The sequence below is a fragment of the Pontibacter diazotrophicus genome, assembly GCF_003367245.1.
GTDB lineage: Bacteria > Bacteroidota > Bacteroidia > Cytophagales > Hymenobacteraceae > Pontibacter > Pontibacter diazotrophicus.
Window position 1 is genome coordinate 1 of sequence record NZ_QRGR01000008.1, and the last position, 115,343, is coordinate 115,343.

Annotated in this window: 104 protein-coding genes and 2 tRNA genes (1 of these 106 running past the window's edge); 58 read left to right on the forward strand and 48 right to left on the reverse strand. The window is 48.1% G+C overall.

Annotation, left to right across the window (positions count from 1 at the left end; all coding sequences use genetic code 11):
• On the reverse strand, nucleotides 1–331 hold a 331-nt coding region (locus DXT99_RS08115), incomplete at its 3' end, for a hypothetical protein (RefSeq protein WP_220273365.1).
• A gap of 222 nt (nucleotides 332–553) precedes the next feature.
• Between DXT99_RS08115 and DXT99_RS08120 the strand changes: the two genes are divergently transcribed.
• The 17 genes from DXT99_RS08120 to DXT99_RS08195 all read left to right on the forward strand — a co-directional run bounded on the left by DXT99_RS08120 (nucleotide 554) and on the right by DXT99_RS08195 (nucleotide 22,136).
• A complete protein-coding gene (locus DXT99_RS08120; protein WP_115565048.1) occupies nucleotides 554–781 on the forward strand; it encodes a hypothetical protein in 228 nt (75 codons plus the stop codon).
• Between the two features lie 6 nt (nucleotides 782–787).
• Nucleotides 788–1,747: a bestrophin family protein gene (locus DXT99_RS08125; RefSeq protein ID WP_115565049.1), complete on the forward strand. Its 960-nt coding sequence runs from the start codon at nucleotides 788–790 to the stop codon at nucleotides 1,745–1,747.
• A 364-nt stretch (nucleotides 1,748–2,111) separates the two neighbouring features.
• Nucleotides 2,112–2,507 carry a hypothetical protein gene (locus DXT99_RS08130; RefSeq protein WP_147294187.1) on the forward strand — a complete coding sequence of 132 codons (396 nt, stop codon included), beginning with the start codon at nucleotides 2,112–2,114 and terminating at the stop codon, nucleotides 2,505–2,507.
• 200 nt (nucleotides 2,508–2,707) lie between these two features.
• The gene (locus DXT99_RS08135; RefSeq protein ID WP_115565051.1) at nucleotides 2,708–2,950 is read left to right on the forward strand and encodes a hypothetical protein; all 243 of its coding nucleotides are present in this window, start codon (nucleotides 2,708–2,710) and stop codon (nucleotides 2,948–2,950) included.
• A 299-nt stretch (nucleotides 2,951–3,249) separates the two neighbouring features.
• Nucleotides 3,250–3,387, forward strand: a complete 138-nt coding sequence (locus tag DXT99_RS26985; RefSeq protein ID WP_181885068.1) for a hypothetical protein — start codon at nucleotides 3,250–3,252, stop codon at nucleotides 3,385–3,387.
• A 191-nt stretch (nucleotides 3,388–3,578) separates the two neighbouring features.
• Nucleotides 3,579–3,926: a hypothetical protein gene (locus tag DXT99_RS08140; protein ID WP_246000578.1), complete on the forward strand. Its 348-nt coding sequence runs from the start codon at nucleotides 3,579–3,581 to the stop codon at nucleotides 3,924–3,926.
• A gap of 224 nt (nucleotides 3,927–4,150) precedes the next feature.
• Nucleotides 4,151–4,843, forward strand: coding sequence for a hypothetical protein (locus DXT99_RS08145; RefSeq protein ID WP_115565053.1), 693 nt, complete (start codon nucleotides 4,151–4,153; stop codon nucleotides 4,841–4,843).
• A 593-nt stretch (nucleotides 4,844–5,436) separates the two neighbouring features.
• Nucleotides 5,437–6,645 carry a site-specific integrase gene (locus tag DXT99_RS08150; RefSeq protein WP_115565054.1) on the forward strand — a complete coding sequence of 403 codons (1,209 nt, stop codon included), beginning with the start codon at nucleotides 5,437–5,439 and terminating at the stop codon, nucleotides 6,643–6,645.
• 569 nt (nucleotides 6,646–7,214) lie between these two features.
• A complete protein-coding gene (locus tag DXT99_RS08155; protein WP_115565055.1) occupies nucleotides 7,215–7,898 on the forward strand; it encodes an RNA polymerase sigma-70 factor in 684 nt (227 codons plus the stop codon).
• 259 nt (nucleotides 7,899–8,157) lie between these two features.
• The gene (locus DXT99_RS08160) at nucleotides 8,158–9,180 is read left to right on the forward strand and encodes a FecR family protein (protein WP_115565056.1); all 1,023 of its coding nucleotides are present in this window, start codon (nucleotides 8,158–8,160) and stop codon (nucleotides 9,178–9,180) included.
• Between the two features lie 363 nt (nucleotides 9,181–9,543).
• Nucleotides 9,544–12,894, forward strand: a complete 3,351-nt coding sequence (locus DXT99_RS08165) for a SusC/RagA family TonB-linked outer membrane protein (RefSeq protein ID WP_246000579.1) — start codon at nucleotides 9,544–9,546, stop codon at nucleotides 12,892–12,894.
• 24 nt (nucleotides 12,895–12,918) lie between these two features.
• Nucleotides 12,919–14,379, forward strand: coding sequence for a RagB/SusD family nutrient uptake outer membrane protein (locus tag DXT99_RS08170; protein ID WP_115565058.1), 1,461 nt, complete (start codon nucleotides 12,919–12,921; stop codon nucleotides 14,377–14,379).
• Nucleotides 14,380–14,499: 120 nt separating this feature from the next.
• Nucleotides 14,500–15,900 carry a sulfatase family protein gene (locus DXT99_RS08175; protein WP_115565059.1) on the forward strand — a complete coding sequence of 467 codons (1,401 nt, stop codon included), beginning with the start codon at nucleotides 14,500–14,502 and terminating at the stop codon, nucleotides 15,898–15,900.
• Between the two features lie 114 nt (nucleotides 15,901–16,014).
• A complete protein-coding gene (locus DXT99_RS08180; protein WP_115565060.1) occupies nucleotides 16,015–17,709 on the forward strand; it encodes a sulfatase family protein in 1,695 nt (564 codons plus the stop codon).
• A 12-nt stretch (nucleotides 17,710–17,721) separates the two neighbouring features.
• Complete coding sequence (locus DXT99_RS08185; protein WP_115565061.1) at nucleotides 17,722–18,864, forward strand: formylglycine-generating enzyme family protein; 1,143 nt, start codon at nucleotides 17,722–17,724, stop codon at nucleotides 18,862–18,864.
• Nucleotides 18,865–18,901: 37 nt separating this feature from the next.
• Nucleotides 18,902–20,392, forward strand: a complete 1,491-nt coding sequence (locus tag DXT99_RS08190; protein WP_115565062.1) for a sulfatase — start codon at nucleotides 18,902–18,904, stop codon at nucleotides 20,390–20,392.
• 643 nt (nucleotides 20,393–21,035) lie between these two features.
• The gene (locus tag DXT99_RS08195) at nucleotides 21,036–22,136 is read left to right on the forward strand and encodes a TlpA disulfide reductase family protein (RefSeq protein ID WP_115565063.1); all 1,101 of its coding nucleotides are present in this window, start codon (nucleotides 21,036–21,038) and stop codon (nucleotides 22,134–22,136) included.
• Between the two features lie 117 nt (nucleotides 22,137–22,253).
• On the opposite strand, the gene DXT99_RS08200 is transcribed toward DXT99_RS08195, so the two are convergent.
• From DXT99_RS08200 to DXT99_RS08210, 3 genes are all read right to left on the reverse strand, one after another.
• A complete protein-coding gene (locus DXT99_RS08200; protein ID WP_115565064.1) occupies nucleotides 22,254–22,610 on the reverse strand; it encodes a hypothetical protein in 357 nt (118 codons plus the stop codon).
• Nucleotides 22,611–22,714: 104 nt separating this feature from the next.
• Nucleotides 22,715–23,077: a hypothetical protein gene (locus tag DXT99_RS08205; RefSeq protein WP_115565065.1), complete on the reverse strand. Its 363-nt coding sequence runs from the start codon at nucleotides 23,075–23,077 to the stop codon at nucleotides 22,715–22,717.
• Nucleotides 23,078–23,178: 101 nt separating this feature from the next.
• Nucleotides 23,179–23,553 (reverse strand): hypothetical protein, encoded by a 375-nt coding sequence (locus DXT99_RS08210; RefSeq protein WP_115565066.1) that lies wholly within the window; start codon nucleotides 23,551–23,553, stop codon nucleotides 23,179–23,181.
• Nucleotides 23,554–24,320: 767 nt separating this feature from the next.
• Here DXT99_RS08210 and DXT99_RS08215 point away from each other — a divergent pair.
• The 3 genes from DXT99_RS08215 to DXT99_RS08225 all read left to right on the forward strand — a co-directional run bounded on the left by DXT99_RS08215 (nucleotide 24,321) and on the right by DXT99_RS08225 (nucleotide 27,175).
• Complete coding sequence (locus DXT99_RS08215) at nucleotides 24,321–24,893, forward strand: recombinase family protein (protein WP_115565067.1); 573 nt, start codon at nucleotides 24,321–24,323, stop codon at nucleotides 24,891–24,893.
• A gap of 1,391 nt (nucleotides 24,894–26,284) precedes the next feature.
• The gene (locus DXT99_RS08220; RefSeq protein WP_115565068.1) at nucleotides 26,285–26,662 is read left to right on the forward strand and encodes a hypothetical protein; all 378 of its coding nucleotides are present in this window, start codon (nucleotides 26,285–26,287) and stop codon (nucleotides 26,660–26,662) included.
• A gap of 228 nt (nucleotides 26,663–26,890) precedes the next feature.
• Entirely contained in the window at nucleotides 26,891–27,175 is a 285-nt protein-coding gene (locus tag DXT99_RS08225; RefSeq protein WP_115565069.1) for a hypothetical protein, read from the forward strand.
• Nucleotides 27,176–27,372: 197 nt separating this feature from the next.
• Here DXT99_RS08225 and DXT99_RS08230 read toward each other — a convergent pair whose 3' ends face one another.
• A complete protein-coding gene (locus tag DXT99_RS08230) occupies nucleotides 27,373–28,467 on the reverse strand; it encodes a PAS domain-containing sensor histidine kinase (protein ID WP_115565070.1) in 1,095 nt (364 codons plus the stop codon).
• Between the two features lie 798 nt (nucleotides 28,468–29,265).
• Here DXT99_RS08230 and DXT99_RS08235 point away from each other — a divergent pair.
• From DXT99_RS08235 to DXT99_RS08255, 5 genes are all read left to right on the forward strand, one after another.
• On the forward strand, nucleotides 29,266–30,144 hold the full coding sequence (locus DXT99_RS08235; RefSeq protein WP_115565071.1) for a hypothetical protein: 879 nt from the start codon (nucleotides 29,266–29,268) through the stop codon (nucleotides 30,142–30,144).
• Nucleotides 30,145–30,236: 92 nt separating this feature from the next.
• The gene (locus DXT99_RS08240) at nucleotides 30,237–30,572 is read left to right on the forward strand and encodes a helix-turn-helix domain-containing protein (RefSeq protein WP_115565072.1); all 336 of its coding nucleotides are present in this window, start codon (nucleotides 30,237–30,239) and stop codon (nucleotides 30,570–30,572) included.
• Nucleotides 30,572–30,898: a hypothetical protein gene (locus DXT99_RS08245; RefSeq protein WP_115565073.1), complete on the forward strand. Its 327-nt coding sequence runs from the start codon at nucleotides 30,572–30,574 to the stop codon at nucleotides 30,896–30,898. The genes DXT99_RS08240 and DXT99_RS08245 overlap by 1 nt, the downstream gene beginning before the upstream one ends.
• Before the next feature lie 4 nt (nucleotides 30,899–30,902).
• On the forward strand, nucleotides 30,903–32,135 hold the full coding sequence (locus tag DXT99_RS08250; RefSeq protein WP_115565074.1) for a hypothetical protein: 1,233 nt from the start codon (nucleotides 30,903–30,905) through the stop codon (nucleotides 32,133–32,135).
• 233 nt (nucleotides 32,136–32,368) lie between these two features.
• On the forward strand, nucleotides 32,369–32,794 hold the full coding sequence (locus DXT99_RS08255; protein WP_147294188.1) for a hypothetical protein: 426 nt from the start codon (nucleotides 32,369–32,371) through the stop codon (nucleotides 32,792–32,794).
• Between the two features lie 188 nt (nucleotides 32,795–32,982).
• Here the strand turns inward: DXT99_RS08255 and DXT99_RS08260 are convergent, their stop codons facing one another.
• The 10 genes from DXT99_RS08260 to pheS all read right to left on the reverse strand — a co-directional run bounded on the left by DXT99_RS08260 (nucleotide 32,983) and on the right by pheS (nucleotide 41,277).
• Nucleotides 32,983–33,279, reverse strand: a complete 297-nt coding sequence (locus DXT99_RS08260; protein ID WP_115565076.1) for a hypothetical protein — start codon at nucleotides 33,277–33,279, stop codon at nucleotides 32,983–32,985.
• Nucleotides 33,280–33,793: 514 nt separating this feature from the next.
• The gene (locus tag DXT99_RS08265; protein WP_115565077.1) at nucleotides 33,794–34,207 is read right to left on the reverse strand and encodes a hypothetical protein; all 414 of its coding nucleotides are present in this window, start codon (nucleotides 34,205–34,207) and stop codon (nucleotides 33,794–33,796) included.
• Nucleotides 34,197–35,342 carry a nucleotidyltransferase domain-containing protein gene (locus tag DXT99_RS08270; protein WP_115565078.1) on the reverse strand — a complete coding sequence of 382 codons (1,146 nt, stop codon included), beginning with the start codon at nucleotides 35,340–35,342 and terminating at the stop codon, nucleotides 34,197–34,199. The genes DXT99_RS08265 and DXT99_RS08270 overlap by 11 nt, the downstream gene beginning before the upstream one ends.
• A 2-nt stretch (nucleotides 35,343–35,344) precedes the next feature.
• The gene (locus DXT99_RS08275; RefSeq protein WP_115565079.1) at nucleotides 35,345–36,169 is read right to left on the reverse strand and encodes an SMODS-associated NUDIX domain-containing protein; all 825 of its coding nucleotides are present in this window, start codon (nucleotides 36,167–36,169) and stop codon (nucleotides 35,345–35,347) included.
• Nucleotides 36,170–37,653: 1,484 nt separating this feature from the next.
• The gene (locus DXT99_RS08280; protein ID WP_115565080.1) at nucleotides 37,654–38,130 is read right to left on the reverse strand and encodes an ISAon1 family transposase; all 477 of its coding nucleotides are present in this window, start codon (nucleotides 38,128–38,130) and stop codon (nucleotides 37,654–37,656) included.
• Nucleotides 38,123–38,476 (reverse strand): ISAon1 family transposase N-terminal region protein, encoded by a 354-nt coding sequence (locus tag DXT99_RS08285; RefSeq protein WP_246000582.1) that lies wholly within the window; start codon nucleotides 38,474–38,476, stop codon nucleotides 38,123–38,125. The genes DXT99_RS08280 and DXT99_RS08285 overlap by 8 nt, the downstream gene beginning before the upstream one ends.
• A gap of 188 nt (nucleotides 38,477–38,664) precedes the next feature.
• Nucleotides 38,665–38,738 (reverse strand) — tRNA-Asn (locus DXT99_RS08290).
• A gap of 133 nt (nucleotides 38,739–38,871) precedes the next feature.
• On the reverse strand, nucleotides 38,872–39,294 hold the full coding sequence (locus tag DXT99_RS08295) for a hypothetical protein (RefSeq protein WP_115565081.1): 423 nt from the start codon (nucleotides 39,292–39,294) through the stop codon (nucleotides 38,872–38,874).
• The gene (locus tag DXT99_RS08300; protein WP_115565082.1) at nucleotides 39,287–40,144 is read right to left on the reverse strand and encodes a 3-hydroxyacyl-CoA dehydrogenase NAD-binding domain-containing protein; all 858 of its coding nucleotides are present in this window, start codon (nucleotides 40,142–40,144) and stop codon (nucleotides 39,287–39,289) included. Before DXT99_RS08300 ends, DXT99_RS08295 begins: the two co-directional genes overlap by 8 nt.
• A 107-nt stretch (nucleotides 40,145–40,251) precedes the next feature.
• Complete coding sequence (pheS, locus tag DXT99_RS08305) at nucleotides 40,252–41,277, reverse strand: phenylalanine--tRNA ligase subunit alpha (RefSeq protein ID WP_115565083.1); 1,026 nt, start codon at nucleotides 41,275–41,277, stop codon at nucleotides 40,252–40,254.
• A gap of 298 nt (nucleotides 41,278–41,575) precedes the next feature.
• Between pheS and DXT99_RS08310 the strand changes: the two genes are divergently transcribed.
• From DXT99_RS08310 to DXT99_RS08345, 8 genes are all read left to right on the forward strand, one after another.
• Nucleotides 41,576–42,397, forward strand: a complete 822-nt coding sequence (locus tag DXT99_RS08310) for a LiaF transmembrane domain-containing protein (protein ID WP_115565084.1) — start codon at nucleotides 41,576–41,578, stop codon at nucleotides 42,395–42,397.
• Nucleotides 42,398–42,409: 12 nt separating this feature from the next.
• Nucleotides 42,410–43,435: a sensor histidine kinase gene (locus DXT99_RS08315; protein ID WP_115565085.1), complete on the forward strand. Its 1,026-nt coding sequence runs from the start codon at nucleotides 42,410–42,412 to the stop codon at nucleotides 43,433–43,435.
• Nucleotides 43,432–44,175, forward strand: a complete 744-nt coding sequence (locus tag DXT99_RS08320) for a LytR/AlgR family response regulator transcription factor (protein WP_115565086.1) — start codon at nucleotides 43,432–43,434, stop codon at nucleotides 44,173–44,175. The genes DXT99_RS08315 and DXT99_RS08320 overlap by 4 nt, the downstream gene beginning before the upstream one ends.
• 276 nt (nucleotides 44,176–44,451) lie before the next feature.
• The gene (locus DXT99_RS08325) at nucleotides 44,452–45,084 is read left to right on the forward strand and encodes a TetR/AcrR family transcriptional regulator (RefSeq protein WP_115565087.1); all 633 of its coding nucleotides are present in this window, start codon (nucleotides 44,452–44,454) and stop codon (nucleotides 45,082–45,084) included.
• A gap of 31 nt (nucleotides 45,085–45,115) precedes the next feature.
• Complete coding sequence (locus tag DXT99_RS08330) at nucleotides 45,116–46,483, forward strand: TolC family protein (RefSeq protein ID WP_115565088.1); 1,368 nt, start codon at nucleotides 45,116–45,118, stop codon at nucleotides 46,481–46,483.
• Between the two features lie 32 nt (nucleotides 46,484–46,515).
• Nucleotides 46,516–47,661, forward strand: a complete 1,146-nt coding sequence (locus DXT99_RS08335) for an efflux RND transporter periplasmic adaptor subunit (RefSeq protein WP_115565089.1) — start codon at nucleotides 46,516–46,518, stop codon at nucleotides 47,659–47,661.
• A gap of 18 nt (nucleotides 47,662–47,679) precedes the next feature.
• Complete coding sequence (locus DXT99_RS08340) at nucleotides 47,680–51,102, forward strand: efflux RND transporter permease subunit (protein WP_115565090.1); 3,423 nt, start codon at nucleotides 47,680–47,682, stop codon at nucleotides 51,100–51,102.
• Between the two features lie 6 nt (nucleotides 51,103–51,108).
• Nucleotides 51,109–51,363, forward strand: coding sequence for an acyl carrier protein (locus DXT99_RS08345; RefSeq protein ID WP_115565091.1), 255 nt, complete (start codon nucleotides 51,109–51,111; stop codon nucleotides 51,361–51,363).
• Nucleotides 51,364–51,760: 397 nt separating this feature from the next.
• Here the strand turns inward: DXT99_RS08345 and DXT99_RS08350 are convergent, their stop codons facing one another.
• From DXT99_RS08350 to DXT99_RS08365, 4 genes are all read right to left on the reverse strand, one after another.
• A complete protein-coding gene (locus DXT99_RS08350; protein WP_246000583.1) occupies nucleotides 51,761–52,465 on the reverse strand; it encodes a M48 family metallopeptidase in 705 nt (234 codons plus the stop codon).
• Between the two features lie 295 nt (nucleotides 52,466–52,760).
• Nucleotides 52,761–52,958: a hypothetical protein gene (locus tag DXT99_RS08355; RefSeq protein WP_115565093.1), complete on the reverse strand. Its 198-nt coding sequence runs from the start codon at nucleotides 52,956–52,958 to the stop codon at nucleotides 52,761–52,763.
• A gap of 17 nt (nucleotides 52,959–52,975) precedes the next feature.
• A complete protein-coding gene (locus DXT99_RS28085; RefSeq protein WP_115565094.1) occupies nucleotides 52,976–53,527 on the reverse strand; it encodes a YkvA family protein in 552 nt (183 codons plus the stop codon).
• A 219-nt stretch (nucleotides 53,528–53,746) separates the two neighbouring features.
• Complete coding sequence (locus tag DXT99_RS08365) at nucleotides 53,747–54,370, reverse strand: C40 family peptidase (protein ID WP_115565095.1); 624 nt, start codon at nucleotides 54,368–54,370, stop codon at nucleotides 53,747–53,749.
• Nucleotides 54,371–54,662: 292 nt separating this feature from the next.
• Between DXT99_RS08365 and DXT99_RS08370 the strand changes: the two genes are divergently transcribed.
• A complete protein-coding gene (locus tag DXT99_RS08370; protein WP_115565096.1) occupies nucleotides 54,663–55,040 on the forward strand; it encodes a hypothetical protein in 378 nt (125 codons plus the stop codon).
• A 146-nt stretch (nucleotides 55,041–55,186) separates the two neighbouring features.
• On the opposite strand, the gene DXT99_RS08375 is transcribed toward DXT99_RS08370, so the two are convergent.
• A complete protein-coding gene (locus tag DXT99_RS08375) occupies nucleotides 55,187–55,819 on the reverse strand; it encodes a thioredoxin family protein (protein ID WP_115565097.1) in 633 nt (210 codons plus the stop codon).
• An 11-nt stretch (nucleotides 55,820–55,830) separates the two neighbouring features.
• The gene (locus DXT99_RS08380) at nucleotides 55,831–56,331 is read right to left on the reverse strand and encodes a TlpA disulfide reductase family protein (RefSeq protein WP_246000584.1); all 501 of its coding nucleotides are present in this window, start codon (nucleotides 56,329–56,331) and stop codon (nucleotides 55,831–55,833) included.
• 146 nt (nucleotides 56,332–56,477) lie between these two features.
• Between DXT99_RS08380 and DXT99_RS08385 the strand changes: the two genes are divergently transcribed.
• Entirely contained in the window at nucleotides 56,478–57,038 is a 561-nt protein-coding gene (locus DXT99_RS08385; RefSeq protein ID WP_115565098.1) for a type 1 glutamine amidotransferase domain-containing protein, read from the forward strand.
• A gap of 71 nt (nucleotides 57,039–57,109) precedes the next feature.
• Here the strand turns inward: DXT99_RS08385 and DXT99_RS08390 are convergent, their stop codons facing one another.
• The 3 genes from DXT99_RS08390 to DXT99_RS08400 all read right to left on the reverse strand — a co-directional run bounded on the left by DXT99_RS08390 (nucleotide 57,110) and on the right by DXT99_RS08400 (nucleotide 59,303).
• Nucleotides 57,110–57,658, reverse strand: a complete 549-nt coding sequence (locus DXT99_RS08390; protein WP_115565099.1) for a DUF6992 family protein — start codon at nucleotides 57,656–57,658, stop codon at nucleotides 57,110–57,112.
• 121 nt (nucleotides 57,659–57,779) lie between these two features.
• On the reverse strand, nucleotides 57,780–58,508 hold the full coding sequence (locus DXT99_RS08395) for a YceI family protein (protein WP_115565100.1): 729 nt from the start codon (nucleotides 58,506–58,508) through the stop codon (nucleotides 57,780–57,782).
• Between the two features lie 165 nt (nucleotides 58,509–58,673).
• Nucleotides 58,674–59,303: a porin family protein gene (locus tag DXT99_RS08400; RefSeq protein WP_115565101.1), complete on the reverse strand. Its 630-nt coding sequence runs from the start codon at nucleotides 59,301–59,303 to the stop codon at nucleotides 58,674–58,676.
• A gap of 630 nt (nucleotides 59,304–59,933) precedes the next feature.
• On the opposite strand from DXT99_RS08400, the gene DXT99_RS08405 reads away from it, so the two are divergent.
• Nucleotides 59,934–60,836: a histone deacetylase family protein gene (locus tag DXT99_RS08405; protein ID WP_115565102.1), complete on the forward strand. Its 903-nt coding sequence runs from the start codon at nucleotides 59,934–59,936 to the stop codon at nucleotides 60,834–60,836.
• 68 nt (nucleotides 60,837–60,904) lie between these two features.
• Here DXT99_RS08405 and DXT99_RS08410 read toward each other — a convergent pair whose 3' ends face one another.
• From DXT99_RS08410 to DXT99_RS08425, 4 genes are all read right to left on the reverse strand, one after another.
• Nucleotides 60,905–61,114, reverse strand: coding sequence for a hypothetical protein (locus DXT99_RS08410; protein WP_115565103.1), 210 nt, complete (start codon nucleotides 61,112–61,114; stop codon nucleotides 60,905–60,907).
• Between the two features lie 47 nt (nucleotides 61,115–61,161).
• Nucleotides 61,162–61,863 carry a methyltransferase domain-containing protein gene (locus DXT99_RS08415; protein WP_115565104.1) on the reverse strand — a complete coding sequence of 234 codons (702 nt, stop codon included), beginning with the start codon at nucleotides 61,861–61,863 and terminating at the stop codon, nucleotides 61,162–61,164.
• The gene (locus DXT99_RS08420) at nucleotides 61,844–62,971 is read right to left on the reverse strand and encodes a type III polyketide synthase (RefSeq protein ID WP_115565105.1); all 1,128 of its coding nucleotides are present in this window, start codon (nucleotides 62,969–62,971) and stop codon (nucleotides 61,844–61,846) included. Before DXT99_RS08420 ends, DXT99_RS08415 begins: the two co-directional genes overlap by 20 nt.
• A 183-nt stretch (nucleotides 62,972–63,154) precedes the next feature.
• Complete coding sequence (locus tag DXT99_RS08425) at nucleotides 63,155–64,270, reverse strand: NAD(P)/FAD-dependent oxidoreductase (protein ID WP_115565106.1); 1,116 nt, start codon at nucleotides 64,268–64,270, stop codon at nucleotides 63,155–63,157.
• A gap of 166 nt (nucleotides 64,271–64,436) precedes the next feature.
• Here DXT99_RS08425 and DXT99_RS08430 point away from each other — a divergent pair, with 166 nt between their 5' ends.
• Nucleotides 64,437–64,820 (forward strand): T9SS type A sorting domain-containing protein, encoded by a 384-nt coding sequence (locus tag DXT99_RS08430; RefSeq protein WP_246000585.1) that lies wholly within the window; start codon nucleotides 64,437–64,439, stop codon nucleotides 64,818–64,820.
• Between the two features lie 91 nt (nucleotides 64,821–64,911).
• Here the strand turns inward: DXT99_RS08430 and DXT99_RS08435 are convergent, their stop codons facing one another.
• The gene (locus tag DXT99_RS08435; protein WP_246000586.1) at nucleotides 64,912–65,256 is read right to left on the reverse strand and encodes an SH3 domain-containing protein; all 345 of its coding nucleotides are present in this window, start codon (nucleotides 65,254–65,256) and stop codon (nucleotides 64,912–64,914) included.
• Nucleotides 65,257–65,409: 153 nt separating this feature from the next.
• Nucleotides 65,410–67,227 (reverse strand): glycoside hydrolase family 15 protein, encoded by a 1,818-nt coding sequence (locus DXT99_RS08440; RefSeq protein WP_115565108.1) that lies wholly within the window; start codon nucleotides 67,225–67,227, stop codon nucleotides 65,410–65,412.
• Nucleotides 67,228–67,477: 250 nt separating this feature from the next.
• Between DXT99_RS08440 and DXT99_RS08445 the strand changes: the two genes are divergently transcribed.
• Nucleotides 67,478–68,293 carry a phosphatase PAP2 family protein gene (locus DXT99_RS08445; protein WP_115565109.1) on the forward strand — a complete coding sequence of 272 codons (816 nt, stop codon included), beginning with the start codon at nucleotides 67,478–67,480 and terminating at the stop codon, nucleotides 68,291–68,293.
• A gap of 148 nt (nucleotides 68,294–68,441) precedes the next feature.
• Here the strand turns inward: DXT99_RS08445 and DXT99_RS08450 are convergent, their stop codons facing one another.
• The gene (locus tag DXT99_RS08450) at nucleotides 68,442–69,263 is read right to left on the reverse strand and encodes a phosphatase PAP2 family protein (RefSeq protein ID WP_115565110.1); all 822 of its coding nucleotides are present in this window, start codon (nucleotides 69,261–69,263) and stop codon (nucleotides 68,442–68,444) included.
• Between the two features lie 365 nt (nucleotides 69,264–69,628).
• Here DXT99_RS08450 and DXT99_RS08455 point away from each other — a divergent pair, with 365 nt between their 5' ends.
• The 5 genes from DXT99_RS08455 to DXT99_RS08475 all read left to right on the forward strand — a co-directional run bounded on the left by DXT99_RS08455 (nucleotide 69,629) and on the right by DXT99_RS08475 (nucleotide 74,783).
• The gene (locus DXT99_RS08455; protein ID WP_246000587.1) at nucleotides 69,629–70,081 is read left to right on the forward strand and encodes a PepSY-like domain-containing protein; all 453 of its coding nucleotides are present in this window, start codon (nucleotides 69,629–69,631) and stop codon (nucleotides 70,079–70,081) included.
• A 103-nt stretch (nucleotides 70,082–70,184) separates the two neighbouring features.
• The gene (locus DXT99_RS08460) at nucleotides 70,185–70,859 is read left to right on the forward strand and encodes a response regulator transcription factor (protein WP_115565111.1); all 675 of its coding nucleotides are present in this window, start codon (nucleotides 70,185–70,187) and stop codon (nucleotides 70,857–70,859) included.
• Nucleotides 70,859–72,124, forward strand: a complete 1,266-nt coding sequence (locus tag DXT99_RS08465; protein WP_115565112.1) for a sensor histidine kinase — start codon at nucleotides 70,859–70,861, stop codon at nucleotides 72,122–72,124. Before DXT99_RS08460 ends, DXT99_RS08465 begins: the two co-directional genes overlap by 1 nt.
• 68 nt (nucleotides 72,125–72,192) lie before the next feature.
• A complete protein-coding gene (locus tag DXT99_RS08470; protein WP_115565113.1) occupies nucleotides 72,193–73,464 on the forward strand; it encodes an SdiA-regulated domain-containing protein in 1,272 nt (423 codons plus the stop codon).
• A 443-nt stretch (nucleotides 73,465–73,907) separates the two neighbouring features.
• Nucleotides 73,908–74,783 (forward strand): phosphatase PAP2 family protein, encoded by an 876-nt coding sequence (locus DXT99_RS08475; protein ID WP_115565114.1) that lies wholly within the window; start codon nucleotides 73,908–73,910, stop codon nucleotides 74,781–74,783.
• A 227-nt stretch (nucleotides 74,784–75,010) separates the two neighbouring features.
• Here DXT99_RS08475 and DXT99_RS08480 read toward each other — a convergent pair.
• Nucleotides 75,011–75,082, reverse strand: a tRNA-Arg gene (locus tag DXT99_RS08480).
• Between the two features lie 78 nt (nucleotides 75,083–75,160).
• Nucleotides 75,161–76,357, reverse strand: a complete 1,197-nt coding sequence (locus DXT99_RS08485; RefSeq protein ID WP_115565281.1) for a Pycsar system effector family protein — start codon at nucleotides 76,355–76,357, stop codon at nucleotides 75,161–75,163.
• A gap of 624 nt (nucleotides 76,358–76,981) precedes the next feature.
• On the opposite strand from DXT99_RS08485, the gene DXT99_RS08490 reads away from it, so the two are divergent.
• Nucleotides 76,982–80,806 carry a BamA/TamA family outer membrane protein gene (locus DXT99_RS08490; RefSeq protein ID WP_115565115.1) on the forward strand — a complete coding sequence of 1,275 codons (3,825 nt, stop codon included), beginning with the start codon at nucleotides 76,982–76,984 and terminating at the stop codon, nucleotides 80,804–80,806.
• Nucleotides 80,807–80,897: 91 nt separating this feature from the next.
• Entirely contained in the window at nucleotides 80,898–81,941 is a 1,044-nt protein-coding gene (locus DXT99_RS08495; RefSeq protein ID WP_115565116.1) for a DUF6268 family outer membrane beta-barrel protein, read from the forward strand.
• 83 nt (nucleotides 81,942–82,024) lie between these two features.
• Here DXT99_RS08495 and ppk1 read toward each other — a convergent pair whose 3' ends face one another.
• Both ppk1 and DXT99_RS08505 read right to left on the reverse strand, forming a co-directional pair.
• A complete protein-coding gene (gene ppk1, locus DXT99_RS08500; protein ID WP_115565117.1) occupies nucleotides 82,025–84,127 on the reverse strand; it encodes a polyphosphate kinase 1 in 2,103 nt (700 codons plus the stop codon).
• Between the two features lie 169 nt (nucleotides 84,128–84,296).
• Nucleotides 84,297–84,791 (reverse strand): SixA phosphatase family protein, encoded by a 495-nt coding sequence (locus tag DXT99_RS08505; RefSeq protein ID WP_115565118.1) that lies wholly within the window; start codon nucleotides 84,789–84,791, stop codon nucleotides 84,297–84,299.
• Between the two features lie 490 nt (nucleotides 84,792–85,281).
• Between DXT99_RS08505 and DXT99_RS08510 the strand changes: the two genes are divergently transcribed.
• Entirely contained in the window at nucleotides 85,282–86,049 is a 768-nt protein-coding gene (locus DXT99_RS08510; RefSeq protein WP_115565119.1) for a hypothetical protein, read from the forward strand.
• A 152-nt stretch (nucleotides 86,050–86,201) separates the two neighbouring features.
• Here the strand turns inward: DXT99_RS08510 and hflX are convergent, their stop codons facing one another.
• Nucleotides 86,202–87,389 (reverse strand): GTPase HflX, encoded by a 1,188-nt coding sequence (hflX, locus tag DXT99_RS08515; protein ID WP_115565120.1) that lies wholly within the window; start codon nucleotides 87,387–87,389, stop codon nucleotides 86,202–86,204.
• A gap of 3 nt (nucleotides 87,390–87,392) precedes the next feature.
• Entirely contained in the window at nucleotides 87,393–88,124 is a 732-nt protein-coding gene (locus DXT99_RS08520; protein WP_181885069.1) for a SirB2 family protein, read from the reverse strand.
• Between the two features lie 138 nt (nucleotides 88,125–88,262).
• Here DXT99_RS08520 and DXT99_RS08525 point away from each other — a divergent pair, with 138 nt between their 5' ends.
• Together DXT99_RS08525 and rfbC are read left to right on the forward strand one after the other, a co-directional pair.
• Nucleotides 88,263–89,369 (forward strand): glycosyltransferase family 4 protein, encoded by a 1,107-nt coding sequence (locus tag DXT99_RS08525; RefSeq protein WP_115565122.1) that lies wholly within the window; start codon nucleotides 88,263–88,265, stop codon nucleotides 89,367–89,369.
• Nucleotides 89,370–89,540: 171 nt separating this feature from the next.
• Nucleotides 89,541–90,083, forward strand: coding sequence for a dTDP-4-dehydrorhamnose 3,5-epimerase (rfbC, locus tag DXT99_RS08530; protein ID WP_115565123.1), 543 nt, complete (start codon nucleotides 89,541–89,543; stop codon nucleotides 90,081–90,083).
• A gap of 180 nt (nucleotides 90,084–90,263) precedes the next feature.
• Here the strand turns inward: rfbC and DXT99_RS08535 are convergent, their stop codons facing one another.
• Nucleotides 90,264–91,550 (reverse strand): UDP-N-acetylmuramoyl-tripeptide--D-alanyl-D-alanine ligase, encoded by a 1,287-nt coding sequence (locus DXT99_RS08535; RefSeq protein ID WP_115565124.1) that lies wholly within the window; start codon nucleotides 91,548–91,550, stop codon nucleotides 90,264–90,266.
• Between the two features lie 172 nt (nucleotides 91,551–91,722).
• On the opposite strand from DXT99_RS08535, the gene DXT99_RS08540 reads away from it, so the two are divergent.
• Together DXT99_RS08540 and DXT99_RS08545 are read left to right on the forward strand one after the other, a co-directional pair.
• Nucleotides 91,723–93,954: a T9SS type A sorting domain-containing protein gene (locus DXT99_RS08540; RefSeq protein WP_115565125.1), complete on the forward strand. Its 2,232-nt coding sequence runs from the start codon at nucleotides 91,723–91,725 to the stop codon at nucleotides 93,952–93,954.
• The gene (locus DXT99_RS08545; RefSeq protein WP_115565126.1) at nucleotides 93,954–94,343 is read left to right on the forward strand and encodes a hypothetical protein; all 390 of its coding nucleotides are present in this window, start codon (nucleotides 93,954–93,956) and stop codon (nucleotides 94,341–94,343) included. The genes DXT99_RS08540 and DXT99_RS08545 overlap by 1 nt, the downstream gene beginning before the upstream one ends.
• Before the next feature lie 135 nt (nucleotides 94,344–94,478).
• Here the strand turns inward: DXT99_RS08545 and DXT99_RS08550 are convergent, their stop codons facing one another.
• From DXT99_RS08550 to DXT99_RS08560, 3 genes are all read right to left on the reverse strand, one after another.
• Nucleotides 94,479–95,252 carry an amidohydrolase gene (locus DXT99_RS08550; protein ID WP_115565127.1) on the reverse strand — a complete coding sequence of 258 codons (774 nt, stop codon included), beginning with the start codon at nucleotides 95,250–95,252 and terminating at the stop codon, nucleotides 94,479–94,481.
• A gap of 93 nt (nucleotides 95,253–95,345) precedes the next feature.
• A complete protein-coding gene (locus tag DXT99_RS08555; RefSeq protein WP_115565128.1) occupies nucleotides 95,346–96,494 on the reverse strand; it encodes a methionine aminotransferase in 1,149 nt (382 codons plus the stop codon).
• 55 nt (nucleotides 96,495–96,549) lie between these two features.
• On the reverse strand, nucleotides 96,550–97,137 hold the full coding sequence (locus DXT99_RS08560; protein WP_115565129.1) for a uracil-DNA glycosylase family protein: 588 nt from the start codon (nucleotides 97,135–97,137) through the stop codon (nucleotides 96,550–96,552).
• 107 nt (nucleotides 97,138–97,244) lie between these two features.
• Between DXT99_RS08560 and DXT99_RS08565 the strand changes: the two genes are divergently transcribed.
• Entirely contained in the window at nucleotides 97,245–97,832 is a 588-nt protein-coding gene (locus DXT99_RS08565) for a hypothetical protein (RefSeq protein WP_115565130.1), read from the forward strand.
• An 84-nt stretch (nucleotides 97,833–97,916) separates the two neighbouring features.
• Here DXT99_RS08565 and DXT99_RS08570 read toward each other — a convergent pair whose 3' ends face one another.
• The 4 genes from DXT99_RS08570 to mfd all read right to left on the reverse strand — a co-directional run bounded on the left by DXT99_RS08570 (nucleotide 97,917) and on the right by mfd (nucleotide 103,708).
• Nucleotides 97,917–98,357 (reverse strand): hypothetical protein, encoded by a 441-nt coding sequence (locus tag DXT99_RS08570; protein ID WP_115565131.1) that lies wholly within the window; start codon nucleotides 98,355–98,357, stop codon nucleotides 97,917–97,919.
• Nucleotides 98,358–98,714: 357 nt separating this feature from the next.
• Nucleotides 98,715–99,587, reverse strand: a complete 873-nt coding sequence (locus DXT99_RS08575) for a hypothetical protein (protein WP_115565132.1) — start codon at nucleotides 99,585–99,587, stop codon at nucleotides 98,715–98,717.
• Nucleotides 99,588–99,760: 173 nt separating this feature from the next.
• Entirely contained in the window at nucleotides 99,761–100,171 is a 411-nt protein-coding gene (locus DXT99_RS08580; RefSeq protein WP_246000588.1) for a response regulator, read from the reverse strand.
• A gap of 156 nt (nucleotides 100,172–100,327) precedes the next feature.
• Nucleotides 100,328–103,708, reverse strand: coding sequence for a transcription-repair coupling factor (mfd, locus tag DXT99_RS08585; RefSeq protein WP_115565133.1), 3,381 nt, complete (start codon nucleotides 103,706–103,708; stop codon nucleotides 100,328–100,330).
• A 244-nt stretch (nucleotides 103,709–103,952) separates the two neighbouring features.
• Here mfd and DXT99_RS08590 point away from each other — a divergent pair, with 244 nt between their 5' ends.
• Both DXT99_RS08590 and DXT99_RS08595 read left to right on the forward strand, forming a co-directional pair.
• Nucleotides 103,953–105,446, forward strand: coding sequence for a DUF6056 family protein (locus DXT99_RS08590; RefSeq protein ID WP_115565134.1), 1,494 nt, complete (start codon nucleotides 103,953–103,955; stop codon nucleotides 105,444–105,446).
• 195 nt (nucleotides 105,447–105,641) lie between these two features.
• Nucleotides 105,642–105,821, forward strand: a complete 180-nt coding sequence (locus DXT99_RS08595) for a DUF6883 domain-containing protein (RefSeq protein WP_147294189.1) — start codon at nucleotides 105,642–105,644, stop codon at nucleotides 105,819–105,821.
• A gap of 13 nt (nucleotides 105,822–105,834) precedes the next feature.
• Here the strand turns inward: DXT99_RS08595 and DXT99_RS08600 are convergent, their stop codons facing one another.
• Nucleotides 105,835–107,559 carry a PQQ-dependent sugar dehydrogenase gene (locus tag DXT99_RS08600; RefSeq protein WP_115565136.1) on the reverse strand — a complete coding sequence of 575 codons (1,725 nt, stop codon included), beginning with the start codon at nucleotides 107,557–107,559 and terminating at the stop codon, nucleotides 105,835–105,837.
• 331 nt (nucleotides 107,560–107,890) lie between these two features.
• On the reverse strand, nucleotides 107,891–108,517 hold the full coding sequence (locus DXT99_RS08605) for a hypothetical protein (RefSeq protein ID WP_115565137.1): 627 nt from the start codon (nucleotides 108,515–108,517) through the stop codon (nucleotides 107,891–107,893).
• Between the two features lie 378 nt (nucleotides 108,518–108,895).
• Between DXT99_RS08605 and DXT99_RS08615 the strand changes: the two genes are divergently transcribed.
• The 3 genes from DXT99_RS08615 to DXT99_RS08625 all read left to right on the forward strand — a co-directional run bounded on the left by DXT99_RS08615 (nucleotide 108,896) and on the right by DXT99_RS08625 (nucleotide 112,314).
• Nucleotides 108,896–109,699: an SDR family NAD(P)-dependent oxidoreductase gene (locus DXT99_RS08615; protein WP_115565139.1), complete on the forward strand. Its 804-nt coding sequence runs from the start codon at nucleotides 108,896–108,898 to the stop codon at nucleotides 109,697–109,699.
• A 296-nt stretch (nucleotides 109,700–109,995) separates the two neighbouring features.
• Complete coding sequence (locus DXT99_RS08620; RefSeq protein WP_115565140.1) at nucleotides 109,996–110,964, forward strand: sterol desaturase family protein; 969 nt, start codon at nucleotides 109,996–109,998, stop codon at nucleotides 110,962–110,964.
• Between the two features lie 357 nt (nucleotides 110,965–111,321).
• Nucleotides 111,322–112,314, forward strand: coding sequence for an alpha/beta hydrolase (locus DXT99_RS08625; protein ID WP_115565141.1), 993 nt, complete (start codon nucleotides 111,322–111,324; stop codon nucleotides 112,312–112,314).
• On the opposite strand, the gene DXT99_RS08630 is transcribed toward DXT99_RS08625, so the two are convergent.
• The gene (locus tag DXT99_RS08630) at nucleotides 112,300–113,046 is read right to left on the reverse strand and encodes a phospholipase A (protein ID WP_181885070.1); all 747 of its coding nucleotides are present in this window, start codon (nucleotides 113,044–113,046) and stop codon (nucleotides 112,300–112,302) included. The two genes, DXT99_RS08625 and DXT99_RS08630, sit on opposite strands and share 15 nt — an antisense overlap.
• A gap of 392 nt (nucleotides 113,047–113,438) precedes the next feature.
• Between DXT99_RS08630 and DXT99_RS08640 the strand changes: the two genes are divergently transcribed.
• Nucleotides 113,439–114,218 carry a sterol desaturase family protein gene (locus tag DXT99_RS08640; RefSeq protein ID WP_115565144.1) on the forward strand — a complete coding sequence of 260 codons (780 nt, stop codon included), beginning with the start codon at nucleotides 113,439–113,441 and terminating at the stop codon, nucleotides 114,216–114,218.
• Nucleotides 114,219–115,066: 848 nt separating this feature from the next.
• Nucleotides 115,067–115,343 carry the 5' portion of a DUF2911 domain-containing protein gene (locus DXT99_RS08645; RefSeq protein ID WP_115565145.1) on the forward strand. 248 nt of this gene lie beyond the right edge of the window, so only the first 277 of its 525 coding nucleotides appear in the window; it begins with the start codon at nucleotides 115,067–115,069; its stop codon lies beyond the right edge, outside the window.

A 115,343-nucleotide genomic window follows, 5' to 3' on the forward strand; every position in this document is an offset into this window, starting at 1 on the left:
GAAGCGTGGGGTCCAGAATGGGCGTATGCCGGATAACCGGAAGATGGGCGAAGTCCTCGTGTCTTGCGCCAGAGAGCGCGTAGAGGGTGTACTCTTCTCCTTCTTCATTGTACTTTTTATAAAACAGAGCCCCGAACTTCGCCTTGCTGATTTGGGTGGCAATGTCTGTCACATTCTGTACCACCTTATCTAGTTCCAACTCAGATGTCAGCATGTTGCCTACCTGGTTGATCAATTCCAACTGTGTGTTCCTTTCCTCCAGCTTTCGCTGTGTCTCCCTTAACTGCAGGAGCAGTTCCTGCTGCTCTGCTTCTGATTGTTTAAGTTCCATTCTTATTTTATGAAAGAGATACAAGAAGCATGTTCTATAACTGCATCTTCTTTTTAGGATGTAAATTTACTAATGTAATAACTGTGCCTGTAGCGTATTAATCCTTAATCTGTTATGTACAAATACCTGTATTAGCTAGCTTATCTATGTATTCCATTAGTGCGGGAGGCACAGAGCATGCTCTCAGGTTAACGATGATGGTTTTGTAGAGCGGGCAGGGTTTTGTGGAGAATTCGCCACAATGAGCTGGTAAGTTGGGTTGAAGCATACTTTTCGAACCAGGTGCCTCAAACGGAACTCAACAGCCTGCAGTTAGTTTCCGGCCAAAGCAAAAAGCTTCTGCCGGAATTCAGGCTCGTGAAGTTACAGCGGGAGTTGGACGCCAAGGTAACAGATGGAATGTCAAAACTATTCTCCCCGCCCGAAGTAAACAGCTTAGTGTATTTATGATGTTAAATGATAGTCCGGAGAAATTTGAGCTGGAGGGGCATCCTCCACTATACATGGAAAAGCCTGCTTTACTACCTGCTGCTGGCAGTCGCTGTTTACCTTGCCCATGACCACTATCAGGTGGCTTACCTGAGTATGCCTTTCAACACCGTTACTATCTTCAGTACGGCGCTGGCTATCTTTCTTGGTTTCAAGAGCAACAATGCCTATGAAAGGTGGTGGGAAGGCCGCAAGATTTGGGGGCTGCTGGTTAACTACAGCCGCGCCTGGACGCGTCAGGTGATCACGATGATGATTCCTGAGATAGAAGCGGATGCCCCAGCCGTAAAAGAGCTGCAGCGGCGGATGGTGTACAGGCACATTGCCTTTGTGCATGCGCTGCGCGTATTCCTGCGAATAAAGCACGCTTACAATGAAACGGACCAGGAAGAAATTTACGAGGAAGCTAACAGATACTCTGACATACAGGCTTTTCTATTGGAAGATGAATTTCAGGCTTTCTACCACAAAAACAATCCGCCTAATTTCCTGCTTGAGCTGCAGGGCGAGGACTTGCAGCAGGCCTTCAAAAGAGGCTGGCTCTCAGACTACCGGTTTGTAAAACTGGAGGACACGCTGGTGGAGTTCAACAACATTCAGGGCATGAGTGAGCGAATCAAGAACACGCCTTTCCCACGCCAGTACAGCTTTTTCTCCCGGGTTTTCGTGTTTATACATGCCACGCTGCTGCCCTTCGCTTTTGTGAGTGAGTTGGGTTTTGCCACTATCCCTGTCTCCGTCGTCATTTCCTTTGTGTTTCTGGCGCTGGATTTGGTGGGCGAGCGAACCGAGGACCCTTTCGAGAACAGGCTGGAGGATGTGCCACTCACCGCCCTCAGCCTCACTATAGAAACCAATATCAAGGAGCAGTGGGGCGATGAGGACTTTCCTGTCAAGCAGACGACGCAGGAGGGCATTGTTTTGTAACACCCAAGTTTATGCCGCATCGCCGGGTCATAATGCAGGATGCCGGAGCTTAGCCTGGGAGAGTAAGGTAGTGTTTCCTCTGCGGGAAAAGAAAGGTGCTGTTCCTCACTGCCTCCACGTCCGCACACACGTTGTAGTGAAGGTGACGGAGGCTATACACCCGTTGAAGGCAAACGGCCTGTCTCGTATCAGGGCTTAGAAGGCTATGGTGAGGCTGAGGGTATGGAGTGCTGCGTTAAGGCCCGTAACACAACAAGGAGGCGATTCCTAAGGGCTATATAATGGGTACAAATAAAAATTTAATATATACTAATTATCCGATAAAAAGTACCACCTTTGAGGCTCATAGTCAAAGCCCAACTACTTGCTCGTTTCCACTGGAACATTTGCCCTTGACTATAACCCTGCAACAGATATTCTCGCCGCCTGCATGCCAGACATACGGCAGCACGAGTTGACGCAGGTAAGCTATTGCCTGGGAATCATCATTGAGGCAGTCAACAACTACCATATCCGCAGCTTGCTGATAGATTGCAGCAATTCTGTTGTCGAAGTCGAGGACAGGACCTACAACGCCATCGCTACGAAGTTTGCCACAGCTCTGAGAGCAACCCGTTTGAAGAAACTGGCTTGGGTTATAGCCCCAAAAGCCAGGCTTTACAGCGCACTCAGGCAGGAGTTGAGCCCGCCCATAAAGCTTGTGGGCTTCTCCGGCAAAGCCGAAGCAATGGAGTGGCTGCTGCAGTTGGAGCCAGCTTAACCTGGAACTGCGCTGCATGAGATAAAAGGCGCATCTGTATAAGCTAAGCCCCTGTTTACAAACTGCCTCTCCTGCGATGCGGCCCTATCTCAGCAAAAGGGATAACCGGATTTTCAATATATAAATAAATACATATACTAAGTAACCTATCTTCATGAAAAACAGTTACCTTCATATCCCCATATAGGGATTCTGGAGATATGAGCGAACGGACTGGCTTTCTAAACAATCTTGATAAATGCAACCTGGTGGTGCTTACCCCGGTCAGTAAAGACCGGACTTACTGCCGCTTTTTCCTGGACGGCCTGTACATGGACAGGATGTATGTTTCTGATCCTGCCCTCGTGGCCAAGCTTAGTCAGCTAAGCGGAAAAGGAGAAGAAATAAGCACTGGAGGGGTAGCCAGATTAAAGCAACTGTTTATGGGTGTGGCCATACTGTAAATGCCTCTTGCATGAGACCATCCCTGGCTCCAGCAGTTCGCCAGGCAACGCAACTACCCCGCCAAAGATTGAGCCTTTCTATCCTGATAGCAGTATAAGCTTCTGTTTTGCACCTCAAAATCCCGCGTTTCCGGGACAGAATGTAAGGTGCATTTTCCCGGAGAGACTCCCTTCAGAGAGAAGTCGGCTAGCAGGCATTCGCATGAAATGGTTATTTCTTTGAGGAAATAATAAAGCGATGTCTCTGATAATACTGCATGATGTGCCACGAAAGGCCCTGCTGCGTTTTCCTCTATCATATGGGCGGGTTCTTTGCCGAGGCCTTGCACTCAGTAGCAGACAAAAGGGTGATGCTGGTCTATGAGTTTAATAACACATGGATACAGGCTCCTTACCTGGAGGAGGTTGTTATATCAGAACTGATAAAGAGGGAGTGAAAAAGCCACCACCTCTCAACAGGGCCATGATAAGGAGAACACCGAGTAGGTTGTACCCGATATGCAGCAAAAACTGTTATCACTTTTGGTGAATAAAGGTTAGCAATTCCGTTTGTTTCTGTGAGTTACACGTTAAGAGTGATATACTTATTGAAGACTAAATGTCAGGAAAAAACAAAAAACAATTCGGCGTGTGGTTAGATTCTAACCATGCCACTGTAGTAGGCAGAGAATTAGTGGACAACGGGAGTTTTGTTGTTTTGGCCGAGGCTAAGAATGATGGCCCGGGAAGCAACTCGAACGAAAATACCGGCAACAATGCCGAACAATCGTTGCAGCAGAAATTTTTTAAGGAAATAACCACGCACCTACAGAATGCTGAAGAAGTACACGTAACCGGTACGGGTATTACGCAGGAACAATTTATACATTTTATGGCGCAAACTGCCCAGTTTAAGAATACGGTAGCCAACGAAAGTACTTCGCTTAAAATGGGCGACGAAAAACTAGTGGAGTATATTGCCCAAAAATTTAATTAAGCACTTAAAATTTTAATAAAGAAAGCTGCTTCAACAATTTTGAAGCAGCTTTCTTTATTATTATCCGCTTTAGGTAAAACGCTTGGATATTTTTCTAAGTTTCTCTTCACTAATAGAAGTGACCAGCCTACTATTCGAACTATTCACTTTTGTTATCAATATCATCGGCTCAGTCCATTTTGCAGCATTGTGCGTGGAACATGCCTTTTAAATAATTTACAACCATGAACTATACTATAACAATTAACAGCGCGAACACCGTAGAAGCCATTTCGGAATATTGGTCAGAAGAGGATTATGTAAATTTACTTTTGAAATTTAATTATCCGGATGCCGAAAATGCGCCCAAAGATACCTTGGAAGAGTTGCTTTTAATGGCTATTACTGATTATGAACCCAATGAAGCAGCCGCAATTATTCTGGAATATAAACTTGCCGACAAAATCAACGAGGGGCAAATAAGCCAAATCTCCAATGATATGTTACTGGATAAAATATCGGAAGAATACCCTGATATAAGTTTGCATGCCCCGTTGTTCCATATCAATCAGCTTTTATATAAAGCCTTTAACGGTAAATTTCCTAACGCCAAAGCCACGCAAATAAACCTTTCTATTACCCCCTTAGACCAGGCGGAAGAACCTGATTTTACAAAAGAGAACATACTGCGTTTACTGGATAAAGGATTAGCTGACAGCAACCTGATTAAGCGTCTTTTTAGCGAACAAATGGCCGGTAGCAAACCTTTTCCGGAAGCAGAAAACATTATATGGGAGCTAGAGGCTATTAACAATAGAGATTACAGTATTCTAACTTCCGACTATTGGTTAAGTAAGACTGATATTGTAGCAGGGGAATTTGAAGGAGTACTTGAACAAGCTACCGATTCAGTAGAAATGAATTCAAGGGAACTATAACCTGTCCCGGGGATGACCACAGGAGAATATCTAATAAGTGGCATCCCCGGAATTGGTTTCTAATTGACCAGCCTACAAGCCAAGGTATACCTATTTATTTGGCTGATTCAAAACATGCTACCAGCATGCGCTGGAACAGGGGCTACAAACCTTTATACGTTCCTAAAGCGCCGCTATTCTCGATCTCCCGTGCCTTATAAAGTAATATGCTTTATCGTGCTGTGGCGGATGTATTTCCCGTGGCTCTTCAGCGCCTGCATTAGCTGCTGATTCTTCTTTGCCTCTACCAAGTAAGAGGAACAGTTTTTACTTTGGCAGGAAAAGTTTAAGCTAAAAAGAAAAAGGACTTACGAATTAACGTAAGTCCTTTTTCTTTTTAGCTCCCCCTCCTGGGCTCGAACCAGGGACCCCATGATTAACAGCAATTAGCCTCTTGACCTTGTGTTGTTTTTGTAGTTTGTTAATTGCTGTTATTCAGCTTGTTATGGAAATATTTATTTATCATAATTTTTGAATATTAGTGGTTGTTTTCTACTTTTGTTTAAACCATATTTAAACCGGTGGTAAGATTAAACAACTAAAAATTAGAGAACATGGCCTCAGTGAAAGTACTCCTTTACACCTCCAAGGTGCTCAAGAACGGCGAGCATCCCATTATGCTGCGTCTAATCAAAGATAGGAAGATCAAGTATGTATCACTGGACCAGTCTTGTAACGCAGAGCTGTGGGATTCTAATGAGCAGCGACCTACTAAAAAACATCCCCACAAGGTAGAGCTTAACATTAAAATCTCTAAAATTATAAGTGATGCCAACAAAATCATCCTAGACTTTGAGAACAACGACCAGCACTACTCTGTGGAGGATATTGCCAAAGCGCTCAGCAAAAAGAGCGTCGGCAAGCTCACCTTTTTCAAATTTACGGATGAGCTTGTACAGCGTCACAAAAACGTAGACAAGATCGGTACTGCTGATGCTTTTCAGAATACTAAGCGCACCGTATCCCGCTTTACAAATGGGAAAGACATCACCTTTAAAGAGGTAGATTACATCTTCCTGACACGCTTGGAGGATGATCTGCTAAAGCGAAAGGTGGCAGAGAATTCCATAGCGGTTTACATGCGCACCATTCGCTCTATATACAATAAGGCCATAGCCGAAGGGCACGCGCGTGAGGCTGAGTATCCCTTTAAAACATACAAGCTGACCAAGCTCAACACAAAAACCAAGAAGCGGGCGCTGACGAAGGACCAGGTAAAGAAAATCTCGGACCATAAACTCGAACTTGGTAGCAAGCTTTGGATGGCCAGAAGCATCTTCCTGTTCTCCTACTACTGCCGAGGCATCAATTTTATTGACATGGCCCAACTCAAGTGGGGCAATATCCGAGACGGCAGGCTGCACTACACCAGGGCAAAGACCGGCCATCAGTTCAACATCGCCCTGCTGTCACCAGCCCTGGAGATACTTGACTACTACAGGAAAAATCAAGACGGATCAGGGTTCATCTTCCCGATCCTGGGTGCCTATCATGATACGGAGCAGAAGGTGAAGAATCGTGTAAAGAAGATAATGAAGGAGGTGAACAGCAACCTACGCACGGTGGCAAGCAAGGTGGAGATCGACTTCAATGTCACCACCTATGTGGCCAGACACAGCTACGCTACCGTGCTCAAGCGGCAGAACGTGTCCACTTCCCAAATAAGTGAGGCCCTTGGCCACAGCAGTGAGAAGATCACGCAGGTCTACCTAGACAGCTTTGAGAACACAGTGTTGGACGAGGCCGATAAGTTCTTACTTTAATAACCTTTTAACTCAACTAATGACTAAATGAAAGAAGCCTAAATCAGCTACAGAGTGGCAGAGGAGGTGTTGAACAGCAAAGAGATGATTTTGAAGCAAGACTTCGAGTTAAGCTAAATGATGTGTCAATCATGTAAGATAAGGGCACAAAATAATTTGTATTGACTATAACAACTGTTATAGTCAATAGAGCGTTTACAGAGCTTTTCAGTTTTCGATATAGCTGCATTTAACCTAACGCAAAACCAATTATCACCATGGGAACCTTTCTGACTAACTATCAAGAAATTGGGAGAAGGTAAATTATATCGATTTGTTTTTTTTGTTATAGATAATTAAATATTATATTAACATTGTTAACAATAGTGATTAGTCACTAACTGCGATTCATTAAACGTTGCAGAGCTAAAATAAAAGCTCAAAGTATGTGCTAAGGATTTGTCTTCATCTGAATAAAGGTAAGAGAGTCGGAATAATGCTATGAGTAGCACTAAGTCTCTATAAAAGCTTTTACAACGGCATTCAAGAACAGCAGCCTACAATAATAAGAAGCTTTAACAAGGGTAAATATGAATAAGATTGTCAACTTGTTTTCTACTGTTGGGGGTGACGTTAACTTACCAGCCTCTAATTCAGAGGCTAAAGATGTGTTTTTGGATGGGAAAGAAGCTTCTGGTACAGATAACGAGTTATTTATCAGACAGGCTTTCAAAGACGACCCTAAATTAGGTTGTGAATTACTGTATCGACACTATTATCAAGGCTTATGCAGCCATGCTTCGCGGTTTGTCTATTCTAAGTCTATAGCTGAGGATATCGTATCAGACATATTCTGCCAATTTTATCTAAACGGCACTTTCATGGAAATATCGACCTCTTATAGGGCTTTTCTTTATAAGAGTGTCAGGAACAGGGCTTATAACTATCTTCGGCTAGAGGCTAAACGAACTGTAGAGTTAGATCCTGTTTATGAAAATAACACAGAGGCTGCCTGTCAGCAGCCTGACTCCGTTATTGAATATGAGGAACTGAGTCAGCAGGTGGAGGCTGCTATTAATTCCCTTCCGCCCAAGTGTAGAAAAATTTACCTGATGCATCGGTTTGAGGATAAAAAATACTCTGAGATTGCTGAGGCCCTTCAACTCTCACCCAGAACAGTGGAGGTGCAAATCAGAAAAGCAAGCCAGCTTGTGAGGGAGGCATTATCCAAAACTTGGATTCTTTACGTATTGCTGCTTCACAGCCTCTGCTAAGTCAACGCAGTACATCTTTTGCTTCAGAAGATGTATTTGAGCTGTGAATAATTGCCGCCGCCACCACTCTTTTATCATTTCCCTCCCTCTTTTTTTATTATTTCCTCTCCTTTTAGAGAAGTGCCTATGGTACGTTTCCCATAGAGGCTTGTTCAATAAAATAGGTGAAAGCCTTATTTAAAAAATAAAATGAAAATTTTTGCTTTTCGAGTAAGGGTTTTCCAGAGTTTAGTTGTCTATGTAGTATAAACCATATCAGATGTCTGTAAAACCATTGATAACAAGCGAACTCTTATTTGCCTATTTTGCAGGGAGGGCCACTGCTTTGCAGAAGCAGATGATAGAGGAATGGGTAGAAGAGGACGGTGATAACGAAGAATTCTTCTACGCATGCATGCACGAGTGGGAAGTAAAGCATCTACAATACAGTGCTGATACCAATGCGGCTGTTGCCAGATTTTACGACAGCATACAGAACCAAAACCATTTTGACTTACAGCCTGAACTTGAGCAGAGGAATTCTCTGGAAACGAAGAAGTCGAGAGGCTGGCAAAAATGGCTCATTGCTGCCTCTGTTTTGTTTGTTCTCCAGTTTGGAGCTTGGCTTATGCGTGATGCCATTCTATATAAAAGCTATACTACAAGCAATGGTGAAGTGAATTCTGTCATACTTATGGATGGAAGTCAGGTAGCGTTGAATGAAAACTCCAGCCTCCGGGTACCGCGCTTCGGATTCGGGGAATTAAGCCGCAATGTGCGTTTGAGGGGGGAGGCCAGGTTCTCAGTGGTGCACACGCCGGATGACAAAAAGTTTATTGTTTTTACAGACTCCGCTTTTCAGGTAGAAGTTCTTGGAACTGAATTCAACCTGTCTGCACGTGAAAGTGGCGCTAAGGTGGTGCTACAAGAGGGCAAGGTGAAGGTGCTATACCAAGGGACACCAGAGCAGGACTCCACTCCTCTGATTATGGCGCCGGGCGATATAGTTGCTCTTAATAAGAATCACAAGGAGCTACAGGTAAAGAAAGTACTGCATCCTCAAAATTACTCTGCCTGGCAGCACGGTCGGCTGGTTTTTGATAATACGTCTCTCCATGAGATCAAGGATCTGCTTCAGGATAACTATGGGTTAACCGTAGAAGTAAAGGGAGAAGATCTACTTAAAAAGACGGTTTCCGGATCCTTCAGGGCCAATAACGTAAATGAGTTACTATACGCTTTTTCTGAAATAATGAATATCAATGTAGTACGGCAGGATAGTCTCGTGATTTTTGTAAACTAGTACATGATAGACCATCCCTGTTGGAACACGTGAGATATGATTAAAACGCTGTTATTCTCCGGTAGTAACCAATCCAGTACTTGTACTTACAATTGAGTTTATATAATTATAATACACGATTAACAATTCATGTTTACGAAAGTGGTATCTGCTGTCGTAACATAGAGCGCACGTGGTAAAAAAGTGAAAAATCACGGCTATATAATCTTAATAAAACCCTAACAAGCTTATTTTTCATCGGCTAAGGAATATCTGCTATACAGCTGACAGGAATTCTATTGCCTTTATTTTAAGTCAAAGACAGTTATAAATTAAAAAAGAAACATAAAATGTAATCATTTTACCACTTTATCCCCTCTGAATATGAAAAAGAAAGTATACAAATTAAGTTCATGCGGCATGCTGATAGCGCTCCTTTCTACCTGGCAAATGCAGAGCCAGGCGCAAGTACTGGCATTTGAACCACGCACACAGGAGGCTCCCAAAGCATCAACTATCAAAGTACGGGATGCATTGAACAATTTCAGGGGGCACTATAAAGTAGACATATTGTTTTCTGATCAGGTGGTGAAAGAATATGCTGTTCCTGCAAACACCATAAACCTCAACCAACCACTGGAGCATAACCTGGAAAACATTCTAAAACCGACCGGTTTAGAATTTAAAAAATCTAAAGATGGAACATATCTGATAAAGCCAGCCGTAAAAAATGAAAAACATACACAGGCGCCTCCTCAGATTCGTACCAGCACACTAGACGCTGAAATAGTGGAGCGGCAGACAGGCAGAAGCATAAAGGGTGAGGTAACGGATGAAAGTGGGGTGGGGCTTCCAGGTGTAACCGTCATCGTAAAGGGCACTACTATCGGTACAGCCACCGGTGTAGATGGCACATTCTCTCTGAATTTACCTACCGGGAATGAGACCCTGGTTGTCTCTTATATAGGTTTCAAAACACAGGAAATAGCAGTAGGTGACAAGACTGTTGTCAATGTTAGTTTACAAACAGATGCAAAAGCCCTGGAAGAAGTGGTGGTAGTAGGGTATGGCGTTCAGAAAAAGAGTGACATTACCGGGTCTGTTGGAAGTGTAAAATCAGAAGAGTTAACCTCTTATCCTGTTCCGGACGCGGTAATGGGACTACAGGGAAAAACAGCAGGTGTTCAGGTGGTACAAAACTCTGGTGCGCCGGGTGCAACAGTTAGTGTTCGTGTACGAGGGGGTAACTCTTTGCAAGGTGGTAACGAACCCCTTTATGTTGTAGATGGTTTTGCGCTTACTGGTGCGCCTAATTCACTGAGCCCTAATGATATTGAATCCTTAGAAGTTTTAAAAGATGCCTCGGCCACAGCCATTTACGGTTCCCGTGGAGCAAATGGTGTTGTGTTGATTACAACCAAGAGAGGTAAAGCAGGAAAAGCACAGATAGATTTTAGCAGCTATTATGCCATACAGGAAGTTGGCAAAACGCTTGATTTGATGAATGCCAGGGAGTTCGCAGAACTTGCAAATGAGCGTGCTGTGAACGACGGTGTTCCTTTATTTTTTACACAGGATCAGATCAACGCGCTGGGTGAGGGAACAGATTGGCAGGATGAGTTATTCCGAAAAGCTCCCATGCAAAATCATTCTTTAACGGTGTCAGGGGGAAGTGAGAACTCACAATACTCTGTTTCTGGTAGTTATTTGAGCCAGGATGGTATCATTGTCGGCTCCAGTTTAGAAAGGCAAACACTTAGAGCTAATTTAAACCAAACGATTAGCCCTAAGATAAAACTGAACGTCAATACTATTCTGAGCAACACGGATAACTCGCAATTAAACAGTGATAACGGGCAAAAAGGAAATTCCGTGCTGAGTGCAGTTTTAGGAGCACCTCCCACTGTTACCCCCAAAGATGCAGATGGCTTTTACAGCAACATAAGACCTTACTCCTTCAGCCCGAACAGTTTGGAGAATCCTTTGGCATTAGCTTTAGAAAGAAAGCAGGATGTTAACCAGAAATCTATATTAGCCGGAACCGCTCTTACCTATGAACCAATTGAAAGGCTGATATTCAAAACCTCGGTAGGTGTAGAATCAAATTCCTACAGAACAGATATATTCTCTCCCTCTATTATTTTTGCCACTCCGAAAAGCCAGGCAAGCATCGGATCTACGGATATCATGAATATCCTGAATGAAAACACAGTCGCATATTCAAAGCAGTTGAAGGAAGATCATGATGTGTCGCTTTTGGGCGGAGTTACCTATCAACAAAATACCTTTAAGACTTTTAACACCGGTAATACAACTGGTTTCTCTACCGATGAGTTAGGTGCCAATAACCTGGGAGCTGGCAGTGTTCCTGGATTCGCAACAAGTGCCACAGAAAAGTGGGTTTTATTCTCTTATCTGGGCCGTGTAAACTATTCCTACAAAAGCACATATTTGCTTACCGCCAGTATGAGGGCCGACGGTTCATCTCGTTTTGGGAACGGCAATAAATGGGGGTATTTTCCATCTGCTGCGTTTGCATGGAGAGCAATCAACGAGGATTTCGCCAAGGATCTGACTTACCTCAGTGATTTAAAATTCAGGCTGTCCTACGGTATCACCGGAAACAGCGCCCTTTCCCCTTATCAGACGCTGAACACACTGTATGCTTACCGCACGGTATACAATGATCAAAACTACATCGGATATGCCCCCAGCCTGACCATGCTGGCAAATTCCAACCTGAAATGGGAAACGACTGCCCAGTATAACGCGGGTATGGATGTGGCATTTTGGAACAACCGACTCTCTTTCACAATGGACTACTACAGAAAGGATACCAGGGACTTGCTGGTAAATGTCCCGCTTCCAACCTCTTCGGGCTATACAACCTCCATCATGAATATCGGAAAGGTTAGAAACACAGGTACTGAGCTGGGCTTAAATGCCATCATTGTTGATAATGAGTCTTTTAAATGGGACATGAACCTGAATGTCTCCAAGAACAAAAGCTTGGTGGTCCAATTAGACAAAGACAGTGATGTATACGGAGTAGTATTGCCCCAGCCAGTATCAGCCTCTGTGAATTTAGTGCGGGTAGGCCTGCCAGTAGGAGTCTTCTATGGTTATATGGAAGATGGGTTAAATGAAAATGGAGACATCAGATATAAAGACCTGAATGGGGATGGTACCATTAATAACAACGATAAAGCCGTGATAGGTGATCCCAACCCTGACTTTTTATACAACTTCGGCTCCAGCATGTCTTATAAAAGCTTTGAGCTGACATATCTATTCCAGGGAAAGCAGGGCGGAGATCTTTTCAATATGAACTTAGCTTCTCAAGGTAGTAGCTTTTACTTTGGGGAAAACCAGCTGAAGGATGTGTATGAAAACTATTGGTCTGCTTCTAATCCCGATCCAAATGCGAAATATCCGAAGATAAGTGCCAATGCTAAGTTTCGTGAGTCTGACCGTTTTGTGGAAGACGGTTCCTTCTTGAGGTTGAGAAACATACAGCTGGCTTATAACCTTCCAGTCAGCAAAACATCCATTAAGTGGATGCAGGGGTTCCAGATTTATGCAAGTGCACAGAACTTGTTGACATTTACGAATTACTCCTGGTATGACCCTGAGGTGAACACAAGAGGCGGTTCCAACTCAGTCTCTATGGGCATCGATAACTCAGGATATCCCAATGCTAAAACTTATACTTTAGGCGTACGCGTTAAGCTTTAATCTTTCAATTTCAAGGATAATAATATGAAAAGGATCATAATTGCTTCTTTAGTTTGTCTGTCTTTTCTTGGAACATCTTGTGAGGACTTACTGGAAGAGGAACCACTGGATAGGCTATCCTCTAAAACATTTTATAAAACGCTAGCAGACGGGAATGCAGCGGTGAATGCGATATACAACCCACTACGGACAAATTATGGGTTCCGATACGGAGCACAGTATACAGCGGTGTCAGATTACGCTTCAGGTCAGGGTTTCTATATCCCAGTAGCCTCCTATCAGGGGTATCCCAGTTCGATCATATCCGTCACGGACGGTGAATGGGCTTACTTTTACCAGGCAATCAATCTAGCGAATATCGTACTGAAGTATGTCCCTGGAATAAATGCCTCTGATGCTGATAAGAATGCCTTACTGGGGGAAGCACGTTTCCTGAGAGCACTGAATTACTATTCCTTGGTAAGAGGGTGGGGCGGTGTTCCTATCAGAACGAGCCCTACAGAGGACTTTTCCAGTTTAGGTGGCAAAAGAGCTTCAGTGGCTGAAGTGTATTCCCTCATTATCGATGACCTGAAGTATGCTGAAACCGCGCTCCCTTCCTCCCAAAGCCTTGCAGGAAAGCCTACGATGTGGTCTGCTAAAACGATGCTGGCAGATGTGTATCTGACGATAGAAGATTTTGCGAATGCGCGTGACAAGGCAGACGAAGTGATAAGCTCCGGGGTATACTCGCTGGTTCCTGTTAGCCAGGCCGCCGACTTTGAAAAAATCTTTGGGCCGGATGCAGTTACTTCTTCTGAAGACATATTCTCATTGAAGTTTCAGAGAACGGATGACTTAAGCTTTATTCCTCAGTTTTACGCCCCTTCCAACAGTGTCTACGCATCCACTGGCTGGGGTACTTTCTTCGGTTTTCCGACATATCCTCTTTTAAGGGACTGGGACAGGAATGACTTAAGATATGACTTTAACTTATATACCTCCTATCCCAACAGAGCGGGCTCTACTAGCCAGACTTCAGCCGCCCAGCCTATCCGGTTCGGAAAGTTCAAAGATGCGGGTTATGCCCCGGGCGAGGGAAATGATTATCCGATTTACCGGTATCCTGATGCACTTTTGATATATGCGGAGGCGGCAAGTATGGCAAACGGCGAGCCTACTTCTTTGGCACTGGAGCGGTTGAATATGGTTCACAGGCGTGCTTACGGCTATACTCCTGATGCTGCTTCACCTGTTGACTTCTCTTTGACCGGGCACACAGCAGCATCATTCAGGGATTTAGTTTTAACTGAAAGAGCCTATGAGTTCCTGTGCGAAGACGGAAAGCGCTGGTTCGACCTAAAAAGGACGGGTACTCTAAAGGAAGTGATAAGAAACGCTAAAAACATAGAAGTTGCCGATTCGCACCTGCTTTTCCCTATTCCTCAACAGGAAATCAACAGCAACCCAGATTTAAGTTCTGCAGACCAGAATCCAGGTTATTAGCCGGCCTAATTTAATTGGACCTCTTGCCATAGGCTTCAAATCTACTTGGACAAATTAGATGATAGGTTTGATCTATCAAGCCTATCATCTATTTACCTAAAAACAAATATAACAGGCAGAATGAAAATCTTAAAACACACTTTATTCTCATTGTTAGCCACAATGCATGTTCTTTCTGCATTTGCACAAACTAAACAACCAAACATAATTGTCATTTTAGCTGATGACTTGGGGTATGGCGATTTAAGCAGTTATGGTCATCCTACTATTCGTACACCAAACTTGGACAAAATGGCGGCGGAGGGAATGCGGTTCACGCAGTTTTATGCTGCCGCTGCCGTTTGTACCCCCAGCCGGGCCGCTCTTCTTACCGGAAGGTTGGCTTTTCGCTCGGGTGTGTACGGGAAAGGTGATGTTTTCCGGCAAAATTCAGCCAGTGGATTGCCTCTTAATGAAGTGACGATGGCCGAGTTGCTCAAAAGCAAAGGTTATGTTACGGGTATGGTTGGCAAATGGCACTTAGGGCATCTGCCGGAATTTTTACCCACCCGGCAGGGCTTTGGTTATTGGTTTGGCGTCCCCTATTCCAACGATATGGGCAAAGTATTTACTACTCATAAAGATGGGGCATACGGTATACCTCCGGGGCCACGTCCAAATGCGCCTGCTTTGCCGCTGTATAGAAATGAGACAGTTATTGAAGAGGAGCCAGATCAGCGTTATCTGACCAAACGCTATACCGAAGAGGTTATTGAGTTTATCAAAAAAAGGCAGGACAAACCTTTTTTCATGTACTACGCTAGCAATTTTCCCCATACACCTCTATATGCTTCGCCTCAGTTTGAAGGGAAGAGTAAACGGGGCTTGTATGGTGATGTAGTAGCAGAACTGGACTGGAGTGTGGGACAGATCCTGAAAACATTAAAAGAGTTAAAGTTAGATCAGAATACACTGGTCGTATTCACCAGTGACAATGGCCCTTGGTTACCGATGCAGGATCATGCGGGTTCGGCAGGCTTGTTATATGAAGGAAAAAATTCCACCTATGAAGGAGGAATGCGGGTGCCGGCTATTGCCTGGTGGCCAGGAAAAATAAAGCCGAATGTAGTGTCAGAAGAAATCATCAGTATGATGGATTTGCTACCCACATTTGCCAGTATTGCAGGTGTTCCTTTACCTAAAGACAAAGAACTGGATGGTATGAATATCTCTGACGTGCTGTACGGTAAAAAGACACAAGTGAGAAATATGATCCATTATTATATAAATGAAAATTTATATGCAGTAAGAAAAGGTCCATGGAAAGCGCATTTTACTACTCATGCCTCCTACTCCCAGGAAGCGCCACTTGGTCATGAAACTCCTCTGTTATTCAACATTACAGAGGATCCTTCTGAAAAGTATGACATTGCCAACTCTTACCCGGATGTTGTTGAAGAACTAACGAAAGAGTACAACAAAATGAAATCAATTGCTCATGTGCCTTCTGAGATAGAGAAAGTTATACCCTCTAGTCAGTAGGCAGCTGAAATATTCACAGGAGAAAACATTACTCCAAATACTTGAATCATTTGTTGATTTAAAGAGGGTGAAGTAATAAAGTTCTTTGTTAGCCTTATGTATTAAACTTTGATCATGAGAAAGTTAATTTATCTGATTTTAGTGTTGGTTGTTTTACAGGTCAATGCTCAGAATAGTAATGGCAAAAAGCCCAATATTGTATGGATTACCTGCGAGGATATTTCTCCTTACATAGGTGTTTATGGGGAGAAAGCCGTGCGTACCCCTAACATAGACCAATTGGCAAAAGAGGGGGTGAAGTATGAGCACGCCTATACCACGGCTGGGGTATGTGCCCCCAGCCGCTCTGCCATCATCACAGGCATGTACCAAACCTCCATTGGTACACAGCACATGCGTACCCAGGCCATTGACCCGAAATACATGGGGGAGGGGGTTCCTAACTATTCTGCAGTAATTCCGGAGTATGTGAAGGCTTTCCCTGAATACCTCCGTGCCAGTGGGTACTACACTACTAACAACGAAAAGCAGGACTACCAGTTTGATGCTCCGGTAACTGTCTGGGACGAGAACGGACCAGCCGCCTCCTACCGCAACCGACCGACTGGAAAACCTTTCTTCTCTATATTCAACATCTTTATCACGCATGAGTCTAACTTATTCAAAAAAGACAGCCTCATGGTGGAGCCAGCGAAGGTAACAGTGCCACCTTATTATGAAGACACAGAGCAGACACGTATCGACATTGCCCGGCAGTTGACGCACATCCAGATAATGGACCGTCAGGTAGGCGAGATAGTCAGAATGCTGAAGGAAGACGGATTGTACGATAATACTATCATTTTCTTCTACAGTGACCACGGTGGGGCGCTTCCCTGGATGAAACGCGAAATACTGGACCGTGGCCTCCATATTCCGCTGATTGTACGCATGCCAGGCGGGCAGGAAACTGGCACAATAAGTACAGACATGATCAGCGGCGTTGACTTTGCGCCTACCGTACTGTCACTGGCAGGCGTTAAAGTGCCCAGCTATATGCAAGGGCAAGCTTTTCTGGGTGAGCAGAAAGCAGGGAAACCGCGCCAATACATCTATGCCGCAAGAGACCGGATGGATGAGAAGTATGACCGTGTGAGGGCCGTAAGGGATAAGCGCTTTGAGTACATCTACAACTACATGCCGGAGAAATCTTACTACCAGGACCTCGACTTCAGGTACGGTATTCCCATGATGAAGGAGATGCTAGCCTTACGTGATGCCGGTAAGTTAAACCCCAACGCGCTGGCTTGGTTTAAGAGCACCAAAGAGGTAGAGGAACTATATGACACAGAAAAGGATCCGCACCAGCTATATAATTTGGCTACGGAGCCGCAGTACAAAACCAAATTGGAAGAGCTGAGAACAGCCTTCAGAAAGTGGGAGAAAGAGGTAGGCGATATGTCTGCCGTCCCGGAGAGAGAAATGGTTTACGGCTGGTGGGGCGGCAAAGAAAAGGCTCCTGCTACGGCTACCCCACAAATAAGGGCTTCCAGCAAAGGCGCAAGAATTTCCTGTGACACGAAAGGAGCCTCCATTGGCTACCGCATTATAAAAGCCGGAGAAAAAGGCGAGGCTTTAAAGCATACAGTGCAAACCTGGGATTCAGGGTTTATTCGAGCACCTGACAACAATGGCAGACGGGTAGAGGCAGCACCTGTATGGCAAGTGTACACCGGGGAACGCCTCAAGCTGAACAGGGGAGACAAATTGATGGTGAACGCCATGCGCATTGGTTATGAACCAGCTATGGCCGAATACGTGCATCCATAAATTATCTATAATATGTTTTTAAGTAGAGTACAAGTTTTAGCCATACTTCTGAGTGCCGGGTTTTTATCCTGTTCCCAAGAGCAAAGCACAAGCCTCTCCAGCGACGCCATCACCCAAGAAGAGGAGATGGCATCCTGCCACAGCAGTATGCCATCCAGGTTTGCCTCAGCGGTTACTGCTGACACTTCTACTATTACTATCCGCTCGGGAAGAACCTCACAGGAGGGCATGGTGAAGATAGAAGGCGGAGAGTTTGTGATGGGCTCTTCTGACAATGAGGGAAGGACCGACGAGTTCCCCCGCCACACCGTAAAGGTGAAGTCCTTCTGGATGGATGCAACGGAGGTGACAAACGCACAGTTTACAGCATTCGTGCAGGCCACTGGCTACGTTACCACCGCTGAGAAAGCCCCTGACTGGGAGGAGCTGAAGAAGCAACTTCCCCCGGGTACGCCCAAGCCCGATGAGAGCCTGCTGGTGGCTGCCTCCCTGGTGTTCACTCCAACCGCTTACCCTGTCGCCCTGAGCGACGCCTCCCAATGGTGGAGCTGGGAGAAGGGAGCCAATTGGCGCCAGCCAGAAGGTGCTGGCAGTAGTATCGAGGGAAGGGAGAGCTACCCGGTGGTGCACATCTCCTGGGACGACGCCAATGCCTACGCCAAGTGGGCGGGCAAGCGACTGCCAACAGAGGCAGAGTGGGAGTACGCCGCCCGGGCGGGTATGAAGGACCAGCCTTATACTTGGGGAAAAGAGCCCGTGGCGCAAGGAAAGCCAAAGGCCAACACCTGGCAGGGAAGCTTCCCCTACAAAAACACCAGCTGGGACACGTTTGAAGGGCTGGCCCCAGTACAAAGCTTCGCCCCTAACGCCTATGGCTTGTATGACATGGCCGGCAACGTTTGGGAGTGGTGCTCAGACTGGTACCGGCCAGACTACTACAGGCAGTTGGAAGGCAAAGCCACTGCAAACCCACAGGGGCCGAATGACAGTTATGATCCTGATGAGCCCACCATTCCAAAGCGCGTTACCCGTGGAGGCTCTTTCCTTTGCAACGACTCCTACTGCTCCGGCTACCGCGTCTCGGCCCGAATGAAATCCGCCCCGGATACTGGGCTGCAGAACACGGGTTTCCGGTGCGTGGCTGACGCTGACTAAAGCTTTTAATTGTTTTTTAATCTTAATAGATAAAAATATGTACAGAAGAACCGCATGGCTGAGGCACAACTGCCTCAAAACGCTCCTGGTGCTGTTGGCGCTGCTTACCATGGCAGAACCGTCCACTGCCCAGAAGCGCTCCTCTAAGAAAAATGATAAGAAGCAGCCAAACGTACTGTTCATCGCCTCCGATGATTTGAACGTGGACATGAACGCCTTCGACAACCCCTTCATCAAGACGCCGAACCTGGACCGCCTGCGAAAAATGGGGGTGCGCTTTGACAAGGCTTACAACCAGTTCCCGCTGTGTGGGCCCAGCAGAGCCTCCATTATGACTGGTTTGCGTCCTGACAAGACACAGACAAAAGACCTGTTCACCTTCTTCCGGGACAAGATTCCGAACGTGGTGACCATGCCCCAAATGTTCATGAAGAATGGGTACTTTACTGCTCGTGTTGGTAAGATTTTCCACTACGGGGTGCCGAGCCAGATAGGCACCAACGGGCAGGACGACTCCCTGTCCTGGAACTATCGCGTGAACCCTAAGGGAATTGACAAGGAGCAGGAAGATAAAATCACCAACTACCAACCAGGAGTAGGGCTTGGTGGTGCACTGTCTTTCTGGGCTGCACCGGGCACGGATGATGACCAGACGGACGGGAAAGTGGCGAATGAGGCCATGAAAATTATGGAGAACCACAGAAACAAGCCTTTCTTCATGGCTGTAGGCTTCTTCCGCCCCCATACTCCTTTCGTGGCCCCGAAGAAGTACTTTGACATGTACCCGCTGGACAAGATCCAGCTGCCGGAGCAGCGTGCTGATGATTGGGCAAACAAGCCTGCAATTGCAAGATACACGCTCAAAGACCACTATGGCTTGAATGAGAAGCAGCAAAAGGAAGTGACGCAGGCCTACTATGCCTCCATCTCCTTCATGGATGCCCAGGTCGGCAAGCTACTTAATAAGCTAGACGAGCTTGACCTGACCGACAACACCATCATTGTCTTTTGGAGTGACCACGGTTTCTCTCTGGGCCAGCACGCGCAGTGGCAGAAGCAGACCCTTTTTGAGCACGTGGCCCGTGTTCCGTTGATTATCGCTGCCCCAGGCTACTCAAAGGACAGGATTACAGAGAGTCCTGTTGAAATGATTGACCTTTACCCAACGCTAGCGGAACTGGCCGGACAGACTCCTCCTAAGGAGATACAGGGAAAAAGCCTGGTGAAGCTTCTTAAGAATCCGGAGATAACAGAAGATGTCCCAGCTTATACAGACCTGCGAAAATCGATGGTAGAGCAGAAGTATTGGTACAAGAACATAGACAAAGAATACGACGGCCGCAGTGTGCGCTTCAGGCAGTGGCGCTATACGGAGTGGAACGATGGCAATGACGGGGCAGAGTTGTATGACTATGACAGAGACCCAAACGAGTTTACCAACCTGGCGGACAATCCGGACTATGCCGATATCAGGGCGATGCTGAGGAAAAAGCTCCATGAAGTAAGAGAGACACCTGGGCAGATCTAAAACAAAAGGAACCGCTGTACCCTGAACAGGTTGGGGTACAGCGGTTCTTATCGTACAAGGTACTGTATCATCAATTCGTTGCTAATATAGGGTCTGTAAGAATAGTACAGCCAAACTTTCTATGGGACGTTACGTGCAGACCAGCTGGTCTACGGCATTCTCATTGACAGGTTCGGGCGGATAAAACCCTTGGTTGCCGGACTGCTGCTCTGTTTCACAGCAGGTATAGGATGTGCCACGTTCCCTGATGTATATTTCGCAAATAGTAATGAAGCGTATCTACTCTCAAACAAGGAAGTCTCTTCATCGCGAGGAGCCTTCCTTGTTTTATAACGAAAGTTATGTTCACCAGGACCGCCTGCAGAGCAAGCTAACGGTATTCGTACATGAGGTGAGCAAGGCGCAGCCGTAGATTTGCTCATGTGCTGGGTTAGCACTTGTTATTCTTATTCCTTCCTCCAACCTAAGGGCACTGAAACATTTCTAAATATAGATATTTTATATTATAAAGTTTTATCTATTTATTATAAATATGCGTATGGTAAATTATTCTCTTTTAAGCTTTTAGTCATAATCCATCTTAGAACTTTAGGAAGGCACTATCCTCCATTAGGGTTTGCTACCTACTTAAAACTACAAACCTATGGGAATAAACTATAACACAGTATTACACTTCCTATTAGGTGTAATATTGCTTGCTCCTCTTTCATGCCTGGGGCAGAGCTTATCTGTAAAGGGTAAGATAGCTGGTATTGGCAACAAGAAGGTTTATCTTTTTGTGAGAGACGCGCATAACCAGAACAAGCTGCTGGATTCTACTGTGTCAGCAAAGAACAGGTTTGCCTTCACTGATGAGCCTGAAGAGCTGAATTTTTATACTATAACTGTTGACAGTGTGCCTGGAGGAGTACAATTTTTCCTGGACAACAACGTGCAGATAGAGGGAGACAGTAAGGCGATATGGGAGTCATCTGTGACGGGTTCACCTTTAACAGAAGAGTTTGCCCTACATAACAGACAGTATTTTACACCTGCAAGGCAAAAAATAGTTGCCCTTTCCAACAGTATGCGGGATCCAGGCAAACAAGAGGAGCTTGGAAGGCTGCAGCAGGGTATTATGGATACGATGCATCTTTGGACAGAGAAGTACATCAGAGAGCACCCCGATTCTTTTTTAAGCCTGTTTTACTTGCAATCTTTAGGAACAGAAAAGAAAAGACAGATGCTAGGGATGATTAGCCCGGAACTGCAGGAGCATTCCATTGCTAAAGCCACACGCAAAAAAGCAGAACTTGAGGCGTCTGTGAGTGCAGGCAAACCTGCGCCAGTCTTCACTGTTCAGGATATGAAAGGCAATCGAGTTTCGCTCTCGGATTACAAAGGGCAATATGTGCTGCTCGATTTCTGGGGCTCGTGGTGCGGCCCGTGCATCAAACTGATACCCGAGACCAAAGCCGCATATGAAAAGTACAAGGGCAAAAAGGTGCAGTTCATGGGTATTGCTTATGACGAGGAAAAGGACAGGGCCAAGCTCAGCGGGATGATAGAAAAGCACGGAATGGCGTGGCCGCAAATCTTCCAGGATATGTCAGAAGGAGTCCAGAGCGGTGTAGTCGGCAAGTACTTAGTAACTTCCTTCCCTTCCGTCATATTGATAAACCCAAAGGGCAGCATTGTTTACAGGGGAATAGGGCAAGACGGGCTGGTAGAGGCACTAAAGGTGCTAGACAAAGAAATTAATTGACTGCAGGCATTTAGCAGGTATTTAGATATAAGCATGTAGTCTGGCTGCTAAGGACATTACCATACTCATGGCTTTTATTATGTGCTAACGTCTCTGCTATAAGATGGCGTAGCTAACTTATAGGTTTTGTTGTGCATTTGTGCTTCTTTCTGTTTTTCTTTTTTTAGCATTATATCGCTTCTTCTCTTTTTCAAGAAGGATTCGATATGTGATAAACCAAAATATTGCAAAGACTATTATTTGAACCAACAATGCATAACCCATTCCATCTTTACCTTCACCATACAGGATTCCAAATCCAATAAATGAAACAGGCATTGTTAACAGGAGAATCAGCCAAAAAAGAATAGAAACGAATTCTATTTCCATTAATGTCGGTGAGGCTATAGCAAGTAGTGACATAGTACCCAATCCAACATAGACAAGTGAAATGTAGAGTGAGTCTTTCTTTGCTTTATTTCTGATTTCTTCCATTAAAGAAGGTTTTATTCATGATTGGCATTATGCACAACGTCTTGTGTATACCCTGTGCGAGGCTGTCAGCCGAAGCATTAGGTATAAACCTTGTTGGGCTATCGTTATTCTTCTGATTCTTTTGAGTTATCGGAAGCATAGGTATCAATTAGTTCTCTACACTTCCTAAGAATATCAGCTTTGAATATCCTGTTGGTTTCGTCAAACTCTTTCTCAAATTCAATGAGCTTTTCAATATTCCATTGGAGCCTTTCTGTTCCAACAGGTAAATCATCAACATTTAAATCATAGTCTCGGAAGATGCTCACATCTACATCATCAGTCTTTTTGTAGGGTTCTAACCAGCTTATGATTTGATTCATTTTATAAACTCCTAAAGGTAGAGCCACTTGATTAGAGATAATGGCTCTCGCATTAGATACCATTTTGTTAATGAACCTTTGCCCTTCCTTTTCTTCTGGAGTCATACGGGATTTCTATGATTGTAATGCAGCCCAACGTTACTCGTGCATAATGTGGGTGAGGCGTAGCCGAAGCCTAAATTATGAACTTTGTTGGGCGTACGGTTTTATTTTACTCTCACTAAGTCTCCATCGTCAAAGCCTGTTGTGATAGCTTCTGCATTCTTGAAGATAGAGTTGTTGAAGTTCTCTGAGTTCACGTATTCTGATATAAGACCTTCAGAAACTTCTAAGACACTCTCCCAATCTTTCCCATTCACAGTTGAAGGCTCCAGTTCAAAGTACTTCTCCTCTGGCTCAAAGTCCACGTTTGTAGCCCAGTCATCATCATCTTCATCAAAGGTTTCTGAGCCTATCAGATATATCGTATAGCTCCTTTCAGTTTCAAACAACCCGAAATTGAAGGCAACGATGCTGTCACTGACTGATTCTGTTTTATTTATTCTGTCCAGCCAGTTGGTGAAGTTAATTTTAGTTGACATGGGTGATTCTATTGAGAATTTTTGAGTGAATCTGTATAAGTAAGGGTATCTTTTTCTATGCTTTTAACTGCCGCCCAACTATCAGCTAAACGGAGTTATTCGGCTTATCTGCACTATGTATGGAAGTCGGCTGGCCCACTCTTGAAGCAGTATTTGTTGTTTTAGCGGCTGTTTCACAGGCTTTAATCATTATATCTTCCTTATTCAATATAAGAAATTTTGTGAAGATACCCGCTTCCTTAACCCTGTTTTAAGCATAGATAGCCCAAAAGTTTTAAAAGGGGAGGTGAGGTCCGCTGATAAGTGCTCCCTCTGCACATAGATTCCAGCTTTTTGTCTCCTTTCAAGGAGTAAAACCAGCCGAAATAGGTGGTTATAAGAATGAAAGCACAGCAAATCAATACAACTCCTGCAGAGGGGTGTTAACCGTGTATATCCGGATAATACGCTTATATCCGGATATACACGGTTACAGCCACGAAAACTGCTCATTGCCGTAGCTAAAAGCAGAGAGAGCATGAGCAGGTGTGCCTTCCACAAGGTCAAATGCCTGTGCGTTCAGTGCAATCGCTCCAGCTTCAGGCTGTGGTTGCGGAAGCAGGCTAAAGCTGCAGTTTTCTGCTCAACCTTATTATCAGAAAACGTGGGAATAATGAGATCGTGGAACCTTCATCGGCACCTGCCCCTGCAGCCTGTATGGCGTCTCATTTTGCCGTCTCAAAAATCAAAATCTTTTTTTATTTTTGAGATGAGTTAATGAGACTGATATGAAGATAGGATACGCCCGGGTCTCTACCCAGGACCAGAAGCTGGAGCTGCAGCTTGACGCCCTCACCCAACACGGGTGCGGGCAGATATTCAGAGAGAAGAAATCTGGAAAAAGCAAGGAGCGCCCGGAGCTGGAGAAGATGATTTCGCAGCTTCGCTCCGGAGATACGGTAGTGGTGTGGAAGCTCGACCGCCTGGGAAGGTCGCTCAGGGACCTGATAGACCTGGTGGCGGAGTTCAAGGAAAGGGGGGTGGAGTTTATCAGCCTGCAGGACGGCATCAACACGGCCACGCCCACCGGTAGGTTCACCTTCAACATCTTCGCCTCATTGGCTGAGTTCGAGCGGGAAATCATCCGCGAAAGAACAAAGGCAGGCTTGGAATCAGCCAATGCCAGGGGAAAGAAGGGGGGCAGACCTACAGGCCTGTCAAAGGCAGCCATGGAGAAGGCCAAGTCAGCCAGGATACTCTTCGACTCCGGAACAAAGACCGTGGAGGAAATAGCCAAGATACTGGGCATCGGCAGGGCCACCTGCTACCGTTACATCCAAAGCACAGGTGAAGCAGTGTGAAAGGGAGAGGTTTGGCAGCTCCAGTGTAGCTCGGGCAGTGTTGGGTTATTTTTACCTCTGCCTGAAGATGCTCAGCCTGGTGGCACAAAACCTGTTCAGGCAGTATATAGCGATATAGAAACATTTACTACCTTGCGCACCTCAAGAGCAGGATGCTCTTTTCATCATAAATGGTCCCTGCGGACTTTAGCTTTGTAACAAGAAAGGCTGCCCGATAAAGGCAGCCTTTCTTGTTCCGCTGAAAGCCAGGCGATGAGGCAGGAGGCAAAAAAGTACCGCTGTTTTAAACGCACCTCCTGCTGTGCAGCACTATGTCAACAAAAGGGACATAACACCACACATCAAAAGCGGCACTCCGCAGCAGTAAAAGAAGCTATTGAGCGGTAGAGTACATCAATTTCCGCCATAACCGGCTGTGAACGGTCATGCTACAGCTTTTTATTACACCTGCTGCTGAGCCGCCAAGGCTTAGCAATGATTCAGCATGCCTCCAGCAATGATTCAGCATGCCTCCAGCATGACTCAGCATGCCTCCAGCATGACTCAGCATGCCTCCAGCATGACTCAGCATGCCTCCAGCATGACTCAGCATGCCTCCAGCATGACTCAGCATGCCTCCAGCATGACTTAGCACGCCTCCAGCATGACTTAGCAATGCCCAGCAATGATTCAGCAAGGCTTAGCAATGATTCAGCAATGCCCAGCAACAGCCAGCAACAGTCCAGCAACAGCCAGCAACATAGCAGCAACAGTCCAGCAACAGTCCAGCAACAGCCAGCAACATGCAGCAACAGCCCAGCAACAGCCCAGCAACAGCCCAGCAACATAGCAGCAACATGCAGCACTAAGCGTTGCTCGGCATAGACGGTCGATTATAGAAGATATCCCTTAAAGTCGTCTCAAAATCTTCACGTTTTTTGGGAAAAGACAGGACCGTAGCCGAGTAACTGACTCATGAGGAATGAGCTCTACTCACTTGACTCTTGAAGTAAAGCTGAATCAGTCCTTGAAGCTAAACAGTAAGCCCATAAAGAGGAAGAAAAATGCTTGCGCAGACTGTAGCCATTTTTTCACTTTATTTAGCCTGTTGAGTTTTTATAAAAATAGAATAAGAAATAAAAGTCTTTGAATTTTCTTATTTGAATTTTCTTATTTAAAACAATGCACCACCATGGCAGAAGCCTAAAGAACAGGCCACGGCAGTTTAGCAACCACAGGGAGTACAGCTCACTTTCAACAGCACATGCATATAAATGCATGTGCTGTTGAAAGTGAGCTATAAGGAAAACTACAGGCGCAACATTTGAGCAGAAATTATTTATCCCGAAATACTATAATTCAACTGCTATATTGATATTATTGCATATATTTAATACCTAAAGCATTTACTCATGGGAAAGAAATCCATTTTCAGTGCCTTCCTCTTCGCTCTTGTTCTGTTTGTAGGCTTGACGAGCTGTACAAAAGAAGGCCTGGGCGGGAAAGGTGAAATCAAAGGCCACGCTTATTATGAAAGCAAATCCTTCAAGCCAGCTATGTTTTACATCAAGTACGGGGCTGACTCATCCCCTGGTTCCGACATTTCAAGGTATGATGCAAGCAGTGCCTCGGATTCAGACGGGAAGTTTCATTTTAAGGAACTCAACAAGGGGGACTACTACATCTATGCTGTCGGACCTGACGAAGGCCAAACGGTAGCCGGTGGTGTCCATGTAGAGCTAGATAAGGATGAACACAAAGACAATGTGCAAATCAATGTGGCTCCCTAACCCTTAAGCATTTTTAGAATTAGAGAAGCTGGCGGTAACTCCCACCAGCTTCTCCTTTTTGTATCCATATATTCACGTTTTCCCGGACAGCACTTTGTCCAGCATTCTCAAGAGCCAGCCCCACTTAGATTCATATTTACAAATACATCTCAAGAAATCCCCTGTCTGCTGGGTCACTACTAACGCACTTCCACTCATGAGTAATATGATTTACTATATAGATAACCTATGCTAAATGAAACCGTTAATTTCACGTCCCCAATAAAGGCACATGGAGGTATGAGTGAGTTGGCTGACTTTACAGATAAACTTAATTACTGCGATCTGATTGTACTCACCTGGGTGAGCAGGGACCGCATTTACTGCCGCTTCTTCCTTAGCGGCATTTACATGGACAGGATGTATGTCTCTGACGAAGGGATACTAAGTCACCTTCACAGGCTATGTGGTGTAGGTGACGAGATTAGCACTAGTGGGGTAGCTGAGCTAAAGCAATTGTTCGTGAGAGTATAAGATTTATAGCAGCAAAAAAGCCCACTCCGAATAATAGGCTTTGAATTGCACTTCCCTCAGGAACCGGCTCTATTTATCACAGCATCAGTTACCGGCTCATAAGCTAAACTATGCTCAACAGAAGGCAGAACGAAAGCTTCCTTTAGAAAAGAGCTGAAGGCAGCAATGCTACCAGAGCGTAGAAGATGAAACTGGCTTTATTGATTTTTAGGAACCTCTATGAAGAAAATAGTGCCTTTGTTTTCCTGGCTCTCGAACCATATCCTCCCCTGATGCCACTCCACGATAGTTTTGATGATGGACATGCCCAACCCCACGGAAGGCTCACCTTTGATACCGGGCCGTCGGGCACGGGTGAACTTGTCAAACAAAGTGTCATGATACTTCTCCGGAATACCGATGCCTGTATCGGTTATTTTAATCAGCACCGTCTCTTCCTTTTCCTCCAACGCAAGGGTAATCTCCCCGCCATCCGGTGTGAACTTAATAGCGTTTGACAGCAGGTTATTGATCGCCTGCATGAACTTGGTGTCATCCAGGTACAGAAAAACGGTATCAGCGGATGTGACGAAGTGGAAAGTCTTCTGGGGCAGCAAGGGGTTTAACAAGTACTCATCCATGCTTTCTCTTAGCATGCCAACCAGGTTCACCCGTCTTTTGATCAACTCCACGTTAGCAGACTCCAGGAACTCCTGCTTTATGAAGTCCTGAATCAGTTGCATGCCCTGCTGGCTGCTTCTTTCAATGATGCTGATTACCCGCTGCATTTGCTGGTGGTCGGTATCTGCCTTCACATCATCCCTCAGCATCGTAGACAGGGACTGGATCATGGCCAGTGGACCGGACAGGTCATGCGATAGAATGTTGAGAATGGCGTTCTTTTTGTCAGAGAATTTTTTCAAAACATCATAGTACTCCTTTTGGGCTGTGATGTCCTGGGCATACCCGATGATGAGCTGCTCTTCTGTTACCCGGGGCATTAGGCAAACCCATCGCTCACTCTTGTTACGGAGTATGATGCGGAACTCTAACTCACTTACAAGTACCCCTTCCAGCAGCTCGTGGTAAACCTGCTGCACGTGCAATTTATCTTCAGGATGAATGTCTTGCCACAGAGAAGCCGAGTTATCCATTATGCTTATCCGGCTCCTGTTCCATACCTTTTCGAAGGCAGGATTTAGAAAAGTGAATCGTGTAGCCGCAATGTCGAAAGCAAAAACCACTTGGTCGGTCCCCTCGGTAAGAGTCAATAAGAAATCAAGTGAAGAATTAGAAGAGTTATCAGATGTCATTGTAACAGCAGAACGCTGTTATCCCGTAGGCCGCCCCGTATCTCTCTATAACTGGTCTAATTAGTAAATGATTCAGTACAAGTTTAATGCTTCGTGTCTGATACACGGAGAGTGGGGCATGGCTGTGTAATTTGAAAAACACTCCTCCCGCCAAAGCACCAAAAGCGGCACCCCCTTCTCTAGAAGGTTGTGGGGTTGTTTGCTTCATAACTACTTTTAATAATAAGCAACAGCATGCTTCAAGCTTCGCTCATTCAGGTGTTATATTTAACATATAAGGCGTTATAAGGCTTGGTCACAACTTGTCCTAAACGACCACCGCCAATTTATCTCTCATCTTTTACCTCTTCTATGGGAAGGGGACACGTTTGTGAAGGGTGCTGCCAAGCTTCAGCAGTGGCCTACAACACTTTAGAAGGGCTTAGAAGTAAGCCAGAAGTGATTAGAAGGGCCTGGAAGTAACTCAAAAGTAGTTTGAAGGGCTTGAAAGTAAGCCTCAAAGCATTGCTACACAAGAGGGAAAATTCGCCGTTAATTCAACATCGCCTAAAGAGATGAGCGGCCACCAACGCACGCTGGCAGGCAATATGCAGCTCGACTTCAACGTCACCGACGCTACCAGGCACAGTTACGTCAGATGCATAAGCGGCAGTATGTGTCAACCTCATGGATAAGTAGTTCCCTCGGCAACAGTAGCGAAAAAATTGCATAAGTTTGTCTAGATAATTTCGAAAACACTGTGTTGGATGAGGCAGATAAGTTCTTATTTTAGGCCAAGGTTAACCATACAATCCACACATGAACAGCAGTATCATAGACATCAACCTAGCCGCTTTTGAAATAATATTGAAGAGAAAAGAGACTTTGATGGCAATGGCTCTAGAAAATTATGAGCTAAAGCGCTCGGAGTTAAATATGAAATTGAAAAGTGCAGAAAATCTAAATGAAGAGCTAATAGTCATAAACAAAGAACTAGAGCAGGCCAAGAAGATAATTGAGCAGCCGTTTGTGCAAGAGTACATCAATATAGGCTTGATTAGAGATGTTAACGCGGCAATTGAACATCTTAAGTCTAGCAAGGCCACTAGAACCGAAGAGGATGAAAGGCTCCAGACACTTGGAGCGTATAGAACTATCGCTGGTAAATCTAAGGAAGAGGCTAAAGAGCACCTTGCTAAAGTGCTTACTATGGATGTTGCTGAATATACTGAGGACCTGCAGTTAGTAATTATGGATACTTGGACATGGAAGTTTCACTACTCCTTTCTGCTGCAGGCAAGGCGTGAGCTAGCAAGCCAAATGCTGGCAGAGGACAGCACTTCCCCGACCTCTAGTGAAGAGGGTGAAGGTAGTAGTAAGGCTAAGAGTAAGCAGCTCGACAACTCGCAACTGGTGCTGATGATAATGCTTTTGGATGAGGAGTACAACATAAACAGGAGCGACGCCGCAGCGAGCTTAATAGACTTTATTTGCGCCCTTACAGGAAGAGACAGATCGAACATCAAGAAGCTCGTAGAGAAGGCTGGGAAGGATGATTTTGAATTACTTACTTCAGAAAAAAAGAATTATGAAGATTTAAAGGTGATTAGGCCATACTTTGAAAAACTGAAACAGGAGGAAGTTCTAAAATTCATAGATAAAAAAATAAATAAAATAAAGTCGCTCATTAATAAGTAGTTATCAATATTTTCGTTACTAGGGGTCACCCCTCAGGGTGACCCCTAGTAACACGTACCCTCCATATTTGTGAAAAGAAACAACCACAAATAATGGAAAAATTAACCCTCACCACACTAAGCCATGATGAACTAACGGAGTTAGTTCTGTCATGCGTGCAGAAGGCTTTGAGCCTAGCATTACTAAATCCAAAGCCGGAAGAAGGCTTTTTAAACCTCAAGCAGGCAGCTTCCTTTCTGCAGATTCCGGAGTCAACGCTTTACGGCTACACCAGCAAACGCCTTATCCCTCATTACAAGCGCGGCAAAAGGCTCGTGTTCAAACAAGCCGACCTGGAGCAATGGCTGTCGGAAGGCAAGAAGAAAACCGTGGCCGAGATCGAAGAGGAACTCAACAGCCCAAGAGGCAGGAAAGGAGGCAGTAAGTAATGACACCACATTTTACTCCCTTCTCTAGCTTAGAGCAACTTGCAGGCATTATTACTAAAGAGCGTGGCGTACTGCAGGAGTATGCCGCTAAGCCAAATGCTAATCAAAGGCATATAGACATCAGGGACAGCTTTCTGCAGTCACTGGCTGGTGCCTACAACCAAGTTTACGCCGAGATGGCTGCATCATCAAGCTTGCTCCACACTGAAAAGTGGCAGTTGGCAGAAAAACAGATTATGCTGCTGCAGGAGAACGGCCCATTAGACGGCTTTCACATCCGGCTGACGCTAGGAAATGGAAATATGTACGGATTCATAAGCCTATAGCGCCATGATAGATTATAAACCCGTTTCCGCAACCGGCATGGGCAACAAGCTTGACTCCCATGGCTCTGCCAACACACAAGAAGGGTTTTCCACAGATATGCCTGGAGAACTTCACCGTAAAGCCTCAGATGATTCCGGCAGTTGGCCGGAGGCGATACAGGCAAACATCAGGCTGATAGAGGATAACGCCTCCAAAGCCATTGTTCGCTCCCAGCCTATCATTAAGCTCAATGGCCAGGGAGTCATTTGGAAAAGAACGATCAACATCATTCAGGGCAAGTTTGGCTCCCATAAGAGCCGCCTGGCGGAGTTGCTGCTAAGCCTGCTGCTGTCAGAGGGATACTGCGAGACTGACTTCTGCGGTTTTGAGAAGAACCAACTGATACTGTTTCTGCTAGCTTACGTGGACACGGAGCGCAACCAATCAGAGCAGTTTCCGATGGCTATTCAGCATATTAGGAGGTTAGCTGGGCTTCCTCCCTTTGAAAGCCATGACCGGTTGGTCCCCTACAGCCTGATTGGATTTGAAAGACAGCATAGGCTAAAGGCACTGAAATCATTTGTAGAGGCGGCGATGCAAATATCCTCGCACCACCTGTTTATCCTGCTGGATGTGGTAACAGACTGTATAGGCGACTTCAATAATGCCTCTGAATCGCTGGAGCTTTTTGACTTTTTGAACAGGCTCATTAACGACCATAACATTACCTTTTTGCTGATCATCCACGAGAACCCTGGTACAGACAAGGCGAGGGGCCATACGGGCACGGAGGCATCTAATAAAGCCTCTACTATCATGCAAATCGGCTTCGAGAAGGGCGCTAACAACAAAGACAGTGATTTAATCGCAGTGAAGTTCCTCAAGCTACGAAACGGCAAAAAACCTGACCCACTGTACCTCTACTTCGAGGAGAGTACACATAGCCTTGCTCGCGCCAGCCAAGAAATGATCAATGGTACCATGCAGGAAAGGCGAAAGAAAGCCGACACAGGTATGATTGTCGATTGCCTGGGAGAACTGTTAGTTGAGCCTAAGAAGCAAAAAGATTTAGTGCATGAGCTCTCGATGCAGTTTGAAGTTCACATAAACACTGTTAAGGATCGCTTGAAGGAGATAGCTGAGCAGCGGCTAGTGGTATATGACGGTAATGGCATTGCCTGCGAACTGACTATTGAGGAAAGTGCCGGCAAGTCTACTATGTATAGCCTTGTTCCTTCCCAGGCATGGGCAGCGTAGCTCTGGCCCACCCAAACACAAATAGTGGCCTATATAGGGGGGTGTTTGTGTTTGGGTACTCTCGCGGTCCTCCAACAGCGGCTCTAACCTATATCTAAACAAAGTCAGCGGCGTAGCCTGCTGCCATTCCAGCAAATAAAAAACATATCATTTCACAATATTCAAAACAAGAACGGGCTCAATAAAACCGACTTAGCCCATCGGGTTAAATTAACTATAAAATGAAAAATACAATGACAAAAGAAACAGTATTTAATCGCGAGGTAGCGGATCTAATTCGCCGTTATCCATCCTGGAAAGCCTCTGTTGTTATCAGCGAATACATGAAGCAGCACAGCGAGAAGAACTGTTATGAGGCCCTGCAGCGCCTTGGTGCGGGCATCGGAATAGAGCACCATGTAATGGAGGTCATAAGCCCCAGGACCGGCAAAGTGAAGGGGTACTGGCCCTCTATCAAGTACAGCGAGGGAAACCCAAGGAATGGCAGGAAGCATATCATGAAGTTCATGCACGCTCCTTACCAGTGCCCTATCAAGTGCCACGACTACCTGGCACGCCAGTACGTGTATGAGCTGAACGATACGCCAAACCTGGCAAAACACGTGTTTAGAGAAAATGTAGGACAAGCAACACAAGTGCCTGTTATACAACTTGATTAAAGAAACCAGTAGTTGGGGCTCCGGCTGAACCTTTACAATAAGCTGGAGGCCCACTGCTACTTTTTTATCAGCTTATTATAAGCTAAGCTAAAGCATATGAATTATACAATTGATTGTTTTTTTTAATAAGGCAAGGTATAACTCTAAGGCTATATTTTGTATTAAATTTTATGTTTCAAGAAGTAGATTTACCCCTTCTTTTCGCTACCATACGAAAGGTAATATCCAAAATCTTTAAGCCCTTCCCTCTCAGGATAAAAGCCTTCTCTATCTATTTCCCTTTTTAATAAATCTGCCATTCCAACACTAATTAGAAAACTGAATATTGCAGCAAGATACAAGGGGAGAGTGACTATTACGATAGCTACCATAATCAATGGAAATTTGCTATACCTTATCAAGCCTATGATTATCCTCATAATAAAGTCTGAGATTAAGGCAACAATTTTGAACAGTAAGAAAATGGCTTTGTATAACTGAATCATATCTTTGTTTTTAAAGCATCAATTTTTCCCAACTTTTATAACTGCCCTATCAGCTCTTTCGCTTTATTCAGATTATAAGCCCCTTCAATAGCATTGCTCTCAAACACCATAAAATAGTTGTAGCCTGATCCTGCCTGTTGTGCCCACTGGTTTCCTAGACGGCATTTGGCCTCGCTGTCGGAGTTGTCACGGTCATCACCCTTCGTTTCTATTAGAACTGCCTAAGATAGTAAGGATTTGGGTAAATATGGATTTTGGTTAATATCCTGCTACAACAGTTGGCTAGTAAACAAACAACCAAGCTAAGCATACAAGGCTTAGCTTGGTTACAACATTAAAACTGCCTAAAACTACTTGGATTTCTTCACAGTCTCCTTAACGGTAGTTTTAGGATGCTTATCGGCATACTTCTTTGTCACAAACTGACCAGTGTCAGCACTTCTGTGCACAGTAGTTTTCTTCGCCATTTTAATCACCTCCTTTCAGTATATTTAGTTAGTAAATTCCCTAGTGATCAGTGTTCTATTCCACCTCCCATCCATTCGCCTATGGCATGCCAAGTTTCATAATGGTATAACCATAAGGCAGCCCATTCAACCAGCGTGTTAGAAACCAGTTGTGCCGGGGTCCACTCTCTTGCCTTTGGGTAGTACAGGCAAAGTGAACCATCCGCATAGGTGTGCTTAATTTTACCATTTTCCTCTCTGGGTTTTAGCTGAGGACTGATGACAATTACTTTAGGTGCCTTGTCTTGATAATAAGATATGCAGACACAGTATGTTTCACTTAACGGAGAAGGCTTCAGGAAGCCTTTTGCTTCAAAACCGTGCGGCTTCCATACTACCTCCCACTCCGGAAACTTATGCCTAAAGGCAGCATATTGCTGAATAGGAGTATACTGCTTAGGCCTGTAGTAATTAGCTGCCATAAAAGTTGTTTCGCTTTATCTGGCTAATGCCGTGTCCTGCAGCTCCTGTCAGAAGACCAGAGTTTCTGACGACACCAAGCCTGCCACTACTGCGGGCCTTCTCAATAAAATCTACCTGCTCCCTTAGCGCCGTAGTGCTCACGGCGTCCCCGAATGCGGGTTTGATGATGTCTATTACTTTGTGTATTCCGGATGTGTAGTGGAGCTGGTCCCATACTTTTTTGAAGTCTCTGATGAAGACCACAAACGCATCGTATAGCTCAGGCTCATTATCCCACTTATCGCTGAACTTTTCATCAGTGTTGGCAGGGTTAACGATCTCTATTACTTTTCCCTTCAGCAAGGGCACAGCACCATTGATCCCGTTCACAATTGCTTTGATGGCTTGATATTCCGAAGTCTGGCCACCGTAAAACATGCCCGCCAGAGTTGTCAGGATAATGCTGGAGGTAGCTAGCTCAGGTTTATCCTGAAAGTAAACATCTCTGTATCTCTTAATAAGCTGTACCGCCCGCTGCAGTGGCTGCTTCAGCTGGTAAGGCATGTTTTCAGGAAGCTCTTCTACGCTTCTTGCTTTCTCAAGCAGTATAAGATCTTGCCTTATAAACTTCGATTCTAACCAATGTGCATAGCCTTTGGGATTACTTGCCGTCCAGTCTTTCAAGGCTCTGTCCGGTACCATGAGCCTATTATGGTCGTAAATGCTTTCATGGAAGCCCGGCAGTATGTCCATGTGGAATTCATTGGCGTAATTCAACCTTATGCACCTATTCTTACGCTCCACCATAGAGTTGTAGGTGCCATTTTCCCGTAAACGCCTTTCCAGCTCATTCAGCGTCTTCATCGGGTCGAACCCCGCATATCGTGCCGCCATATGAATGACAATATCCAAGTCGAACTCGCTACCTGAGTAGGGTCTGACGGTAGTACCTACTCTAAAGGAGCCTTGAGGATAAATATCAAAAGGAACCTCCTTAAAAAAGCCAACATCGCTGCTTATCCAGTCCGATACGGCACGGTAGCTTCGCTCTGCAGCCGCTCTTCTGGTTTCATCAAGCTGTAACGACTCCGCAATGCGGTTCAGCAAATCGTCTATCTGTTGATCAAGGGACTGTGGTATGTAGTAGTTCTTCATAATTAATTCACTTTAAAACCTTTGCTAAAAAGGGTGTTGGCGTGCTCTGCCACTGCGAAAGGTTTTGTTCCGTTGCTCCTGCCGAGCCTCTCTATAGTATCCTCGTCTACCCACTGATAATCCGTACTAGAGCTTGCTGTAAGGTTCTTAAGCTCTTGAAGTTGTTTTTCATTAGGTATCAGCTCATATACTTCATGAATCAGAACCTCTGGGCACTTGTAGTATGGGGACCAGTGAAGGTAGAATGGGTTCTGATGTAAATACCTGTAGTTAATATGAGGGAAGTTGTCTATAGAGAGATGACCGGGTTGTACCAGCTCTTCACAGAACTCACGCCAGTGAGAGATTTCACGGTCCTGCTTCGACTCAAACCAGCTAATGAACTTGTGCAGGTTTTTGCCCTTCACCCTGATTCTCAGGTCATGCCTGCTTGTGTCGCAGATAGGGATCTCCTTATCATCTAGAATGACTAATTCGTTGAAAAGCTTAGAAGACTCCGGCAACCGTTTATAGACGCCGCCTACGGGCTGGAGCTGTTCGATATTCCTGCCCTTTACCAGAAGGTACTTGCCGTCTACATATATCTTGAAAAGGTAGGCGACTGATACTCTTATGTAGGTATCGTGGTAACGGAGTTTGGCTACAGCACAAACCCACAGCTTATCCTTCAGATCCAGAACTGTTTTGATGCCGATGCCTAGGATGGCACCAATTCCAACAATGGAGAGATCTTTTAAAAGGTCAAATGTGGCCTCGTGGGGAACTAATGGTTTGCCCCAGATTACAAATGTTATTAAGATAGTAAGAGTAAAAATATAAATTATCATATATATTGTATTATTTGTTGGTTTATTTATTTGCTGTTGTGTATGGAATGAAACAGTTTGGCAGTTGCAGTTCTGTTACACAGCCACCCCCTTGGCGCATAAGTCAGCCTTAACTGACATTTGCCGCTACAAAATGGTTAATAAGCCGCCTGCCAGGCAAAGTCTACTTTGCCTGATTAGAGGCCGAAGGCTTCCTTGTGATGAGTATAAGGCACACCTGTTCCCAAAACGGAAAGGACTAATAGTCTTACCACATAAGGATGCCGTTCTCCGCTATAAGCGTTGATATCGGTTGTTAGAAATGTGTTCTTTTTCTATTTTTTCATTCACACAAAATCAAATTAAGTCTGGCTTTACAGAGGTGCAGACGTATCACCTATAGCGTTACATTCTCGCTATACTTGTTATTGAAGATAAGCCGGGAGAGCAGGCTGGCTAAGCCAAGTGAAGATTCTTATAGGATTTTGCAAAACGTAACCTTTTAATTACGTTTGCGTTTCAAATTTCTATAGAAGTAGCAACTTCACAGCAGAATCCTGCAAGATTCTGACTCGATAAAACCAACGTGTCTATGTCACCATAGACACGTTGGTTTTATTTTTTTTCAGACGTAGCAAACGCAGTGCCAAAGAAAGCTATATTCTTGTCTAAACTAACTGCACTAAATATTTATAGCTGATCTTTTATAATTGAAGTAAAGTAAGAACAAGGCTTGTGTTGCTGTTTAATGATTTAGTTAGATAAATAAGAATAATATTATTTCTCTTAATACCTGTTCTATTAAAATGTAACCCAAAAAAAATAGCGAAAGACTACTTGTTTTAGCAAAATCTTGAGGGTTGTGCGAAATTCATAACGCTTTAGTCGTTGTATTGGTTGATTGTGAAGGTAAGTGGGGATTGATGAGCTTAGTTATAATTCTCATAAACCAGCAAACGGGGGGTGTAGTGCTGATCTGTGCTTTGGTATAAGAAATAAATTAAAATATAGTGTACCTAATATTATTTTTAGAAAATAACATTTTGCAAAGTGCTGTTATGGCTAACAATACTCATTAATTTGCATTCTACAAAGTGTAGAAAAAACACACAAACTGTGGTTGATGTCTACATTTCCTATAAAGGCAAAAAGTTTATCTGGTGGTAGATATAGGAGCCACAATAGAAACCATGTGTCTCATGCATTTACTAACTATGCCCATATTGCCCTCTCTAAATTTTGAGCCTTGCCTGATTCCTGCTAAGGATGATAAGTACTACTTTGACTCATAGTTTAAATATGCTGTGCTATATCTGTGGTCTAACGCTAACGCACCGAGCGATTTTTTGGGAAGCACTCCATTTTAGTGGATGCCTAAAGAGCAAGTACCGGCTGCGGGCCAAAAGCTGCTTTAAGGTGCCTCCATTACTGAATAGCTCCGGCTCATGGCGCTGCTTGTTCTTCTTTGACTGCTCCAGGAGCTCACTCTCCTCCTCCAGGGCTTGCTAGCGGTACTTGATGCGCAGCTCCTGCACAGCATCATAGGCCAGCTTCTGCACATGAAAGCGGTCAATGACCCGGTAAGCTTTCGTAAAGCAGCTTCTTACGGCCTTAGCCATACTCGAAGCCATGTCCATGGTCTCCTTCCGCACCTTGGCTCTTGCTGCTTCCGGTATCTTTTCCAGTACAGAAATGATATCTTCTGCCTGCGTACCCCTTACCATGGCCACCAGAGCGCCCTTTCTGCCTTTAGCGGCTTTATTGGTAAGGATGGTGTAGAGCTCTCCGTTAGAGAGGGCTGTCTCGTCTATGCTCAACTCAGCACCTATGTTTTCTGCAAAGAGCATCCATTCAGTGGCATGTGCTTTCTGCTCCCATTGATGAAAGTGGCTGATGTGGTCCTTGTACTGCTGCTGAAGCTGTTTGCCGTCCAGTTGGAAGTAATTAGCCAACTGCTGGCAGCTGATGGGGTGATTATCCAAGTACTGCTTTTAAAAAAGCGGCGAATTCACTTATCATTCGCGCTCCCTGCTGTACCAGGTTCCAGTCTCTTGCAATCACCTCTTGGGTGTCTAGCAGCTGCCAACGGCGCCTTTTGATGCAGAGGGTGACCTTCTGCCCCCGGATAGGGAAATCCTGCAGCTTGATCTCAGGAAGGAAGCCATTGGACTCACAACGCTGATCTTGGTAAGCTAAAGGGAGGGTGTTCTTTTCTTCCAGCTGTAGCTGTAAGCCTGCGGGGTCTTGCAGGACATCCGTTGAATCGAAGTGCTCCAGCATGCCTTCAGGCAAAAGGTAGCTGACAAGGGTCTGGTAAGCGTCTTGCAAGGGATAAGCGGCTACAGTGGTTTATACGACCGTAAAGCTGCTCTTTTTTCCTCACCCTACAACTTTTCCGCTTGATCCGGATTAAGTTCAAGGCAATAACAGAAGTGTTTTGTGTGGAAAAGTTTAAACCATGTTTAAACCAAAAAGAAAAAGGACTTACGAATTAACGTAAGTCCTTGATTTTCAAGCTCCCCCTCCTGGGCTCGAACCAGGGACCCCATGATTAACAGTCATGTGCTCTAACCAACTGAGCTAAGGAGGAATCTTATTTGTTTTCAGCAGCTTTCCCGCTGATTGATGGTGCAATATTACGGCGGTTTTCCTTATGACGCAAGCACACCCCCAAAAAAACTTTTGCAAACCTAGGTAATTCCCTGTAAATCAACAGAAAAAAATTAGTTCGAAATATAGAGTAGGGAGCCGGAAAGGGCTGTTCGGTACTGTTGGAGGCCATATACGGATGGCCCGCCCGTTACATTGCCCTGCATGTTAAACTGCGAACCGCAGCAGTCATCTACAATAAACAGGTTGGAGGGATCTACCTCTACCTGGGAGCAGGAGGCTGTTGGGTCGTAGGGGCAGGCACGTTCGAAGGCTAAGTACTGGCTGGCGTTCTGGCGCACGATCAGTATGCCTTTGTAGCCGCCGTTAATGTAGGCGTAGCCGCCGTCCTGGCGCAAGCCCGGGTACAGCTGGCTGTTTACGCTTATCTGCTCGTCCACGAACACTTCCGGTATCCTTGGCCCTATACCGTTGCTGTTGTTGCAGGCGGTGGTGAACAGGAGCAGGAGCGCACATAGCGCCCAGAGTTTACACATAGGTATAAAAGCCTTTGCCCGACTTGCGGCCGTGGTGCCCGGCATCCACTTTCTGCTGCTGGATGCGGCTTGGTCTGAACTTCGAATCATAATGAAAAGCCTCGAACATGGAGGTAGTTACTGAATAATTAGTATCAACACCTATCAAATCCATTAGTTCAAAGGGGCCCATCTTAAAGCCACTGGCCTGCATAAGCTTGTCAATGGTTTCTACGTCGGCTACGCCTTCTTCCAGCAGCTTCAGCGCTTCCACATAAAAATGGCGCGCCACGCGGTTCACGATAAAGCCCGGGGAGTCTTTGGCCATCACGGGGGTTTTGCCCAGCTTCAGCGCCAGTGCTTTTATAGTTTCGGCTGTTTCCGGGGCGGTAGTGGCGCCGGATATCACCTCTACCAGCTTCATAATGTGGGCCGGGTTAAAGAAGTGCATGCCTACCACCCGCTCCGGGTGCGGTATAGCGGCTGCTATTTGTGTGATGGGAATAGAGGAGGTGTTGGAGGCAAGGATAGTCTCTGCGGGGTTCATGCTCGCCAGTTCCTTGAATATACTTTGCTTCACTTCCAGGCGCTCTACTACCGCCTCAATAATGAGGTGGCAGCTAAGTTGCAATGTGTCGCCTGTAAAAGAGAGGTTGTCCAGGGCTGTTTTCTTGTCCTCTTCTGTCAGCTTCCCGCGTTCAATGCCTTTGTCAATGTTTTGGGTGGTCGTGGCCTTTGCTTTTTCCAGTACCTGCGCATTGATGTCGAACAGAATGGTCTTAAAACCAGCCTGTGCACAAATCTGCGCAATGCCTTGGCCCATCGTGCCTGCACCCACCACACCTATCGTTTTTATTTCCTCTAATTTCATAGCTTTACTCATTTTTATAAAAACGATGAGTGAATGCATTGCAGTACTTGTGATTTACATAAAGTACCGCAAAACATTCACTCATTCTGGTGTTCAGTCACTTAGAATTAAATAACCCCCTCAAACTGGCGCAGGAAGCGCACGTCGTTCTCAGTGAAGAGGCGCAGGTCTTTTATCTGGTAGCGGAGCATCGTAATACGCTCAATGCCCATGCCGAAGGCAAAGCCGGAGTATACTTCCGGGTCGATGCCGGAGCTGTGGAGCACGGCAGGGTCTACCATACCAGAACCGCCAATCTCTACCCAGCCACTGCCTTTGCAGATATTGCAACCTTCGCCCTTGCAGATAAAGCAGGTAATATCAATCTCAGCGCTTGGCTCGGTGAACGGGAAGAACGACGGGCGGAAACGGATCTGCGTGTCTTGGCCGAACATCTCCTTCGCGAAGTAATACAAAGTCTCCTTCAGGTCTTTAAAGCTCACGCCTTTGTTCACGTACAGGCCCTCTACCTGGTGGAACACCATGTGCGCACGCGCCGAAATGGCTTCGTTGCGATACACGCGGCCCGGCATGATGCTGCGAAGCGGCGGCTGGTTGTTTTCCATCAGGCGCACCTGCACAGTAGAGGTATGGGTACGGAGTAACTTCTCTTTGTTCTCACTTAAAAAGAAAGTGTCCTGCATCTCGCGTGCCGGGTGGTTCTCCGGGAAGTTCAGGGCAGAGAAGTTATGCCAGTCATCCTCCATCTCCGGACCCTCGGCTACATTAAAGCCGATGCGCTCAAAGATGCGCACAATCTCCTGGCGCACCAGCGAGAGCGGGTGGCGTGTGCCCAGTGTGTTCGGTACGGTTGGCAGACTAAAGTCAAACCCGGTATCCGCGTTTTGGTCTGCGGCACTGGCCAGTTGTTCCTGAGCCTGGTCGAAACGCTCCTGGGCACGGTTCTTCAGGCTGTTCAGGTGCTGGCCCACCTCGCGGCGCAGCTCCGGTGCCACCTGCTTCAGGTTATCAAAAAGAGCGGCAATGCGGCCCTTGCGGCCAATGTAGGCAATGCGGAATTGCTCCAACTCGGCAGGGTTCGTAAGCGGCGCTGCCTCTATCTCTTGTGCTATTTGTTGTATGTTCTCCACCATAGTATGCAAAGGTAATAATTTGGCGCTTCTGATTCTAGCTTAGGTCCTGCTCAGTTGGTAAGTATGCCGGCACCCGGAGTAGGGCAAAAGCAGGTAATTCCGGGCGCGCGGCAGCAGAAGCGGAACTGCTTAGGCAAGAGGTAACTAGGGAGCCGGTTAATTGCAGAAGCACGCTATACTTCGTAGTTTACCGACGCAAACCTACAGCTTACCGACTTCTCCCCCCGGCCCGCCTATCTGTTGTAGGCCTGCGGGTTGGTTTACAGTACATTTGAGCATAAACTTAATCAAAAAGACTATGGAAAGTAAAGAACAAAAACCGGATAACAACTACGGCGGTAACTGGGAGAAGCCGCAGCAGGCTGGTGGCGGGAAGGTGCTGGCAGGCTTGCTTTTAGTGACAGTGGGCGTTGTGGTGCTGGTGGCCAAGTTGGACCTGTTCTTTTTGCCTTACTGGCTGTTTAAATGGGAAATGATTCTGATTGTGGTGGGCCTGTTCCTTGGCTTTCGTCACAATTTCCAGAAGCCGGGCTGGCTCATTCTGGTGCTCATTGGTACTGTTTTCCTGATTGAGGATGTGGTAGATGGATTCGACCTGCACATCTATTTCTGGCCCATCATGCTGATAGGCCTCGGGGTGTGGATGATGCTAAAGCCCCGTCAGGACTACCCCAGGCAATTCGACCGGAAAAGAGATGTAAGAGAGGGAGAGGCGGGACCAAACCAAGGGCAGAATCACCGCTTCAGCGCAGAATACGCCACAAACAGTGCCTACTCTACAGAGGACATCGTAGATGCCACCGCCATATTCGGCGGTATTAAGAAGAACATTATCTCCAAAAATTTTCTGGGGGGCGAGGTCGTGAGCGTTTTCGGAGGCACTGAGCTAAACCTGAGCCAGGCCGATATACAGCACCCGGTCATGCTGGAGGCCACGCAGATTTTTGGCGGCACCACACTTATTATCCCGCCGCACTGGCAGATAAAGTCGGAGATGGTGGCCATACTGGGTGGCATTGACGACAAACGGCCGGTAATGCCCGGTGGCTATGATCCAAATAAGGTTCTTATTCTGAAAGGCACCACGCTCTTTGGCGGGCTCCAGATTAAGAGCTTCTAACCCATCAGGTACATGTACCCACTACGCGTTATATTGGTTTACCTGGGCTGGGCTTTGCTCTGGATTGTGGTGCAGACAGCGCTGCTGTGGTCGGTGGGGTTGCCCATAAGCACAGCTATTACAGATGCCCTGCTCACAAACACGCTACTGGTAAGCGGTGGTTATGCCATGGGTACAGGTCTGCGGTTTTACCAGCCAAATGTAAAACAAGGCGCTTACCTGCTGGGTTGGAGTCTGGGTTTAGCGGGTATAAGCATGCTGCTGTTTAACTTTATAGCAGGCAAGGCTTTCAGTGGAGATGCCGCCTACCTTGCCTTTGTGGAAGCCACGCTGCCGGTGCGCATCGTATTCGGTTGGCTGATAATATTGCTCATGCTGCTGTTAAACTGGATGTGGTTCTATACCCGTGAGCGGCAGCAGGGCGAGGAAAGGAAAACCACTGCCGAAAAGCTGGCTCGTGAGGCAGAACTGCACACCTTGCGGCAGCAACTACAGCCACACTTCCTGTTCAACAGCCTCAACTCCATTAGTGCCCTGATTGGGGCAAGGCCGGAGCAGGCGCGTAAAATGATACAGCAGCTCTCCGACTTCCTGCGTGGCACCCTGCGCAAAGACGACCAGCAACAGGTAAGCCTGGCCGACGAACTGCAGCACCTGGAGCTGTACCTGGAAATAGAGAAAGTGCGCTTCGGGCACCGTCTGCAAACTGCCATTGAAGTACAAAATGAAACCATGAACATGCGCCTGCCGGCCCTTTTACTGCAGCCGGTGGTGGAGAACGCTATCAAGTTCGGCCTGTACGATACCATCGGCGACACGGTGATATGTGTCAAAGCCACCGCCCAGGACCACCACCTGCAACTGCAGATACAAAACCCTTACGACCCTGCCACCGCGCGGCCACAACAGGGCACCGGCTTCGGCCTGAGCTCTGTGCAGCGCCGCCTGTACCTGCTTTATGCCCGCCACGACCTGCTCCAGACACAGCAGCAGGAGAACCAGTTTATCACCAGCATTAAAATTCCGCAAAAACTATGATTAAGTGTTTAGTAATAGATGATGAGCCGCTCGCACGCAGCATTGTAGTAGAGTACCTGCAGCACCACACCGGTATAGAGGTGGTGCAGGAGTGTGGCGACGGGTTTGCCGGCGTGAAAGCCATCATGCAGCACCAGCCCGACCTGATTTTTCTAGACATCCAGATGCCTAAGATCAATGGGTTTGAGATGCTGGAACTGGTAGAGCAGGCACCGGGGGTAATCTTTACCACGGCGTTTGATGAGTATGCCCTCAAAGCCTTTGAGGCCAATGCCGTCGATTACCTGCTCAAGCCCTTTAGCCAGGAGCGCTTTGATGCTGCCCTGAAGAAGTGGCAGGAACAGAAAGGCATCAACGCTGCCGAAGGCAAAGCGCCGGATCTGAACGAAGTGCCTGCCAAGCAGCCGGAGGAGCAGCTGCGCATTGTGGTAAAAGCCGCCAACGACATCCGCATTATACCAGTAAAGGATGTGCTGTATCTGGAAGCCTACGACGACTATGTGAAGGTACACACCCCGGACGGCCTCTTCCTGAAGAAGAAAACCATGAACTATTATGAGCGTGTGCTGGACCCAAAGCAGTTCGTGCGCGTGCACCGCTCCTATATTATCCCCCTCACCCAACTCACCCGCATAGAACCCCTGGAAAAAGACAGCCATGTGGCGCTGCTGAAGAATGGCGTGCGTGTACCCCTGAGCCGGAGCGGCTACAGTAAACTGCGTTCAGTGCTGGGCATTTAAGAGATTTAATTTAACATAAATCTTCTGCTTTTTCTGAGCCAGTTTGCCTGCCAAAGCGGCTTTGATTCCTCCTGATAATCGGGGAATTCGCCTGATGTTATTGGTTGTTCATCTTTATTGTCTCTTTTCCTAAGCAGTGGATACAGCAATTAGTTTTTTATAAGTGGCTGTGCTTTAGATTGTAAAACATTTCGGATGCTGAAGAGTTAATCTAAAATTAACCATGGAAACTTTGGGTATTCAAAACGTTTCCATAGTTTTGCGCTGATTTAGATTATGGAAACAGCAGAGAAAACAGACACTAGAAGCAAAATCTTAGAGGCCGCCTTTGGTATGTTCTGCCAGCGGGGCATCAAGAGTGTGTCCATGGATGACATAGCTCAGCACCTGGCCATGTCGAAGAAGACGCTATACAAATGGTTTAAGAACAAGGACGAGGTGGTGTATGAGGCATTGGCCAACTTTCTCTCCTTTGTGCAGCAGGACTGCCAATCGGATGTTGAAAACGCCGGCAACGCAATTGAAGAACTGTTCCATGCCATGGAGATGACGAAAAAGATCTTCACCAGCATTCACCCTTCTATTTTTCATGACCTGCAGAAGTATCACCGCGACAGCTGGAATCTGTGGCAACAGCATAAGGTCAAGTTTATACTGGAGATGATAAAGCAGAACATACACCGCGGTATGCAGGAGGGGCTGTTCCGGCAGGACCTGGATGTGGAAACAATCGCACGCCTGCGGCTGGTGATGATTGAAATGCCGTTTGATGCGCAGCTTTTCCCTCCTTATGAATTCAATATAGCAAAAGTGCAGAAGGATAGCCTGGAGCATTATATGCTGGGAATAGCCACCCTGAAGGGGCATAAACTGATCAACGAGTACAAGCAAATCATTGAAGAAGAATAATACCACTACCTATCTACAGAACAAATAAACCATGAAAAACAAAATCAGCCTGCTGGCAACCTTTCTGCTGTTATGGGGCACGTTCTATGCCAGTGGCCAGGGCGCGCAGTCTTTTAGCCTGCAGCAAAGCATTGACTATGCACTGCAGAACCGCCCCAGCTTGCAGGCCACCCGCAATGAGCAGCGGATTGCGAAAGCACAGGTCGGGGAAGTCCGGGCGATGGGTCTGCCACAGATAAACGGCTCCCTGGATGTAGGGGATAACTTTATTCAGCAGCAGAGCTTCCTGCCTGCAGAGTTCTTTCAGGACCCCGGTAACCCCAATGCACCTGAGCCGGGTACGTTCGTGCCCGTGACTTTTACGCCTGCCTACACCGGAAATGCTACTGTAACAGGTAGCCAGTTGTTATTTGACGGTACCTACCTTATTGGCCTGAAAGCGGCGAAAACATATACAGAACTTTCGCGCAAAACCACTATTCAAAGTGAGATTGATGTGGCCGAGCAGGTATCGAAAGCCTATTACGGTGTGCTGGTAAACCGCGAGCGTTTTGAATTGCTGAACCAGAACCTGGTGCGGCTCGACACGCTGCTGTACCAGACCAGGATCATGTTTGAGAACGGTGTGGCCGAAAAGCTGGATGTGGACCGCCTGCGGGTACAGCTGAACAACCTGAAGGTAGAGCAGCAGAAGACGGAGCGCCTGATGGCCATCAGCGAAAACTTGCTGAAGTTCCAGATGGGCATTGATCAGAAGCAAGCTATCCTGCTGACAGACGAACTGGCGGAAGTAGAAGTGGATGTGAGCAAGGTCAGGCCGCAGAACTTTGAGTATAGCAGCCGCATCGAATATTCTATACTGGAGACACAACGCGACCTGGCAGAGCTGGAACTGCGCAACCGCAAATCAGGCTACCTGCCAAAGCTATACCTGAATGCCCGCTACGGCTACCTTACAGCCAGCAACGACTTCAGCAGCATTACGAAAACCAGCAACTGGCTGGACTTCGGCTATGTGGGGGGGCAGCTGCAACTTCCTATCTTTGATGGCCTGCGCAAGCACTATCAGATTCAGCAGGGCAAAATAGCAGTAGAGAATACCAAGCTGGGTTTCCAGACACTCACACAGAGCATCGACCTGGAGTTGGAGCAGGCTTCTGTAGAGCTGACGAATTCGCTGGATGTGCTGGAGTCGCAGCGGGAGAATATGGCCCTGGCGGAGGAGATTGCCCGTGTGGCTAAGATCAAGTTCCAGGAAGGCGTAGGCACAAACCTGGAGGTGGTAAATGCTGAAACGGACCTGCGGGAGGCCCAGACCAATTACTACGCCGCCATGTACGATGCCCTGATTGCAAAAGTAAACCTGGACAGAGCGACAGGCACTTTGCTGACAAAATAAAACGACTGAAAAATCACTTTCTTAACAAGAACATGAAACGATTTATAGGAATATATGCTATGGCCCTTGTGCTTGGCCTGGCAGCATGCACAAAAGACAAAGAGGCACAGTTGGCTGAACTGAAGGAGAGCCGTGAGAGCCTGGAGCAGGAAATTGCCGAACTGGAGGCAGAGCTGAAAACAGGGGGCACCACCGTGGCTGCACAGAAGAAGACAGTGCCGGTGTCGGTTTCTGCGCTGGAGCAGGATACTTTCCGGCACTACCTGGAGGTGCAGGGCAGAGTTGACTTTGACCAGAATGTGCTGGTGAGCGCAAAAGTGCCGGGCGTGCTGACAAGTGTTCGTGTACAGCCCGGCGACCGTGTATCGAAAGGGCAGACCATGGCTACAATTGATGCGCAGGTGCTGGAGCAGAACATAGCAGAAGTAAGAACACGCAAGGAACTGGCCGATGTGGCTTATGAGAAGCAGAAAAACCTGTGGGACCAGCAAATCGGCACCGAAATGCAGTACCTCACGGCCAAAAACAACATGGAGGCTCTGGAGCGCAACCTGGCAACACTGCAGCAGCAGCGCGACCAATACAACATCAAAGCCCCGGTAAGTGGGGTAGTGGATGAGGTGATTCCGAATGCGGGTGAGGCTGTATCGCCAGGTATAGGCATTATCCGGGTGGTGAACCTGCAGGGTGGTAAAATAGTGGCAGAAGTATCGGAGGCTTACCAGGCCAAAGTCAATAAGGGCGACCAGGCGGTCGTTTACTTCCCGGACCTGCAGAAGGAGGTAGAGACGACGGTAGAGGTGGTGAGCAATTTCATTAACCCGACCAGCCGGACCTTTACTGTGGAGCTACGTCCGAAAAGCACGCAGGACATCACGCTGCGCCCGAACATGGTGGCCGTGGTGCGCATCCAGGATTATAAAAATGAAGGCACGATTGTGCTGCCTGTAAACCTGGTGCAGAAAGACGAAAGGGCCGAATATGTGTATGTGGCCCAGCAGGAAGGTGACCAATATGTAGCTACGCGCAAAGAAATTACAACGGGTATGAACTATGGCGGAAACGTGGAGGTGCTGAGTGGCCTTTCCGCTAACGACAGAGTGATTACGGCAGGTTACCAGAACGTGAACGAAGGGCAGCCGGTTGTATTCACAGAAAACAGCCTGACCCGGAAATAAGACTTTAAATCAAAAACTATGAAACAGTTCAAGCCAACCAGTTGGTCCATCGATAATAGAACAAGTGTCTATATTGTTACCATCATCATTACGCTGGTAGGTATATTCTCTTATATCAACCTGCAGAAAGAGAATTTCCCTGATGTTGTGATACCAACTGTGATGGTGGCGACAGTATACCCGGGTACCTCCCCATCCGATATGGAGAACCTGGTAACACGCCCCATTGAAAAAGAGATTAAAGCTATCAACGGGGTAAAGGAAGTGACATCCAATTCCCTGCAGGACTTTTCTATTATTACGGTGGAGTTTGAGACGGATGTGGAAGTGCCAGAGGCAAAGCAGCAGGTGAAAGATGCCGTGGACAAAGCCCGTACCGACCTGCCGACCGACCTGGACCAGGAGCCAAATGTGCAGGAGGTGAACTTCTCCGAAATTCCGATTATGTATGTGAACGTGGCAGGTAACTATAGTCTGGACCAGTTGAAGCAGTATGCTGAGGACCTGCAAGACCGTATTGAGGGCTATCCTGAGATTACGCGTGTAGACATGGTAGGTGCGCTGGATAAGGAGGTGCAGGTAAACGTGGACCTGTATAAAATGCAGGCTGCGCAGGTAACGTTTACAGATATCTCTAACGCCATCGCAAGGGAGAACATGACCATCTCAGGCGGTAACGTAACGGTTGGCGAAGCCAAGCGATCGGTGCGCGTAGTAGGGCAGTATACAGATCCGAACAAGATAGGCGAAATTGTGCTCAGGTCTGTGGCCGGAGCCAACATCAAACTCAGGGATATTGCAGAGGTGAGAGAAGGTTTTGAGGAGCAGGTAAGTTATGCGCGCCTGGGCAATCAGCCGGTTATCACCCTGAACGTGATCAAGCGCAGCGGCGAGAACCTGATTGAGGCCTCAGACAAGATCCGCGAAACGATTGATGAGATGCAGGGGGCTTCCCTGCCAGCCGACCTGGTCATCACCATCACCGGTGATCAGTCAAAAATGACGCGCCACACGCTGAATGACCTGATAAATACCATTATCATTGGGTTTGTGCTGGTAACGCTGGTGCTGATGTTCTTTATGGGTACTACCAACGCACTCTTTGTCGGTCTGTCGGTGCCAATCTCTATGTTCGTGGCATTCCTCATCTTCTACTTCTTCGGTATCTCGCTGAACATGATTGTGCTGTTTGCCTTCTTATTGGCCCTTGGTATAGTAGTGGACGATGCGATTGTGGTTATTGAGAACACGCACCGTATTTACCACACCACTAACTTAAGCGTCGTAAAAGCGGCGAAGGTAGCTGCAGGAGAAGTGTTTGTGCCGGTGCTGGCGGGTACCCTTACCACCATTGCCCCGTTCTTTCCGCTGCTTTTCTGGCCGGGCGTGGTAGGTAAATTCATGCAGTTCCTGCCGATTACCCTCATCGTAACGCTGGTGTCGTCGCTTTTGGTGGCCTTTATCATCAACCCGGTGTTTGCGGCTTCTTTCATGAGCAAGCACAGCGAGCACCCGGCATCACCACGCTCCAGCAGAACCTTCTGGATTCTGATAGGAATAGGCTTTGCCATCGTGGTAATAGGTTACCTGACAGGTTGGTACGGTGTAGCTAATTTGGCCCTTCTTGTCGTATTCCTCGTGCTTCTGAACAAGTATGTGCTCACAGGTATGATTGATAAGTTCCAGAACCGTGTGCTGCCGCGCTTTATGTCCGGCTACGAAAGGCTGCTGCGCTGGATGCTGGTGGGCTGGCGCCCGATTGGTGTCTTTGCCGGTACAATAGCTTTGCTGCTGTTTTCCTTTGGAATAGCTTATCTGTTTCCGTCTAAGGTGGAGTTTTTCCCGCAGGGCCAGCCTAACTTTGTTTATACCTACATCAACATGCCAATCGGTACGGATCAGGCCGTGACGGACTCCGTGACAAAAGTGGTGGAGCGGCGCATTTACAACGTGATTGGAGAGAATAATCCGAATGTAGAATCCGTTATCTCCAATGTAGCCATCGGTGCCGGAGACGTGAATGATCGCTCTACTACGCCGCAGTCTCATAAGGGAAAGGTTACCGTTGCCTTTGTGGAGTATAAAGACCGTGAGGGTGAGCAATCGACCAGCGAATACCTGACCGGAATACGGGAATCTGTAAAGGGTATACCCGGAGCAGACATCACCGTGGACAAGGAGCAAAGCGGCCCGCCGGTGGGTAAGCCTGTTTCGGTGGAAATAGCCGGAGAGGATTTTCAGGGCCTGATTGCACTGTCGAAGCAGGTGGAGCAGTACATCGACCAGCAGAATATTGAAGGTATAGAGGAGTTGCGCTCCGACCTGGAAGACAGCAAGCCGGAGATTGTGATTAACATCAACCGTGAACGGGCAAACCGGGAGGGCATTTCTACAGCGCAGATTGGGCAGGAGGTGCGTACAGCCATTTTCGGAACTGAGGCATCAAAGTTTAAGCTGGATGAGGAGGAGTATCCGATTCAGGTTCGTTACGCAGAGCCATACCGTGACAACATCGATGCGCTGATGGACATGCGTATCACGTACCGCGACATGAATTCAGGTTTAGTTCGTCAGATTCCATTATCGTCGGTGGCTACGATAGATTATACGACCACGTACGGAGGCGTGAAGCGCAAGGACCTGAAGCGCGTGGTTACGCTGGAATCTAACGTGCTGGCTGGGTACAATGCCAACGAGGTAGTGCAGCAGATAGAAGAGTCGCTGCAGGATTTTGAAGCACCGGAGGGTTATGAAATCGGTATGGGGGGAGAGCAGGAGCAACAGCAGGAGACCATGGAGTTCCTGATGCTTGCGCTGGTAGCCGCCTTCTGTATCATCTTCCTGATTCTGGTGACGCAGTTTAACTCGGTGTCGAAACCGTTTATCATCCTGTCGGAGGTGCTTTTCAGTATTATCGGTGTGCTGTTAGGCTTCACAATTTTTGGGATGGATATGTCTGTTGTGATGACGGGTGTGGGTATTGTGGCACTGGCAGGTATTGTGGTGAAAAACGGCATTCTTATTGTGGAGTTCACAGATATCCTGCTGGGCGAGGGCAAGGAGTTGAAAGAGGCAATAGTAGAAGCGGGCAAAACGCGTCTGAACCCGGTGTTGCTCACGGCTACGGCCACCATACTGGGCCTTATTCCGCTGGCGATTGGCCTGAATCTCAACTTCTATACCCTGTTCACAGCGTTTGAAGCGGGTTTTTTCCTGGGTGGCGACAGTGTTGCTTTCTGGGGGCCACTGGCCTGGACCATCATCTTTGGCCTTGGATTCGCGACGCTGGTCACCTTGCTGGTGGTGCCGGTGATGTACCTGCTCAACGAGCGACTGAAAGATAAAATAGTAGGTAAAAATAAAAGAGCAGCTGCCGGTGCTTTAAAACAGGCAGAAGACGGAGTGCCAGTGAATGGAAGAGTTAGAGAATATACAGTTTAATAACTTATGGAAATAACAAGTAACGCTATTGAGAAGGAGGTTATCCGTATCATTAGCAGAACCAAGAAAATACAACCTGACCGCTTGCAGGCTGATAAACGCTTGTCTCAGGATTTTGGCTTCGACACAGTGGACCTGGTAGACATCATTCTGCAGGTGGAGAAGAATTTTCATATTACAATTCCAGATGAGGTGCCTATCAACACAGTAGGTGATTTTATTAACTATGTGTCTGCGCACACCATGCGGCAGGCCAGCTAGAACAGAGAAGCTTTATTCATTTTAAAGTGTATCTTTCTTAGTGGCAATGATGAGATAATTCCTTTTAGAATAGAATTTTAGAAAAGAAAAAGCGAGGAGCATACGTTCCTCGCTTTTTTGTTGCTCCAAAAGAGAAGGAGCATGTATGATTTTATGCTGTGGCCGAAGCCTCTGGATTTGGTTTTAAAATGAGTATGACGAAGCCGCTTCATTCTTTCGCGAGAAAGGATGTAAGAGAAGAGGTGAAATGTAATATTTGGTGCATACACAGATGCAGGACATAGGCAGCCATTGTCCTTTTTACCTGTGGTGCCTTATGGATGGGTAATGTGGTGCTCAGGCTTAAAGTCTTTCTACCTGATAGTGGTTTAGTAGAGTTTAATCGATAGGGTGTCGGTTAAAAGATGGAGATACGGAAAGCTTTCAACTTATTGTCTAATTTTTTAGAGTCACCACAAACGCGGTCCAGCAGCGCCCAGAAATTTGGCCCGTGGTTTTTCTCTATAGTGTGCGCCAACTCGTGCAGAATTACGTAATCGCAGAGGGCATCGGGCAGGCGCATCAGGTGCAGGTTCAGGTTAATGTTGTTGTTGTGCGAGCAACTGCCCCACCTTGATTTTGCGTTCTTAATGAATACACTCTGGTACTGAAACCCGAACTTTTCAGCAAAATAAGCCACCCGCTGTGGCAGGTATTGTTTTGCTTCTTTGCGGTAAGCCTCCTCAATAGATTTCCGGATAAATTTCTGCACATCCGGGTCGCGTACATCCTTGAAGGCCGGGTAAAACACGTTGATGTAGCCTTGCTCCACTACACAGCGCATGTCGTAGCGGGCATGGGTAAGCAGGCGCAGGGTGTGAAATCTTGTTTTAAAATCAGACTCATGGGTATACACCGTTACCTTTTCCTCCTGCTGTTGCATGCGGGACTGGTGCTCTTTAATCCAGTCGGCTTTGGTGTAGATAAGCTGCTCGGCTTTCTCAAAACTGATGTGTGGTGGCACGGCAACCCGTACTCCCTTTAGGGGACGCACACTAATGCTCAGGCGTTTTGCTTTGTCGCTCCGTTCAAACAGGACTTTCCCGATTCCATCAATGTGCAAATTTACTGAACTAAGACGAAGGAATGATGATGACACTTGGCTAAGAGTTAAAGTACAAAATCTTACGACCAAATATATAGAATAATTTCCTTAAAAAAAGTCTAAGAGTAAATGATTTGTATGTTTTTAATTAAATTAATGTATTTGTATTGTGCTATATTTTAATACGCCTTATATTCTGTAAGTGTATCACAGCCTGTTTGATGAACCTGCAGGTGCAATTAAGAAGTACAAAAAAGCGGCGGCAGGTTCAATTAAAACCTGCCGCCGCCGCAATTGAATAATTATATAACGCTTATCTCACGTTGCCACCCGTAGGGCCTTCGTCGGTACTTTTTTTAGGTGCACGGGTGCTATCTGTTGTGGCAGAGCGCAAAGTTGATTCCCGTGTATTGGTAACAGTGCCCTTTGCATCTGTCTTGTGCCCCTGCGACGAATGATTGCTGTCGGGCTTGTTTTGCTCCTGGTTTTTATCCTTGTCGTTTGTTTCCATAGTTGTGTCTGGTTTAGTTAAATGTCTGTTCGGGTTGTTTGTGTCTCTACATCGCCTCCCGTTCTGTCGCTGTATTTAGGCGTTCCCCAGGAGGTATCCGCATTGTGCGCCTCATCAGTATGTTGCGGGGCTATCGGTTCTACTTTAACAGCTCTGCTTGCTTCCCATTCTTTATACTTGTCCAACTCTGTTTTAATACTGGCGATGAACCAAGCTAACAGCGTGGCATCGTCTAATAAACCAATTACCGGTATCATATCCGGAATGAGGTCGATTGGTGAAATGAAATAAATAAGAACGGCAATGCCGGCAACCACTGTAGAGGACGGAATGCCTTTGTATTCACCTGCCATGGCCGCTTTTATCATGCGTGTTAGCAGTTGTAGATTCTCCCATACCTCTCCGGCCAGAGCGCTGACTCCTTTGTTGGCAGATGCTTTCTTCAAGGCATCTGTTACGAGTTGCGCTACTTTAGATGGATGCTCCATGTAGGCCTCTGCTTTTTTAAGCATTTTTTTGAAGAAGGGGCTTTGTGCTATTTTTTTGCCTTCCGGTCTCTGATTCTCCATAATTGTGTATGTGCTTATACTTTTTGTGTTTGTGATATCTGTTTAGCTGTGGCCGGGGCCGCCTGCACCGGGTATACACCTATATTTGAGTGCAATTTGCTTAAACAAACGGTAACCTTTCTATACTTGCTCTCTCTAAATTTGTTTAGTTATGAAACAAAAAGGCCCTGCAGTTTTTTGCTGCAGGGCCATGAAGTATTTGTGCGCCTGGCGCAGCATTTAATTCACACGACCAGCTGCATAGAAATAATTACGGTAGTATGACTCCTTGAGAGAACTGACCATAACACCACCACTGCTGGCAGAGTGTATAAACTTGTTGTTTTTAAGGTAGATGCCTACATGAAAGATAGGGCCTTTCGCGCTTCGGCGGAAAAAGACAAGGTCGCCGGTACGTAGGTTGTCTTTCTTGACACGCTTCACGTCCTGAAACATGGAGCGGGAACTGCGGCTGAGGTCGATACCGTATACCTCGCGGTAAATACTGGATACAAAGCCAGAGCAATCGGTTCCTTTCCGGGAGCTGCTGCCGTAGCGGTAAGGGGTGCCTATCCACTTGGAGGCTGTCTCTACCAACTGCTTATAATTAGGGTCTTTGAAGCGGAGTCCCAGCTTTTTAATGTAGTACTCTTCTGTAACGACTTCTTTTTCCTTCAGCTCTTCCAGCACATTTACCTCAAGTGCCCGCACCATGTCCTCTCCTGAATTTATTGCGTAGGGAGTTATAAGAGGTGCGACGGAGGCTGCTTCTGTTGTGGCCGGGCTGGCCGGGGTGATTTCGTAGAAGTAAGAGAGTGCCAGCGAAAAAGCGGCCAGAACGCTCAGGATAATAGGTTTTGTCATAGGGTTTGGCTCGTTTGCAGCCACCGGAGCGGCTAAACAGTTTCACCTTTTTGCGAACAGGCTGGCTGGGTAAAACAGTTTAATTTGAGCCAACCTGCACTGTATCAGATGCTATTGCACCTTTTATAGCTGGCAAATGTAAATACAACTATCCAAAGCACCAAAACAAAAGCCTTAGTTATTTGCCTGTAAATGTGGTGCTTCTGCTAATTGTTGCTGTGCGTTTGCCTGCAAAATACTATTTAAGTCTTGCCTGCGTATAAGCAGGTGTACAATCTTATGCTTTTGAATAATGGATTTTAAAGTTGTAGAACGTTCTCCTTTCGCCAGAATTGCACGCATAGTGCTCAAAAGTAAAAATGTGGCCATGGTGCTCGGGAAAAGCATACATCTGAGCGGTGTATCCCGCGAAGTCTTCCTGAAAGATGAAGGTTGGGTTGCGCACGAACTATGTCATATCCGGCAGTTCAGGGAGCACGGCTACCTGCGGTTTCTATGGCTGTATCTGCTCGAGTCGATGCGGGTAGGGTACTATAACAACAAGTATGAGGTGGAGGCCCGCCTGGAGGGCATGAAGCACCGCCGGCACATGAGCCCCGCTCTGCGTGCGGCCAGTACCATTGAGCCCACAGACGCCCCACTGCCTGCAGATACCAGGCGGGAAGAGTGATTATTTGCACAAAGAACTATTAGACAGAAGAACTTTCGTCACAAGAAGAACAAAAAAGGACAAAAGATGAAGGACTTCTAGGAGTCCCTTCTCTTTTGTCCTTTCCAAATGTCTTTGGTCCAGAGGTTCTTTGTCCGAATATCCGCTTAAGCTGCGCGCCACTTAATGGTACAGCCAATGGCCTTGGTATTTGGCTGGCTTACCTGCTTGTTTTCCACTAGTTCGTCTAAAGCGGCTTCTGCATACTTTTTCTGTACTTTACTGGCGTCCCTGGAGTTGTCGTCTATCGTGCCGATGTAGGCTACTTTCATGCTGCCATCCGCCTGCTTCTGCACAATGTACAGGTGCGGTGTGCGGGTGGCCCCATAGGCTTTCGTGATTGCCTGTGTTTCGTCGTGCAGGTAAGCGAACGGGAAGTTCTTTTCTTTGGCGCGCTGCTGCATCTGCTCGTAAGAATCATCCGGAGACACTTTTGCATCATTCGGGTTGATGGCTACTACCGGATATCCTTTTGGTGCGTACTTCTTGTGCAGCTCAATCAGGCGATCTTCGTAAGCGATGGCGTAAGGGCAGGTGTTGCATGTAAAAGTGACAATAAAGCCTTTGGCGTCTTTATAATCAGCCATAGACTGCATCTTGCCATCCACATTCTTCAGCTTGAAGTCACGGGCGGTATCACCAACCTGGTAGCCGTTGTCAGCGGCTGGCACAGCGGATAGCAGCAGGCCTACAAACAGCAGGCATACCATGTACACGAAAGGCAGTTTTAAATTTTTCATAGGAGTATGAATTATGGTTTATACTTTTCAATCAATCCCTGAAGCTCTTCCTGTGTCATTTCGCGCTCCACAAATTCATACTGACCGCGCTTGTTATTAAAAAGGAAGGTGGCGGGTATGGCACCAGACCATTTCGGCTCCAGTTTATCTATCCAGGTGTTTCCGTCTGCCTCATCGAGCAGCAACAAATTTGACTTTAAGTTACGCTTTTGCACGAATGGTTTTACGCGTTTCTCCAGGTCTTCGGCTGCATCCATACTCACTAAAACTACTTTCACCGGTTGATCTTTGTAGGCCGTACTGGCTGCTTCGAAATAAGGAAGTTCTTTGATACAGGGCTTGCACCAGGTGGCCCAGAAGTTCACCACATACAGGGTGTCGCCCGGCGACTGGCGCAGCTGTTGCAGTTCATCGAACTTTATCACCTTCACGTCCTGGGCAGCGGCAGATGCTGCAGAAAACAGCATAAAGACAAAGGCAGCGGCAAAGCTCTTATAAAGTGTTTTCGTCATGGCAATATAACGTTAAATCTGACCGTGTGTTGTACCTGCTTGCTTTAACAATTTGTTCGCTCCGTCGTTATTAATAAGAGCATGTTTACATTTTATACACATGCTTTAACGCGAACTATTTGTAAAACACGAAAACGAATTTAATAATGGCGAATAAATTAGAAGGAAAAAAGATAGCAATATTAGTAGAGGAAGGATTTGAGCAAGTGGAACTTACAAAGCCACTGCAGGCGCTGAAAGACGAAGGTGCCGAAGCACACATCATTTCCCCAAACAAGAACAGCGAGATTAAGGCCTGGAACCACACCGAGTGGGGCGACAAATTCACCGTTGATAAAAAACTGAGTGATGTGAAGGCCGAAGACTATAACGGCCTGCTGCTGCCAGGTGGCGTAATGAACCCGGACAACCTGCGTGCCAACAAAGAGGCCGTAAGCTTTGTGAACAAGTTTATGGAATCGGGTAAGCCGGTAGCATCCATCTGCCACGGCCCCTGGACGCTGATTGAAACAGGCAAAGTAAAAGGCAAGAAAATGACCAGCTACCATACCCTGCAGACTGACCTTAAAAACGCAGGAGCAGAGTGGGTGGACCAGGAGGTAGTGGTAGACCAGGGGTTGGTGACCAGCCGTAACCCGGATGATATTCCGGCTTTCAACAAAAAGATGATTGAAGAGTTTGCCGAAGGCAAGCACGACCGCTCATAATGATTACCTGAAAAGTAAAAAGCCGCAGCCGGATTTTCCGGCTGCGGCTTTTTTATGTCTGTGCTTATAGCCTACGTTTGTGGGATGAGGCTGAACAGCCTGTCTGCGGAAAACTCCAGCAGCACGACCAGTACCAGGTCGAGCAGGAACAGGAAGAGCCCCTGCAGCACTACGGCCTGCCCCCAACCCTGCATTTGCTCTGTTTTAGGAGAGTTGCGGGACCGCTCCTGCAGGTAAGCACCCATTGCTAGAAAGGCTACATCAAGGCCCACGTTCAGGTACAGAATCTTTTTGTACCAGATATGCTGCTTCAGGCTTTCCAGCAGCGGTTGTGTCGTCGGGTCGCCGGAAATAATGTGATAGAGCGCTGCGCCGGCAATAACCAGGTTCACGATGTTCCAGTACAGGTTCATCTGGAAATAGAACTTTCTGCTGCGCGTGGCCTTGGTTAGTTTAAAGCCCCCTACCAGGATGTTCAGGATTGCCCATCCGCCCAAAATCAACATGCCTACTTTTAGTGTATCTGCCTGTTGCTGGTTAAAAGCCTGAAGGGTGTCAGACTGAGCATTGGCGGTAAAGCCTAGGATTAGCAGCGGTAGCAGGCACCAGAATTTTCTCATACTATACTTCATGTGTTTGAGTAGGAACGCATAAAACCGGTGCTTAGCATACTGAGGGCTTCCGGCTGTGTTAGTGCCCGATATAGAGCTTGTCGGGCTTCTGGGTGTAAGGCGGTAAGGCTTAGTTTTTTACAGGCTTCGCAACAAGGTCTATCCCAATATTAACTTCCGGATAAATAGTTTTGTCTCCTAATGATTCATCCGACCGATAGACCAACCCCCACTTGGTGCGGTCTATATTGAAATTGGCCTTTGCGCGGAGTAAGCTGTCCAGCGTTACCCGGGCCGGGAAGGTGACACTCTTTGTCTCTCCTTTAATGGTCAGGTTGCCGGTGATCCGGTGTGTGGGGTCTTTGATGCGCAGTTCGCTATAGGTGATTTTGGAATCAGGTGTCTCTTTTTTTTCGCGGGTGCTGTCGATACGGGAAACGCTTGTCACTTCAAACGCTGCCGTTGGGTGTTTCTCCACGTCAAAGAAGTCGGCGGAGCGCAGGTGTGTCGTGAGCTTTTTGTTGCTTGCTTCATCTATGGTTTTATCCTCGGAGCGGGTGTTAGCCACGTCCATTATAATGTCGCCGCCAATTAGCAGGCCCTCCTGCATGTGCAACTCTCCATTCTGTATCCGGAATACACCGTTGTGGCGCCCTGTCATTTTCGCTCCTATCCAGGTCACCTCACTTTTGGCGGTGTCAACCACAAAAGTGTTTGCCGGCCTTGTGTTGCTTTTCTTCTCCACGGCCTCGGAGATAATGGCTTCATCTGTTTTAATAGTGGTGTCGCAGGCAGAAAAAGTGAGAAGCAAAACCCCCGATAAAAGCAGGTAAAGCGAGTGCAGGTGTAGCTTGGCCATAGTGTTTTGAATGGTGTAACAGCAGCTATAAAAGATAGCCCATCTACAAAATACGCTGCAGAAGAAGAAAATGATATGAGATAGATTTCTGCTAACCTCAAACAGTCTTCAGGAACCGGGCTAAAACCCGGTTCCTGAAGACTGTTTGTTTCTATGGCGGGAGGATTAGAAGCCGATGCCTATGTAAACCTGAATCACGCCATTTTTGATGTCCTGGTTAATACTATTGCCTGCATCGTCCTCTTTGCGCAGGTCTGCGAGGCCATGCACGTAGCGCGCGCCCAGTCTAAAGCGGTTGATACGGCCCTCAAGCCCGGCTGCAGCACCATAGCTGAAGGTATTATAGGGCCCTAGGTCTATTTCGTTGCCCTCTTCCTTTGACGCTATCATAAGGCCCACCTGTGGGCCCAGGTGCACGCTGAAGTTGTCGGAGATGTTAAATACGGCCAGTACCGGAACATCGAAATAGTTAAAGCGGAAAGTGGAGTCATTGCGCTCATAGCCTGTGCGGGAGTAGAGCACCTCAGGCTGTATGGAGAAGAACTCACCGAAGGCAAATTGAGCGAACACTCCTGCATGAAAATTGGTATGGCCGCTCACATTGCCGAGGTTGTCTTTGTCGCTGCCATGCACGCGGGAGAAGTTTACCCCCGCTTTAATACCAATGCCTTCATTGGGCGCATCGAGCCCGCTAAGCAGGTTGTGGTTTTGCTGTACGGTGGTAGGTCCTTCTACCTGAGCAAAGCCGGTAAAGCTGAAGAATAAGAACAGTGGAAGTAAAAGTATCTTTCTCATAGTGTGTTGTGTTAATGCACTTTTGTAAACATTGTCTGCGTTATGCAGCCTTAGGAGTTAACCTCCTAAGGTCTTTTATACTGTTGTTTGGGAGCATAATGTTGCACTGTTACAGCACAGATGCTCCCAATGACAAAAAATGATATGCCGCAGTCCGACGCGCTGCCTATATATTAGATAATTTATATATAAAGCAAGATGCAGGGGAGGTTCTATATTGTGAAAGTGGTTGTACATCAGTAGTTTGTCTTTGTTGTTGATAGGATAATTCTAATAATGCTAAATTTCTGATGCAGCTCTTCGCGTAAAGGTTCTTATGCTTCGCTAAATATTTAATTTTAGCGCCAATAATATGAAATTGTAAAGATTAGCCCCCCGTTTTTACATAAAGTTAACATCAAATGGTGGACAACTATGGTCTATCAACAAAGTTATCCACAATTATCCACATCAAAAAGGGGGATAACCGGTTGCTTTCTGAGGAATATCCACACTTATCCACCGCTGGTTTTGCACTGCTAAAGCCCTTAGTTATTGGACTGTTTTGCGATACCTTTCTTTAGCATGCTTTCCGGGAAGGATACGAGAAGCGGTAAACATGTGGTGCGGTATTATTGTTAGCTTTGTGTTATGTTAAAAATTGCCTGGACAGAAATCTTCGCCCACAGTTTACCGGAGGGCCATCGCTTCCCGATGGCCAAGTATGACCTGCTGCCGGAGCAATTGCTGTATGAAGGGACTATAACCAAAAGCAACCTTTTTGCACCAGAGCCATTGCCGGAGCAGTATGTGCTCGATACGCATGATGCCACTTACTGGCAGCGGCTCAGTAACCTGCAGCTTAGCCCATCAGAGATACGTAAAACAGGTTTTCCGCTGTCGGAGGAGCTGATACAGCGGGAGGTGGTGATAATGAACGGTACGCTGCAGGCAACCCTGTTTGCGCTGGAGTTTGGCATCGGGATGAATATAGCCGGTGGCACCCACCACGCCTTCACTGACCGGGGCGAGGGCTTTTGCCTGCTCAATGATATAGCCATTGCCGCCAACTACCTGCTCAAGTACAAAGGCTTTAAAAAGATTCTTGTTGTGGACCTGGATGTGCACCAGGGAAACGGTACTGCACAGATTTTCCAGCATGAGCCGCGCGTGTTTACCTTCAGCATGCATTGTGGCCATAACTATCCGTTCCATAAAGAGCAGTCAGACCTGGATGTTCCGCTGGAGGAAGGCACGGACGATAAAACGTATCTGCAACTCCTACAACATCATTTGCCGCGCCTGCTGGACGAGGAGCAGCCGGAGTTCGTCTTTTTTCAATCGGGAGTAGATGTGCTGGCGACAGATAAACTGGGTAAACTGGGGATGAGCATTGCAGGCTGTAAGGAGCGCGACCGCACGGTGCTGGAACTGTGCCACCGCCATAACCTGCCGGTAACGGTAAGCATGGGCGGCGGTTATTCCAAACAGATAGCGCATATAATAGAGGCCCACGCGAACACCTTTAGGCTGGCGCAGCATATCTTTTTTTAAAGATTTTCCGAAGTGTGTTTGAAAGGGGAGAATTTTTTATCTTTTGTCAAAAAGTCTTTCGTCAGATCTCAGTCTCTTTTCTTCAACTTATCCGTTTTGTCTTTATCGCCTGGTATCAGGAGCCTTTTGAGGATGAAGAAGATAACAGGAGCAAGGGCAAGGGCCAGTATCACCATCAGCACTACCTTCATTGCCTTTACAAAAATAGAGATGATGACTCCGGATATGATGATAGAGGCTACGAAGAGTAACCAGAAGTACAGGGTTTTCTTATCCATGAGTTCTAAATTTCAGTATGTGTGGGTGCTCCTGCAGGAGGGGCCTTTTAGCTCTTTTGCAGAAGAAGTTGCCACCTAAAGGCCCACATCCATCGCAATTTATAGGTCCGTACACCTGCCTGCTTTACCAATTGTTGTAGTTCGTCGCGCTTGAACGCCCGCCACACCGAAAGCGGTGCATCGTTCTTTACGAGGTATGAGCCTGAGAAGGCGGTTGTAATATACTTAATAGAGTAGTAAGCCAGCCAGTGCCGGTGCAGGTCATTGATGATAACGCCTAGCTGTGCCTGCTGGTAGAGCTGCCGGAACATCTGCACCAGTTGTGCATCGGTAAAGTGATGGCAGAAGAGGCTGCAGACAATAACGTCATACGGTTGCTGAGCAAATGTTTCCGAGAAAACATCGTGCTGCTCCACCCGAATCTCCTGAAAGTCTGCGCAGCGTTGGCGGGCGTACTGCACCATAAAATCGTTCGCATCTATCCCGATAAGTTCTACGGGTATGTTTTTGCGCCTGGCCCAGCGGGCTATGTTTTTCAGGGTGTCGCCGCCGCCGCAGCCAATGTCTGCAATACGCAGGGGCTGGCTTTTATGCTTTGCCGCGAGCTTGCTAAGCGCATCCAGCACTACTTTGTGGCCACCCAGCCAATGGTTGATCACCTCCAGTTCGTCCAGGTTCCTGCGCAGGTCCTCACTGGATAGCGTCAGGTCATCCATCAGCTCCAGTTCGTTAGATCGCCGCTTTAGCATCCGCATAGTGTACTTTCAGTAACATAGACTCCAGGGTAAGGCCCGGCCCGAAGGCGAAACTCAGCACCGGCTCGTCCTGCTCGTCGGTGGTCAGGGTTTCCATCAGCGCCTTCAGCACAAACAGCACGGTGGCCGACGACATATTTCCAAAATCGCGCAGCACCTGGTAAGCAAAGCGGTTGTCGTTACGCGTCATGCCTAGCTCCTGCTCAATTACCTCCAGTATGCGCCTGCCACCTGGGTGTATGGCAAACAGCTTTATTTCTGATGCTTTTGTTTTCAGGCCTTGCAGCAATCGGTCCGTCAGCTCCTTTATTCCTTTCTGGATGAGGTCGGGCACATACGAGGAAAGCGTCATCTCAAAACCAGTGTCGCCGATGTGCCAGGCCATCTCGCTTTTACCCGCCGGGGCTATGTCGCAGTGGAAGGATTGTAGCTCCAGGCTTACCTCTCCGTTCGGCTGGCCCTGCATTAAAACGGCTGCGGCGCCATCCCCAAACAAAGCGTTCGATACAAGATGGTCCTGCTGCGCGTGCTTCTGAAAATGGATGGTGCAGATCTCCGTGCAGACCAGGATGACTTTGGCTTGCGGGTCGGATTTGCAAATGGCGTCTGCTAGTTTGATGGCGTTGAAGGCAGCGTAACACCCCATAAAGTTAACGGCAGTGCGCTGCACGCACGACGACAGCTCCAGCCGCTCTACAAGTTCAATATCCAGGCCCGGCGCATACATGCCGGTGCAACTGACCGTGATAAGATGCGTGATATCCGAGAGAGAAGCTGTTGAAGTGTGGTCCAGGCAGTTGCGGATAGCATTTTCAGATAAATCGACGGCATATTTACGATACTCATCCATGCGTTGCTGCACCGTCGGGAATGGCTCCAGTGTTGGGGTGTTAGGGTAAAAGGTGAAATCGCCGTTCTGGCGGGTGTAATCTTCCAGCACACTGTAGCGCTGCCCAATGCCCGACACGCGGTAAAGGGCCTTCAACTTTCGGGTATCTTGCTCATCAAACTGCAGCGCTGTTGCCATGAAATCCGCAATTTGCATCTGCGGTATTTTGTTGGGTGGGTTAGCGGTACCTATGGCGCATATGTAGCTCTTCATGTATTTTTCGTTCGTTTACTGTTAATCGTTAGCTGCGCCATGAGATTGGCTACTACTGAACAGAAAACTCGAGGGATAGTTATAGCATCTGCCGGAATCCCAACAATGCTATACGCATTACGAGTAACGCTCTTAACTACGCAAGCGCCTGCAGATAAGATGTAAATAGAAGAAAAGGCAGTGTTAAAAAGGTTGCCCGTGCGTCTGGCGCATAATAAGCCTGATGGCAGGAGGCAAATGCTTTAGCATGCCCACTGCCACTTCTGATAACATTGGGCTTCCGAAAAGCTGCTGTACAGTGCGCCCCACCGTCAGGCGATTGGCGAACCTTTTTTTCCAGGAGTGGCTGTAGCCTTCCTCCAGTTGTTTTCTGTCGTGGCAGGTGCTGAAAAAATGCAGCACCTGCTCTGTCGCTATTTTGCCGGAATGTATGGCCATGGCCATGCCGTTGCCGCAGAGCGGCGTAATCATGCCTGCCGCGTCGCCGCACATGAGCATGTGGTTCTCGATACAGGTTTTGGTGGCAAAGGAGATTTCATTTATAACCTCCGGTTGCTCATATAGGAATTCCGCTTCTTCAAAAATCCGGCGCAGGTGGGGGTTACGGTAAAGCACGGCCTGTTCCATGGCGGGAATACTGCCATACTGCTTCAGGTTCTGGCGGGTTGTCAGGTAGCAGAAGCAGTAGCGGTCGTCTTCTATGGCCGAGATGCCGGCATAGCCATTCCTGAAGTTGTGGAGCGCAATCAGGTCTTTGGGGAAGTCGTAGCGGAGGTGGTATTTTACTCCGATATAGGGGGAGCGCGCCCGGAAGAAAGAGCGGTTCATCTGGCGGTCGAGGTTAGTGCGCTTGCCGTATGCTCCCAGCACCACCTTTGCCCGCAGGCTTTCGCCGCCAGAAAGGGCGACCGTGAAGGCATCGTCGGCAAAAGCAACCTCCTGCACCGTTTGATGCAGCCTGAACGTTGCCCCCTGCTCTTGTGCCAGTTGGTAAAGGTAATTGTCGAACGTAAACCGGCTGAGGCCAAACCCTCCCAGGTCCAATTTCGCCTCTAATGTTTTGCCAGTGGGGGAGGAGAGCATGAAGCGGCTGATGCGGGCAGGTTTGAGGGAACTCAGCTGCACGCCCAGCATGCGCAGGTAAGGCAGCACCTCGTTAGAGACATACTCTCCGCACACCCTGTGGAAGGGGTAGGCCTTTTTCTCAACCAGCGTTACCTGCAGCCCGGCCTTCGCCAGCCCCAGCGCACTGACCAAGCCAGCCAGGCCCCCACCTATAATAATTACGTCCTCCTCCAAAGCGCTTTATTTACATGTATGGTTTTAATCCTAAAATAAAAGTCAAAATTTGGTGAACAGCATGTTTATTTGGTGTATAATACAAGAACAAATTATTGTGCCTGCCGTTTTAAATAAGTGGAACAACTTTTGATTATATTGAATAAAGATTTAAAATATAACCTATATGAAGCAACTTATACTTTCTCTCTTCACTTGCATGTCCGTACTTATGGTGCAGGCCCAAGCCCGGACTCCTGCTCAGGTGCAGGCGGCGCAGCAGGCAGAGAAAGAGAACCCACTTAACTTAGCATCCGGTAATGAGGACGTTGCCATTTATCCAAACCCAAGTACTGGTGTTTTTACTGTAGAACTCAATAATCTCGATACCCGCAAGGTAGAACTCCGCATTATGAACGTTATCGGTAACGAAATCCTGCGCGAAACGTTGACCAGCGACGATGTCCAGTTTAAAAAAACAGTGGACTTAAACAGCTTTGCCAAAGGGCTTTATTATGTAAAGATAGAAGCTGATAACTATAGCACAGTGCGGCGGGTAGTGGTGAAGTAATCTTTTTCTGTTCCTTGATTTTAGGCGGCAGTCTCTGTAAATGGGGCTGCCTTTTTTGTTGCCATAGAGGCACAAATAAGCATGTTTGCGTTTACTTCTGTTCGGGTAGTATTATTTTAGAGATATACCCTGTGTGGGTGGATGTGTCCTGCTGCATGCGGACCTTCACGAAAACATTGTCTGTGGTATCAATAATATGCAGGCGTTGAGAAGTATCGAAGTGTGCGATAATGGTGCCTCCGAAACTGGGCCGGGCATAGAGATTTCCGCTGATGAGGGGACTGGACGCATATATGACATCCTTGGGAAGCGGCGCAGGTTCTCCTGCCTCACTGGCAACAGTAGCCTCAGCATCACCCTCCGGGTTATGGCGGTTACTGTCGTTGCAGGCCAAAAGTACACTAGCTATAAAGATAAACGGTAAAGTTAATTTCATCGGGAGAAGGTATACCACCTGTTATATATGCATCTCTGGAGATAATGTTTCTTTTAGTGCATTATTTATTAGTGGCAGCATGTTCTTTTGCTACGCCACAGTAAAAGGCAGATGCGGGAGGTTTCTGATTTGCATGAAGGAGGTGCTGTAATTTTAAAAGTTGCGTTTGTTTGGCTCTTCGTTCAGCATGTCGTTTATACTGAGTGCGGCACTTATGAGGCCCAGGTGGGTAAAAGCCTGTGGGAAGTTCCCTAAATGCTCCCCCTTCAGGCCCAGTTGCTCCGCATACAGCCCCAGGTGGTTGGCATATCCCAGCATTTTCTCGAAGTACAGCCGTGCCTTGTCTACCTGGCCAGACTTTGCCAGGCACTCCACATACCAGAACGTACACATAGAAAACGTCCCTTCCCCTCCGGTTAAGCCATCAAAAGCCTCATCAATGCGGTAGCGGAACACGAGCGCGTCAGACACCAGTTCTTCTTCTATGCGCTTTAGCGTCGAGAGCCAGCGCGGATCCTTGGGCCCGATAAACCTGATAATGGGCATCAGCAGGACAGAAGCATCCACGGTGTCAGCTCCTTTGTACTGCACAAAAGACTGTAGCCGCTCATCCCAAAAGTCATTGTGGATGGAAAAGAATATCTTGTCCCGCTCTTCCTGCCATCTGGGCGGGAGAGGATAGGAGTGATTGGCAGCTATCTTCATGGCCCTGTCAATGGCTACCCAGCACATCATACGGGAGTACAGGAAATGCTTTTTGCCACCACGCACTTCCCAGATGCCTTCATCTTCGCGGTGCCAGTTATCACAGACCCACTCCACCTGCTGCCTTAGGTCATTCCAGAGATCAAAAGAAATACGGTCTACATATTTGTCATAAAGGTAAATCGAGTCCAGGAGTTCTCCATAAATATCGAGTTGTATCTGGTCGTACGCTCCGTTCCCGATGCGGACAGGCCTGGAGCCCAGGTAGCCTTCCAGGTGGTTTAACTCTATTTCCTGCAGGTCCTTCTTGCCATCAAGGGAGTACATGAGCCGCAGGTAGCCGGCACTTCCCACATCGTCGCACTGCCTGTCCACCCAATCCACAAAGGCTTTGGCTTCTTTTGTGTGCCCGAGCCTGAGGAGCGCGTAAACGGTGAAGGAGGCATCCCTGATCCAGGTATAGCGGTAGTCCCAATTGCGAACGCCGCCGATTTCCTCCGGCAACCCGAAGGTAGGGGCCGCCACAATGGAGCCGTATTTGTGTGAGGTCAGGAGCTTTAAAACCAGGGCAGAACGGTTCACTACTTCCAGCCAACGGCCTTTGTAACTGGATTGTGCTACCCAGTCTTTCCAGTAGTTGATGTTATCGTACAGCCTTTGTGTAACAAACTCCTCCATATCTATAGCAGGCGGCGTGGTATGGTCAATAAATTCGATAACGAAATCCGCTTTTTCTCCTGTCTTCAGGCAAAAGGTTGCTATCGCATCTCCGTTTTCTATGTGCATCGGCACTGTGCTTTTCAGCCGGATTAAGGTGCTGTCCGGGCCTTCGCTTAGAAATATAATTTCGTTAGTGTTTAGCTGCTCTGTTACATGCGTGGAGCGGGCATAGTTGAAGCGCGGGCCACAGTGCATTCTGAAATCCAAATCCCCATGCACACAGGTTACTCTCCTGATCAGTTCTTTGCCCTGGTACAGCTCCTCCACAGGCATAAAATCAGTCACTTCACCAATTCCTCTGTCTGATAGAAACCTGGTGAGCAGCACATTGGTGTCGGGGAGGTAAAGCTGCCGGTGTTTTACATTATTTTCTGTGGGTTGTATAGAGAAACTGCCTCCTTTGTGCTCGTCCAGCAGAGAGGCAAAGATGGTAGGGGAGTCGAAGTCCGGGAAACACATAAAGTCAATGGAGCCGTTCAGGCCCACTAATGCCACGGTGTTGAGGTCTCCGATAACCCCGTAATTTTCTATTGGTTGGTATGCCATTTGGGAGCTTGTGGAATATAGTGCTATACTAATGTATACTTTTCATACGCTATAAAGTTGTATTCTATCAAGCGAATCAGAAGAAAAACCCCCGGCATGTGCTTCCTTCATTTAGCTCCTGCCCGGTTTGGGTGCAAAAGCTGAAGGCTTACAGCCGCTGTTTTCTTTGTTCAGTTAAGGCTTTGAGAATGCTACAGTTTCTCTTCAGAATTAAGAGGTAAAGTTGTGCTGCAAACTAAAAGCAGCAACCATGAAGTCAACATTACTCCTTCTTTTTGTACTCCTGCACTCTTTTCAGGCCTGGGCACAGCAACAGAATGAAACAAGCTCAGATACATTAGAACTTTCAGCCCCTGGCCAGAAGGCAGATTCCAGCTCACTTGCTGATGATATAAGGCGAAGTTTACACCCGCTGGTGCGCAAATCCATTGCACCCAGTATACTTATTGGGTGGGGGCTGACGCATATGGATGATGAGGGTTTGTTTGAGGGCAGCGAAGGGCTTCGGGATGCGGTGCAACGCAGCTACCCCGACTTCAGTACTACCATCGACAATCATACCGGTTTCGCCCCGGTAATTATGGCTGTGGGGCTCAACCTGGCCGGAGTAGAAGGGAAGCATCACTTTACAGAACAAGCAATATTGCTCGGAATGACCTACTTCCTGAACCGTAGCCTTACCAACAACCTGAAAAGCCTGATAAGTATAAAGCGGCCTGGCAGCGAGTACGATGATGCTTTCCCGTCGGCACATACCAGCACAGCGTTTGCCTATGCCACTTTCTTCCATAATGAGTATGGGAGCAAAAGTGCCTGGTATAGCATTGCGGGCTACTCTTTCGCTACTGCTACTGGTGTGCTGCGCATCCTTAACGACCGGCACTGGCTTTCTGATGTACTTGCCGGGGCGGGCATCGGCATTCTCTCTGCTGAGGTAGCACACCTGGCGTATCCGTTTTTACAGCGTAAAATCGCGAACAGCTTTAAAGAGAAACAGAATCTGGGCATAACGCCATTCTACTACCAGGGAGCCGGTGGAGTCGCTATCGTTTACCAGCTTCATTAGAACCTCATAAAACAGAAGTTGGCGATTGCATCGTCATGAATTCAGCAGAATAGCTTGATGACAGGGCGTATTATTTCCCCTTTCTGCCCTATCCTCTCTTAGATCAGAAGTAAACTTTATGCATAAGACTATATAAACATGCAGTTTATCAGAACTGCATGTACATGCCAACTCCCGGGCTGCCGTTTGGTAACACCACAGGCACTACGGATGTTTTCAGCCCGCCGCCTTCGGTTAACTTGGCATGTACCCAGTAGACCATGTTCACAGAAAGTATACCGACTCCGGCACCCGCCAGTACATCCGACATCCAGTGTTCGTTGTTGAGCACGCGCAGCACACCCGTTCCGCCCGCAATACCATAACTCACCACACTTATCCAGGGGCTCGTATGCCGGAACTCCTTATCCATGAAGGTGGCAATGGTAAAGGCATAGGCGGTATGGCCGGAGGGGAAGGCATAAGGTTCCCCGCTTGGTCTTTCGATATTGGCAATTAATTTGGTTGGCCCCACTATGCCTGATGTAATTCCTACGGCAGAAAGGAACAGGATAGTCTGGCGACTCAGTTTGTGGCGGTTCAGCGGCGAGATGAGATTAAAGCCATATAGCCCCACCAATGGCGCAAACATAGCAAAATCATCCGCATCGGTGCCAAAGTCAGGGAAAGTACGATTCCTGTAATCAAAGACATCATTGCTGCTTAACAGGCCCCGCCCCCCATACGTGTAAATTCCTGCCGCTATCAGCACAGCCGAAGGAAGAACAGCTCTTCTCAGAAACCGCTTGTCGCTTGCCTCCAGGCGCTGTGCATCAGTAAAAGGATTCTTCTGCCCGGGTAGAACACTGTCAGCAGGAACAACGATGTTTATACCTGCTGAGTCCTGCTCCTGGGCCACTGCCTGCAGTGGTGCCGCAAACAGCACGCTTAGCCAGATCAGGTGTAAGGTAAGTAAACTGTGGAGCCTCAAAACATAAGCTGCTTAGGTGAGAAATGTCTGTATGGATTGTAAAACGACTGCGGAGAAAAGGTGTTTCACAACGGCAGGAATACAAGCTGGCAATAAAAGCCTGAGAATGCTACAGTTCTTCTTCAAAGCCAAGCGGTAATTTGTGCTGCAAATTGAAAGCAGCAAGCATAAGGTCAACAGTACTTCGTCTATTTGTACTCTTGTATATCTTTCCGACCCGGACACAGCAATAAATTAAAACATGCTCAGAGAGATCTTCTCTTCCAGTGCTATGCTCTCTTAAATCAGAAGTAAACTTCAGATTCTGAACAGAATCGTGCCTGACCTTAGCATCAGTTATTTGTTAAACCTTATTTTTAAGAATCATGAAACTAACAAGGCACTTCCTTTTTATACTGAGCGTATTTCTGTTATCCTGCAGTAACGACGAAAATGACGTTGTCCCCAACGATGTTCCCGAAGCAGTAAAAAACACGCTGACCACTAACTTTTCGAATGCGATGGATGTGGAATGGGAAAAGAGCGGCACTAACTATGAGGCGGATTTCGACGTGGCCGGAGTTGACCACGAAGCCCTGATTGAACCCTCTGGCGAAATGCTGATGTATAAGTATGATATTCCTGAAACAGAACTTCCGGATGCTGTCACAGCGGCTATCAGCCAAAACTACAGCGGCATGCACATAGACGATGCAGAAAGGCTATACCAGGGGAATGATGAGTTCTACCAGGTGGACTTAGACAACAGCGGTACTGATGTTCATTTAGTTTTCTCTCCTGACGGGCAGGAGCAGACAGAACCGGCATACTGGGACTAATACCTTTAGCTGTTCTGAAATCAAGTGCGCCGTGAAAGTCTCCACAGGCGGGCAACAGCATTACTGCAGATTTAAAATTATAGGAAGCCTCGTTAAAGGATACATGAAAGTACTAGTAGTAGAAGACGAGCACGCGCTAAGGGAGTCAATTCTCACCTACCTGCAGCAAGAAGGGTATATATGCGAATCAGCGGATAATTTCAGGGATGCGAGCCTGAAAGCTTCTGATTACAGTTACGTCTGTGTAATTGTGGACCTGACCTTGCCCGGCGGTAGCGGCCTTGAAATTGTACGGCAGCTGAAAGAGAACAACCCGGATACAGGCATTATCATTATCTCCGCTAAAAACGCGCTCGACGACAAGATTACGGGGCTGGAAATAGGGGGTGATGATTACCTGACCAAGCCTTTCCACCTCTCTGAGCTGAATGCGCGGCTGAAGTCTGTTATCAGGCGGAGAAACTTCAGCGGACAGAAAACAGTGCAGGTAGGTGCTATCAAAGTTTTCCCTGATGCGGCAGAGGTTTCTGTATGTGATAAAAAGCTGGTACTCACCAAAAAAGAGTATGACCTGTTGCTGTACTTTATAGCAAACCGAAAACGCGTGCTCACCAAGGAGTCTATTGCGGAGCACCTGTGGGGCGACCACGTAGACGCCCTGGACTCGCTGGATTTTGTGTACACACACATCAAGAACCTTCGCCGAAAGCTGCTGACCGCGGGTGGCGAAGACTACATCCAAACGGTGTATGGCCTTGGCTATAAATTTAGCTGCTGATGCGAATATTAACTAAAACCAGTCTTTACTATCTCCTGGTGTCTTTCGTGGTTTTCCTGGTAGGTGGCTTCAGCTTTTATAAAATCATGCAGGCTGAGATCTATGATGAGGTAGATGATCAGCTTTTTACGGACAAAGAGAACATCATTGCCTATATCCAGGAGCACAACCGCCTCCCGAATGTTACCTCTGGTATATCAGAAGCCATCGTAGTGCGTGAGGCTGAAGCTGTGTCTCCTACCATTGAGGAACTGGCCGATACACTAATCTTCAGCAACTACGATGAAGAATACATTCCTTTCCGGTATCTGACATTTACCGCCTATCAGAACGGAAATCCCTACGAGTATACCATCCTGAAGTCACTCATAGACTTTGAGGATTTGTTTGAGAGCACCATGCTGGCCATGGCCTGGATCTTTCTGCTGTTGCTGTTTGGCCTCGGAGCGGTGAACTACCTGATCAACAAATACATGTGGCGACATTTTTATCAGATGCTTTATAAGGTAAAGCGCTATAGTTTGTCCCAGCACAAGCCGCTGCAGCTAAAAAACAGCTCCACCAAAGAATTTCAGGAGCTTAAAGAGGTTCTAATGGCCATGACAGAAAAGATACAGAGCGATTACTATAACCTGAAGGAGTTTACCGAGAACGCCTCTCACGAGATACAGACACCATTGGCTATTGTAAACAGTAAGCTGGAGCTCTTCATGCAGTCCGAAACCCTAACGCAGCAGCAAGCCCTGTTGGTGGAGGAAATGTATGCCTCCACCAACAGGCTGTCGCGCCTGAACAAGTCGCTTATTCTGCTTACCCGCATCGGGAACCGCGAGTTTAAGGAGCAGGAAAAGGTGCCGCTGCATGAACTTGTAGTGGAGCAGCTGGAGCAGCTGGAGGAGATGGCGTCGATGCGGGGGCTTGAACTGCTGCCCCCGGAGCTGGAATCAACTTATGTGTACATGAACCGTGGCCTGGCAGAAGTGCTGGTCTCGAACCTGCTGATAAATGCCATCCGCCATAACCACGAGGGCGGCAGCATAGGCGTGTCGCTGCAAAAAAGCATGCTTTGCGTCTGGAATACCGGCGAAATGCTGCAGGGGCCGGCAGACCAGCTGTTTGGCAGGTTTATGAGCGGGAACGATACCGGCGGCTCGTTGGGCATTGGCCTGGCCCTTGTGAAAAAGATCTGCGACCTCTACGATATGAAGCCTTCCTACAGTTACGCTGACGGAATGCACAGGCTTTGCATCTGCTTCTCTCACTAAGCAAAACAGGACCAGGACCTTCAGAATGATGTAATAACATTAACATCAAGAAACATAATGTAAGAGCTATGGAAAAGATACTGAATATGTTAGTGCTTATATGCGCTGTGGGAATATGCGCATGTAACAGCCTCTGGACCAGAAACGATATTCCGGAAGCCGTTAAAGTGCGTTTTACAGAAATGTATCCCACAGCGAAGCATGTGGCATGGGAAAACGAATCGGAAACATATGAGGCCAGGTTCGATGTGAACGGACGCGAGCGTACCGCTTTGTTTACAGCAGAAGGCAGGCTGCTGCAGTTTTCTGAGGAAATTCAGGAGCAGTACCTGCCGCGCCCGGTCCTGGACCAACTCCAGGCCCAGTATGCCAATTTTAATACTGAAGAGGCGCATAGGGTGCAGCAGGATAACAGCACCTACTACAAAGTGGAGCTGGAACAAAATAACCGGGACCTTTTGCTCTTTTTTGACAGCAGTGGCCGAATCTTAGAGCAACAGCCTGCAGTCCCTGAACATAGAAGCAGGGAAGAGGCCGGCCTTTTTGCTTTTGGCAGCTATAGTGAAGTGAAAGAAGAGCCTTACGGTTTGGCTGAAGTCAGTTGGGAGCTTCCGTCTGAATTGCGTGAAGTATCCGGTATATCATTTCTGAAGCACAATTTGCTGGCTTGTGTGCAGGATGAGGAAGGAACCATCTTTCTATATGATCTAGGAAAAAAAGAAGTAACCCGGAGGATTGATTTCGCTGGCCCGGGGGATTACGAGGGCATTGCCGTGGTTGGTTCTACAGCCTACGTGCTGCGCAGCGACGGCGCTATCTATGAAGTAGCTGATTTCATGGGGAAAGAGCCTAAAACCATCTTGCATGCGTCTGTAATGGCTGCTACGCAGAACACAGAAGGGCTGGCATACGATAGAAAAAATAACAGGCTGCTGGTTGCCGGCAAAGGCTACGACACTCGCCTCGGTAACAACAAAGGCATATATGCTATTCCGCTGGAAAACAATAAGATGCAGGCAGAGCCCGTCATTACTATATCGCTGGCACAGGAGCAGCTTAAAAGCCCCGGTAAAAAGCAGAAGAACGCTTATGATACACTTCAGCCTTCCTCGCTGGAGCTAAATGACGCCTCAGGAGAATTATATATATTGGATGCGGGAAACCACCGCATGTATACCCTGAGTCAGCAGGGCCAGATACAGAAAACAACGATGCTGGATAAAAAACAGCTCCGCCAACCTGAGGGACTGACATTCAGCGACACTGGCGACATCTACATTACCACCGAAGGCGGTAAAAAGGGTAAAGCCCTTATCATGAGACTCCCGAAAGGGGCCTAAGCTCATCAGCCTCGCTCCTGTTAAGCAGCCTGTGTTCTTTCTCCGTTTAAGACGAATGACAAACTTTCACCGTCCTCTTAAAACTTATTTTCCTGATTGAAGGAGCTTTGCCGCACTTAGAGCATGTTTAAAATTTATTCTTTGAGCTGCAAATGTGCGCTTTCAGAACCTGACTACGGCTGTTTTTCGTGCAATAGCGCTGCTATTACCCTCAAAACGAGCCTTGTCAGAACCTAAAATCACCCATTTTCGCTTTCAAAAATAAAATTTAAATATGCTCTTAGCTTTCACACTACAGAATTACTACAACTTCAGGTAGTACCATTGAGGAAGACAAAGGGTGAAAAGCGAAAGCCTGTGAACAGGGCAGTAGTACAGTTCCCTTTGCTGGATAGAACACAAAAGACAGGTAAAGCACTCTTCCACTTACACTATTACAAGTCATGCAAGCATCATGCTGCTTCTCTAAACGCGCATTTATACAGGTACAGTTATTTTTTGCAGCGATGCTTTTCCCGCTCAGCATCTATGCACAGCCACAGGCGCAGGCATTTCCAGATAGCACGGTGCAGGTTTTCTCTTGGCTACAGCCTAAGGAGGGAGCGGAGCGGGGGAAGTTAGCAGGAGCCGTCTCTCCTGCAATAAAAAACACTGCCCTGGTAGCCACCGCGCTTGGCTTCTGGACAACCACGTTTGTTTTCCTCGATGAGCCCGTACAAAGTTTCTTCCAGCGCTACCGAGGCACTGTAACAGAGCATGTAGCAGGTGTTGTAGAGCCTCTCGGCCGCCAGAAATACCTGATGCCCGCGGCCGGTGTGGTACTTGCCTCCGGACTGATACTTAAAGATGAGAAGCTGCAAAAGGCAGGCATGGTCTCTATAGGCAGTATACTGGTGAACGCAGCAGCGACGAGTACGCTCAAGAAATCTTTCGGCAGGCACCGCCCGGACGTTGCCACTGAAAACGACAGGTTCGATGGCCCTTTTAAAAACTCAGGGCATACTTCTTTTCCTTCTTCGCATACCTCTACAGCCTTTACAGTTGCCACTTCTATTGCCTCCGTATATCGGGAACATAAGCTGGTTCCGCCCATCGCATACGGGCTGGCCACGCTTGTGGGCATATCCAGGGTGCATGACAATGTGCATTGGGCTACTGATGTAATAAAAGGCGCAGCGGTGGGTTACTTCAGCGCAAAAGGCGTGAACTACTTATACGACCTGGCAGACCAGAAGCTGAAAAACCGAAGGCAAAAGCTCCTGCTGGCACCCAATTTCGGCCCGGAAAATGCCGGCTTCAGCGCCACACTCGTCTTTTAGCCATGGCAGTTCTGAAGGTTAAAGGGCTGTTCCCCTGCTGCGTCGCACATGCATCATGTTAGGAGAGATACTTTAAAGTCAGACAATACTTTTCATTTCACTCTGACGGCTATGACAGAAAACTGTTCGTCGCGCTGCGCATGTGAACAAATGATTCTGGAACAGGACGGGAATACAAAAGCAAAAAGCCTGCAAATTTCAAATTTGCAGGCTTTTTGCTTTTGTAGTGGCCTTGCCCAGAATCGAACTGGGATCTAAAGTTTAGGAAACTTCTATTCTATCCGTTGAACTACAAGGCCGGCAGGAGGTAATTGCTGGTGCAAATGTACATCAATTACCTCCGTTTTACAAGTAGCCGGATATTTTGATGTGCCGTGTTAATAGGTAGCAAAAGCAATAGCAAAGCCAATAACAGTAAGCACCAGCCCGATCATAAAAACAGAGTAGGAGATGCGCAGAATCCGGTACTTTCGGCTTAGCACATCGCCCAGGAAATAGATGTCGGTGATCATGTTGTTGTAAAGGGATTTTTTGTCGCGCATAATATCGTGCATTCCTTCCTGGAAGCCTTCTAGAGGCAGTTTGCTGAAGTTACCGAAGAAGAGTAAGCTGACGTTGCGTGTGTTCACCTTCTTCTTCCTTTTTTTCATGTTAAAGCTGGTAACCTCTGGCTGCGCTGAAATGATGGCAAAAACCAGGGATCCTAACGTGGTAAGCAACAGCAGGCTTATCGGGATAATGATGGTGCGGTGCCGGGCAAACTCAGTCCCTATCATAGCAGACTGAGCGCTGATGTACGTAATAACAATGGACAGGATGATGGCGTTGAGGCTGATCATCATGTTGGCTTTATTATCGGCCATGGCGCTGAGGTCGAGGTGCGTACGGTAGGTGCTCCGGAACATGGTTTCGATGCCCCGCTTTGGCTGTGCCAGCGTTTCACGCCCCTTCTTGTCATTTTTTTTCTTTTTCTTGTCTTCCTCGCTCAGGCGCTCGCGCTGCTCCTGTATGTTCAGGCCGAGCTGCGCTGCAAACATATGCTGGGCCTCATTGGTGTGCAGGCTGGTCGAGAGCAGGAAATCCATCTGAAACTGTGCCCATTCTCTGTCAGAGAAGAATTTGTCCAGAAAAATTTCCCACTCCACGCGCAGCAGCTCGGCCGTGGCTGCGAAGGTAGGCTTTCCTATGTTCGATAAGTCGGCATCTACTAACAGCTCCTGCAACAGGCCCTGCGGCTGTACGTCGTGCTTGGTGGCCATTATCATGCTTTCAATCCGCTCAATGCGGTCTTCCGGGTAATCGTGCTCTGTCAGCCACTCCCTCGCAAAGCGGATGCTCTCCTCTTCATGGCCCTGGTACTCATTCACGTAGCCCGTGTCATGAAACCAGGCTGCCAGTATCAGGTCCTGCATGTCCGCAGCGTCAATGTTGCTTCTTTGCCCAAGGTCCTGTGCCACAGACACTACCTCGAGGGTATGCCGGTAGTTGTGGTATACCAGTTTCTTCGAAAGTCTTTCTTTGAATAAGTTAAAAACAAACTCGTTGGCTTGTTTAATGAGTTTAGGTTCTTCCATAAAGGTTTTTGCTTCTGTATTGGGCATTATGGTTGCGGAAGGCAAATTACTAAGCCCAACGGCTTTTATGAGCGTGTTCTGATTTTGTTCTGAAAGCGAAAATGCGTGACTTCAGGTGCTGACAAGCCTCCTTTTCAACGCTGTGGCGCCAAAAGGAACGTCCCGGTTCTATCAGGACAGCTGCCGTCAGGTTCTAAAAGCGCGTATTTGCAACTCAAGGAACATTATCAAAACCGGCTCTCTGGGAGCATGCTGCATATTCAAATGCACAATTGTTTGCGGTTACGGTAAAAAAACGCTTTTGGTTAGTTAACGGGCATTTGATACAGGGGTTAACAGAAGGCTGGCAGCAACAACCAAAAACAGCCTCTCTCGTTTATAAATGTCAGTCCTGCTGACCCCAATGGTACCCCATTTATAGACGGATGAGGCCAGGGACCCACAGCTATAGAACCCACTATGCAGTACCCAACTTCCTCCTTTATACAGCGCCTGCTAACCGTGTGGTGCACGGATTTCAGGATAAAATGCTATATTGTCTCCAGCGCTGTGGCAACAGTTCCATCTGGTGCAAGTACTACAGGCAATTTGCCTTATGCAGGGCATGTTATACCTCAGTAACCTATGATCCAAAATCTACTAAAGCGGCAGGGACTACGGTTCCGCCTTTTTTGGCAGGTCGTATTAGGCCTTACCCTTTCTGCCTGTGTTTCCAACAAACCATACTATAGCCGCGATGCGCTGGATTGGGAGCAGTCTGTTCCAGATCCGGAAAACAAGCTGCTGTATACGGTTTTCCTGATTGGCGATGTGGGCGCTCCTGACCTGGAAGGGGAGCCTTCGCTGCTGCTCATGCGAAAGCAGATGGAAGAGGCCGGAGCCCGGAGCGCCACTATCTTTTTAGGGGACAACGTGTACCACAACGGTTTGCCGGAGCCTGGTGCCTACGACCGCGAAATATCCGAGGCACGCCTGAACGCACAACTGGACATCCTGAAGGGATATGCCGGGGAGAAGTACATGATTCCGGGCAACCACGACTGGAACCACAGTGGCCGCGGGGGCATTGAATACATCCTGCGGGAGCAGCGCTATGTGAACGAGTACCTCACCGACGAGAATATTGTAGTGGGAGGTGACTTCTTTGTGCCCGGCAACGGCTGCCCCGGTCCCTATGAAGTAAAGCTAAGCGATGATCTGGTGTTGATCGCCATAGACTCAGAGTGGTGGCTGCACCCCTTCGACAGGCCGTACGGCGACAACACGCATTGCGGGGCTGCCACTGAAGTGGATTTCCTGGTGCAACTGGAAGACATCATCGAAAAGAACAGCGGCAGCGACATTTTAGTAGTAGGGCACCACCCCCTGATGAGCAGGGGCGCGCACGGCGGGTTCTTCTCGTTGAAAGACCATATCTTCCCGCTGACCATGCTGCGCAACTGGATGTACCTTCCGCTGCCTGTTATTGGCTCTATCTATCCCTTTGCCCGGAAATACGGCGGCATTCTGCAGGACATACCACACCCCCGTTATCAGGCTTATATCAAAGGCCTGATGGACATTTTTACTAAATACGACAACATTACTTACGCTGCCGGCCATGAGCATGCCCTCGAGTACTTTAAGCCCGATGAGGTGCCTCTTATTGTGAGCGGGTCCGGCTGCAAAGTGCAGTACATAAAGCCAGGAGGCAATGTAACCTATGTGCAAAAAGTAAAAGGTTTTGCCAAAACCCTGTACTATGAGAACGGAGAAGTATGGGTAGAATACTGGGTGCCGGACGGTGACGGCGCCACGGGCCATGTGACGTACCGTGCACCGCTTTATGCCAAGCAGCCACGGGAAGCGGCACCTCTTGTAGAAGACGATACCAACTATGCCGACAGTACCATAACAGTGGCTGCCAACAGGCAGTACACCGCCTCCGGGCTGCGTAAGACGCTGCTGGGCGAGCACTACCGCAAAGAGTGGGCCGCCCCGGTAGAAGTGCCCCTGCTGGATATGAAGAACCAGTTTGGCGGCCTGACGCCCTACCAGAAAGGCGGCGGCAAGCAGACTGCCTCGCTGAAGGTCCGCAACCCCGATGCCAAGGAGTACACGCTGCGCACCATCGATAAGAACCCAACAAAGGCACTGCCGGAATACCTCCAGGAAACAGCGGCGCGCAGCTTGCTCCAGGACCAGATATCAGCGCAGCATCCTTACGGGGCACTGGCTGTGCCACCGCTATCCGATGCCGCAGGCGTGTACCATACAAACCCGGAACTAGTGTACATTCCCAATACGCCATACCTGCGCCAGTACATCGATGAATTCGGGAACACGCTGGCTCTGCTGGAGGAAGATGCCGATGAGAACCATGAGGAGACGGCAAGCCTGGGCTATGCCGAAAACCTGGTAGGCACAGAGAAAGTACTGGACGAACTGGAGGACGACAATGATAACGAGGTGGACCAGCTGGAGTATGTCCGTGCCCGCCTGCTCGACATGCTCATCGGCGACTGGGACCGGCACGAAGGGCAGTGGCGCTGGGTAGAGGAAGAGAAGCCCGATAAAGGCAACCTGTATACCCCTGTGCCGGAAGACCGTGACATGGCTTTTTTTAAGGCCGATGGCTTCCTGCCCTGGCTGGCTACGCGCCAGTGGGGTATCCGTAACGTGCAGCACTTCGGTTACGACTATACCGATATTGTGGGCCTTAACCTGAGCGCCCTCACCCTCGACCGCACTCTTACCTCCCGGCCTGTCCGGCAGGATTGGGTCCGGCTGGCGCAGGATATCAAAGCCAGCGTAACAGACGAGGTAATAGAAGAAGCCGTGAACCAGTGGCCCGACACCATCCGGGCGCTCTCCGGCCCTGAGATTGTTGCTAAACTGAAGTCCAGGCGGGACAAGTTGCCACAGGCAGCCGAAGCATACTATGACTTCCTGGTGCAGTACGTCGATATTTCGGGCAGCGACAAGCATGAACGCTTCGAGGTAAAGCGCCTGAACGATGAGCAGGTGGAAGTAACAGGATATAAAATATCCAAGGAGGGCGAAGTGCTGGAGCAAATCTACAACCGCACCTTTTTCACAAACGAAACAAAAGAGATACGCATCTACGGCAGAGACGGGGAAGATGAGTTTGAGGTGACAGGTGATGTAAACGAAAGCATTGTGGTGCGCATTATCGGGGGAGGCGACGAAGATGAAATCGTGGACAGGTCCAGTGTGCGCGGCCTCAGAAAGCACACCGTTGTCTATGATGCCGAGGCAGGGAATGAGTTTGTATTTAGCGACGAGACCAAAGACAAAACAGAGGAAGACCCTGATAATGTGACCCGCTACGACCGCGACAACTTCAAGCTGCCGTACCTTGGGCCGAGGTTATCTGTAGCGTATAACGTAGACGATGGGCTGTTCCTAGGCCCCGGCTTGCTATGGCGTACGCAGAAGTTCCGGAAATCCCCTTATGCTGCAGAGCATCTGCTGGAGGCCAACTACGCCTTCCTGACCAGGTCCTTTAATATACGCTATACCGGTGATGTGCGGCAGGTGCTGGGGGACTGGAGCCTGGCGCTGAGCGGTAACCTGCAGGGGCCGCAGTACCAACGGAACTTCTATGGCCTTGGAAATGAAACCGAGCAGACCTCTGACCTGGACGACAGCTATTATCATGTCCGTTTTAAACGGCTGGCCTTAAATGCATCGCTTTACAAAGACCTCACTACTTTCCTGAAAGCAGGTATAGGCCCTACGTATGATCGCTTTCAGGTGGTGACTCCGGACAATGGGGAGAACTTTCTGCTGAGCGAAGCGCGTGCGGGGAGGCTGGAGCCCGGCACTTACGATCCGGAGGGGGGAGATTTTAATGTGCAGCATTACGCAGGAGTCTCTGCATTCCTTCACCTGGATGTTATCGGGGCGGGCAGCAGTACAGATGCAAACCCGCGCATCGGCATGCGTTTCTATAACCGCATCAGCTACCTGCACGAACTCAACGGAGAGCAGCTGAATTTCACTAATGTAAGTTCTGAGTTCAGGTTCTATATCAGCCCTAACTTTCCGCTACAGCTTACATGGGCAGGAAGAGTGGGAGGGGCGCACAACTTCGGCGATTTCCGGTTTTACCAGGCCAATACGTTGGGGGGAACCTCTAACCTGCGCGGTTACCGCCGCACGCGCTTTGCTGGCCGCAGCAGCCTGTATGCCAATGCCGAGGCGCGGATACAACTCTTTGACTTTAACCTGTACCTGACTCCCGGCAAACTGGGCGTGTTGGGTTTGTTTGATGCTGGCCGGGTTTATTATGACGGCGGTAGCAGAGGAGCTTTTTTCCGCAGCCTGCACACGGGGTATGGTGGTGGCCTTTGGGTGGATTTCCTTAACCGGACTGTGCTTACGCTCTCATATACGGTAGGGGAAGATGATAAACTCTTTATGCTAAACTATGGCTTCTTTTTTTAACACAAAGAAAGCAAATGAGTATAAGGGGAGAATAATAAACCTGTATGGCCTTTCTGCTATACAGCGGGCTATAACAGCTCAAGGATAAACTATGATAAAAACAAATTTACTTCTGTGTGTGGTGGTCCTCCTGTGCTTCTGGCAACAGGCGCAGGCGCAGCGAACCGAAAAAACGGAAGGCTTACAAGATGTTATTGAATATGCCTCGCCCGGTGTAAGGAACATGGGCAAGCCCCGGGGCATTGTTATCGGTTATGAGCGCCTGCCGCAGTTTGATATAGAGTCCCGCTCTCCTGACCCTACTGTTGGCAACGGCAGCAACCGCGTCAGGCGGAATAACCTGTTTGATGTCAGAGCGCTGGCACCCATTCTTAACAAGCCGCAGACAAAATTGATATTGGGTTTTGGGTACAATTTTGAGGAGTATAACTTCTCTAACCTTCCAGCGAACTACAGCCTTTATCAGAATCTGGAAGATAAAAACCTGAAGAGCATTGGTCTGCAGCTGGCGTACCTGCACTCTCTTGATGAACGCCGCTTTTATCTTATCCGCGTGAAGGGGGAGTTAAACGGAGACTATACAAACGATAATGTTAACATCGTCGATTACCTTAAAACAACGGTAGACATAGCGTATGGCTGGAAACTGAATCCTGATCATTCCTGGGGTATTGGCGCGCAGCTTGGGTATACGTTTGGCCGCAGGCGGGTATTACCAGGTGTGCTTTATAACCGCACCTTTAATGATAAGTGGGGCGTAGAGTCTATCTTTCCGGCTAATCTACGCCTGCGGCACAATGCAAACGAAAAAACACTCCTGTACGTGGGGTACAGGCTGGAAGGAGCCAGTTATAACCTGTATTTAAACGAACCGCCGCTCTCCCCGTTTGGCCAGGTGGAGTTGCGGCGCACGGATATAAAAGCTCTGGTGCGCATGGAGCGCGAGATTTATGACTTTCTGTGGTTTTCTGTGGAAGCAGGTTTCCGGCAGTATTACCGTAACAGGATCTTTGATGAAATCGGTTCTACTAATGAGCTCATAGATAATGACCTGGCGGGAACGGGCTATATAGGCGTGGAGCTTTATGCAGTGCCTCCACGCAAATGGGTAGAAAAGAGTCGCAATAACAACTAATATTCCGGTAAGTCAGGCTTAAACAAAAAGAGGGAGAAGTTCATACAGAGAACTTCTCCCTCTTTTTGTTCGGCAACCCAGGTTTATTCTTCCTCCCGTATCGGGTTCATCCCCTCCGGTATCAAATCACGGAGGTAATCATAAGTTGCGTATTGCGAGCGCATGTTTGTCTGGTCGCCTTGCCCCAGATAGCTGTTGTCTACGGTTCTGGCTTTTATATCGTCGGCTAACTGCAGGTCAATGATATCACGCACCTGCTTCACAAGGTGCGGTTGCAGCAGCGGGAAAGCCACTTCCACCCGGCGGTTCAGGTTGCGGGTCATCCAGTCGGCAGACGCGACATAATATTCCTCATTGCCGTTGTTGTGGAAAATGTATACCCTCGCGTGCTCCAGGTAACGGTCCACGATGCTGCGCACTTCTATGTTTTCACTTACTCCCTCCACTCCCGGCATAAGGCAGCAGATGCCGCGCACAAGTAAATTCACTTTTACGCCAGCCTGGCTGGCAGTATATAGCTTCTTTATCATGCGCTCATCCTGCAGGGCGTTCATCTTTAGAATAAGGCGGGCGGGCAGGCCTTTTTTAGCATGCCTTATCTCCCGGTCTATCAGCTTTACAAAGCGCTCCCGCATGTTGAGCGGTGCCATGAGCAGGTGATCGAACTTCTTATCCGGGCTTCGGTCTATAAAGAAGTTAAATACCTGCTCTACATCTTTGGTGAGGCGCTTATCAGCGGTAAATAAGCCATGGTCGGCGTAGATGGTAGAGGTATCTTCGTTGTAGTTGCCTGTGCTCAGGTAGGCATAATTTATCATTTTGCCACCTTCGTTTCTGGTTATCAGGCCAAGCTTGGAGTGCACTTTTAACTCTGGCACACCAAAAATGACGTTGGCACCCGCCTTCTGCAGTTTGCCGGCCCAGAAAATGTTCGATTCCTCATCAAAACGTGCTTTCAGCTCTACCACTACTGTTACCAGTTTGCCGTTTTTGGCTGCCTTGGCCAGGGCTTTGGCAATGGCTGATTTATCTGCTACCCGGTATAGCGTGGCGCTCATAGAAGTTACTTTCGGGTCTTCGGCGGCTTCGTTAAACAGGCGCAGCACATAATCAAAAGATTGGTAAGGATAGTGTACCAGGTAGTCCTGCTTTTGCATGGCGGCCAGCATACTAGGCTCCTGCTCCAGCTGGGGGTGCACCAGCGTAGGCTGTGGGGTATACTTCAGGTTGGGCAGGTTAAAATCCGGAAACTGGAAGAAATCGCGGAAGTTATGGTACTTGCTGCCTTCTACAAGTTCATCTTCGGTAATACCGGTATGCGCCATCATCATGTCCAGCAAGTCATGGGGTGTTTCCGGGTCATAGAGCAGGCGTGCCGGATAGCCAGTTTCGCGCTTTTTCAGGCTTTTCCGGATCTTCGCCATCAAATTACCCGATACTTCCTCTTCTATATCCAACTCAGCATCCCGCGACACTTTCACCGCGTGAGAATCAAACTGCTGATATTTGTCAAAGATCCGCGGCAGGCAGAACCGGATGACATCATCCACGAACATCACATAGCGTTGCTCGTCTACGGTCGGCAGCTTTACAAAACGGCCGCCGTGTTTTTTAGTCGGTATTTCGAGCATGGCGTAGCGCTCTGGCTTCAGGCCCTCTCCCTGCGGTTCCCACATCTTTACGCCCAGATACACTGTCTGATCTTTAAGAAAGAGATGTGTTTCTGTTTCATCCAGTATAATGGGCTGCAGCAATGGCAGCACTGTCTCCTGGAAATAGCTTTTCACCCATTCCTGCTGCTCCGGGTTCAGTTCATGCTCTGTGAGCAGGTTGATGTTGTGCGCGCGCAGGTCTGCCAGTATGCCTTCACGGAATACATGCCCAAACTCCTCCTGCTGGCGTTTAACCTCACTTATCACCTGGTCAAAAATTTCAGAGGGGTCTGTATTCAGTTTCTTGCGGGTTTTTTCTTTCAGTTTAATGAGGCGCTTGAGCGTAGCTACCCGCACCTTAAAGTACTCATCTAAATTAGCTGAGAAAATGGCCATAAACTTGATGCGCTCCAGCAGAGGTACATTTTTGTCTTTAGCCTCCTGCAAAACTCTGTAGTTAAACGCAAGCCAGCTCAGCTCTCTGTTTATCATGGGGTAATCAGGGGTAGCCTGTTCCTCTTTCTCTTTTTCCATATGGGTGGTTGTCTTCTCTAAGCTTGTAGTAAAGCTACTACGGGTTAATGTACTAGTTGGAAGGGAATTAATGCGTTAGATCCTGTTTATGTCTTGTGTTTGAAAACGAGTTCTGTCAGAACCTGAAGTTACTCATCTTCAGCTCAAAGTATAAAATTAAAACCTGCGCTTACTTATAGTTCTTCGGGAAGTCGTAGAAGAGCATTGTTGCGTTGTCTCTGCTGATATCGTACCAGCTTTCGCAGTTAAATTCTAGTGCCACCACACCTGCTGTTGGCAGGCTGGCAACGTGCTCTGGTGTCAGCATGTTCGCAAAGTCGGTGATAGCCTCGTTGTGGCCCACCAGCAGGAGGTGTTCTACTTCGGCGGGTGCTTCCTGCACCACCTCCAGCAGGTCCTTCTTGCCGGCGCCATACACCCGCTCGTCCAACACAATATCGTCAGCGTCGTAGCCCATTTCCTTGCCTGCAAGGGTGGCTGTGGTGAGTGCCCTAACGGCAGGGCTGGAGATTATCAGGTCAGGCTGGATGCCACGGGCTGCCAGTTCCTGCCCCATGAGCGGGGCGTCACTGCGGCCGCGCTTGTTCAGGGGGCGGTCGTGGTCGCTGAGTTCTTCGAACTTCCAGCTCGATTTAGCGTGCCTCAGAATATATAATGTTTTCATATCGATTCTATTGTTTTTTGCCGTTGCAGTGCCAGAAAAGCAACAACTACGGCATTGCTAAGTACTGTAACTATACGTAAATGGTTGTACGGCGTGGAGCAGTAGTGTTGCCTAAAACGACTGTTGTGCAGCGTTGTGGGAACCTAAATATATTAGGGGCCTTTGTTTTTTATGTAGCCTCGTTATCTTATTTTGCTAACTTGCTAAGATGCCTGCTTTTATACTTTCAAGCAATAGATGAGCAGGACTTGCAACCAAAGAAAAACGTATAGGAAATGAGCAGGGTGACCCGTGTCAAAAGGAGGCTTTGGCTTGTTGTTTGCTCTTCCTGATTCATGCTGAGCTACATCTGAGCATAAGTTGCCTGATGCTCAGATGTAGCCATAGCCGGAGAGGAAAGGCAGGGCCAAATAAATCTGTTCAAATAATCTCCTGCGAGAGTAAGAGGAGTAAAGTTCTTTAAGTATAATTCACCCCAATATAAATACACGTGGAAACCGAATTCGTTTTACCAATTGATGCGGCAAAGTTCAGGTCAACCAGCGACGCCTGGAATGAGCTGATGCTGGGAGAACCCTGGTCAGTAGGACATCTTACGACGCTAATCGAACTGAAAACCTTTAAATCGAAAGAGGAGTGGGAGGCATTTTATTACCAAAGCGGAGAGGAAAGAGAACGCCTGCTTTCAAGGTGGGACGCACCCACGCAAGCCATGTTACAGAATGAGTTGCTTATAAGAACAGACAAGGACTTTGTTCACGGTTTGAGCTGGAATCTTAAAAACCTAAATACCCAGTTCGGCAGAACACGGGAACGGCTTTACCAGAAAGGGGAAATACTTTACAGCGCTGTTCATAATAACGGATGTGGCCTGTCTGTAGAGGAGTGCTTTGAATGCGTGCGCTTCCGGGTGGTATGCGAAACCTGGAATAGGGTGGTTGAGCGGGAAAGGAACACTATAAAGACGCTGCAGGCCATGTTTCCGCATACTGTGTTTCAGGAAGTGCCTGGTGAGGTGTATCATACCTATGCCATCGATTATGAAGCCTATGTAGATGGCAAACTGCGCTATGCGCTTCAGGTAAAGCCAGAGTCTTATACAGACAATACAACGTATCTTACGAATGCACGCCAGGCAAACAGCCGTAAGAATCAGTTGTACGTCGCACGGTTTGGAGCCCCTGTCTATGAAATTATTTCAGATAACGAAGGGAATATACTTCACACAGACGTGCTTAAAAACCTGGAACAGGTTTAAAGGTATAACTGCCCTTGCTGAAGCGCATGCCTTCTGGTGAATTCAATTACGGCGTAAGCATAAAAGAAAGGAAGCCTGAGAAGGCTTCCTTTCTTTTATGCAGCATTTGGTATACTACGAGCCAGTTTTATACATACACAGGCAAGCAAGGCTTATACGTTGTTAGGGTAGCGCTGGAAATGGATTTCTGCTACCCTGCTTTGCAGCTCGTCGCGCAGCGCATCGATGTTGATTTTGTTTGTAGCCGATACAAAAAGGGCAGGGGCATGCACTCTTGCCATATAGGTGGCCTTTAAATCTTCGATAGACGGACGTACCTCGGCTCCTTCTGCTTCTAATTCCTCTTCGCGCTGTTGCAGGTACTGATCTACTTTATTAAATACCAGCAGCACCGGTTTCTCTGCCGCATTGATATCCTTCAGTGTCTCGTTCACCACCGCAATGTGATCTTCGAAAGACGGGTGCGACACATCCACCACATGCACCAGCAGGTCAGCCTCCCGTATCTCATCCAGGGTAGATTTAAAAGATTCAATCAGCTTAGTCGGGAGCTTGCGGATAAAACCTACCGTGTCAGAAAGCAGGAAAGGGATGTTATCAAATACTACCTTTCGCACAGTGGCATCTACGGTTGCAAACAACTTGTTTTCCGCAAACACCTCTGACTTGGAGAGCAGGTTCATCAGCGTGGATTTGCCCACGTTGGTGTAACCTACCAGCGCTACGCGCACAATGCCTGAACGGGCTTTGCGCTGCTCAAAGTTCTGTTTCTCAAATTTTTTCAGGCGCTCCCGCAGCAAGGCTATCTTGTCGCGCACAATACGGCGGTCAGTTTCAATCTCCGTTTCACCCGGTCCTTTCATACCAATACCACCTTTCTGCTTTGAAAGGTGCGTCCAGAGGTTGGTGAGGCGGGGAAGCAGGTACTGGTACTGTGCCATCTCTACCTGTGCGTGCGCCTGAGCGCTCTTGGCCCGCAGCGCGAAAATATCCAGTATAAGTAAGCTGCGGTCTACAATCTTTACCTGCAGTTCGCGCTCTATGTTGCGTACCTGCGAGGCACTCAGGTCATCATCGAAGATAACCATGTCCACCTCATTCTCCGTGATGTAGGCTTTTATTTCGTTCAGTTTCCCGCTGCCCACAAACGTGCGGATGTCGGGTTTGTCCAGCTTCTGGACAAAGCGTTTTAAAGTTACGGCTCCAGCTGTTTCCGTTAAAAAGGCAAGCTCATCGAGGTACTCGTTGGTTTGCGCATCGGTTTGGCGATAGTTTGGTACGGCCACCAGCACAGCAGTTTCCTGCGGTTTGGCGGTTTCGTAGAAGTTCTTTTTACTCATTAATTATTTTTTTAGCGTGATGGTATAGGCGGCTAGCGCCTCAGCCTCCTGCGGCGTTAGCTGGTCTCCGAAACCAGGCATCAAACCGCGGCCATTCTCAATAACGTTAATTCTGTCATTTAAGGTCAATTGACTTTGCGTTAAAAGAGCCGCACCTCCCAGGCCTTTCGCTCCGTCTTCGCCGTGGCAGGTGGCGCATACCTGTGTGTAAATGGCTTTGGCATTCGCCAGTTGCGTCTCATTCATAGCATCAATAATCTCCTGCTGTGCAGCACCTGACTGGTTCGGGCCGGGAACACTGGTTTCCGTGGCATCTGTCTCCGGTGTTTCAGTAGTCGTATGGCTGATAGGTGCCACAGAAGGTTCATCCTTGCTCATGGTCAGGCTGTTTGTTTCAGCTACTCCGTAAACGTACAGGAAGATGAACAGCGTCAGCACCGTTAGTACTTTGTTCTCCCGTTTAATGCCCACAATACCCAGAGGAATCGCTAACAGCACAAGTACAATTTTTACAATGAGATAGGTAGGGATGCCGCCACTGTAGAGGAACAACAGGTAACCACCTGTTACCAGTATCAGGGTGCCCAGAATCATGTCCACTATCTTGGTCTTGCTTCTTACCTTGTCCAGGGTCTCGCGTTTGTTAAACAGCAGCAGAATGGCTTTCACAGCGAAAAAGAGCAGGAACAGAACAACAACCAATACGTGCGTATGCAGAAATGCAACAGATGGCATAAAAGTGAATAAGGCTATTGGATGCATGCAAGCGTATTTGCCGCAAATTACTTTAAATTTTCTGATGCTAAGCTAAAATGGCTAACTTACGGCTTTTTATACCTAAAGACCCCAATGCTGCCGAGCTGATTTGCCCCTATGCGAATAGCCCTTGTCATTAACACCTCCTGGAACATCTACAACTTCCGCAGGAGCCTTATAAAGGCACTGCTGGCGGAAGGGCACGAGGTGGTGGCTATTGCGCCGAAGGATGATTACTCGGAACGACTGATGGCGGCAGGCTGCCGTTTTGTGCCGGTGCAGATGGAGAAAGGAACCAACCCTTTCACAGACCTGATGCTGACCTGGCGCCTGTACCGGGCCTACCGGCAGGTAAAGCCGGACGTGGTGCTGCACTATACCATCAAACCCAACATTTACGGCGCCATCGCGGCACATTGGGCTGGTATACCCGCTATTAATAATGTGTCGGGCCTGGGCACTGTGTTTATCACCAAAGACTATATCTCCAGCATTGCGCTCCGCCTGTATAAACTCGCCTTTCGCTACCCGGCTAAAGTCTTCTTTCAGAATAAAGACGACCGCAAGCTGTTCCTGCGCAACAACCTCGTGCGTGCGGGTATAACCGATGTGCTGCCGGGCTCGGGTATCAACCTACAGGAGTTTGTGCCGGCGGCAGCGTTTAAGCGCAGCGAGCCGTTCGTTTTCCTGATGGTGGCGCGCGTGCTGTTTGATAAAGGAGTGGCTGAGTTTGTGCAGGCAAGCAAGCTGGTGCAGGAGCAGTACCCGGAGGTGAAGTGCCAGCTGTTAGGGCAGTTTGATGAACGGAGCAGGTCGGCGGTGAAGCAGCAGCAACTGGAGGAATGGCTGGCAACAGGGGTGATCGAATATTTAGGCACCACCGATGATGTAGCAGCTGTTGTAAGCAAGGCCGACTGCGTGGTGCTGCCGTCTTACCGCGAAGGAACGCCCCGTACCCTGTTGGAAGCAGCTGCCATGGCCAAACCTCTTATCGCCACCAACGTACCGGGATGTCGGGAGGTGGTGCAGCAGGGCGTGAACGGTTACCTTTGCCGTGCGCGCAGTGCCGAGGACCTTGCTGAGAAAATGCTGCAGATGCTGCAACTGAAGGAGGAAGACCTGGAAAACATGGGCCAGGCCAGCCGCCAATTAGCCGTTTCCCGCTTCGACGATCGCTTTGTCATTCAGAAGTACCTGCACGCGATAGCGGAGGTGGTAAGGTAATTTTGAATAATTGAATAACTGAATTTTGAATGAAATGAATAATAATTAAATGCCAAGCGATTTACATTCAGGTATTCAAAATTCAGTCATTCAAAATTATATCTCTCGCCGGAATACATATTACGGCATTTAACAAATTTTAAAAGCACAAACACAGAAGATACAAGAAACATGGAGCATAAAACTTTCCACATTGAGGGCCTGATAGAGTTCTTGCCGCGCGTTTTCAGGGATGACCGGGGATTTTTTTTAGAGACCTTCAGCATGAAGTGGTTTGAACCCTTTGGCCAGCAGCCTGATTTTGTGCAGGATAACCAATCCGTTTCATCGAAAGGAGTGCTCCGTGGGCTGCACTTCCAGAAGCCTCCTTATGCACAGGGCAAACTGGTGCGCGTAACTACAGGCAGGGCACTGGATGTGGCGGTCGATCTGCGCAAGGATTCCCCGACATTCGGCCAGCATGTAACGTGCCTGCTGGATGCGGAGCAGCATAACGTGTTCTATGTACCGGAAGGCTTTGCTCATGGCTTCGTAGCGCTGGAAGACAATACCACTTTCCTGTATAAGTGCACTAACTTTTATAACCAGCCCTCCGAAGGTGGTATTCTCTGGAATGATCCTGCCCTGGGCATAGATTGGGGTATCAATGACCCGCTGGTGTCTCCGAAGGATGAAGTGCTGCCGCTGCTAAAGAATTTCGATTCGCCGTTTTAGGGTAGAGGGGAAGGAGATAGGATAAAAAGTGATTATTAAAAAGTAAAGGGCCTGAGTATGCGCACTCAGGCTCTTTGCTTTTTAGTATGTTCAATACGCCATTATTGCGTTTTTTGGACTCTTGCACATCCATTCAAGATAGGATGACAAATTCATTTTTGTTTTCCTCAATTTCCAAATTTACAACACCTCCAGCAGTGTTTCCAGTCCCATGCCGCGGGAGCCTTTCACCAGCACATAACTTTCAGAAACGGGGTGATCCTTCAGCCATTCCTGTAACTCGGGCTTCGTCTCGAAGTGCAGGAAATCCGCTTTTACTTCTGCCGCATACTTCATGTCTTTGCCGCAGAGCAGCACCGTGTCGAAGGGCTGTTCGGCTACGGCTTCACCCAGGGCGCGATGTTCGGCAGCGCTCTCAGTGCCCATTTCAAACATATCGCCTAAAATTACCACTTTGTGAGGCGCATTCATGCTCCCGAAATTACGCACGGCAGCAGCCATGGAAGTAGGGTTGGCATTGTAAGCATCCAGAATGATCGTGTTGCTGCCTTTTTGCAGTACCTGTGAGCGGTTGTTCACCGGGCTGTAGGCAGCGATGGCTTCGTTGGCCTGCTGCAACGGCACACCAAAAAATTTGCCGATACAGGCTGCTGCTGCCATGTTTTCATAGTTGTAGCTGCCTACCAACTGCGTCTGTACCTGGTTGCCTTCCTCGTCGCGGTACACCACGTAAGGCGAGGCCTCCAGCAGCTCACTGTGGTAATAGTCGCCGGGGGCGGGATAGGTGATCTTGTTTTCGATGCGGCGGCTCATGCGCATCAGGAGCTCGTTACCTGTGTTCACAAACACAGTTCCGCCAGAGTTAAACAGGTGCACATACAGTTCACTCTTACCGCGCGCCACGCCCTCCAGACTTCCGAAGCCTTCCAAATGTGCCTTGCCAATGTTGGTAATCAATCCATGTGTTGGCAGTGCAATGCTGCTAAGCAGCGCAATTTCCCCAATGTGGTTGGCGCCCATTTCTATAATCGCCATTTCATGCTCCGGCTTTATGCGCAGCAGCGTGAGCGGCACCCCGATGTGGTTGTTCAGGTTACCCTGCGTGTAGAGGGTGTTAAACTTTTGACTCAGCACAGCATAAATGAGTTCTTTGGAGGTAGTTTTGCCATTAGATCCCGTAATGCCGATAACAGGAATGCTCAGTTGCCGGCGATGGTGACGCGCCAGATCCTGCAGCGTTTGCAGCGTGTCTTCCACCACAAACACATTGTCTGCCGCCATGGCCGGGTCGTCTACCACCGCATACTTCGCGCCTTTCTCCAGGGCTGGCAAGGCGAATTTGGCACCTTTAAAATTGGGCCCGTTCAGGGCAAAGAATAGACTCTGGTCTTGCTCCGCGCGTGAATCTGTGCTCACGTGGCGGCACTCCAGGTACTTTTGGTATAGAAAGGCAATGTTGTTCTGCATGAAATGCGTAATTTTAACTTACAATGATGCTGAAAGGGCTGTTATTTTCGTTAAGCAGGCAGCGCCCTTTACCTGTGGCAATATACATTCAAAACCTTAAAAGCGATAGCACCCACAGGTGCCGGTAGCTAAATAAAACGGCCCTGGCATATAGGCAGCCTCTTTCCCAGACATGAAGAAGTACTTTTCTCTTATTCTGATTGCATTTTGCTCCGTGGCAGCTGTCATGGCCCAGCAACAGGAGCCTGTGGCTTTCCGGTTCCGCCACGACGTGCCTGTTGCGACGCAGGCAGGGCAACTGGCTGCCCCCTGGAGCGGAGGCCTCAATACACCCCAATTCTCCACCATCGACCTGAACCAGGATGGGCAGGATGACCTTTTTGTCTTCGACAGGCAGCTGAAAAAGGTCTACACCTGGCTGGCGGTGCAGCAAAACGGGGAGTGGCAGTACCAGTATGCGCCAGCGTATGAGGCGTTTTTCCCTGCGGACCTGGAATACTGGGTATTGCTGCGTGACTACAACTGCGATGGCCTGAAAGATATTTTTACGAGCAGCCCGCTGGGGATACGGGTTTTTAAACAGGAACCACCAACAGGGGGCCAGCTGAAATTTACTCTAGCGGGAGAAGCCCTTTTCTATCGGGATAACAGGGTGAACATGCAGATGAAGAGCACTGATATCCCGGCCATTGTAGACATTGACAATGACGGTGATCTGGATGTGCTTCTTGCAGAGTTTTCCAGGGGATATACCCTGGAGCTATACCAGAACATGCAGGCAGAGCAGGGGCTGGCCTGCGGCACCCTGACGTATGAGCAGCAAACAAACTGGTGGGGCGGCATTACAGAGTGCGATGGCTGCAACAGCTACCTTTTCGGGGCCCACTGCCGGGTGGCTGCGCCGCAACACTCAGGACACGACGGCTCCTCTTTGCTGCTCCTGGACATGGATGCCGATGGCGATAAAGAATTAGTGATGGGTGGTGTGATGTGTGATAACCTGGTGCTGATGGAGAACGAAGGCTCGGCCGCAGATGCTCTGATGACAGGCTTTACACCTGCTTTCCCGGCTGCAAAGCCCGCTTCTTTTCCTATTTTTCCGGCTGCTTACTACGAAGATGTTACCTTCGACGGAGTGCCGGATATGCTGGTGGCACCGCAGGCAACAGATGAGCTAATGGATATTAATTTTGAGACTTCTAGCTGGCTTTACCGTAACCAGGGTGCTGCCAATCAGCCCGACTTTACATTTGTGCAGGATGATTTTTTGCAGGGGCAGATGATTGATGTGGGTGAAGGAGCTTTCCCTGCCTTTGCGGACATGGATGCAGATGGTGACCTGGACATGTTGGTAGGGAATTCTACCGCATATCGTAACGGCCACTACAGTGCCGCGCTTCACTTCTACCGAAATACAGGCACAGCTACAGCGCCAGCTTTTGAGCTGGTGACAAATGATTACCTCGACTTGCAAAGCCAACAAATCTTCAACATCAAACCTGCTTTTGCCGACATGAACGGTGATGGAGCAGCAGATCTCGTGCTGACGTTCAGAGGGCCGCAGGCAAATTCACCCCGCATCGCATTCATTCCGAATAAAGCCCCACGAGGGCAGGCTGCGCTGTATAGCTTTGCTGATCTGCAGGCAGTGCAGGCTGTACCGGGTAGTGCTTCTCCTGCTTTTGCAGATGTGGACAAAGATGGCGACCTGGATCTACTTTTAGGCAAGAGCGATGGTAGCCTGAGTTTTTACCTTAACACCGGAAATGCGGCTTCGCCGGTTTATGCTTCGGAGCAAAAGAACTTTGCTGGTATAGCGGCAGACTTCTCGCGCCGGTTCCTGTATCCTGCCATAGCCGATGTAGATGGCGATGGTACCCAGGACCTGCTCACAACAGATGAAAGCGGAGAACTGCGCGTGTACCGGAACCTTGCGTTAGCATTACAGGGAAATACTTTGACCGCAGAAACAGAACTGCTGGAGAACGACCTGCTGGAAGGCGCCCAGGCAACGCGTCTCGGTAAAGGCCTGAGTATAACGGCGGCACCTTTAGGCGGAGAGAATAAATTGTACCTCACCATCGGCACACAAGGTGGTGGGCTTTACCTGCTGGAGCAATCTGCAGGCAATTCTGTAGAACCTACGGCTCCTGAAGCAGGCTTGCAGGTAGCAGTATATCCCAACCCTACCGACAGAAGCACCAGAGAAACTGTAAGGGCACAGGCCTCTGAGCCCGTAACGGTGCAGGTGTATGATGCCATTGGAAAGCTCCTGTATCGCAGCCGTGGTAGCTATAGCGTCAATCATGTGTTGCCGCTGCAAAACCTGAAGTCAGGGCTCTACATTATCCGGGCCACCTCCGAAAGCGGGAAACGCACATCGTCAAAATTTGTGGTAAGGTAATGCAGGCTTTCCTTTACATAGAGCTAACAACTCATATCACCTACCGTAAACCGCTGCCCGAACAGGTAAAGCAACAGCTCCCGGAGGTGGCGGTGCTGGACATAGATGCGGAATCAGATGAACTCATACAGCACTATGCCCTGCGCCTGCTCCGAGAAAGTGATCAAGCGGTGGTGTGCATTAAAGCCGATGCAACTGCGCCTGGCCTGGGTAAGGCTATGGCACTACTGGAAGAGCTGTTTGAGGAAAAGGCAGGTAGGCTTGTGTTGCTGCTGGGGGAGCATTCCCGCCTACAGCGTATGTTCCAGGCTCGCCCGCATGTACAGCTCAGGCAGGTGGGGGAGGAGGAAGTTTTAGAGGAAGTAAAGCGGTTTTTAGGAGAATTCTAACAGAAGTTTTGGTTGAGATTCTGCTATAGCAGTAAACTCCCCTCCTTGGACAAGGAGGGGCAGGGGTGGTTTGACCCGGTACAACAGAAAAAGAGAAGGCACTATGGCATTGGCTTAATGTGCTGTGGTATTCAATCAACCCAAATGAAATGTATCCGCATCCAGATGCGCTGGAAAGGCTTCTCTGAAATCGTTTAGCTCCTGCTTGCTCAACGTCAGGGAATGTATACCTTCTATCTGGCTTCTCTGCAACAGGTGATGCCCTTTGGGGTGAATGATGGCGGAGTCGCCGGAGTAGGGGTGGTTGTTGCCGTCGGTGCCCACGCGGTTCACACCGGCCACATAAGCCACGTTTTCGATGGCGCGTGCCTGCAGCAACGTGCGCCAGGCAAGGCTGCGGGCCTGGGGCCAGTTGGCCACATACAGCAGCAGGTCATAGCTATTGCTGACGTTTCGGCTCCATACCGGGAAGCGCAGATCGTAACACACCAGCGGACAGATGTTCCACCCCTTCAGTTCTACTACTATTTTTTCTCCGCCTGTGGAATATGTGTGATGCTCCTTCGCCATCCGGAAGAGATGTTTCTTATTATATTGCTCATAGGAGCCATCGGGCCGTACCCAATACAGGCGGTTGTAGTAGTGCCCGTTTTCCTTCACCATCACGCTGCCTGTTAGCACCGCCTGGTGTTTTTGCGCCTCCTGCTGCATCCACAGCAAAGTAGGGCCTGCAGCCTCTTCAGCCAATGCCTCCGCCTCCATGCTAAACCCGGTTGTGAACATCTCGGGCAGTATGATCAGGTCGGTTTGAGGGGCAGCGGCAGCTAGCTTCTCCGAGAACATGGTGCGGTTTTTCTCCGCATCCTGCCAGTGCAGCGCTGTCTGAACGATGGTGATGCGTAGGTCCATTTTTTATCGTTATTTGTTGATTGTTGTTCGAAGGTGAGCAAGTGGCGGGCTACAGCTCTGTGCTGCGCACGTGCATCTTACATCATTATAAATTTACAGCTGCACCAGCTTTGCAGCGGCGGCTTGTAAGGTATCCTCGCTTTTGGCGAAGCAGAAGCGGAGGTACTTGTGGTCGGTTTTGTCGTGGTAGAAAGCCGAGACGGGTATGGCGGCAACACCGGCCTCTCTGGTGAGGCGCTTCGCGAAATCCAGGTCATACTCGTCTGAGATTTTATCATACTTTGCCAGCTGAAAGTAAGTGCCTGCAGAAGGCACTATTTCAAAACGGGAGCCTTTTAGCTGCTCATTAAAGAAGTCGCGCTTGCCCTGGTAAAAATCCGGCAGGTTACGGTAATGCGTTTCCTCTTCCATAAAATCTGCAAGGGCCATCTGAAGCGGCGTTGGTGTGCAGAACGTTATGAACTGGTGCATTTTGCGCAGCTCAGCGGTGAGTACGGCAGGAGCCACAGCGTAGCCTACCTTCCAGCCGGTAGTATGGTATGTTTTCCCGAAAGAGGAGATAACGAAGCTGCGCTTGCGCAATTGCGGGTGCTGGAGTACACTGTAATGCTGCTGTCCGTCGAACACCATGTGCTCATACACTTCGTCGCTGATCACCAGAATATCGGTGCCCTCTATCAGGTTCGCCAGTGTGTCCATGTCCTGCTTCGACATCACGGCCCCGGTGGGGTTATGCGGTGTGTTCAGGATGATGAGACTTGTGCGGGAGGAGATGCGGCGTTTTACCTGGTCCCAGTCTATATGAAAATCAGGGAGTGCCAGCGACACAAAAATGGGAACTCCTCCACACAGCCGGATAACCGGAACATACGCATCATAGCACGGCTCCAGTATTACCACTTCATCACCAGATTTTACCACAGCCGTAATGGCTGCATTTAAAGCTTCTGTGGCACCAGAGGTCACTGTTACTTCTGTGTCAGGATCGGGACGGTAACCGTATACTTTCTCTGTTTTAGTGCTGATGTTTTCGCGCAAACCCGGTACGCCCGCCATTGGCGCGTATTGATTGAAGCCTTCGCGCATATACTTGCTCACAAGGTCTATCAGCGGCTCAGGACAGTTAAAATCCGGAAAGCCCTGCGACAGGTTAATCGCCTGTTGCTCGTTGGCCAGCGCCGACATGACAGTAAAAATACTCGTGCCTATGTCGGGTAGTTTGCTGGAGGGATAGTTGATCATAGGGTGGTGAATCGCTTGTTCAGGGAGTAGATATGTTGCAACGAAAATACAGGCTTTAGGTTTTTTTGACCAGGTCGCTCACGAGTTGCTGAAGTGCCGGTACGGCATCGGCCTCAAACCAGGGATGGCGCCTGAGCCAAAACTGGTTGCGGGGCGAGGGGTGCGGTAGCGGCATGTAGTGCGGCAGGTATTCGTGCCAGTTGGCCACCGTTTCTGTAAGCGTTGGCCTGGCGGCATGCTTCAGAAAACCGTCTTGCGCATACTTCCCGATGAGCAGTGTGAGTTGGATATTGGGCAGCAGGTCCAGTAACTGCTGGTGCCAGTGGCGGGCACATTCAGGGCGGGGCGGCAAGTCACCGCTTTTGCCTTTGCCCGGGTAGCAGAAGCCCATCGGGACAATGGCTGTCTGCGACGCATCATAAAAAGTGGTAGCGTCCAGCCCCAGCCACTGGCGCAGGCGCTTACCGCTCTGGTCGTCCCAGGGGGTGCCGCTGGCATGCACTTTGGTGCCTGGTGCCTGCCCTACTACCAGCAGCTTGGCTGTAGTGCTGGCACGTACTACCGGGCGTGGGCCCAATGGCAGGTGCTCTTCGCAGATGCGGCAGGCCCGGACCTGCGTTAGTAAATCTTCCAGTACCGACATAAGGTAACAAAGGTACAAAGTATCTTTTAGTATGCCCTTGCCCGCACGTATAAGTAACCCAGCAGCTAAAAAATGGGTAAAGCAAGCTGATAGACTGTAAGAACCCTATGCCCCGTATCCTTATTTTTTTACTTTGCCTTTTCTTACTTTGCCAATTGCCCCTTGGTGTGCAGGCGCAGGAACAAGCTGCCCATAAGAACGCTTTTACTGTTAAACTCTTCGGGTTGTCAGTGCATCTGAAGGAGAGCCCGTACCCGGAGATGTTCCCCAACAGGCTCGACAACAAAGGCTACATTACTTTTAATTACGGCGCGATAGTAGGGTATGACCGGTTTGTGGTGCGCGACGTGATAAGTGTGCGGGTAGAGCAGGGGCTGTATGCCGACTGTGCTGCTGTGCTGGCGGGGTTCACGCATATTGGTTGGCGTGGGCTCATTTTCCGTAAAAACCGCCATTCCCTGAATGGTGGCGTAGGCCCTACACTCGTGTACAGGCGCGACTGGAATAATATTGAGGACTATGTGGATGACGGCTATTTTGAGCGTAAAGGGGATTGGCAGTATAAGTTTTACTGGTATGCCGGTGAATTGGAGTACAACTATAAGCTGAAGAAAAACACAGACCTGTCGGTAAACCTGGTGCCGGGCATTCCGGAGCTTGTTTCCTTTGGTGTGGGTATACGGAAGCGGTTTTAGCAAAAGCCTATAAAACAGAAAAAGCCGGATGAGTCCGGCTTTTTCTGTTTTATAGAAAGATCAATTCTGAAATTGTAATAGGAGTTACCTACGGTTTCTTTCATCATAACCGTATTCATCGCTTGGCCCCTGTCTGCGACGGCGCTTTTCTCTAGGGTGTGGTATGGTATCGTCTTGCTGCCAGCGGTCCTCCACCCTTTGGTTATCTCTGTCGAAGTTTACATCGCGCTGGCGCCATGAAATATCGCGAGGCTGGTTCTCATTGCGTGGTGGCTGCGGCCTGCGCTGCTGGTTCGGCAGCCATTCCTCATGCTGCTGATGATACCGTCCCTCCCGTTCAAAGCGGCCTAACTCACGTAGATCCCGCTCGTTCTGGTGCAGGTTTAGTGGTGGAGATGGTTCTCCCCAGCGGCTCTTAAAGTCATTAAAATACCGCTCACGCTCATGGTTAGGATGGTGTTCCCTGCGGTGGCGCATTTCCTTGTTGTGCTGCGGATGCCGTGGGTTATTTTCGTCGTGATGCATGGCTATATCTTTAGGTATATGATAATTTATTTCGGTTCCGGAGCCCGATTAAACTCTATCTTTTGAACTGCGAAGGATTGCTTTTTGAACCTGGTGGCAGCTGTTCTGAGGCACATGGCCCCGGCTATGCACCTAAAATGATTTTTGTCAGAACTCAAAAGAAACATCCTTTTAGCCATCAAAAAAAGAATTTAAGCTTACTCTTATTAATGATGTACGAGGTGATACGCAGTATGTTTAAACAAACTCTAAACACTAAGATACAAAAAAACAACGCCGACTGCAAGAGCCGGCGTTGCCATTTACTAACTAAAACTAATTTATTACCAAATCTACCTAATCTGGTGGGTATACGTTTTATCGGCGACGGCGGTTGGTGTTATCGCGGTCATCGAAATAATTATCCTGTCCAGAGTCTGTTTCATCTGCCCAGCGAGGGCCTCCTTCCAGGCCTTTGTCGAAGTTACGGTCGCGGTACTGCTCAGAGCCGTAGCGCTTACGGGTATCCAAGCGGTCAGCGTTTGACTGGTAGCGGTTGCCGCGTGGCTGGTAGTCCTCGTCATCTGAATGCCAGATGTCGTTCCAGGTATCCTTCACGCGGTCCACAAAGCCGCGGTCATCATGGCGAGGATTGTTGCGACGGTTTTTGTCATCGTTCGGCGTATAGCGGTCTTCTGTATACCAGTTATGCGAGCCGCTGCCGTAGCGGTAATCCGACTCTTTATAGCGGCTTCCGCTGCCCGGCCCTTCCCGCCACGGATCGTTCTGCTGATCTCTCACATCTGACTGGTTGCCTTGTAAGGAGCCTCCTGGCGTATGGGGCCTGCGCATGCTGTGGCTTTCATCGTGCTGGTACTGGTTCCGGTCTCCGTGGTTTATAAAGGAGCGCTCATTGCGGTAGTTGCTGTCAGAGCGGCTGCCGTAGTGGTCGTTCAGGTGCGCATTCTGGCCCTGGTTATAAGAGCTGTTGCTGGCGCCTCCTCTGCGGTAATCGTTGCGGTTGCGGTCGAAGTCCCGGTTCTGATCTCTGTCCGGATCCTGTGCGCCACGTGGATTGGGACCCGTATGGAAGTAGTTGCCTTCTCCCCACTCGCGGGTATCTTCCCTCCTGTTGCCATAGCGCTGGTTGTCGTTCTGCTGGTTATACTGTTTGTCTTTGTTATATAACTTGCGGCCGATTTCGTGGTTTTCGCCTTCGCTGCCGTTTAGGTTCATAGGTTTGTTTGCCATAGTATTATTTTGCTTTAGATGTTTCAAAATGTGTTCATCCCACAAAGTGTGGGCTTGTTATATATTTACGGGATTGCACTGGCTATAGTTAACAAACGGCAGTTTCGCGGTAAAAAAACAGCGGCACCCCTTCCGGAAGGAGTGCCGCTGCCACTGTTGATTGTCAGGCTGTTCTAAAAATAGGTTACCATGATTTCGCGGACATCAGCCTCTGCCAAAGGCTTAGAGTAATGCTTGCGTACATCGGGGAACTGCTTCAGCTTTTCGAGGTCATAGAAGCTGGCAGAAGAGGTAAGCATCAGCATGACGATGTTTTCTTTCTGCTCTGCAGGAATTTTCTGGTACTCCTCCAAAAATTCAAAGCCATCCATGCCTGACATTTTGATGTCAACAAAAATCAGGTCAGGACGGGCGTATTCCGCTTCACCTGCGAAAGCTTTTTTTAAATAATTCAGGGCCTCGTCTCCGTCTGTCACCACCCGGATGTCCGGTGCTACCTCCATGCGCGAGAGCAGGCGGTGATTCAGGTAGTTTGTGGTCTCGTCGTCATCGATCAACAGAATAGTGTTTACTGATTTCATCATGCTATAGGTTCTGAACTTCTTGGTACGCTTTCTATTGCGTAAGGTACAACTAGATTTTTGTCATGGCGCAGCCTGCTCACCATCGTGCTGTCGTGATAGAGCCTCCGTAATCTGGGACAGGCTGCAAAAAAAGTGCTGCGCTATAGTTGCGCTATTTTAAGAGGCTTGTGTGGAAACAGCCTCCTGTATACCTAAGCCTTCGAAAACCTCTTTGGCGTCGGCTATGCTTCGGATGTCTTCCACTATCACGATGAGCTTGTGCTTGGCCTCTTTTAAGCGCGAACGGCGCGGGTGCTGCTGCACATACTTGAGAATGTTGCCAAATATATCGGACTGGAAATATTTGTCGTTGTTCTCAGCCGGCAGGTAGCCCTTCATTGTTTCTTTTTTGATGGTGAGCTTCTCGAAACCGAGCTGCTGGGCCTGCCAGCGCAATTTCACGATTTCCACGAGTTGCTGCACCTGCTCAGGCAGCGGGCCAAAGCGGTCCACGATGCTGTCGCGCAGCTTCTCCAGTTCTTCCATGCTCTTTACGCTGTCGAGCTTACTGTAAAGGCTAAGGCGCTCCGAGATGTTGCTCACGTAGCTGTCCGGTATCAGCACCTCCATGTCTGTCTCGATGTTGCACTCGCGCACCGGTTCAATAAACTGCTCCAGGTTATCGCTCAGGAACAGCTCACGGAATTCGGTTTCCTTCAGCTCCTTAATGGCATCGTCGAGCACCTGGTGGTACATCTCGAAACCAAGGTCGGTGATAAAGCCGGTTTGCTCGCCGCCCAGCAGGTTCCCCGCACCCCGTATATCCAGGTCGCGCATCGCAATCTTAAAGCCTTCGCCCAGGTCAGAGAATTCCTCCAGCGTGCTCAGGCGCTTGCGGGCATCCGAAGGCAGCCCGGCAACAGGTGGCGTCAGCAGATAGCAGTAGGCTTTCTTGTTGGAGCGCCCTACGCGGCCGCGCATCTGGTGCAGGTCCGACAAACCGAACATGTGCGCGCGGTTGATGATGATGGTATTGGCATTCTCAATGTCCAGGCCCGATTCAATGATGTTGGTACTTACCAGCACATCATACTCCCCATTTACGAACTTCATCATGCGTTTTTCCAGCTTCTCCGGCTCCATTTGCCCGTGGGCATAGGTTACCTTGCAGTCCGGCACATGGCGCAGAATCATGGCGGCTATTTCCTCGATATCCTTGATGCGGTTGTGCACAAAGAACACCTGTCCGCCGCGCTTCATCTCATACACAATGGCATCTCGGATCAGGGCTTCATCAAACACATGCAGCTCTGTTTTTACCGGCTGGCGGTTAGGTGGCGGCGTGGCGATAACGGAGAGGTCGCGGGCTCCCATTAGTGAGAAGTGCAGCGTGCGTGGAATAGGCGTGGCTGTGAGGGTGAGCGTATCCACGTTTATCTTCATCTCCCGCAGCTTCTCCTTTGTCTTCACCCCAAACTTCTGCTCCTCGTCAATTATCATCAGGCCGAGGTCTTTGAACTTCACGTCTTTGCTCACGATGCGGTGCGTGCCGATCAGGATATCAATTTTGCCTTCTGCCAATCGCTTCAGGGTGTCTTTGGTATCCTTGGCAGTTTTAAAGCGGTTCACATAGTCTACCGTCACCGGGAACTGCTCCAGCCTGTCGCGGAAAGTGCGGTAATGCTGCATGGCCAGGATGGTGGTAGGCACCAGTACGGCCACCTGCTTGCCGTCGCAGGCGGCTTTAAAGGCGGCACGGATGGCTATCTCTGTTTTGCCGAAGCCCACATCACCGCACACAAGGCGGTCCATGGGGTGCGGCTGCTCCATATCCGCTTTCACATCCTCTGTGGATTTCGCCTGGTCCGGCGTATCCTCATAGATAAACGAAGACTCCAGCTCTGCCTGCAGGAAACCGTCCCTGGAGTACGAATAGCCCGGTGCGGCTTTGCGTTTGGCGTAAAGGCTGATGAGTTCGTGGGCAATGTCTTTGACCTTGCTCTTGACTTTCTTCTTCTTGTTCTCCCATTCCGGCGAGCCCAGCTTGCTCATACTTGGTGGGCCACCTTCCTTGCCGCTGTACTTGCTGATTTTGTGCAGCGCGTGGATGCTCACATACAGCAAATCATCGTCGCGGTAAACAAGCCGAATCGCTTCCTGTAAACGGCCGCCCACTTCTACTTTCTCTAAGCCGGCAAAGCGGCCGATGCCGTAATCGATGTGGGTCACGTAATCGCCGGGCTGCAGCGAGCGCAGCTCTTTCAGCGTCATGGCCTTGGATTTGGAGTGCCCCTCTTTGGCCTTGTGCTGGTAGAACCTGTCGAACAGCTGGTGATCGGTGTAGCAGGTAATTTTTAAGGTTTGGTCGATGAAGCCTTCACGCAGCGAAATGGGCAGGTGCTGGAAACGCACGTCATGGTCCAGCTCATCAAAAATCATGGTGAGGCGGTTGATCTGGCGCGGCGAATCAGTGGCAATCAGGTTCACAAAGCCAGCGCCCTGCTGCTCGTGCAGGTCTTTCACCAACCGCTGGAAATCTTTATTGAACGAGGGCTGCGGCTTGGTCTGCAACTGTATGATCTCAGCGCTGCGGAAATGAAAGCGCTTGCCTATCTCCACCACGTTAAAGTTTTCCAGCAGCTGCTTGAACAGCTTCTGCGTCTGGAACAGCTGCTCAGGGTCCGACACAATCTGCGTGCCGCCGCTTCCCGCCATCATCTTCTCGAAGTTGTGGGCCGCTTTGTCAAAGTATTCGTCAATCACGTCCAGCGTCAGGCGCACGTCTTTAAACCAGAGTGTGGTGTTGGCAGGTACAAAGTCGAGAAAAGCCTCGCGCGTTTCCTGCAGCAGCTTCGTCTGTACATTGGGTATAATCGAAATCGCCTTCTTCGTCTCCACCGACAGCTGCGTGTCCGGGTCGAAGGTGCGGATGCTTTCAATCTCGTCGCCGAACAGCTCGATGCGGTAGGGCAGATCATTAGCATAAGAATACACGTCCACAATACCGCCGCGCACCGCATACTGGCCCGCCTCATACACAAACTCCGTGCGCTCAAAGCCATACTCAGCCAGCATCTCGCTCAGGAAATTGGTGTCCAGCTTTTCGCCTACTTTAGCGCCCAGTGTATTTTCTACCAGCGATTTTTTATTGATAACCTTCTCCGTCAGCGCCTCCGGGTACGTCACGATCAGCTCGCCTTTACCTGTTTTCTGGTTGAGGCGGTTGAGCACTTCTGCCCGCATGAGGATATTGGCGTTCTCGGTATCGTCGAAGCTGTAGGGGCGCTTGTAGGAGGTCGGGAAAAGCAGGATTTCCTTTTCTTCGCCGAGCAGGTTCTTCAGGTCTGTATAAAAATAGGCCGCTTCCTCCTTATCGTGCATCACGAAGAGTTGGTGCCCGTAATTCAGGGTATACACCGCTGAGGCCAGCACAGCGTCCTGGCTGCCCGCCAGCCCTTTTATCTGGAGGCGGTAAGGGTGGGCTGTTTTCAGCCGTTCGGCGATGGTTTGCACCACACTGTCGAGGCGGTACAGTTCTAAAAAATCTTTTACTTTCAAAGGTATTCGTCTCCTGTTCGTTCTTCCCTACAAAGATACTATAACTTAATGTCTTATCAGAACTGGGAGCGGGGGGAGAAGGTTGCGGTATGCTGGGAGTAAAGTATTGCTTACTTAAGTTTTATATATTTAGCCTCGCAACACATCATATTAGCTACCCAGGGTCTGTAAAGGAAAGTCCAAGGGTATCCATAGTAAGTACACTGATAGCTTTTTAGAAATAAACCGAAGTTTTAAATTAGATATGCCAATAGGTTTGGGTGTTGCAAAACGCCAATATACGATAATACTTGTGCTAGTAGGGTTTTATACGCTACTGCCATTCCTGATCCTTACAGCTTATGTTCATCCTTCTTATGATGATTATCAGATTGCCCTAAGAGATGGAGTAGGCGGTTTCTGGGAAACACAGGCAGATATCTACTTTAACTGGTCAGGCAGATATTTTGCTACGGCTATTTCTCGTATTAATCCGCTTATCTACTGGCCTTTATCTGTTTATAATTTATATGCCGCAGCCCTTTTAGTGTTGCTAACAGGTGCCTTTTATTTCCTGATTCGCGCCGTTTGTAAGAAGTACTTTAGCGAATTAGAGATAGCTGCTATATGTTCAGTTATTTTAGCTGTTTATTTTGTACAGATGCCTGATATAGCTCAAGGTATATATTGGTTTTCCGGCTATATGACCTATCAGTTTGCCAATATTCTTACTTTATTGCTATTGCTTTGCCTGTATCAGTTTTTCCATGTTACTGGCAGGCTCTTTAAAATGATTTACATCTTGCTTTCAGCAGTACTTGCCACCGCAGTCATAGGTTCAAATGAGATGTCTCTGGTAGGCGTAATGGTGCTACTTACGTTTATACTATTTACCTCCTGGAACAAGAGTTTCACAAACAGGCCATACCTTTTTTTCTTGTTTGTTATCTGTGTGGCCGCTAGTCTGACAGCAGTATTGGCTCCTGGTAATTATGCACGAATGCCTACACAGAATAATCCGGCTAATTTGGTGTTATCTGTGACCGGAGCATTAGGGCTCACAGCTATAGCCTTTTATAAATGGGGAGCAGTTGTAGTGGCAGCCAGTTTACTATATGCTTTGCTGTGGGGCATCCCTATTGCTTCAAAAGCGAAAAACAGCATTTTTTTTGAGGTCAATTTTTCGGTTGCCATTATAAGTTATGTCGCTTCTGTCACATTGATGTACTTTGTTTTTGCCTGGGCTACAGGAGATAGAGCTGGAACACGGGTCGAAATTGTGATTTATTTCTTTTTTGTTTTGGGATGGTTCTATAACCTGCAGCTTTTGCTTAACAGATATTTTAAGGAAAAACCTGTTACAGAAACTACATTATCAAAGCTTTTGCCTGCACCATTGCTCTTCCTTCTTCTTTTAAGTTTAACCAATATTAACAGTAACATTACTACAGCTTATCTTGACTTGATATCAGGTAACGCCCAAGTTTTTGATGAAGAATTGAACAGGCGTTACAGCTATATTTATCACTCATCCTGTAGTTCCTGTAGTGTTCCTGCTCTCTCTGTATTGCCTAAGTCACTCTATATACTGCATATGCTTCCCAAGTCCGAATCGGAGGAGATGGGCGTGAATGACAGTTTTGCGGCCTATTGGGGAAAGCAGCATGTTGAGTTAGAGGGCCCGGTTCCAGATATTAAAGATAATATCGAGATAGTAAAGGATATAGGGAAAGGTCTGCGGAATAGGTTATTGGATTAAGGCATGACTGTAAAAGGAAAATCTGATTTTCCCCTGTTAGTATGGCGGCGGTTTTGTAGATAGGTTACCCTGATCCCGTAAGTTGGAGATAACCTGCTGCTATTTTAATCACCTTTACCGCTTCACTCTGACTGGCGGTATGATCTGGAAACTCAGTCAATTCAACTCTACTCTTTGTAAGTATACAGCATGTATATGCCGGATCGGAAACGTGAGATTGTAGAAGATTCAAAAATCAGGGACTATCTTCTGAGCACAGAGCACCCGGATGGGAGGAGCAAAGCTCTTTTCTTCTTCTCGCTCGGATTGCAGCCTGACAACACAGTAATGCTCAGAGACGCTTTGTTTGCATCAGGTTGCGAAGGAGGTGCGTAAAGAATTTGGCCTTTCACTCCACCTGCTTCACCACTTCCAGCAAGCCTGAAGCATATTGCTGCACCTGGGCTTTTTCTTTTTCAGTTAATTCGGGCTTTAGCAGTAACTGGAAAGCAGCTTTCTGTGCGGGTGCCAGCTTTGCTCTTACGGCACGCTGCTTCTTTCTATTCATGCGCTGTACCCTGTTTCTTAACTCCTGCACCAGGCTCTCCTGATTCATTGTGTTGGCATCAGCCTGGTACGTGTAGGCTATAATGCAGCCACTGCATTGGCTCTGCTGTTCCTGTGAGTCACCGTCGTCTTCTTTCTCTTCTGAAGGCCCTGAAGAGACCTCGGCGCTATCAATCGCTAAATATATACTGCGACCGTCGGGCGATATGGCAATGTCGCGGTAGCGGGCCGGGGCTTTAAAATACGTAAGGGTGTCGCCTGTAAGGCCACTGCCAGTGGTATTTAACTTCAGGCGGACCAGGCGCCCTTCTGTAAGGCTTGTGATGAGCAAAGAGTTTTGCCAGCCAGGTATAGCTGAGGCCGTATACACTGCGATACTACTGGGAGCCAGCGCTGGCCATTCAGGCTTTTCTTCCTCATCCTGCCGGGCGCGGGTAAGAACAGAACGGAGAAATGTGTTTGAAGTGGGGTAGAAGCTGTGAACAGGGCCTTGGTAGTTTTCGGTACCAATCGCTTTTACATTCGCTTCTTCGGTTTCGATGTACGGATACATGGTGTTCCACTTGCCAGGCAGGCTGCTGTGAGCGGTTACGCCTGCTGCCAGGCCATTATAGTTCCCGTCGTTATACCCGATCACAAGCGGGTGCCCGTAGTTTTTCCCTTTCCGGATAATGTTTATTTCATCGTCGCCAAACGGACCGTGCTCTGCTGTGTATAGATTGCCCGTGTTTCCTACTACGGCATACGCCAGCCCCTGTGCATTTCGGTGTCCGTAGCTCCAGACAGCGCTCTGCCGGGCAGCATTGAATGGGTTGTCGCCTGGTATCCACTTGTCGTAAGTGCTGGTGTCGTTATCCGGCTCTAAGTTAAAACGGAGTACTTTCCCTTCGTACTTGTCGGTGCGTTGTGCAAAATTCTCACGGCCTGCATTGTCAAACTGACCGGCTCCCATGTCACCCACCGTGTAAAAAAGGTAGTCTTTTCCGTCCACAGGGGCAACCAGTAAGCGTCCTGCGTTATGATCATCACTGCCTGGGATCGTGTCCGTAAGTACCAGCGGTTTACTCAGGGTTTGCTGGCGGGCATTGTATTCATACCGGACAAGCTTTGTGGTGAAAACGCAACCGCCATAATTCGGGGCACAGCCATCGCCTTCCGCGGCAGCGCCATCGAAATCATAAACATAAACCAGGTACACATAAGGCTTACCGGTGAGGAGTTGCGGGTGCAGGGCAAGTCCCATCAGGCCTCCCTGGGGCCAGGGTTTGCCTCCGCTGGCCTCTTCAGGCATCTTGTCATACCGCGGGAAGTTCTTTTCTTTGCTGAGGTCAAGTAGGGTTGTGATGGTGCCATTCTCCGGGTTTATCCGGTTTACCCTGTATCCTTTAGCTTCTGTTACCCATAAAAAGTTGTCGGGCCCATAAGTAATTTCCCACGGGTCGCTTAGTCCCTGCGCTACTACCCGTGCAGTGAATTGCTCTCCGCGGGGGCCAGAAACAGTTTGTGCATCCGTGGTTTTAACGGTAAAGGAAAATAAGCAGAAGAAAGAAAGAAACTTGAACCACATAGGTAAGACCTGGTAAACGTAAACACAGCCCTTGTTAAGGAAGAGGCCTCTTGTTTAACTTTGAATCAGGAATTTGGTTGTTAAAACAGCTTTCGTTCAAGGCATGCCGCCGTAGCAGGCGGTAGGTTCTGGCTGCCCGGAATCATCTCAGCATAGCGGCCGTTATCCGTTGGCTTTAGCCCATCCTGAAAATGGAGGGGAAATAGTACACGACCACTCCAGTTGATATAGAACACCCCAACGGCAAGAAGTGCTAATCTATCATAGCGAAAAAGGCATTCACAGTGTCTTCCAGACCTGTGAATACTTTTTTCGCTATGCAGCAAATTACTTACTTTTTTGCATCGAAAGGTATAAAACGGCCATCCTGCATTAGGTATAGCGTGGTGCGCTCTTCTTCCACAACTGAGATGCCGTCTGTTGGCAGTAGCACTTGCCTTTGGTTTCGGGGGTCCTGCACCAGCGAGTCCTGCGGGGCCTTTCTGAGCTGATATACACTGTACCAGCGGTCGTTGAGCTGCCGGGCAGGGTAGGAGGCTACCTGCACTTCGCGGGCCTGGTCGGTATAGTCGAGGAACGCCGTAATGTGAATGGAATCATTTTGCAGCACCTGCACCGCATAATCCAGTGTGTTGTTTCCGTTGAAATCGGCGCGCAGGAAGAGCGGGTTATCAACCTGCAGGCGGTCGCTTATCATGGCCTGGTCGGTTAAGGTGGCAACCTGAGCCTGTGGCTGTTTTTGCTCTACTAGCGTTGTTAGAGTATCGGGTAGCGGAAATACAATTTTTCCATCGGTGGTTGCTTTCGCTATACTGTCTATAGAGGTCTTCGCGTCAGAATCTACCTGCTCATCAATTAAATCTTCACTGGCTACCTGGTTATAGTTGCCATCGGCAGAGTCGGAGCCACAGGCGGCCAAGGCCAGTAGAGCGGCAAGAGCAATTGAATATACTTTCATTTTCTAAATATCTGGTTAATAAGCTGCAAGTAAGGTTGCCTGCCAGTGAGTTGAAATGATAATTGTCACTTTCCTGACAAAAAAAAATAATTCCGGCTCTTGCCGTTGCTCTCTCCAACAGGAGCTTCCGGCAAGGCAGCAGCTAATGAAGCTGAAAAGACTTCTGCACAACAAGCCATCTGCTGCTGCACTCCCTGCATAAAATTTGACTTTGCAACCTCCGCACCTGTGTTGACAACCTGGATCAGAGCCAGATAAGTCTCTCCCGGATCAGGAGCAAGTGGGGGTATATAAATGGGGTATAGTGGAATGATGGTTAAACTAAGAAAGGGTATCGCCGTTAAAAATAGCATTCAACTCACTAAACCCTAACATGCTATGGAAAACAAACAAAAATATGCGCTGGTAACAGGTGCGACGATGGGCATTGGCTATGAACTGGCCAGGCTATTCGCACAAGACCAATACAACCTTGTGATAGTGGCTCGCAGCCAGCAGGAATTAAGCACAGCGGCCGCTGAATTTAAGCAGCACGGCATAGACGTTGTGCCGATCGCCAAAGACCTGTCTGAACAAAAAGGTCCCTTTGAAGTGTATGACGAGATAAAAGCAAAAGGCATACAAATAGATGTGCTGGTGAACAATGCCGCTCAGGGCGAATATGGTAAGTTTATAGACACTGACCTCAACCATGAGTTGGAAATTGTGGACCTGAACATTAAAGGCTACCTCGTGCTGACCAAGTTCTTCCTGAAAGAGATGGTGGCGCGGAATGAGGGTAAAATTCTGATGGTTACTTCTATAGCAGGTGAAATGCCGGGGCCCTGGCAGGCGGTATATCACGGCACCAAGGCTTTTGTGACTACGTTCACAGAGGCGATACAGAACGAGGTGAAAGACACAAATGTAACCATCACAAAACTGCTGCCTGGCCCAACGGATACTGGCTTTTTCGAAAAAGCAGACATGAAGGAGTCTAAAATAGTGCAGGAGGGCAAGCTGGCTGATCCGGCTACTGTGGCCAAGGATGGCTATGAGGCCTTGATGGCTGGTGATTCGCAGGTTATCTCTGGCATGAAGAACAAAGCGACGGTAGCCGCGAGCAAGGTGATGCCAGACAAAACGGTAGCCGAAACAATGAACAAACAGGCGAAGCCAGTGGACGAAAAAAGCAAGAAGTAAACTTCGGAATTAAATTTCTGTTAAACTGTTAAAACAAACAATGCCTTAGCCTGCTATACAGGGGCTAAGGCATTGTTTGTTATTGGCTCGGCTATAAGCTGTTGTTGCCACACCAATGGCCGTTTCAGGAGATGGGGCACTGGTGTAATCTTCCTGTAGATGAACTGCAAAAATCAAGGATGTACTACTCCGCCCGCTGCCGCAGTTTAGGAATAAATTATATATATGCTTAACTTAGGCCAAATTGAGGAGAGCATCTGGAGCTTTCTGTTACCCTTTACATGTCTTGTGCTATTATGGAAATTCTGCTGGAAAACCTGCCTAACCCCTTCGTTTACTTCATTCCTGTTTTTGCTATTCTCATCCTGGCGGAAGTCTATATCAGCTACCGCGAAGACAAAGAATTATATGATGTAAAAGACTCTTTTGCGAGCACCTGGGTAGGTATAGGGGCCGCCATTCTGAACACCCTGACGAAGGTGTACCAGATCGGGTTCTTTTTCATTATTTATAAATTATTTGAGCCACTCCGGGAGCAGTACTTGGGCTACGAGAGCCTTGGGTGGGCTTGGTGGGTGTGGGTGCTGTGCCTGGTAGGAGATGATTTTAACTTTTATTGGCACCACCGCTTCTGCCACACTGTCCGCCTGTTCTGGGCGGCGCATATTGTGCATCATTCCTCCGAAAAATTTAACCTCGGCACGGCCTTCCGGAACGGCTGGACCATTTTCTTTTACAAGCCGATCTACTGGATGTGGATGCCTGCTCTGGGCTTTGACCCGGTGATGCTGGCCCTGTGCATGTCCTTCAATTCAATTTACCAGTTCTTTTTGCACTCTACACTGGTGCCTGATATTAAAGGAATGAATAAAGTTTTTAACACTCCCTGGGTGCACCAGGTGCATCACGCCTGCAACGTCGAATATCTGGACCGCAACCATGGGGGCATCTTCATTATCTGGGATAAACTTTTCGGAACGTATCAGCCAAGAGAGCATCACATAGCTCCTAAGTTCGGGGTGCTGCACCCGCCGCAGTCGCATAACCCGGTTAAGCTTAACTTTCATGAGTTTAGCGATATCTGGAAAGACGTGAAGAGAGCCAAGTCGTGGGAGCATAAGTTTAAGTATGTTTTTTACCCGCCAGGCTGGAGCCCGGATGGCAGTACCAAAACGGCTAAACAAATGCAGCAGGAACTTGAAATGCAACTCAATGCAGTACCTGTTACTCCGGTGAGTAATAATAGAGAGCAGGCGGTTTCGTAGACAATATTCAAGCTACGGCTGCAGTTCTCCGGGCAAACCTAAATCAGAAAGCCCTGATTTTAACAGGGCTGTTTCATTCTCCAAGACTATCCCCTTGAGGGGATTATAGGGGTGTAAATTTCGGAGCTATATTGCCTGATTTACCCTATTTGCGTTCTTTTCGCAGGTGTAAACACCCCTCCCGCTCCCCTCAAGGGGAGAATATGCTAGAATGAAACGGCCCTACTGATTTTAACTTCTTTCCTGTGTCTGAGAGCTTACCCCGCTACAATTTCCTGTGGCGCGGCGTAGCGGCTGCATATCGATTGTGGAAGCACCATCGTAAGGTTAAGTAAACAACCTTACGATGGTATAGCTATGTCTAACATTCCTTTGCCAGTTCAACTACTGATTGGTATTACCAAACTTGGTGCAGAAAGAACCTCTTTGCCTCTGGATGAACGACGCAGATCTTCCAACAGGTTTATGAAGTTCATGGATTCCTTTGCCGGACTCAAATCCCCTGCTGTTCCAGAACCAGAGAATAGCAGTTTTACCTCCAAGGCAGGCCATGAGATAGCGCTTAGAATTTTTAGGCCTGCCGGTATAAACCGGCCGCTTCCGGTTTGGGTGTATTTCCACGGGGGTGGGTTTACCATCGGGAGTTACGATGTGCGGGATAACTTCTGTAAGAGAATAGCAGATCAAACTTCTTGTGTGGTGGTATCGGTGCAGTACCGCCTGGCTCCGGAGCATCCGTTTCCGGAGGGGCTGCAGGATTGCTATGAAGCCACATGCTGGGTATCAGAGAACGCGCATACCTTTGGCGGTGATGGCAGCAAACTGGCAGTTGGGGGCGAAAGTGCCGGAGGCAATTTTGCTGCTGTGGTTTCTCTGATGGCCCGGGACAAAAACGGCCCCCAGATACTGCATCAGACCTTGTTATATCCGGCAGTGGATTGCAGCGGCTCCGCACCCTCACGAAGAGAGGAGGACACCGACTACCTGCTTACCCAGAACATGCTAAAACAGTTTGGAGAAGCCTACTTGCCGGCAGGCGTAAACAGAAAAGAACCCTATTGCTCACCTGTTTTTGCTGATTTAACAGGATTGCCGCCTGCCGTAGTCATCACGGCAGAGCACGACCCCTTGCGGGATGAGGGCAACCGCTATGCTGAAAAGCTAAAGAAGGCGGGTGTGCCTGTAGTGCACAAAGAATATCCAGATATGATACATGATTTTGTACTGATGATGCCAAGATTCCTGAAGGAGTCAAGAGAAGCCATCGATACCGTAAACAAGGCCCTGTGCCTGGCTTTTAAGGAGCAGCCAATCGCTCGCACAAAGCAAAACAAATCAGTACAGGTATAGCAGCAAGTTAGAAGGCTTTATAGCCATTCCCAGCCGGAGCATGCTGGTCGACTCCCGGTAATGGAGTAAGCTTTCGGCATAGCCCTGGTACCACTGCAGGGTTATAAATGTATTACCGGATTTAAAAGGGTTGTAGCTTAGCTGTGTCCGGATGTTTCCTTTCCAGGACCACGAAGCGCCTTTCCGGCCTGCAACCTCAAACAGTAGCTTGCTTTTCTTTATTTCCCAGGTATAAGCAGCCTGTCCGTAGCCCACATATTCCATCAGGTCAGGGTTATCTTTTTTATACTGAAAAGGAAGCCATGCCTTTAACTGCAGCACTGATCGGGGGGAAGTGAACATAGAATAACTTGCCGACACAAGATTCCAGCCCCTGGAGCCTTTTTCGCTGTTGCCACCTAAGCCATTCGACTCATGCTCTACCTGCAGCGCCAGGGAGCCTATCAGCTTCTCATCTTTAAAAAGGAGTTTCCCCAGGCCAGCGCCCGGGTTAAAGTTTATTTCTTTGAATGGGCTGGACCATTTATATATATCCCAGAATGATTTCTGAGTATAGGTTATAAAAAGGTAGGAGTCTAAAGGGAGGGTTGGCTTTGAGAGCCGGTGCTTAAAGCTGATCTGCTGTTTCAAATCAGAGTTGGAGGTTTCGGGCATTACGCCTGCTTTTGTTCCGGTAATAATATAGTTGTCTTTGTATATGGTAAAAGACGATGTTGTTTTGACAAACTGCATAATGGAGTCCCTGCTGATGCGCTGTCCATAATTAGTGTTTACTGAAGTTAATATTGTGAAAAGGCAGAGTAGCCATGCATGTTTCATCATCCTAATCTTCATTATTAGATACTATTGTATCAACAAAGCTTTTTGCAGCTTTGCTTTCTGGTATATTTCGTGGTTTTTATAGTAACGTAGCTGAGGAAATAATAGCTAATCTGTTGCTGCTGAAGCTTCAGCGCGCGCGAGAATCCCTTTGCGTCTTCGCAAAGCAGGTGCGGTGCAGTTACCTTAGGGATGTAGTTTTGAATACTTCCCAAGAACTTATTGGTACTCCGGGTGTGTTTATGGATAGGCTGCTTTTTATTTTTGCAGCCGCTAAAAGATACATTTAGAACTTGTTTATAAGTATGGCAGGTAGTCAGTTTTGGATGCTCTATGGGCTGCTAGCGGCCCGGTATGTCGTGATTGCGGGGCTGGCGTTTCTGGTATTCTATTTCTTCTTTTCTTCCAGGTTTTCAAAGCTTAAGATACAGGCACTTTTCCCGAAGCGGAAGGATTATGTGCGGGAGGTTGCCTATTCGTTTCTGACCTTTTTCACCTTTGCGCTAGTAGGTGTTGTGCTTTCTTCTTCTGCTGTTTTACCTTATACCCAAATCTATCAGGATGTGTCGGACTATGGCTGGGGTTATATGCTGCTGAGCGTGGTGCTGGCGCTGCTGATACACGATGCATATTTCTACTGGACACATCGCCTGATGCATCACCCGCGCCTGTTTAAGCTTTTCCATCTCACGCATCACCGGTCGGTAAACCCTTCGCCATGGGCAGCGTTTGCCTTTAGTCCTTTAGAGGCTGTGGTAGAAGCAGGAGTTATTCTGGTAATAGCGTTTCTGATACCGATACACCCGCTCGGGATTCTGCTTTTCCTGCTGTTCATGACGGTGTATAACGTGTACGGGCACCTGGGCTATGAGATTTACCCGAAATGGGTGGTGAACAGTCGCTTCGGCAGGTGGTTGAATACGTCTACCAACCACAACATGCACCATAAGTACTTCAAGGGCAACTATGGGCTGTACTTCAGGTTCTGGGACGAGTTGCTGGGTACGACGCACCCTCACTATGAGAAAACGCTTGCTAAACTGGTCAGCCCGGAACAGGAGCAGCAGACCTCGCAGTCCAGCTAAGCGCTTCATGAGCAGGCTTGTCCTGGAATTTTTTGTCAGAAAACACAGATTCATCAAGCCGTTGCCGTTGTGGTGCTTTCACCAATAGCTATTGATGGCGTGTTGCAGGATGAACTAAAAAGAGAAAGCCTCTCCGGTTTGTGGTCGGAGAGGCTTTTTAGCTGTAGGGGGAGGAATCGAACCTCCACGGAGTAGTTAGGCAAATGTCTTTGTACCAGTAGATAGATCAAAAGTTGCTTTATCCCAGAACCTCCACCCCCGAGATCGGAGGGCTTGTCTGCCAGTTTCAACACCCTACATTGTTGTTGATAATTCAAATATAGAACGCCCTTTTTTAAATTGCAAATTTTTCAATAAAAATAATTTAAATGTGCGACTATGATAGGTAATACGCCTTTTAGTTTGATGGGTTGTAATTATATGGCAAATATTTAAATTCATTACTTTTTGTCTTGCTGCCTGTTTTCATTGTTTTAAATAAAAAGATATATTTTAAAGGGGGGGTAACGGCAAATTGTTATGTCTTCTTTATTTATGCAGTAGCATATAGAGGGGGGCTGTGTCGATAAGCGAGGCTATTTGTGCGTAAAGGATATGTTGCCTGTGCTCAAACCTATTTAAGAGATAGCGTATGGTATTGTCAACACCCGGTCTTTTACAGGGATGGGAGCCTTGGCTTAGATAGAAATAAACGTATAAGTTTATTTCTATCTAAGCTAAAAATTTTGAAGTGCGTATACTACATGTTGAGTTAGCCGCTTATCGAAAATAACTTATACTATAGACGCTGTTCCTTGCGTTTATCTTTTTTAAACTGACCAAACTGAATTAACCAAACCGAAAAAATTATGAAAAACACACGCATTTTAAATTCACTCGCACTGTTGTTTGTTTGTATGCTGATGTCCACCATCGCCTGGGCGCAGAATGAGCAAAAGGCAAGCCCTCCTGCCACAGCAACCGGTAAAGTAGGAGAAGCAGATATCACTGTTAACTACAGCAGCCCGGCTGTAAAAGGCCGCCAGATATGGGGTGACCTAGTGCCCTATGGAGAAGTATGGCGCGCAGGAGCCAACGAGGCTACTACTGTTACAGTTGATGAGGATGTAATGGTGGAAGGAAAAG

Bases quoted from the DNA above. Each gene is read 5' to 3' on its own strand.
- DXT99_RS08125 (WP_115565049.1), top strand. From the start codon at position 788: ATGATAGTCCGGAGAAATTTGAGCTGGAGGGGCATCCTCCACTATACA.
- DXT99_RS08135 (WP_115565051.1), top strand. From the start codon at position 2,708: ATGAGCGAACGGACTGGCTTTCTAAACAATCTTGATAAATGCAACCTG.
- DXT99_RS26985 (WP_181885068.1), top strand. From the start codon at position 3,250: ATGGGCGGGTTCTTTGCCGAGGCCTTGCACTCAGTAGCAGACAAAAGG.
- DXT99_RS08145 (WP_115565053.1), top strand. From the start codon at position 4,151: ATGAACTATACTATAACAATTAACAGCGCGAACACCGTAGAAGCCATT.
- DXT99_RS08150 (WP_115565054.1), top strand. From the start codon at position 5,437: ATGGCCTCAGTGAAAGTACTCCTTTACACCTCCAAGGTGCTCAAGAAC.
- DXT99_RS08155 (WP_115565055.1), top strand. From the start codon at position 7,215: ATGAATAAGATTGTCAACTTGTTTTCTACTGTTGGGGGTGACGTTAAC.
- DXT99_RS08160 (WP_115565056.1), top strand. From the start codon at position 8,158: ATGTCTGTAAAACCATTGATAACAAGCGAACTCTTATTTGCCTATTTT.
- DXT99_RS08165 (WP_246000579.1), top strand. From the start codon at position 9,544: ATGAAAAAGAAAGTATACAAATTAAGTTCATGCGGCATGCTGATAGCG.
- DXT99_RS08170 (WP_115565058.1), top strand. From the start codon at position 12,919: ATGAAAAGGATCATAATTGCTTCTTTAGTTTGTCTGTCTTTTCTTGGA.
- DXT99_RS08175 (WP_115565059.1), top strand. From the start codon at position 14,500: ATGAAAATCTTAAAACACACTTTATTCTCATTGTTAGCCACAATGCAT.
- DXT99_RS08180 (WP_115565060.1), top strand. From the start codon at position 16,015: ATGAGAAAGTTAATTTATCTGATTTTAGTGTTGGTTGTTTTACAGGTC.
- DXT99_RS08185 (WP_115565061.1), top strand. From the start codon at position 17,722: ATGTTTTTAAGTAGAGTACAAGTTTTAGCCATACTTCTGAGTGCCGGG.
- DXT99_RS08190 (WP_115565062.1), top strand. From the start codon at position 18,902: ATGTACAGAAGAACCGCATGGCTGAGGCACAACTGCCTCAAAACGCTC.
- DXT99_RS08195 (WP_115565063.1), top strand. From the start codon at position 21,036: ATGGGAATAAACTATAACACAGTATTACACTTCCTATTAGGTGTAATA.
- DXT99_RS08200 (WP_115565064.1), bottom strand. From the start codon at position 22,610: ATGGAAGAAATCAGAAATAAAGCAAAGAAAGACTCACTCTACATTTCA.
- DXT99_RS08205 (WP_115565065.1), bottom strand. From the start codon at position 23,077: ATGACTCCAGAAGAAAAGGAAGGGCAAAGGTTCATTAACAAAATGGTA.
- DXT99_RS08210 (WP_115565066.1), bottom strand. From the start codon at position 23,553: ATGTCAACTAAAATTAACTTCACCAACTGGCTGGACAGAATAAATAAA.
- DXT99_RS08215 (WP_115565067.1), top strand. From the start codon at position 24,321: ATGAAGATAGGATACGCCCGGGTCTCTACCCAGGACCAGAAGCTGGAG.
- DXT99_RS08220 (WP_115565068.1), top strand. From the start codon at position 26,285: ATGGGAAAGAAATCCATTTTCAGTGCCTTCCTCTTCGCTCTTGTTCTG.
- DXT99_RS08225 (WP_115565069.1), top strand. From the start codon at position 26,891: ATGCTAAATGAAACCGTTAATTTCACGTCCCCAATAAAGGCACATGGA.
- DXT99_RS08230 (WP_115565070.1), bottom strand. From the start codon at position 28,467: ATGACATCTGATAACTCTTCTAATTCTTCACTTGATTTCTTATTGACT.
- DXT99_RS08235 (WP_115565071.1), top strand. From the start codon at position 29,266: ATGAACAGCAGTATCATAGACATCAACCTAGCCGCTTTTGAAATAATA.
- DXT99_RS08240 (WP_115565072.1), top strand. From the start codon at position 30,237: ATGGAAAAATTAACCCTCACCACACTAAGCCATGATGAACTAACGGAG.
- DXT99_RS08245 (WP_115565073.1), top strand. From the start codon at position 30,572: ATGACACCACATTTTACTCCCTTCTCTAGCTTAGAGCAACTTGCAGGC.
- DXT99_RS08250 (WP_115565074.1), top strand. From the start codon at position 30,903: ATGATAGATTATAAACCCGTTTCCGCAACCGGCATGGGCAACAAGCTT.
- DXT99_RS08255 (WP_147294188.1), top strand. From the start codon at position 32,369: ATGACAAAAGAAACAGTATTTAATCGCGAGGTAGCGGATCTAATTCGC.
- DXT99_RS08260 (WP_115565076.1), bottom strand. From the start codon at position 33,279: ATGATTCAGTTATACAAAGCCATTTTCTTACTGTTCAAAATTGTTGCC.
- DXT99_RS08265 (WP_115565077.1), bottom strand. From the start codon at position 34,207: ATGGCAGCTAATTACTACAGGCCTAAGCAGTATACTCCTATTCAGCAA.
- DXT99_RS08270 (WP_115565078.1), bottom strand. From the start codon at position 35,342: ATGAAGAACTACTACATACCACAGTCCCTTGATCAACAGATAGACGAT.
- DXT99_RS08275 (WP_115565079.1), bottom strand. From the start codon at position 36,169: ATGATAATTTATATTTTTACTCTTACTATCTTAATAACATTTGTAATC.
- DXT99_RS08295 (WP_115565081.1), bottom strand. From the start codon at position 39,294: ATGTGTAAACTCTGGGCGCTATGTGCGCTCCTGCTCCTGTTCACCACC.
- DXT99_RS08300 (WP_115565082.1), bottom strand. From the start codon at position 40,144: ATGAAATTAGAGGAAATAAAAACGATAGGTGTGGTGGGTGCAGGCACG.
- pheS (WP_115565083.1), bottom strand. From the start codon at position 41,277: ATGGTGGAGAACATACAACAAATAGCACAAGAGATAGAGGCAGCGCCG.
- DXT99_RS08310 (WP_115565084.1), top strand. From the start codon at position 41,576: ATGGAAAGTAAAGAACAAAAACCGGATAACAACTACGGCGGTAACTGG.
- DXT99_RS08315 (WP_115565085.1), top strand. From the start codon at position 42,410: ATGTACCCACTACGCGTTATATTGGTTTACCTGGGCTGGGCTTTGCTC.
- DXT99_RS08320 (WP_115565086.1), top strand. From the start codon at position 43,432: ATGATTAAGTGTTTAGTAATAGATGATGAGCCGCTCGCACGCAGCATT.
- DXT99_RS08325 (WP_115565087.1), top strand. From the start codon at position 44,452: ATGGAAACAGCAGAGAAAACAGACACTAGAAGCAAAATCTTAGAGGCC.
- DXT99_RS08330 (WP_115565088.1), top strand. From the start codon at position 45,116: ATGAAAAACAAAATCAGCCTGCTGGCAACCTTTCTGCTGTTATGGGGC.
- DXT99_RS08335 (WP_115565089.1), top strand. From the start codon at position 46,516: ATGAAACGATTTATAGGAATATATGCTATGGCCCTTGTGCTTGGCCTG.
- DXT99_RS08340 (WP_115565090.1), top strand. From the start codon at position 47,680: ATGAAACAGTTCAAGCCAACCAGTTGGTCCATCGATAATAGAACAAGT.
- DXT99_RS08345 (WP_115565091.1), top strand. From the start codon at position 51,109: ATGGAAATAACAAGTAACGCTATTGAGAAGGAGGTTATCCGTATCATT.
- DXT99_RS08355 (WP_115565093.1), bottom strand. From the start codon at position 52,958: ATGGAAACAAACGACAAGGATAAAAACCAGGAGCAAAACAAGCCCGAC.
- DXT99_RS28085 (WP_115565094.1), bottom strand. From the start codon at position 53,527: ATGGAGAATCAGAGACCGGAAGGCAAAAAAATAGCACAAAGCCCCTTC.
- DXT99_RS08365 (WP_115565095.1), bottom strand. From the start codon at position 54,370: ATGACAAAACCTATTATCCTGAGCGTTCTGGCCGCTTTTTCGCTGGCA.
- DXT99_RS08370 (WP_115565096.1), top strand. From the start codon at position 54,663: ATGGATTTTAAAGTTGTAGAACGTTCTCCTTTCGCCAGAATTGCACGC.
- DXT99_RS08375 (WP_115565097.1), bottom strand. From the start codon at position 55,819: ATGAAAAATTTAAAACTGCCTTTCGTGTACATGGTATGCCTGCTGTTT.
- DXT99_RS08380 (WP_246000584.1), bottom strand. From the start codon at position 56,331: ATGACGAAAACACTTTATAAGAGCTTTGCCGCTGCCTTTGTCTTTATG.
- DXT99_RS08385 (WP_115565098.1), top strand. From the start codon at position 56,478: ATGGCGAATAAATTAGAAGGAAAAAAGATAGCAATATTAGTAGAGGAA.
- DXT99_RS08390 (WP_115565099.1), bottom strand. From the start codon at position 57,658: ATGAGAAAATTCTGGTGCCTGCTACCGCTGCTAATCCTAGGCTTTACC.
- DXT99_RS08395 (WP_115565100.1), bottom strand. From the start codon at position 58,508: ATGGCCAAGCTACACCTGCACTCGCTTTACCTGCTTTTATCGGGGGTT.
- DXT99_RS08400 (WP_115565101.1), bottom strand. From the start codon at position 59,303: ATGAGAAAGATACTTTTACTTCCACTGTTCTTATTCTTCAGCTTTACC.
- DXT99_RS08405 (WP_115565102.1), top strand. From the start codon at position 59,934: ATGTTAAAAATTGCCTGGACAGAAATCTTCGCCCACAGTTTACCGGAG.
- DXT99_RS08410 (WP_115565103.1), bottom strand. From the start codon at position 61,114: ATGGATAAGAAAACCCTGTACTTCTGGTTACTCTTCGTAGCCTCTATC.
- DXT99_RS08415 (WP_115565104.1), bottom strand. From the start codon at position 61,863: ATGCTAAAGCGGCGATCTAACGAACTGGAGCTGATGGATGACCTGACG.
- DXT99_RS08420 (WP_115565105.1), bottom strand. From the start codon at position 62,971: ATGAAGAGCTACATATGCGCCATAGGTACCGCTAACCCACCCAACAAA.
- DXT99_RS08430 (WP_246000585.1), top strand. From the start codon at position 64,437: ATGAAGCAACTTATACTTTCTCTCTTCACTTGCATGTCCGTACTTATG.
- DXT99_RS08435 (WP_246000586.1), bottom strand. From the start codon at position 65,256: ATGAAATTAACTTTACCGTTTATCTTTATAGCTAGTGTACTTTTGGCC.
- DXT99_RS08440 (WP_115565108.1), bottom strand. From the start codon at position 67,227: ATGGCATACCAACCAATAGAAAATTACGGGGTTATCGGAGACCTCAAC.
- DXT99_RS08445 (WP_115565109.1), top strand. From the start codon at position 67,478: ATGAAGTCAACATTACTCCTTCTTTTTGTACTCCTGCACTCTTTTCAG.
- DXT99_RS08455 (WP_246000587.1), top strand. From the start codon at position 69,629: ATGAAACTAACAAGGCACTTCCTTTTTATACTGAGCGTATTTCTGTTA.
- DXT99_RS08460 (WP_115565111.1), top strand. From the start codon at position 70,185: ATGAAAGTACTAGTAGTAGAAGACGAGCACGCGCTAAGGGAGTCAATT.
- DXT99_RS08465 (WP_115565112.1), top strand. From the start codon at position 70,859: ATGCGAATATTAACTAAAACCAGTCTTTACTATCTCCTGGTGTCTTTC.
- DXT99_RS08470 (WP_115565113.1), top strand. From the start codon at position 72,193: ATGGAAAAGATACTGAATATGTTAGTGCTTATATGCGCTGTGGGAATA.
- DXT99_RS08475 (WP_115565114.1), top strand. From the start codon at position 73,908: ATGCAAGCATCATGCTGCTTCTCTAAACGCGCATTTATACAGGTACAG.
- DXT99_RS08485 (WP_115565281.1), bottom strand. From the start codon at position 76,357: ATGGAAGAACCTAAACTCATTAAACAAGCCAACGAGTTTGTTTTTAAC.
- DXT99_RS08490 (WP_115565115.1), top strand. From the start codon at position 76,982: ATGATCCAAAATCTACTAAAGCGGCAGGGACTACGGTTCCGCCTTTTT.
- DXT99_RS08495 (WP_115565116.1), top strand. From the start codon at position 80,898: ATGATAAAAACAAATTTACTTCTGTGTGTGGTGGTCCTCCTGTGCTTC.
- ppk1 (WP_115565117.1), bottom strand. From the start codon at position 84,127: ATGGAAAAAGAGAAAGAGGAACAGGCTACCCCTGATTACCCCATGATA.
- DXT99_RS08505 (WP_115565118.1), bottom strand. From the start codon at position 84,791: ATGAAAACATTATATATTCTGAGGCACGCTAAATCGAGCTGGAAGTTC.
- hflX (WP_115565120.1), bottom strand. From the start codon at position 87,389: ATGAGTAAAAAGAACTTCTACGAAACCGCCAAACCGCAGGAAACTGCT.
- DXT99_RS08520 (WP_181885069.1), bottom strand. From the start codon at position 88,124: ATGCCATCTGTTGCATTTCTGCATACGCACGTATTGGTTGTTGTTCTG.
- DXT99_RS08525 (WP_115565122.1), top strand. From the start codon at position 88,263: ATGCGAATAGCCCTTGTCATTAACACCTCCTGGAACATCTACAACTTC.
- rfbC (WP_115565123.1), top strand. From the start codon at position 89,541: ATGGAGCATAAAACTTTCCACATTGAGGGCCTGATAGAGTTCTTGCCG.
- DXT99_RS08535 (WP_115565124.1), bottom strand. From the start codon at position 91,550: ATGCAGAACAACATTGCCTTTCTATACCAAAAGTACCTGGAGTGCCGC.
- DXT99_RS08540 (WP_115565125.1), top strand. From the start codon at position 91,723: ATGAAGAAGTACTTTTCTCTTATTCTGATTGCATTTTGCTCCGTGGCA.
- DXT99_RS08545 (WP_115565126.1), top strand. From the start codon at position 93,954: ATGCAGGCTTTCCTTTACATAGAGCTAACAACTCATATCACCTACCGT.
- DXT99_RS08550 (WP_115565127.1), bottom strand. From the start codon at position 95,252: ATGGACCTACGCATCACCATCGTTCAGACAGCGCTGCACTGGCAGGAT.
- DXT99_RS08555 (WP_115565128.1), bottom strand. From the start codon at position 96,494: ATGATCAACTATCCCTCCAGCAAACTACCCGACATAGGCACGAGTATT.
- DXT99_RS08560 (WP_115565129.1), bottom strand. From the start codon at position 97,137: ATGTCGGTACTGGAAGATTTACTAACGCAGGTCCGGGCCTGCCGCATC.
- DXT99_RS08565 (WP_115565130.1), top strand. From the start codon at position 97,245: ATGCCCCGTATCCTTATTTTTTTACTTTGCCTTTTCTTACTTTGCCAA.
- DXT99_RS08570 (WP_115565131.1), bottom strand. From the start codon at position 98,357: ATGCATCACGACGAAAATAACCCACGGCATCCGCAGCACAACAAGGAA.
- DXT99_RS08575 (WP_115565132.1), bottom strand. From the start codon at position 99,587: ATGGCAAACAAACCTATGAACCTAAACGGCAGCGAAGGCGAAAACCAC.
- DXT99_RS08580 (WP_246000588.1), bottom strand. From the start codon at position 100,171: ATGATGAAATCAGTAAACACTATTCTGTTGATCGATGACGACGAGACC.
- DXT99_RS08590 (WP_115565134.1), top strand. From the start codon at position 103,953: ATGCCAATAGGTTTGGGTGTTGCAAAACGCCAATATACGATAATACTT.
- DXT99_RS08595 (WP_147294189.1), top strand. From the start codon at position 105,642: ATGCCGGATCGGAAACGTGAGATTGTAGAAGATTCAAAAATCAGGGAC.
- DXT99_RS08600 (WP_115565136.1), bottom strand. From the start codon at position 107,559: ATGTGGTTCAAGTTTCTTTCTTTCTTCTGCTTATTTTCCTTTACCGTT.
- DXT99_RS08605 (WP_115565137.1), bottom strand. From the start codon at position 108,517: ATGAAAGTATATTCAATTGCTCTTGCCGCTCTACTGGCCTTGGCCGCC.
- DXT99_RS08615 (WP_115565139.1), top strand. From the start codon at position 108,896: ATGGAAAACAAACAAAAATATGCGCTGGTAACAGGTGCGACGATGGGC.
- DXT99_RS08620 (WP_115565140.1), top strand. From the start codon at position 109,996: ATGGAAATTCTGCTGGAAAACCTGCCTAACCCCTTCGTTTACTTCATT.
- DXT99_RS08625 (WP_115565141.1), top strand. From the start codon at position 111,322: ATGTCTAACATTCCTTTGCCAGTTCAACTACTGATTGGTATTACCAAA.
- DXT99_RS08630 (WP_181885070.1), bottom strand. From the start codon at position 113,046: ATGCAGTTTGTCAAAACAACATCGTCTTTTACCATATACAAAGACAAC.
- DXT99_RS08640 (WP_115565144.1), top strand. From the start codon at position 113,439: ATGGCAGGTAGTCAGTTTTGGATGCTCTATGGGCTGCTAGCGGCCCGG.